This is a genomic window from Glycomyces sp. NRRL B-16210, from assembly GCF_000719515.1.
Taxonomy (GTDB): Bacteria; Actinomycetota; Actinomycetes; order Mycobacteriales; family Micromonosporaceae; genus Glycomyces.
Genome location: NZ_JOGR01000006.1, coordinates 115,027 through 227,586, shown reverse-complemented (window position 1 = coordinate 227,586; position 112,560 = coordinate 115,027). Strand labels below are relative to the sequence as shown.

Below are 112,560 nucleotides of genomic sequence, written 5' to 3'. Positions count from 1 at the left end.
TTCGAAGCGGATCACATGAGCGGGCCGACCGCGCTCTCGATGTCGGATCGGAGGCTCGGGCCTTCGATGAGGTGCTTGACCTGTTCGATGACCGGGGCGAGGAACTGGTCCGGGCCGGGCTTGCCCGCTATCGGGGCCACCGCCGCGATCGCGGCGCGCGCGGCCGGGCTCGGGATGAGCGGTTGCCGCAACTGGAGGCCCTGCACGCCCGCGAGGAGTTCCACCGCCAGCAGCGTGCCGAGGTTGTCGAGGACCGTGCGGAGCTTGCAGCCCGCCGCCCAGCCCATCGACACGTGGTCCTCCTGCATCCCCGAGGTCGGCACCGAGTCCACCGACGCCGGGGCCGCGAGCCTGCGGTTCTCCGCCACGATCCCCGCGGCCGTGTACTGGGCGATCATCAACCCCGAGTTGACGCCCGGGTCCGGACTGAGGAACGCCGGCAGACCCCGGTTGCGGGTCACGTCGAGCAGGCGGTCCACCCGGCGCTCGGCGATCGAGCCGACGTCGGCCGCCGCGATCGCGAGGAAGTCCGCCGCGTAGCCGAGCGGCGCACCGTGGAAGTTCCCCGTCGACTCGACCCGCCCGTCCGGCAGGACCACCGGGTTGTCGACCACCGACAGGAGTTCCTGCGCGGCCACGGTCTCGGCGTACCCGAGCACGTCCCTCGCCGCGCCCGCCACCTGCGGGGCGCACCGCATCGAGTACGCGTCCTGCACCGCGTGCGCGAGGTCGTTGCGGTGCGAGTCCATGACCTCGGAGTCCTGGAGCAGCCGGTGGATGTTCGCGGCGCTCGCCGCCTGGCCCGGCTGCGGCCGGATCTCGTGCAGCTCGGGCTGGAAGGGCCGGTCCGAACCGAGCATCGCCTCGTTGGACAGCGCCGCGCACACGTCGGCCATCACCAGCAGGTGCCGCAGGTCGGCGACGGCGAGCAGGAGCATCCCGAGCATCCCGTCGGTGCCGTTGATGAGCGCCAGGCCCTCCTTGGACGACAACGCGATCGGCGCGAGGCCGGCGCTTTCGAGCACGGGCGCGGCCTCGGCGCGCGAGCCGTCCTCGGCGAGGACCCAGCCCTCCCCGAGCAGGACCATCGCGCAGTGCGCGAGCGGGGCCAGGTCGCCTGAGGCGCCGAGAGAGCCGTGGCGCGGGACCCAAGGGGTGACGTCCGCGTTGAGCAGCGCCGCCAGAGCGTCCGCGACCTCCGGGCGGACGCCGGAGCGGCCCATCGCGAGCGAGCGCAGCCGCAGCAGCATCATCGCCCGCACCACCTCCCGCGGCATCGGGTCGCCGACCCCGGCCGCGTGCGAGCGGATGAGCGCGTGCTGGAGTTCGGCGCGCCGCTCAGGGGCGACGAAGGTGTTGGCGAGCGCGCCGAACCCGGTCGAGACCCCGTACACCGGGCGGCCTTCGCGCTCGATGTCGTCGATGAAGGCGCGGCTGCGGGCCATCGCCTCGCGAGTGGCGGGATCGATCGCGACCCGGGCGCGGTCGCGGGCCACCGCGATCACCTCGGCGGGGGTGACCGGAACCGGTTTGACGTTGACTGTGGACATCGTTGCTCCTCAACTCACCACGGCGCCGCCGCGTACGACGGTCTCGATCAGGGGCGTCCCGGGCCGGTAGGCCAGGTGGACGTGCGAGGGGGCGTCGAGCACGGCCAGGTCGGCGCGCGCGCCGACCGCGATGCGGCCGATGTCGCCGCGCCGCAGGGCGGCCGCGCCGCCGGCGGTGGCGGCGGTGAGCGCTTCGGCGGGGGTCATGCCCATCTCGCGCACGGCGAGCGCGATGCAGAAGGCCATGCTGCTGGTGTACGACGAGCCGGGGTTGCAGTCGGTCGCGAGCGCGACGGTGGCGCCGGCGTCGATGAGGCGCCGCGCGTCCGGGTAGGGCGAGCGGGTGGAGAACTCCGCGCCGGGAAGCAGGGTGGCCACTGTGGACCCGGTTGCGAGGGCGTCGACATCGGCGTCGGCGAGGTGGGTGCAGTGGTCGGCCGAGGCCGCGCCGAGTTCGACGGCGAGGCGCACGCCGGGACCGGCGGTGAGCTGGTTGGCGTGCACGCGCAGGGCGAGCCCCGCCTTCGCCCCGGCGGTGAGGACCGCGCGGGCCTGGTCGCCGTCGAAGGCGCCCCGCTCGCAGAACACGTCGACCCATCGGGCGTACGGCGCGCACGCGTCGAGCATGGGCCCGCAGACGAGCGCGGTGTATTCATCAGGCTTAGCGCCGGTAGGGACGGTGTGCGCGCCGAGGTAGGTGGTCTCGGTCGTGAACTCGCCGGCGATGCGCAAGGAACGGGCCTCGTCGGCGACGTTGAGCCCGTAACCGGATTTGATCTCCACTGTGGTCGTTCCCTGGCGGAGCATCTCGGCGGTGAGGCGCGCGGCCGTGGCGCGCAGCTCCTCGTCGCCGGCGGCGCGGGTGGCGGCGACGGTGGTGCGGATGCCGCCGCCGGTGTACGGCTCGCCGCTCATGCGGGCGGCGAACTCGGCGGAGCGGTCCCCGGCGAACACGAGGTGGGCGTGGCTGTCGACGAAGCCTGGGATGACGGCCTTGTCCGAAGCGTCAAGTCGCTGATCCGCTTCGGGTGCTTGGGAACTCGGCCCGATCCACGCGATGCGGTCGCCGTCGATGACGATCGCCGCATCGCGGAGGATTCCGGCGTGGGCGCCTGCGCGCTCGGGCACGCCTCGCGCGGCGACCGAGCGCGGCGCGGCGGTGCCGGCTTCAGCACCGCCGCCGTCCGCACTTTCGTCCACGGCGGTGAAGAGTTCGCCGATGCGATCCACCAGGAGACTCATCGCGGCCGCCCTTCCATTCGCGCCGCTCGGCGCGGCTGCGCCGTGTACGCCAGCGCCGCAGCCCGATCATCCTCGGATACCGGCCCGAGCGCGCCCGGTCCTGCCGCGCCTTCGCATCCCACGGTCATACCCACAACTCCTCTATCGCGGCGGCCAGTTCCGCGCCCGCGTCGATGGTCGCGTGCCTGCCGCGGTGCACGATCCGGCGCCCGTCGGCGATCACGTCGGTGATGTCGGCGGCCGTTGCGGCGTAACCGATGCCGGACGGGTCGATCCCGGCGGTCCTGGGGGTGTCGAGCGCGGCGGCGACCAGGTCGGCCCGGGCGCCGACCTCGATGCGGCCCGCGTCGGCCCAGCCGAGGCTGTCGTGGCGGGTCTTGGCGGCGAGGAGTTCCTCGGCGGTGAACCGGCCGCGTTCCTCGGAGACGAGGCGCTCGTGCATCTCGAGGGCGCGGGCCTCCTCGAACATGTCCACAATGGCGTTGCTGTCGGTGCCGAGGGCGAGCCGCACGCCCGCGTCGGCGAGCGCCCGCGCGGGGCCGATGCCGTCGGCGAGGTCCCGTTCCGTTGTGGGGCAGAAGCACGCGGTGGTGCCCGAGCGGTGGAGCAGTTCGATGTCCCGGCCGGTGAGGTGGGTCGCGTGCACGGCGGTGAGGTCGGGTCCGAGGAGCCCGCACCGCTCCAGCAGTTCGGTCGGGCTGCAACCGTGGGCGGCGCGGCAGGCCTCGTTCTCGGCGCGCTGCTCGGAGAGGTGGACGTGCACGGGCCTGCCTTCAGTGGAGCACGCGAACGCGGCGATGGCCTCTTCGGGCACGGCCCGCACCGAGTGGACCGCGCCGCCGATGATCGCGTGCGGCGGGGCGTGGAGGCGGTCGACCCGGTCGAGCCAGGACTCCAGGCCGCCGTCGCCGAAGCGGCGCTGCGCGTCTTCGAGCGGCCGGTCGAAACCGCCTGCGAGATAGAGCGTGTCGAGCAGGGTGATCCGCAGCCCGGCGTCGGCGGCGGCCTGGATCAGGGCCTCCCCCATGGCGTTCGGGTCGGCGTACGGCCGCCCGTCCGGGGCGTGGTGCAGGTAGTGGAACTCCCCCACGCTCGTGATCCCGGCCAGGGCCATCTCGGCGTAGACGGCCCGCGCGAGCCGGTGGTACGAGTCGGGTTCGAGCCGCCCGGCGAGGCGGTACATGCCCTGCCGCCAGGTCCAGAACGTGCCTTTGCCCGCGTGGGTGCGCCCGCGCAGGGCGCGGTGGAAGGCGTGCGAGTGGGCGTTCGCGAAGCCGGGGAGGGTGATGCCGCCGAGGACTTCGCCCTGCGGGCGGGTGCTCGGCCGGATCGCGGTGATGCGGCCGCCCGCGACATCGATCGCGACTCCGGAGGCGATCCCGCTCGGCAGCCAGGCGTGCTCGGCCCAGTAGGTCGACGCCTCATGGTTGGAGCGGCGCTGCTCAGAACGGCGCTGGGCGGCAGAGTCGTCCGAACCGGGTCGGTCTGACCCGCGCTGGTCGGGGCCGCGCCGACCGGACGCGCTTTGGTCCGCCGCGTCCCGATGTTCCCCGCCTTCGTTCAACGTGCCCCCGTTCCACCGATCCCGACTCGACTTCCTTTGGTGCGACTCACCTGCTCGACGGACGCTGGTTCAACATGCGAGGTCTCGCAGTACCGCCGCGAGCGCGTCGACGCCCGCGGCGCAGTCCTCGTCGCTCGCCGCTTCGCGGGGCGCGTGCGAGACGCCGGTGGGGTTGCGCACGAACAGCATCGCGGTCGGCACGTGCGCGGCGAGCACGCCCGCGTCGTGTCCGGCGCCGGTGGGCAGGATCGGCGCGCCGCCCCCTCGGCGATGCTTGCGAGCCGTAAATGTGCTCAGCAGGGCCGCGATGCGGTCGCGGAGCCCTGCGTCGAATTCGACCACCGGGGTCTCGGATTCGGGTCGGATCGCGAAGCCGGTGCCGTCGCGGCCCGCGCGTTCGGTCACTTTGGACTCGAAGCCGGTGAGGATCGCGGAGAGGACCGCCTCGTCGGGGGCGCGGGCGTCGAGCCAGGCGGTCACGGTCGCGGCGATGGCGTTGGTGGCGTTGGGTTCGGCTTCCACCCGGCCGATGGTGGCGAGGCCGCCGGCGAGGCGGGCCTCCTTGCGGGCGGCGAGCACGGCGAACGCGAAGGTGAGCATCGGGTCGCGCCGGTCGGGCAGGCGCGTGGTCCCGGCGTGGTCGGCGGCGCCGGTGAAGTCCAGGCGCCAGCGCCCGTGGGGCCAGATCGCGTTGGCGACCCCGACCGGGGCGTCCTCGCCGTCGAGGCGCCGGCCCTGTTCGACGTGGAGTTCGACGAACGCGCCGATCGAGGCGAGCCGTTCGGGGTCGGGCCCGAGCTGTTCGGGGTCGGCTCCGGTCTCGCGCATGGCCTCGGCGAGCGTGGTGCCGCCGGCGTCGGTGAGGGCGCGGGCCCGGTCGGGGTCGATCGCGCCGGTCATGAGTCGTGAACCGAGGCAGGGGATGCCGAAGCGTCCGCCTTCCTCTTCGGTGAACGCGGCGATCGCGATGGGCCGCCGGGGCCGGTCTCCGGCCTCGCGCAGGGCGTCGATCGCGAGGAACGCGGAGACGATGCCGAGCGGGCCGTCGTAGGCGCCGCCGTGCGGGACGGAGTCGAAGTGGCTGCCGGTGAGGACCGCCTCCCCTGATCCGGGTTCGCCCCACCAGGCGTAGAGGTTGCCGTTGCGGTCGCTCTCGCAGGTCAGGTCGCGGGCGCGGGCCTGCTCCTGGAACCAGGCGCGGCAGGCGAGGTCGGCTTCGCTCCAGGAGAACCGGAGGTAGCCGCCGCCGGGCAGGCGCCCGATGGGGTCGAGTTCGTCCCAGAGGCGTCGGAACTCTTCGGTGTCCATGCGTTCCCCGTTCTCAGCGTCTTCGAAGTGTCCCAGGCGGTCCCGGCCCCGGTCCGGGATTCCCGGCGAATGCCCGCCGCAAGGCTCCGGCAAGGAGTCCCGGTGCGGGCCCGCGGTCAGGATTCGCGGTTCGGGATCCGGATGCCGTGGTCCTCGGCGACGTACTCGGCCTCGGCGTATCCGGCGTCGACGTGGCGGATGACGCCCATGGCCGGGTCGTTGGCGAGCACGCGTTCGAGTTTCTGCGCGGCGAGCGGGGTGCCGTCGGCGACGGTGACCTGGCCGGCGTGGAGGGACCGCCCCATGCCGACGCCGCCGCCGTGGTGGATCGAGACCCAGCTGGCGCCCGAGGCGGTGTTGACGAGGGCGTTGAGCAGGGGCCAGTCGGCGATCGCGTCCGAACCGTCCTTCATGGACTCCGTTTCGCGGTAGGGGCTGGCGACCGATCCGCAGTCGAGGTGGTCGCGGCCGATGACGATGGGGGCCTTGAGGGTCCCGTCGGCGACCATCTCGTTGAAGCGGACGCCGGCGAGGTCCCGTTCGCCGTGGCCGAGCCAGCAGATGCGGGCAGGGAGGCCCTGGAAGGCCACGCGTTCGCGGGCCAGGGCGATCCACCGGTTCAGGGAGCGGTTCTCGGGGAACAGGTCGAGCACGGCCTGGTCGGTGGCGGCGATGTCGGCCGGGTCGCCCGAGAGGGCGGCCCATCGGAAGGGGCCCTTGCCTTCGCAGAACAGGGGCCGGATGTAGGCGGGCACGAACCCGGGGAAGGCGAAGGCGCGTTTGAAGCCGCCTTCGAGGGCTTCGCCGCGGATCGAGTTGCCGTAGTCGAAGACCTCGGCGCCCGCGTCGAGGAAGCCGACCATGGCTTCGACGTGCCGGGCCATGGAGGCGCGGGCGCGGTCGGTGAAGTCCTCGGCGTCGTTCTTGGCGAGTTCGGCCGCGTCGCGGTAGTACACGCCTTCGGGCACATAGGACAGCGGGTCGTGCGCGGAGGTCTGGTCGGTGACGATGTCGACCTCGACGCCGCGGGAGAGGATTTCGGGCAGGATCTCGGCGGCGTTGCCGACCAGGCCGATCGACTTGGCCTCGCCGGAACGCTTGGCCGCCAGCGCCTGCGCGAGGGCGTCGTCGAGGTCGGCGGCGACCGTGTCGAGGTAGCGGGTGCGCAGGCGCCGTTCGAGCCGTTCGGGGTCGACCTCGACGATGAGGCAGACGCCGTCGTTCATGGTGACCGCGAGCGGCTGGGCCCCGCCCATGCCGCCGCACCCGGCCGTGAGCGTCAGCGTCCCTTTGAGCGTGCCGCCGAAGCGCTTGGCGGCGACGGCCGCGAAGGTCTCGTAGGTGCCCTGGAGGATGCCCTGGGTGCCGATGTAGATCCACGAGCCGGCCGTCATCTGCCCGTACATGGTCAGGCCGAGCGATTCGAGGCGGCGGAACTCGGGCCAGGTGGCCCAGTCGGGCACCAGGTTCGAGTTGGCGATGAGCACCCGCGGGGCCCATTCGTGGGTGCGCATGACGCCGACGGCCCGGCCCGACTGGACGAGCAGGGTCTCGTCGGGCGCGAGCGTCTCGAGGGTCCGCAGGATCGACTTGAGGTCCTCCGGGCTGCGCGCGGCCTTCCCGGTGCCGCCGTAGACGACCAGGTCCTCGGGTCGCTCGGCGACCTCGGGGTCGAGGTTGTTCTGGAGCATCCGGTAGGCCGCCTCCGCCTGCCAGGTGCGGCAGTGCAGGTCGGTCCCGTGTGGTGCGTGCATCGACTCCGCCTTCGTCACAGGTTGCCGCGCTTGGCCTGCTCCTTCTCCAACGCCTCGAACAGGGCCTTGAAGTTGCCCTTGCCGAAGCTGAGCGAGCCGTGGCGCTCGATGATCTCGTAGAACATGGTGGGCCGGTCCTGTTGCGGCTTGGTGAAGATCTGGAGCATATAGCCGTCCTCGTCGCGGTCGACCAGGACGCGCCGCTTCTGGAGCTCCTCGATGGGGACGCGGACCTCGCCGATGCGCTCGCGCATCTCGGGGTCCTCGTAGTAGGCGTCGGGGGCCTCCAGGAACTCCACGCCCCGCTCGCGCATGGCGTCGACGGCCGCGAGGATGTCATTGGTGGCGAGGGCGATGTGCTGGACGCCGGGGCCTCCGTAGAACTCCAGGTACTCGTCGATCTGGGACTTCTTCTTGCCTTCGGCGGGCTCGTTGATCGGGAACTTGATCTTGCGGCTGCCGTTGGCGACGACCTTGCTCATGAGCGCGGAGTACTCGGTGGCGATGGCGTCGTCGACGAACTCGACGATGTTGGTGAAGCCCATGACGCGCTCGTAGTACTCGACCCATTCGCGCATCCGGCCGATCTCGACGTTGCCGACGACGTGGTCGATGGCCTGGAAGAAGCGCTTCTGCGGCGGGGCGGTCATGGGTTCGGCGGCGACGAAGCCGGGCAGGAACGGGCCGGTGTACCGGGAGCGGTCGATGAGGACGTTCCGGGTCTCGCCGTAGGTGCCGATCACGGCGCGGCGGACGGTGCCGTGCTCGTCGGTGAGGTCGCGGGGCTCCTCGATCGCGATGGCGCCCTGCTTGATCGCGTGCTCGTAATTGGCGTCCACATCGGGCACTTCGAGGGCGACTTCGATGACGCCGTCGCCGTGGGCGGCGTAGTGGCGGGTGGCCTCGGCGTCGGCGGTGACGCCGCCGGCGAGGACGAAGGTGACGCCGCCGGACTTGAGCGCGAACTCGGCGTGCTCGCGGTGGCCCTGCTCGGGGCCGCGGTAGGCGAAGAGGGTCATGCCGAAGGCCGTGGAGTAGTAGTGGGCGGCCTGGCGGGCGTTGCCGACGTAGTAGCGGACGTGGTCCCAGCCCTTGATGGGGAAGGCGTCCTCGCGGATGTCGTGCTCGACCGCGCCCACGAGCTGGGCGTCGGAACTGCGGTTGGCGGTGTCGACCATGGCGGCCTCCTCGGGTCGCTGACCTGTGCGCGGCTCGCGGGTCTCGCCGAGCCTCGGGCTGTGGTGTCGATCATTGTGCAGAACACTGGACTGGGCAAGCAGCGGAGTTTTCGGTGGGCAACTTGCGCAAATCTAGCAGCGTAGAAGCGGTTACACTGGTCAATATGAGCAATGAGATCGGTATCGATGCGCTCGACGCGAAGCTCATCGAGTTGCTGGAGGCCGAGCCGCGGATCGGCGTGCTGGAGTGCTCGCGGCGGCTGGGAGTCGCGCGCGGGACGGTGCAGGCGCGGATGGACAAGCTGGCGGCGCGCGGCGTGGTGCGCGACTTCGGGCCGAGGGTGGACCCGGCGGCACTGGGGTACCCGGTCACGGCGTTCGTGACTCTGGAGCTGCGCCAGGCGGTGGGCCACGAGCCGATGGCCGAGCGGCTCGGCCGGATTCCCGAAGTGCTTGAGGCGCATACGGTCACGGGGGCGGGCGACATGCTGTGCCGGATCGTGGCGCGCTCGAACGCGGCGCTCCAGGACGTGATCGACCGGGTCCTGGCGAGCGAGGGCGTACTGCGGGCGACCACGGTGATCGCCCTGGTGGAGCAGATCCCGCACCGGACGCTCCCGTTGGTGAAGCAGGCCGCGAAACCCTGACGGCGAAGGCCTCGCTAAGCGGCGGCCGGGGCGTCGGTTCTGCGGGCGACCACGGTGATTTCGTGGCGGTTGTGGCGCAGTTGGCGGGCGTGCAGGACTTCGTAGGGCCCGGTGAGGAGGGCCAGGCAGGCCTGGACGGTCGTGAGGACCTCGCGGGAGCCGGTCTTGAGCGTCACGATCGCGAGTGCCCCGGGGGCGAGGTGCTCGGCGGCGCGGACCATGAGTTCGGTGCTGAGCTTCGGGTCCATGCGCATGTCGTTGACCGCCACGTCGAATACGGTCCGGTTGCTGCGCAGGAAGCGGCCCGCGGTGAGCTTGAGGTGCTTGATCTGGCCGTCGCGGGAGAGCCGCTCGTCGAGGTCGCCGGGGTCGACGGCCCAGACGCGCAGGCCGCGGCCGCGCAGGATCCGGGTCCAGCCGCCAGGGGCGGCCCCGAGGTCGAGGGCGTTGCCGCCCTTGGGGAGGTCGAGCCCGAACTCGCCGAGGGCCTCTTCGAGCTTGAACTCGGCGCGGGAGATCTGGTCGCGGCCTTTGGAGAGGCGCACGCCGCCGCCGGGCCAGTCGCTGAGGCTGTCGCGGGTCTCGTTGAGGCCCAGGAGGACGCCGCGCGGGGTGAGGCAGCAGGAGAGGACGTGGTCGCGGCGGGACTTGGCGACGGTGTACCCGGCCGCGTCGAGTTCGCCGGCGATCGCGCCGAATGCGGCGGCGGGGCCGAACTCGTAGGAGGAGCGGCCGCTCACCCAGACCTGGAGGGCAAAGGATTTCGGAAGGTCGGCCTGCCGGACGGCGGCGAGGGCCGCTTCGGCGATCCGGTCGAGGTCGGCGTCGGCGTCGAGGAGCGCGGTCTCGACGGTGAGGTGGCGGGGGAAGACGAGCGGGGCGGCCTCGCAGCGGTCGGCGACCTCCTGGGCGGTGAGGCCGGGGGCGGTGATGACGGCCATCTCGGGACCGATCGGCTCCACCTTGGCTTCGGGACCGAAATCGAGTTCGAGTTCTCGGATGGCGAGGGGAAGGGACTCTTCGGCCGCCGATACGACGATGCGCTGCTCATGGAACACGCGGCAATTCTCCCACAGCAGGTGCCCACGACCGACCGCGAACAGCACGGAGGTGAACTGGCGGTATCCGAGCACGCCTTCGCCGCATTTCCACGGCGGCATGCGGCGCGGCCGGTCGGGCCCGAATGAAAGCGCCAGATCTTCTGTCCGATAGTCGACAGTCGGTTCGCCGGGGAGCCGCCAAAGTTGCACTGGGAGGTGCGGCTCCCCGGTTCTCCATTCGCGCGAGCAGCTTCCGCGATCCGCGCTATTGCCATCCTAGAGGGTGTTTTCCCTGATCAGTAGCCTTGTTGCCCTTCCCGTTTCGTCTCGCCGAAACGGGCCTCCGTTCGCAACGCTCAATACCGGGGCTCCGTAATGGAAACCCATTACGGAGCGCCGACATTACCGGGGAGTCGTGACGAATGGGCCCGGCGGGATCCATGCGATCATCGCTACTAGCAGTAGTCAGAGCAGCATAGGGAGGCCCCCATGGCGGGAACGGTGCTCTACGAGAAGTTCATCCGGGCCTATTTGCAGGCCGAGGTCAGGATCATCGCAGAGGAGGCCGGTTGGTCGGTCAGCAAGTTCGGGGACATCATGTGCAAGAGCTCCGCGACGATCAAAGCCTGGTTGGGGGAGGAACGGCTCCCTGATCTGGGCAACATGTCGCTCATCTGCGACCGGGGAAGGGTCGATCCGGATCGTAAGAAGTTCATTATGCATGTGAGGGAGCAGCTCCTGACCGGCTCGGAGATGGTCTCCAACCTCGATGAGCGCGCGATGTACATCGTGGAGGCATCCGAGCGGAACTACAAGACCTTCGTCAAGTGGGACCCTGTCCTGCTCCCAGCGCTGGTTCAGACCGAAGCGTTCCACATGGCGCTGCCTCTCAATCCGAAGGAGGACCCGGCTAACAAGGTCAAGAACTGGAAGCGCAAGGAAAAGCGGCAAAAGACGTTCTTCGGTCGGATCGGCTCGAAGCACTCCCCGACCGCGGAGTTCTTCCTACCTTCGAGCATCTTCGGCATCATCGACCGTCTCCCCTCAGGGGACCGCGAAGCGCAGCTCACGCGGCTCCTCGAAGTCGATGCGATGCCCGGCTGCGAGGTGCTGGTGGTACGAACGCCACAGGTAGTGCAGTATGCCTTCGACTCATTCAAGGGGGAGGGCTTGCCTGGTGCGGGGCCGGATTTCGTCTACGTGGAGACCTGGGACCAGAGCCGCCACGTAGTCGAACCCGACAACCTCGCCTTGTATGATCGAGGCCGCAGCCTGCTCAGGGCTGATTCGCAGGAAATCGGAAGGTGGCTTGATGGTGGAGTACACCAACTGGCGGAAGAGCACACGGAGCAACAGCACAGCTGACAACAACTGCGTCGAGTGCCGCCAGTCATGGAGAAAGAGCACCCGGAGCAACAACTCGGCTGACACCAACTGCGTCGAGGCCCGGAACATCTGCTCCGGCTTCCAGGTGCGGGACTCCAAGCTCGGCCAGGACTCCCCGGTCTTCGACCTGAACGCCGCAGACTTCAAGGGCCTACTCCGCAGCACCCACAACTGACGTTATAGCGCCCATCCTCCCCGCGTTCATTCAAGCGCGGGGAGGGTAGCTGCACTCCCCTACACGAACCCCCAAGCCACGCCCACGGTCTCAGGCCACCCGCTCAGGCAATCCCCTTCCAGTACCCGCTGGGCTTCAGCCTTCCCTCGCACAGTTCTCAGGCTCGCCCTCTTCGCGGGCCTCATCACCTTGGGCTCGGCACTGACCTCGACCGGTCGACGCGGCTCGGTCTCATCAGTCATGCCTGATTTCATTGTCAGGTTCGATCACGCTGTAGAGCGTTCGTGTCCACACCAAGCGTGGTTCGCCGTTGTACCCGGGCGGGTAGTCCACGATCACGTACCAGCCGGGCGCGTCGTCGGGCGGATTGAGTCCGAGCGCTTTCACGTACGCGGCCGCTTCCTCGACCGAGGCCGTCTCCAGTTTCGCGACCGCCGCTGCGTACTGCTCGCTATTCATCACCTTGCACCCCTTTGCCGTTGCCGACGAACACGGTCGGCGTCGCCCCGCGCTGCGGGCAATAGATCGTCATGCGGTAGCCCTCAGGTAGGACATCTGAGAGTATCCAGCGGCATCCGTCGGGCACGTAGTCGCAGGGTGGTCGATTGGTGTAGACCACGACATCACGGATCTGCTCGATCCGCATCTTTGCCGCTAGGTGCCCTTCGACGTGGATCGTTGCGACCTCCTTTCGCCGATACTCCTCAGTAAGGCCGGGGCCGCCGTTGCCGGGGCCTTGGAGTCCGGACCATATGGGTTCTCCCAATGCTTTGCCGTCGGCAGTGTAGGCCTGTCCTATCGTCTTGGCGCGTCCTTGAAAGGGGCGCACCTTCGCCGCATGCTCGGGATTGAACCGAGGCGGCCGACCCGACGGGATCGAGGTAACGGCCGGTTCGCTGGTACTCCGTGGCGCGGCCGTTGGTCGAGCATCGCGGGTAACGCCAGTGGTCGTTGTGAGTAGACCCGCTTGCTCTATCGCAAGAACTTGGTCTTGGGCTTCGCCGATCCGTTCGGCGAGTCCGGCCGCTTCAGCCATCAGACCTTCGATGGTCTGCACAGCGGCGCTCGCGCGGTTCGCCGCACCCTCCGCACCGACTGCCGCGATCTCGCCTTGCAGCTCCTCGGTCTGCTGCTTGCTCGCCGAGAGTTGTCCGGCGAGCCCCTCGGCTTCGCTCTTGTTCGCGCCCAGGGAGACCGCAACCTCGGCCACGCTCGCCATTGCCGGTTCCTTCCCGAGTGGGTCGGTTGGTCATGTTATCTGGCGAATGCAGCGTGTAGTAGCCCCGACGATCAACCGCACCGATCAGTCCAGGGCGGGGAGGATCGTGCCGGTCACCTCGCCGAGGCCGATCGTGCCGCCGTCCGCGCCCCTCGCGGTCGCGCCGATCGTCACCGTGTCGCCGTCCTCCAGGAAGCTCCGCGTCTCGCCCTCGCCCAGCACGATCGGCTCGCGCCCCGACCACGTCAGCTCCAGGAACGAACCGCGCTGGTCCGCCTCCGGCCCTGAGACCGTCCCCGAAGCGAAGAGGTCACCCGTGCGCAGGCTCGCGCCGTTCACCGTCATGTGCGCCAGCATCTGCGCGGGCGTCCAGTACATCCCCGCGAACGGCGGCCGCGACACCTCCGTCCCGTTCCAGCGCACCGACATCGACAAGTCGTAGGCGAACCGCTCGGTCTCCTTGAGATACCCGAGCGGCTCGGGGTCCTGCGCCGGCGCGGCGGCCTTCGCGCCGGCGAGCGCGTCAAGCGGCGTCACCCAGTGGCCCACCGAAGTCGCGAAGGACTTCCCCAGGAACGGCCCGAGCGGCACATACTCCCAAGCCTGGATGTCGCGCGCCGACCAGTCGTTGACGAGCACAACGCCGAACACGTGCTCGGCGAAGTCGTCCGGGTTCACCGGCGCGCCGAGTTCGGTGCCGACGCCGACCACGAAACCGACCTCCGCCTCGATGTCAAGGCGCGCACTGGGACCGAACTCGATCGGTCCGTCAGGCGTCTTGCCCTGGCCGCGCGGCCGGACGATCGGGGTGCCGGAGGGCACCACGGTCCCGGCGCGACCGTGGTAGCCGACCGGCAGGTGCTTCCAGTTGGGCAGCAGCGGCTCCGCGTCCGGGCGGAACAGGCGACCGAGGTTGGTGGCGTGGTGCTCTGAAGCGTAGAAGTCCACATAGTCCGCGACCTGGAACGGCAGGTGCATGCGCGCCTTGGCTGCCGGGACCAGCAGGGTCGCGGACTGGTCGCGGTAGCGAGCGTCGCTGAGCAGTTCGGTCAGTTGGTGGCGCACGAGCCGCCACGCGGGCGGGCCCATGGCCATGAAGCCGTTGAGGTCGTGCTCGTGGAACGCCGGGCGGATCCACGGCAGGAAGAACTGCCCGGTCGCGAGGCCGCGCAGGTCGAGGATCTGGTCCCCGATGCGCACGCCGAGACGCGGAGCGGGGTCCTTCGCTGTGGAGAAGACGCCGTACGGCAGGTGCCCGAGTCCGAAGGGCCCGTCCTCGGCGCCCTCGATCCAGCTGGTGGCGGTCATGCGCGGTCCTCTCGGCTCAGAAGTCGGAGTTTGAGCAGGTCGGTGAGGGGTTCGTCGATGCTGCACGAGCCGAAGCCGGTCCACAGGGTGCGCGGCTCGTGCAAGACGCGGCGGGCACGGTCGGCGAGGTCGGCCTCGTCGGTGGAGGCGAGGGTCGCGGTGAGGTCCTCGACCGGCGCGTTCTGCTCGGCGTCGGCGGCCGCGACCAGCACGTTCAGGAAGCCGTGGTGGGTGAAGCCGGTCTCGGGGTCGCGGTGGCGCACGGCCCGGTGGAGACCCGCTGTGAGCTTGAAGGCGAGGCCGCGGCGGCGGCACGCGGCCATCGCGGCGGCGAGGGTCGCGGGCGCCGGGAAGTGCTCTGCGGTGAGTCCGCCGGTGCGGAACTTGGGGGTAAAGCCGGTAGGGCGGAGGGCGTCGAGGCCGTCTTCGAGGGCCTCGTCCAGGGGAAGCTCGGCGAACACGGGCTTGCCCCACGCGGGGGCGAGCGCCGCGAGCCGTTCGACGCTCTGGCGCGATTCGTAGTGCGTGACGGTGATCCGCGGGTCGAGGGCGGTGACGGCCTCGGGGACCCCCTCAAGGTCGCCGTCGACGATGACGCCGACGCGGAGGTCGCCGCGTCCGCGATCATGGGCGCGGTCGAGGTCGCCGAGCCTGGTCTGCGGGACCAGGAGCGGGCCGACCAGGGCCTCGTACCAGGACTGCCGGTAACCGCGGTGGGCGGGGACGGCGGTTTCGAGCGGCGCGTTTCCTGGTGGGAAGAGCGCCGCGTCGTCGATCAGGCCCCGCAGCATCGCGGGCATCGGTCCAACCATGCCCAGAGCCTAGAGCCCGGGAGCGCCCGTGGTCCACCGGTCCGCGCAGCGGGTGCGCGAACGGGTGCGGGCCGTGCGCGCCGGTGCGCGGACCGGTCGAAATCGAGCGGCGCGGCGGCTATCCTCAGGGGCATAGCCACCGCGGCGGAGGCCACACCCTCGGCCTCCGTGCGAACCGACAAAGGAGTCGTCGTGCCGTTCTACCGTTCGGTCGGGCAGATCCCCGACAAGCGACACACGCAGTTCCGCCAGAGCGACGGGAGCCTCTACCACGAGGAGCTGATGGGCCAGGAGGGCTTCTCCTCGGACTCGTCGCTGCTCTACCACCGCTTCCGTCCGACCGCGATCAGCTCGGCGGCCGAGCACCGGCCCGAGAAGGCCGAGCCGGCCGCGAACCACCCGCTCAAGCCGCGCCATTTCCGCACGCACAAGCTCGACGCGGCGGGGGACGCGATCCTCGGTCGCGAGCACCTGCTGTCCAATGCAGACGTTCGAATCTCCTATGCGGTCGCCGACCGGCCGTCGCCGCTGTACCGCAACGCGATCGGCGACGAGTGCCTCTACGTCGAGTCGGGATCGGCGCATGTGGAGACCTCGTTCGGAGCGATCGACATTGGCGAGGGTGACTACCTCGTCATGCCGATGTCCACGATCTACCGGGTGATCCCGCAGGGCGAGGAGCCGTTGCGCACGTTGGTGATCGAGTCGACCGGGCACATCACGCCCGCCAAGCGGTACCTGTCGGTGCGGGGCCAGTTCCTGGAGCACTCCCCGTACTGCGAGCGGGACCTGCGAAGCCCCGAGGAGCCGCTGCTGGTCGACGGCGAGGACGTGGACGTGTACGTCCAGCACCGCGGCCGCGGCTCGGCGACACTGTGGACGAAGTTCACGTACGCGCACCACCCGTTCGACGTGGCCGGGTGGGACGGGTGCCTGTACCCGTGGGTGTTCTCGATCCACGACTTCGAGCCGATCACCGGCCGCATCCACCAGCCCCCGCCCGCGCACCAGGTCTTCCAGGGCCCCAACTTCGTCATCTGCAACTTCGTGCCGCGCAAGGTGGACTACCACCCGGACGCGATCCCGGTGCCGTACAACCACCACAACGTCGACTCCGACGAGGTGATGTTCTACTGCGGCGGGAACTACGAGGCCAGGCGCGGCTCGGGGATCGAGCAGGGCTCGATCTCGCTGCACCCCTCGGGCTTCACGCACGGCCCGCAGCCGGGAGCGCCCGAGCGCTCCATCGGCGCCGAGTACTTCGACGAGCTCGCGGTCATGGTCGACACGTTCCGCCCGCTCGAACTGTGCGAGCCGGCCCTGGACGTCGAGGACACGAACTACGCGTGGACCTGGAACAGGGAGCCGTCCTAGAAGGACTGACCGGCCGCCATCGCTTCGGACGGTGAGCGGTCAGGTGGAAGCGATGACCCGCTTCACGAGTTCGGGGCTGTCGAGGTCGGTCGCGGGGCGCCACTGCGCGGCGTGGACCTCCTCGATCCTCGGGTCGAGGTCGTCCGAGGTGCTGCGGAAGAGGTAGCGCACGTCGAAGTGGCGGTGCGCGCCTTCGCCTTTGCGGGGGTTCGCCGGGATCGGGTGCACGTCCACGTGGATCGGAACGGACTCGACGAGTTCGAGCCCTTCGATGCCGGTCTCCTCCACGGCTTCACGCATCGCGGCGGCGGGCAGCGACTCGTCGTCCGGTTCGAGATGCCCGCCGGGCTGGAACCAGCGGCCGATGGTCCGGTGGTGGATGAGCAGCACCTCGCCGCTCCCGTTGACCACGATCGCCGAAGCGGTGACGTGGCCGGACATGGTCTTGCGGTCGAAGCCGTCCGGGCCGTCGAGCGCCAGCAGCGGGGCCACGTCCTCTGCGTCGCCGGGCCAGTGTTCGAGGTAGGCGTCGAGCTGGGCTCGCAGATGCGTGATCGTGATGGGCACCGCCGTATTCTGCCAGCGCCCGGAACGGGGCCGGACGGGTGCGGCGGCGTACCTCGACCGCAGCGCTCAGCGGTTGCCGGAGCAATGCCTGCGCATCATCCCCGGTGGCGCGGCGGGCCGGGGACCCCTAGGATCGACGGCCATGCGCCCCTTGACACTGCCCGGTGATCGCCCGACCGGAAGCGCCCGGTGGGTGGTCCCGGTCGCGGTGCCGATCCTCGCCGTCTTCGCCGCCCATGTGCTGATCTCGCCGGAGCGCACCGGCTCTGTGCTGCGCAGCGTCGGTGCCGCCGCAGCGTGGGGCACCATGCTGATCGCGGGGCTGGTCGTGACGGTGCTGGCGGCCCGGGCGGTCACGGCGCTCCGATCGAGGAGCGGTCGCGCACGCGATCTGGCTTCCTCCCCCGCCACGTGGATCGCGGTGGCGGTCGTCGCGTACTTCATCCTCCTGACCTCGGTGGCCGGGCGGATCACGCCGCTGCCGTTTTTCGACGTGTTCGAACGGCATTGGCAGGGCAAGGTTCTCGACCTGGTCTGGCTCGCGATCTTGTTCGCGATGTTCCGCCGCTGGGCGAAAACCGAAGCGGGCCTTCGGTGGCGGATCCGCTCGGGTTCGGCCGCGCCGGCGTGGATCGCGATCGGCGGCGTCTTCGTCCTCTTCATCGCCTTGACCGCGTTGGCGGTCGCGACCGACCCATCCGCTTCGACACCGGTGGGCTTCGAGCAGGTCGCCTTCAACGCGACGATCCCGAACCTCACCGAGGAGCTGATCTGGCGCGGGGCGATGCTCGCGGTCCTCGACCGGGTCTTCGGCACGCCGAGGTCGGTGCTCGGCGCGAAGATCGGCTGGGGCGCGGTCGTCACGGCCGTGGTCTTCGGCCTCGGCCACGCGATCCTGCTCGACCAGTCCGGTGCCTGGAGCCTGAACATCGCCGGAGGCCTCTTCGCACTGGTCATGGGCTTGGCGCTGGCTTGGATCTGGGCCCGCACCGGCAGCGTCTGGCCCGCGTTCCTCCTGCACTGCGCACCGGAACTGGGCGTCGACGTGGGGATGATGGTCGTGTCCTGAGCCTGACTGGCTCGGGTCCCGACGCGCGGTCGCGAATACGGGCTAGAGGTGGGGTCTGCCCCCGGGCGAACAGGCGGGCTCGCAGGATTCCGATCGCGAGTGCCGGTGCCTACGTTGAGGTTCACCGGAATTTTCCGTTTGGAAGGACACCCCGACATGGCATCCCTCAGATCGGCGCCGACGCGGTTCGGCGTCTTGACGGCCGCGGCGCTCGCCGCCCTCGTCCTCATAGCCCAGCCTCCGCCACCGGCCGCAGCCCAGGAGGCGAACGGCCTGGTGGAGACCGAAATCAGCTTCAGCGGTGCCGACCGCACGATCGGCGGGACCGTGATCGCCCCGGAGGGCGAGGACGGCCTGCCGGGTCTGGTGCTCGTGTCCGGCTCCGGTCCGGGCCCGGAGCGGGACCGGTACCGCGCCCACGCGGAGGCCTTCGCAGAGGCGGGCATCGCCGTCCTGCTCTATGACAAGCGCGGCGCCGATGAGGGCTACTCTCTCACCTCGGCATCCATTGAGGACCTCGCTGATGACGCGATCGCGGCAGTCGAGGCGCTCCGCGCGCGGCCCGAGGCGGACGCGGATCTGGTCGGCCTGCACGGGCACAGCGAGGGCGCATGGGTCGTGATCGAGGCCGCCGCGCGGTCGGCCGCGCCGGCCTTCGTGGTCACCTCGGGCGGCAGCGCCCTGCCGCCCGAGGCCACGCAGGCATGGATGAACCGCGATCAGCTCCGCCGCCAAGGCGTCGCCGACCCGCTTCTGGAACCGTTGGGCGACAAGCTGATCGGAGCGCTCGTCGCCGATGGCCTGTTCAGGCTCGCAGGGTACGACCCGCTTCCCGCGCTCGCTGAGCTCCAGCGCCCGTTCCTGGGCGTGTTCGCCGAGCACGACCTGAACACCCCGCCCGCGCGATCGCTTGAACTGTACGAGGAGACGCTGCGCGCCTCAGGCAATCCGAATTACTCGCTCCGCGTCGTGCCCGGGGTCGACCACGAGATGGTGCCCAGCGAGGACGGCACGCAGGGCGCCGACCACGACAGGACCGCGATCGACCTGAGCCCCGGCGGCTATGTCGACACGGTCGCCGAATGGGTCCGCGGGATCGCCGCGGGCGCGGTCGGCATCGAGGTCGACCCGGTTCCAGAGCAGGCGCTGGGGGCGACCGCGCTGTCCGAGGCGCCCTGGTTCGGGACGGCGGAGACGCTGCTGGCGGCGCTCGGCCTCTTCACGCTGCTCTTCGGCGCTTACCCTGTCGCGGCACTGGTGCGGCGCCTGCGCCGGCGCGGGCCGCTGGAGGCGAGTTGGGCGTCCCGGACCGTCTCAGTGGTGGGACTGCTGCTGCCACCGCTCGTGTTCCTTTACGTCGCTTGGGTGTTGATGAGCGGCGGCATGGAGGTGCTCGGTCCGGTGATCGCTGGGCGGCCGCTGCCGTGGCTGCTGCTCGAAGTCGCCGCGGTCGCGCTCGTGGTGTCGGGTCTCGCGCTTGCCGTCCAGGCCTGGCGTCGCCGGGCCCGGCTCGACCGCGCCTCGCGGCTACGGTTCGCGGCACTGTTCACCGGCCTCGTGGTGCTGATCCCTTGGGGCGCTTACTGGGGCCTTCTGGCCTTAGGAATCTCCGCGGGCGCGGCCCTCACCGGCCGTGCTCGCGGGACCGGGCGATCGAAAGGCGGATGCCGACGGCGACGAGTCCGAGCAGCGCCGCGAGCGGAAGCCGCCGAGCAGCCGCGGAAGGGGTCCGAGAGGCATGGTCCGGCTGTGGCGAGCCCCTGTATCCCCGGTCTGCTGTGGAAGCGATCAAATTGGCGCGCAACGTACTCGGTCTCCCGCACAAAACGCCGCTTATCTCCAGCAGCGAGGCCTAGGGGGTCATCGGGCGGTGATCTTCCAGAGGTGGCCGTCCGGGTCGGCGAAGTGGGCGGCGTCGACAGCGCCGCCGCCCGCCGCTGCGGCGGCCGCCAGGACCTCGGCCGCCTCGTCCGAGGTCGCGGTCCGGTGTTCGAGGACGAGCCCGCCGGGCTCCTCCCCCGCCGCGTCCACGCCCGCGTCCTTGGCGAGGTCCGCGATCCTCATGAGGCCGAGCCGGGTGGCGCCGGGCACGAGTGCGAAGTCCACGAACTTGTCGCCGTAGTCACGGTCCACGACAAGGCCGAGCTTCTCGTAGAACGCCTTGGAGGCCTTGGGATCCGCGACGGCGAGTAGGAGCACCGTCTCGGTCGGGATTGGCGGCTCCCCGGCCGGGCCGGTGTCCTTGCGCTTGGGAGAAGCGACCTTCCAGATCGCGCCGTCCGGCGCGCGGAACACCGCGGTGAACCCGGCGAACATCGACTTCGTCGCGGGCTTGAGCACGGTCGCCCCGCCGCGCTCGGCCGCGTCGAGCACCGCCTTGACCTCGGCGGGCTGCTCGACGATGAAGTTCAGCGTCCAGCCGCCGAAACCCGCGGGCTCCGGAGCCCCCGAGCCCCACTCGGTGAGGACGATCTCGCCGTTCCCGCCGAGGTCGAGCACGGTCGCACCGCCGCGCTCGGCGGTCTTGGGCGCGAACACCTCGGAGTAGAAGTCCGCCGCGGCGCGGACCTGCGGGACCTCCAACGTGATGGCGTCGAGTGCGAGCGTCATGGCGGTTCCCTTCGGAGGTCGGTTCGGCATCACGACGCGATCCACCTGGGCATACGCGTCGAATCAAGCCCTTGGGAACAAACCTAGGCGAGGCTCGGGGCGCCCGCTTCTCGATTCCTGATCGATCGCGGTTCTCAGGCCGATTCGCGGACGATCAGCTCGGGGTCGAAGATCACCGACGTGGGCCCCGCGCCGGGGTCGTCGATCCGCTCCAGCAGCAGCCGCACCATCTCCGCGGCCATTGCTTCGAGCGGCTGGCGGATGGTCGTGATCGCGGGCCGGCTCAGCCTGGCCGGGGCGCTGTCGTCGAAGCCGACCACGGCCACGTCTTCGGGGACGCGGCGACCGGCGTCGTGCAGGGCGTGGATCGCGCCCTGGGCCATGAGGTCGCTCGCGGCGAACACCGCGTCGAGCTCGGGCACCCGGTCGAGCAGTTCCTTCATGGCGCGTTCGCCGCTGTCGTAGGTGAAGCCGCCCTCGGCGGCGGGGACGAACGCGCAGCCGGCGCGGGCCCAGCCCTCCTCGTAGCCGGCCTGGCGTTCCTGGGCGGCAGGAATCTCCAATGGACCGGATATCGCGACGGGGCGGCGTCTCCCCAAGGACGCCAGGTGGTTCGCCGCGACCCGTCCGCCCTCGCGATGCGCGAGGTCCACATAGCTCACCGGTGCGGGCCGGGCGGGACGCGCGAAGCGCACTGCTGGGCGGCCGACCGCGTCGAGCAGCGCCGGGAGCCGTTCCTCGGGGTGCGTGGAGATCAGGAGCGCGCCGTCGGCGTTGCCCTGCTTGAAGTACGCGGTGATCGCCGCGTCGTCGGCCTCGTTCTCGGCCAGCATCAGCGCCGGGAAGATGCCGCGCGGTTTGAGCGCGCCGATGATGCCGGTGAGGAGCCGCCCGAAGAACGGGTCGGTCAGGAACTGCCCGGCAGAAAGGCTGTCGCTCAGATCCGTGCCGGCCACGACCACGCCGACCGCGTCGCTGCGGCGCGTCACGAGCGAGCGGGCGGCCCGGTTCGGGACGTAGCCGGTCGCGATCACGGCCCGCCGCACCACTTCCTGGATCTCGGGCGCAACGTTTCGGGTCTCGTTGATGACCCGCGAGACGGTCGCACGAGAGACCCCGGCGACGCGGGCGACGTCCTCAAGGGTCGGCGAGGGATCAGCGCTCATCGACCAGTTATAGCACAACACGGGAAATCGCTCTCCAAGCATTGGGCTGCGAAGATGTGCGAACCTGCCCGAAACGCACTCCGTTTTGCGGACTTCGTGGCTGCGACCGGGGCGGTTCTGGGCGCGTTCTTCGCGGGGTTCTCCGAGGGCTTGGATCGCTGCTTATTGGCCATTGCTTCGAATAGCATTGCAGCGCAGGCGTTTTCATTTGAGAATCGATCGTGTCTCGATTCGGTCGGAGTCTGAGATATCGAAAGACTTGACAATCTCGAAATGTCGGGTTTAGCATGGCAAAACGGGAGAGCGCTCTCCCATCGTTTCCCGTCCAGACCCTCCCTGGAGGCTCACATGCAGGAGCAAACCCCGACTTCCCGCGGTGTCTTCGGACGCCGCGCAGCCCTGGGCGGCGCCGCCGCTCTCGCCGTCGCCGCAGGCGTCGGCACCGCGGTCAGCCGCGCCCAAGCGCAGTCCGAAGACAACGTGTCGGAGGCCTACGCGCCGACCGACGCCTACGACCCCGACTTCGGCCCCAACACCCTCGTCTTCGACGAGTCCACCCCCGCCTCCGAGATCCAGAGCGCGGTCGACGCCATCACCGACCAGATGCGCACCAACCAGTTCGGGCGCGAGCGCCACGCCGTGCTCTTCAAGCCCGGCACCTACAACGCCGACATTGACCTGCGGTTCTACACCCAGATCGCCGGGCTCGGGCTCCTGCCCGGGGACGTGGTGCTCAACGGCCACGTCCGCGTCGAGGCCGACTGGCTCGGCCAGGGCGACGACCCGAACTACAAGGGCAACGCGACCCAGAACTTCTGGCGCTCGGTCGAGAACCTCCGCATCCAGAACCCCGACGGGCAGATCGCCCGCTGGGCCGTCTCCCAAGCGGCCCCGTTCCGCCGCATCGACCTCCAGACCCTGGAGATGCAGCTGTGGGACGGCTACGAGGGCTGGGCCTCCGGCGGGTACTTCGCCGACTCCCGCGTCTCCGGCACCGTCGTCTCCGGCTCCCAGCAGCAGTTCTTTACCCGCAACAGCGATCTGGTCGGCGGCTGGGCCGGCTCGGTGTGGAACATGGTGTTCGTCGGCGTGAACGGCGCGCCCGCCCACCACTTCCCCGAGCCCTCGCACACCGTGGTCGGCGCGGCGCCGGTGATCCGCGAGAAGCCGTTCCTCTACATCGCCGCCGACGGCGAGTACCGGGTCTTCAAACCCGCACTGCGCCACGACGCCTCGGGCACCTCCTGGGCGGGAGGGAACCCCGAGGGCACCTCGATCTCGCTCTCGGAGTTCCTCGTCGTCGTCCCCGGGACCTCCGCGGCGACGGTCAACCAGGCCCTCGCCGAGGGCAGGCACCTGCTCTTCACCGCCGGGGTCTACGAGTTCGACCAGACCCTCCAGGTCAGCGAACCGGGGACGATCGTGCTCGGTCTCGGCCTCGCGACCATCATCCCCACGGCCGGGCAGACCGCCATCGCCGTGGCCGATGTGGACGGTGTCGTGCTCGCCGGGCTCCTCATCGACGCCGGTGAGACCGAGTCGGCGGTGCTGGTGCAGGTCGGGCCTCCCGGTTCCTCGGCCGACCACGCCGGCGACCCGACCTCGCTGCACGACCTGTTCGCGCGCATCGGCGGCGCCCACCCCGGCAAGGCCGAGACGAGCCTGGAGATCAACAGCGGCAACGTCATCACCGACCACCTGTGGCTGTGGCGCGGCGACCACGGCGACGGCATCGGCTGGACGGTGAACACCGCCGCGCACGGCCTGGTCGTGCACGGCGACGACGTGACCGCGTACGGGCTCTTCGCCGAGCACTACCAAGAGCACCAGGTGATCTGGGCCGGGGAGCGCGGGCGCACGTACTTCTTCCAGAACGAGCTGCCGTACGACCCGCCCGACCAGGGCACCTGGCGAGAGGCCCCCGCACTCGGCTGGGCGGCGTACAAAGTGGACGACGGCGTCGCCGAGCACGAGCTGTGGGGCGGGGGCGGCTACTCGTTCTTCAACGTCAACCCGGGCGTGGTCTGCGACCGCGTCTTCGAAGTGCCCGAGCGGCCCGGCGTCCGCTTCACCAGCATCGTCTCGGTCTCCCTCGGCGGCGTCGGCACGATCCGGCGCGTCATCAACGAGACCGGCGACCAGGTCGACGAATCGGTCTTCACCAGCTACGTGGTGACCTACCCGTGAACATCCGCAAAGGAGCGAAGATGCGAGGACCGCTGACGCGCAGGGCCCGCCGGGCCGCCGCGATCGCCACCGCCGCGCTCTGCGCGGCCGCCGCCTGGACGGTGGCGCTCAACCCCGCGCAGGCCGAAGAGGACGGAGCCGGCGCCGCCCAGGCGTCCAAGGTCGAAGTGACCGGCTCGCAAGGCGACTGGCAGCTCACCGTGGACGGGCAGCCGTTCACCGTCAAGGGCCTCACCTGGGGCCCCTCCCCCGCCGAGGCCGCCGGCTACATGCCCGAACTCGCGGCGATGGGCGTGAACACCCTGCGCACCTGGGGCACCGACGACTCGTCGCTGGCGCTGCTCGACGCGGCCGAAGCGCACGACGTCAAGGTCATGCTCGGATTCTGGCTGCTGCCCGGCGGCGGCCCCGGTTCAGGCGGCTGCATCGACTACACGAGCGACGACGCCTACAAGTCCGAGGCGCTCGCCGACATCGTCGGCTGGGTCGAGACCTACCGCGACCACCCCGCGGTGTTGATGTGGAACGTGGGCAACGAATCCGTGCTCGGGCTCCAGAACTGCTACGGACCGGACGAAGTGGACGCCCAGCGCAACGCGTACACCGCGTTCGTCAACGACGTCGCCGTCGCCATTCACGCCGTGGACGCCGACCACCCGGTGACGTCGACGGACGCGTGGACCGGCGCCTGGCCGTACTACGAGGCGAACTCGCCCGACCTCGACCTGCTGGCCGTCAACGCCTACGGCGACGTATGCGGCGTCCAGGACGACTGGGCCGCAGGCGGTTACGACCGCCCGTACATCATCACCGAGGCCGGACCCGCGGGCGAGTGGGAGGTGCCCGACGACGCCAACGGCGTGCCGGACGAGCCGAGCGACGTCGAGAAGGCCGAGGCCTACACGCAGGCGTGGGAGTGCGTCACCGAGCACGAGGGCGTCGCCTTGGGCGCCACGCTCTTCCACTTCGGCACCGAGGGCGACTTCGGCGGCGTGTGGTTCAACCTCATCCCCGGCGACAACCGCCGCCTGTCCTACTACTCGGTCGCCGAGGCCTACGGCGGTACGGCGCAGGCGAACACGCCGCCGGTCATCCACGACCTCGACCTCGTCTTCAGCGGTCCGATCGTCGGCGGCGAGGAATTCACGGTGACCGTGGACGTGACCGATTCCGACGGGGACGCGCTCGAGTTCATCCCGATGGTCAACAGCGCCTACATCAACGGCTCGTGGGACATGCTGCTCGCCGACTACACCGTGAACGGCGACGGCACGATCACCATCACCGCGCCCGAGATCCTCGGCGTCTGGAAGCTCTACGTGTGGGTCGAGGACGGCAACGGCAACGTCGGCGTCGAGAGCCGGTCCCTCACCGTGACCCTGCCCGATGTGGAGGGCGAGAACCTCGCCCTGGGCAGGCCCGCCGAGGCGTCCACGTTCCAGGAATGGGGCGGCCACACCCCCGCGATGGCAACCGACGGCGACCTCGCGACCCGTTGGGCCAGTGAATGGGGCGACGACCAGTGGCTCTCGGTCGACCTGGGCCGGACCACCGATTTCGGCACGGTGCAACTGGTCTGGGAGACCGCCTATGCGACCGGCTACGAGATCCAGGTGTCCGAGGACGGCGACCAGTGGTCGACGATCCACACCGTGACCGACGGGAACGGCGGGGCGGACACCATCGCGCTCGCCGGCTCCGGCCGCTACGTGCGGGTGCTGTGCACCCAGCGCGCCACCGAATGGGGCGTGTCGCTGTTCGAGTTCGGCGTCTACGCCTGAAGTCCCACCCCGGGCGGGCCGCGATCGCGGCCCGCCCCAACCGAAAGGAGTCCGACATGAGAGCGAGACTCGCCGCGCTCGCCGCAGTGGCCCTCGCGGCGGCGACGACGGCCATGATCGTCGCGCCGAACGCCTCGGCCGACGAGGTGACCCACCACGAGTTCCAGGCCAACTGCACCGTGAGCCACGCGGCCGAGAACGACCCGATCGTCTACCCCGGGCGGCCCGGCGCCTCCCACGACCACACCTTCATCGGCAACACCACCACCGACGCGTACACGACCACCGAGTCTCTGCTGGAGGGCGACACGACCTGCCTGGTGCCCGACGACAAGTCGGCGTACTGGTTCCCGACGCTGTTCGACGGCGACGAGCCGATCCTGACCGAATGGCAGCTCGTCGTCTACTACAAGTCGGGCGTGGAGGACTACACCACTGTGGAGCCGTTCCCGCAGGGGCTGCGGTTCGTCGCCGGCGACATGCTGGCGACCCCGGGCGAGTTCGAGGACGCGCCGGGCACGGTCGAGGGCTACGAGTGCGGGGAGAGCTACTTCAACTGGGACATCCCCGAGTGGTGCCCGGAGGACTCGTGGCTGAACATCCGCTACCAGTCGCCGAGCTGCTGGGACGGGGTGAACCTCGACTCGGAGAACCACAAGAGCCACATGGCCTACCCCGTCGAGGGCTCGTGCCCGGACACGCACCCGGTCGCGGTGCCGATGATCGAGTTCAAGATCCACTGGCCGGTGAGCGGCGATCTGTCGCAAGTGGAGCTTTCTAGCGGGCAGGGGTCGTCGTGGCACTACGACTTCTTCAACGCCTGGGAGCCCGAGACGCTCGCGGCGATGGTCGAGCACTGCATCAACGGCGGCCTCCAGTGCGATTCGCGCGGGTTCGACCTGTACAAGCCCGACCGCGGATCGGTCCTGGACGAGAACTACGAGCTGATCCGGTAACCCGGGCCGCTGCGTCTGCCGGCGCGGCCCGGAACGACGGGCGGGACCGGGGAGGGTTCGAGAACCCCGGTCCCGCCCGGTTCAGCGCGCGTAGAGCGGGTTCGCGCCCGGCGGGCGCTCCTCGGCCGCGACGGGCCCGGGGGCGGTGCCCGCGCCGAAGGGCGAGCCGCCGAGGCGCTCGCGGCCGTGGTCGGAGAGCCAGTTCTCGAGCGCGGGCCCGCTGGGGACGATCCGGGTGGGGTTGAGATCCTCGTGCACGACGTAGTAGTGGCGTTTGATCTGGTCGAAGTCCACAGTGTCGCCGAAGCCGGGGGTCTGGAACAGGTCGCGGGCGTAGGCCCACAGGGCCGGCATCTCGGTGAGCTTGTTGCGGTTGCATTTGAAGTGGCCGTGGTAGACCGGGTCGAAGCGGACCAGGGTGGTGAAGAGCCTGACGTCGGCTTCGGTGAGGTGGTCGCCCATGAGGTACCGCTGCCCGGAGAGGCGCTCCTCCAGCCAGTCGAGGGCGGTGAAGAGCCGCTCGTAGGCCTCCTCGTAGGCGCGTTGCGACCCGGCGAAGCCGGCGCGGTAGACCCCGTTGTTGACCTCGGTGAAGATCCGCTTGACGACCGGCATCATGTCGTCGATCGAGTCCTCGGGGAGCAGGTCGGGGGCGCCTTCGCGGTGGAACGCGGCCCACTGGGTCGACAGGTCGAGGCTCAGCTGCGGGTAGTTGTTGGTGACGAGCCTCCCCGAGGGCACGTCGACGAGGGCGGGCACGGTGATGCCCCGCGGGTAGTCGGGGAAGCGCTTGAAGTAGTGCTCCTGGAGGCGTTCGGTGCCGAGCACGGGGTCGCGCCCGCCCGGGCCCAGGTCGAAGGTCCAGGAGCGCACGTCGTGGACCGGCCCGGGGGTGGCGAGCGAGAGGACCGGTTCGAGGCCGAGGAGCCGGCGGATGATGATCGACCGGTGGGCCCAGGGGCAGGCCCGCGCGGCGACGAGGCGGTAGCGGCCGGCCTCGACCGGCCAGGCCTCGGCCCCTTCGGTGAGGCCCGCCATGCGGGGGTCGCCGATGGTCGAGGAGGGCTCGACCGGCGCGGCCCGGACGGCCTCGACGTCGGCGACCACGCGGTCCTCGATGTAGTTGGTGTCCCGGGTGAACTCCTCGCCGGAGACGTACGCGCCCTTGGTGGAGTAGGTCTGCTCGGTTTCGCTCGGTGCCATGGGTTCAGCGTACGCATTTTCGGCCGCCGAGAAGGCGAGAGCGTGCGGTTCGCACTGCGGGTGGCCCGTCGGGTCGTCGGGGTCGACAGCGGCCGAAAAATATAGAAACATATCAATTGATATTACTTGCCCGGCTCGTCCCCTAGGGGCGTCGGTCGGGCTTCGCCCCGTTCAGGGCCGGAGCGCGATGGAAAGCGCTTCGGCCTCGACGCGAGGCGGGTTCGGGCTCGCTATGATCAGCGGGCTCGGCGGGTTCGCCGCAGCGAGGCGGGAGGAGCACCGCCGCGGTTCCGCGTCCGGGGAGAGGGGTGGCATGGGCGAGAAAGACCGATCGACGCCGAAAGGCAAGGGCCCGGCCACGATCTACGACGTCGCCAGGGCCACCGGGGTCAGCCCCTCCACGGTCTCCCGCGCCCTGAACAAGCCGGGCCGGCTGAGCGCCAACACCGAGCGACGCATCCGCGAGGCCGCCGCTGAGCTGGGATACCGCATCAACCCGATGGCGCGCGCGCTGCCCACCGGCAAGACCGGCACGCTCGCGCTGCTGGTCTCCGACCTCACCAACCCCGTGTACTTCGACCTGGTCCGCGGCGCCGAGCGCATCGCCAGGGAGAACGGCGCGACCCTGATCTTCGCCGACTCGCAGGAGTCCTCCGAGCTCGAACGCGAAACCGCCGAGCGCCTCCAGGTGGCCGTGGACGGGCTGCTCCTGGTCGCCTCGCGACTCGACGACGGCCAGATCCAGGAACTGGCCTCGGTCAAACCGCTGGTGGCCGTGAACCGGCTGGTCCCGGGGGTGTCCGCGGTCGTCCCGGACGTGCGCCCGGGGATCACCGAGGCGGTCGAGCTGCTGCACCGCCACGGACACCGGCGCATCGCCTACCTGGCGGGGCCCGAGGCCTCGTGGATGAACGGGATGCGCTGGCTCACCGCGTTCGACCTGGCCGCGGACAAGGATCTCTCCATAGTGGAGATCCAGTCGTCGGCGCCGACCCGCGAGGGCGGCGTGGACGCCTTCCCCCTGATCAAGGCCTCTGGCGTGACCGCGGTACTGGCCTATAACGACCTCGTCGCGCTCGGACTGCTGCGCGCGTGCCGCGAGCACGGGGTGGACGTGCCCGGGGACCTGAGCATCGTGGGCTTCGACGACATCTTCGGCGCCGACCTGCCGACCCCGGCGCTCACGACCGTCCGAAGCCCCATGTCGGACATGGGGATGCGAGCGGTCAGGATGCTCCTCGACGTCATAGAGGGCGACGCCGAGAACACCGAGCTCATCCTCCCCACAGAATTCGTCAACAGAGAATCCATAGCCGACCCCCGCCCCTGAACCCCACGCGCGCAACGGTACCGGCTTGGCGGCGGCGATTCCGCTGGACAGCGCGACACGGTGCGAACCGCTACTGTGAGGACCATGCTCACCTCAGCCGCGGTCCTCGCCACAGTCCTCCTCGCCGCGCTCGTCGTCTTCCAGGCGATGCTGGCGCTCGGCGCGCCCATCGGCCACTTCTCCTGGGGCGGAGCCCACAGGGTGCTCCCGACCAGGTTCCGCATCGGCAGCGCGCTCGCCATCCCGATCTACGTGTTCATCATCCTGCTGATGCTCGACAAGGCCGCAGTGGTCAGCCCTTTCGGTCAGGCCGGATGGGCCACGGTCGCCTTCTGGGTGGTGACGGTCTTCTTCATCCTCAACATCCCCCTGAACGCCCTCTCCCGAAGCAAGCACGAACGCGCCCTCGTGACCCCCACGGTCGCGGTGCTGGCCATCCTGTTTCTCTACGTGGGCCTGACCGCCTGAACCCGTCGATCGGGGGCGTCACCGAAGCGCTCCGACTCGGGCCATGAGCGTGCCGCGGTTCGGACAACGCATCCGGTCGCCCCGCTGTGGGCGTTCAATCGAGCACCGGGAATAGAGCGGGAAGAGGGCAAAACAAAAGGCCCGCATGGCGGGCCCGTTTGTTTTGATAAAGCAAATTTGGCTGGGGTACCTGGACTCGAACCAAGAACAACTGAACCAGAATCAGCCGTGTTGCCAATTACACCATACCCCAATGGTGTCCAGGCGCTTTGGAGCTAGTGGCGCCGACGGGATGTAACTGTACCGGATGCGCCCGTGCCCCTACAAACGGGTTCCCGTGATCGGAACCACCCGGCGGCGGGGCACGGGGCGTCGCGGGTCAGGCGGTTTCCGGTGCGGCCCGGCGCAGGTCGGTGCGCAGGTAGACGAGGGCCAGCGCGACGAAGGACGCCAGGATGAGCAGGTCGGCGACGTGCGCGATCGCCTCGGTGCGGGTGATGCGGCTCAGCGGGAAGGCCACGGCGGAGAGGACGAGGAGGCCGCCGAGCCACCACGGGGCGAGCCGCGTCCAGGTCAGCGAAACGCCGAGCGCGGCGAGGCAGAGCGGGAAGGCCGGCCCGGGGAGCCAGAGCACGAGCGCGGCCGCGACGGGGTGTTCGGCGGCGGCGTCGAGGGAGGCGGTCCCGGAGATGTCGAAGATCGCCTCGAAGAAGCCCTGGAGGCTGAAGGCCATGCCGCCGGTGAAGCCGGCGAGGGCCAGGACGATGCCGGTGCCGCCGAGCCAGGGCTTGTGTTCGGCGACGCGTTCCCAGACGCCGAGGAGGCCGTAGATCCAGGCGACGGTGCTGAACATGAGGAGGACGCTGGCGGTGACGCCGTAGCGGTCGCCGGTCCAGTAGAAGGTCGCGATCGCGCCGAGCAGGGGCCCGGCGATCAGTGAGGTGAGGTGGAGGTTTCTCTTCATGTAGACAGGCTATATGTAGTCTCGCTACATATCAAGGCCGTCTACCTATGGGGGCGTAGGCTGGGGCCATGGACGCTGACGGCATTCACGGCCAGCTCGACACCTTGATCCTGGCGACCCTCAAACGCGGTGAGGCCCACGGCTACGCGATCATCGCCGCGCTGCGCGAGACCAGCGGCGAGCAGCTCGACCTGCCCAGCGGCACGGTCTATCCGGCCTTGCGCCGCCTGGAGCGGTCCGGGTACGTGGAGGGGAAGTGGACGCAGGCGGGCGGGCGGCGCCGGCGGGTCTACGCGATCACCGCCGAAGGGCTCATCGCCCTGGCCAAGGGCCGGGCGGACTGGCTCGCCCTGAGGGAGGTCATGGCCTCCGTCCTGGGCGCATGAGCGATTACGTCGCCTCGGTGGCCGCGCCGCTGCGCGGCCCCAGGCGGCTGCGCGCCGACATGGTCGCCGAGCTCGGCGACGGCTTCGAGGAGGCGGTCGCCGAACGCGAGGCGGCGGGGCTGGGCCGGGACCGGGCGCTCGCCGAGGCGGCCGCGGAGTTCGGGGAGCCGCGGCTGGTCGCCGCCGAGATCCAGCGCGAGCTCGCGGCCGCCCAGGCCCGCCGCACCGCGTGGACCCTCTTGATCGCCTTGCCCGCCTTGACGATCATGTGGGACCTGTTCGGCGGCGACGGCGAACCGGCCCTCGCAGTAGTGCTGCTCGCGAGGCTCACCGATCTCGCCACGGCCTCGGCGTTCACCGTCGCCGCGCTCGTGGTCGCCGGTCGCCTGGAGCGGCGGGCCGCCGCCCTGTGCGGGGCGGCCGGGCTCGTCCAGATCACGGTGGCCCTGGGCTGCTCGGCGGCCATCTCGGCCATCGGCGCTTCGGGTCCGCCCGGGCTCGACCCGGCGTCGTGGTGGTGGCTCTCGGCGGGCTCGGCGGTCGGCGCGGCCTGGATCGCGGTCTCGGCGGTCAGGGCGCTGCGCGTGGGCCGCACCGCGATCTGAACGTTTCGCTCCCGCGGACAACCCCGGGCCACGCGGCGGGCGTAATAAGCGTGTCGGGCCTCCCCTGCGCGGGGCGGGCCCGCCCCGACCCGTCATCTGAAAGAGGCCAAGTGAAGCCAAAGGAGCAGCAGGAAGCCGAGTTCCGGTCCTTCGCACTCGCACAGCGAGACAGCCTGCGCCGCTACGCGTACCTGCTGTGCGGGGACTGGTACGAGGCCGACGACATCGTGCAGAAGTCGCTGACGAAGCTGTTCGCCGCCTGGGCTCGCGTCGAACCGGGCGGCGTCTCGCCGTACTCGCGCAAGATCGTCACGAACGTCTACCTCTCCCACCGCCGCCTCAGCTGGGTGCGCCGCGAGCGCACCGCCGCCGAGCCGCCGACCGTGGCGATCGACCGCCCGCAGGAGGCGGTGGACGCGCGCCTCGAACTGGTCGCCGCCTTGAACCGGCTGCCGCCCAGGCAACGCGCGACCCTCGTATTGCGGTACTGGGAGCAACTGTCCGTTGACGAGACCGCCACCGCCATGGGCTGCTCGACGGGAACGGTGAAGAGCCAGTCGGCGAAGGCGCTGCACAAGCTCAAGCAGTTCCTCACCGATCCCGTCGTCCCCGCCCGGGCCTAGCGGAAGAAAGCGACCATCATGCATACGCAAGACGATCCTGGGGCGATGTTCCAGAAGGCCATGTCGGCCGAGGCGCCGCCGCCCGCGGCGCTCGACCTCGACCGCATCGTGCAAGACGGCTACCGCGCGCGCCGCCGCCACCGCGCCGTGCTCGGCGGGGCCGCGACGGCCGGTGTGGCCGCCGTGGCCGCGGTCCTGGCCCTGTCCATCGGCGGCGCGCCCGTCACCGCTCCCGACCCCGCCGACCCGACCGCCGCCGAGGAGGGCCCGGGCCCCGCCGAGGAGTTCCTCGGGGAACCCTCGATGGCCGGCTACCGGTACCAGGACGGTTGGGCGTCCGAGTACTACGCGCCCGAGGAGGCGATGGTCTCCGAGGCCGTCGAGGAGGCGTTCGCGCCGCTCCTGGCCGAATCGGGCGTGCTGAACGCGCTCGGTGAGGAGTTCATGATCAGGCCGCTCCAGCGGCCCGGCAACTACGGGCAGACCTGGCTGCGCAGCTACGCGGGCGTGGCCGCCGACGAGGTCGGGTCGCAGCTGCGGCCGGTCTTCAGCGTCGAGGCGCTGCTCCCCGGCGGGTGGACGGCCGAGCCGGGGCCGGTGACCGAGCAGTTGTTCCCCCAGCACCTCATCGGGGACGTCCCGCACTACACCGACCAGGCGCCGGCGTTCGAGAGCACCGAGCTCGACGACGGCCGGACGCTGTTCGTCGCCGACCACGGCTGCGCCTACGACCTCGCCGTCCTCTATCCGAACGGCACGGGCCTGCGGGTGAGCTGGGACGTCGACTGCTCCGGCGAGACCCACGCGGTCGACCTGGACGACCTCACCGACGCGGTGGTCGCGATGCCGGAGTTCGAGTTCGACACGACCGGCCTCACCCCGGTCGGGGAGCTCCGGGACATCCCGACGAGCTGGGTCTGGGACCCGGCCGACGCCTGGGTGTACTCGGGCGAGGCGCGGTCGGCGGCCTCCGACACCTACGCGGCCGCCGCGGACGCGCTCCAGTCGGTCCTCCCCGGGTCCACGCTCAGCGGCGGCGCGCCCGTCACCTTGGGCCTCATGGACCGCGGGGCGGTCGCGATCCGCTCGTATTCGGCCAACGGGACGCTGCCGTTCGAGACGATCGACGACGGCGCGGTCTCGGACGTGTACTTCGACCTGCGGTACTACCTGCCGGGCGGCTGGGTGCCGGGGGCCTCGGACTTCAACGACCGGGGCCCTGAGATCCACGTGTGCAAGGAGGAGTTCCAGTGCGACATCTGGGGCGACGACAACGGCACGCAGTGGGGCTTCGAGGAGCGGGTGGTGGACCATGAGCCCGGTCCGGAGGAGGACTGGGAGGCGTACACCGAGCACGAGTTCTACGCGACCCTGTACGCGCCCGAGGGCTGGGCGGTCGGCATCTGGGTCCACTGGCTGGGCGACGCGCCGATCGACGCCGACCAGCTCGCCGAGATCCTGCGCGCCATGCCCGCCCCGGAGTACGACCCCGAGGACCTGCCGGTGATCCCCGGGTCCTGATCGGGCAGGCCTTCGGCCGCAAGGAGACCAGGCGCGGGCCCGGCTCGTAAGAGCCGGGCCCGCGCCCCCGTTCCCGCGCCCCTCTAGAGGACCTGCCAGTCACGCGAGCCCAGGTATTCGGGCCGCGGCTTCTCAGCCGCGAACGGGTCCTCCAGCGCGTTCTCCACGCTGTTGAAGACCACGAACAGGTTCGAGCGCGGGAACGGCGTGATGTTCCCGTTCGAACCGTGCATGCAGTTCGAGTCGAACCACACCGCCGAGCCGGACTTGCCGGTCAGCTGGTGGATGCCGTGCTTGTCGGCGAGGAGGCGCAGCGACCCGTGGTCGGGCGTGCCGGCCTCCTGGCGCACCAGCGAGGCCTTGTGGTTGTCCTCGGGCGTGGCGCCCACGCAGGAGACGAACGTCTGGTGCGAGCCGGGCATGATCATCAGCGAGCCGTTGAAGTGGTAGTTCTCCGTCAGCGCCAGCGAGAGGCTGACAGCCCGCATCCGCGGCATCCCGTCCTCCGCGTGCCAGGTCTCGAAGTCGGAGTGCCATTCGAAGGGCGCGCCGCCGAAGCCGGGCTTGTAGTTGACGCGGCTCTGGTGGACGTACACGTCCGAGCCGAGAATCTGCCTGGCCACGCCCACGATGCGCTCGTCGCGCAGCAGCGCGGCGAAGAACGGCGAGAGCCGGTGCACGTCGAAGACCGAGCGGACCTCGTCGGTGCCGCGTTCGCGGACGACGCGCTCGTCGCCGTCGAGCCGCGGGTCGTGCAGGAGGCTCGCCAGCTCGGTCTCGGCGTCGTGCAGCTCCGCGCCTTCGAGGAGCTGCGGCACGGCCGTGAAGCCGTTGCTCTGGTGCCCGTCGAGCTGCGCCTCGGAGAGCGGCCCGTCCTCGGGCGCGCCCCACACGGCGGGGTCGTCGGTGCGGTAGATCAGTCGCGGCTCGCGGAAGCGCCGCGTGGGGTAGCGATCGGTGGTGGCGGTTGACGGTGACGACATGATGGTTCTCTCCTCACTGCGCCGCAAGTGAAGTGGCGCGATCGTCGCTAGTCGTCGTGGAGGAGGGGGTAGGTGCCCTCGCTGTCGTGGACCTCCCTGCCGGTGACGGGCGGGTTGAACACGCACACGCAGCGCAGGTCGCGGTCGACCTCCAGCGTGTGCCGCTCGCCGCCGTTGAGGAGGTACATGGTGCCGGGGGCGAGGAGGTGGACCTCGCCGGTCTCGTGGTCGTGGAGCTTGCCGGCCCCTTCGATGACGTAGACGGCCTCGACGTGGTTGGCGTAGCGCATAGTCGTGGAGGTGCCGGCGAACAGGACGGTGTCGTGCAGCGAGAAGCCGACGCCGTCGCGGGCCAGCAGGAGGCGCCGGGAGCGCCAAGTGCCCTGGGCCTGGTCGCGGTCGTGGCCCTCGACGTCGGCGTCGGTCCCGACGAGGTCTTCGAGGCGGCGGACGATCATGCGCGCTCCTCCCCCGCGTCGCCCCGCAGTTCGGGGTCTTTGGCGACGGTGGCGACCGCTTCGCGCACGATGGCGGTGCCCTCTTCGAACTCTTCGCGCGTGGTCGTCAGCGGCGGCAGGAACTTGACCACCTCGTCCTCGGCGCCGGAGGTCTCCATGAGCAGGCCGTTCGCGAAGGCCTCCTGGCAGACCAGGGCGGCGTGGCGGGGCTCGTCGAAGACCAGGCCGCGGGCGAGGCCCCGGCCGCGGGTCGAGATGCCGAGGTCGCCGTGTGTCTCGGCGATGCCGCGCAGCTCGCCGTCGAGCCAGTCGGCGCTGTCGGCGACCTGGTCGGTGAGGGTGTCGTTGCGCCAGAAGGTCTCCAGCGCGGCGGTGGCGGTGACGAACGCGGGCGCGTAGCCGCGGAAGGTGCCGTTGTGCTCGCCGGGCTCCCACACGTCCAGGTGCGGTTTCATGAGCGTGAGCGCGAACGGCAGGCCCATGCCCGACAGGGACTTCGAGAGCGTCACGATGTCGGGGCTGATCCCGGAGCGCTCGAAGGAGAAGAACGGTCCCGTACGGCCGCAGCCCATCTGGATGTCGTCCACGATGAACAGCAGGTCGTGCTCGCGGCAGACCGATTCGAGTCCGCGCAGCCAGGCGTCGGAGGCGACGTTGATGCCGCCCTCGCCCTGGACGGTCTCGACGATGACCGCGGCGGGCTTGTCGAGGCCCGAGCCGGGGTCCTCCAGAAGGCTTCGCAGCCAGAGGAAGTCGGGGGTGCGACCGTCCATGTAGTTGTCGAACGGCATGGTCGCGGTGTTGTTGAGCGCGACGCCTGCACCGCCGCGCTTCATCGAGTTCCCGGTGACGGCGAGCGCCCCGAGGGTCATGCCGTGGAAGCCGTTGGTGAAGGACACGACGGTCTCGCGGCCGGTGACCTTGCGCGCCAGCTTGAGCGCGGCCTCGACGGCGTTGTTGCCCGCGGGCCCGGGGAACTGGACCTTGTAGTCGAGGTTCCGCGGCGCGAGCACGAGGTCGCGGAACGCCTCCAGGAAGCGGGTCTTGGCCCCGGAGTAGGTGTCGAGCGTGTGCACGACGTTGTCCTCGGTGAGGTAGGCCAGCAGGGCCTCCTTGATCACCGGGTGGTTGTGCCCGTAGTTGAGGGCGCCGGCCCCGGCGAAGAAGTCCAGAAAGGACCTGCCGTCCTCGTCGGTGATGCGACTGCCCCTGGCGGTGGCGAACACCGTGGGCCAGTTGCGGCAGTAGGAGCGGACTTGTGATTCGACCTGTTCGAATACCTGCATAAGTCTCTTCCGGTCGGCCTGTCGAGCGGTTCTCCGCTTCCCGGCGGCGCATCGGGCGCGACGCAGGGCGCATACCCGGGCCGGCACATGTCGGTGCCCGGGTAGGGCGGGGCTCAGTCCGGTTCCGGACCGCGCTCGTCCTTCGGCCCTGCGGGCCGGGACGGGTGCGGTTCGAACGACCCGGAGAACGGATCGGCGCTGCCGGGACGCTCTAGGAGCGGCCCGATCCTTTGCAGCACTTCAGGTCCGTGTTCGGAGCCGAGCTCGTGCTCGGAGAACAGCACGTCGCGCGTCAGTGTCGCGCCCCTCGCCTCGGCGAAGGACGCGAACAGTTGCAGCGACGCTTTGTTGTCGGGGGTGACGGTGGCTTCGACGAAGCGGACCCCCTTGGGACGCAGGGACTCGACCAGGTGGTCGAGCATGCGCGATGCCAGCCCGCGGCGGCGGAAGTCGGGACCGACCGCGACCTGCCACACGAAGAGCGTGTCGGGTGCGTCCGGGCGCCGGTATCCGGTGATGAAGCCCGCCGGTCGCTCCCCGGCGCGGGCGACGACGCTGGTGCCGGCGAAATCGCGGCACCACAGCAGGTAGGCGTACCTGCTGTTGACGTCGAGTCCGCCCGCTTCGCGGGCGAGGGTCCACAGGGACGCCCCTTCCGCGGGGGTGGGAACGCCCAGTTCGAGCGGTTCCGTAGGGTCGGCGGTTCCTTGGACCTGGGTGCCGGGCCGTTTCAGGCTCGCGGCACTTGCGTCTGCGGATGGCATGAGGTCGACCGTAACAAAGATCCGGGCGATTGTTAAGGCTGACAGCACATTATTGTGAAGTTCTGATTGAACAACGAGGTCAGGCGATCGGCTCGTGCCCCTCTTCGTCGGCCTCCTGGAGGTCGAGGCGTTCGAGCCCGGCCCGCTCGGTGATCGCCCGGCGCAGCGCGAGCTCGGGGTCGACCCCGGCGGCCCTCGCGGCGGCCGCGGCGGCGAGCAGGAAGTCGCCCACCGCGTCCGGCTCGATCTTGACGCCTTCGGGCAGTTCGGGCAGGTCGAGCGGCTCGCCCTGGTCGTCGAAGCGCTCGATCACCTTGGCGGCCAAGGCCAGTGAAGGGAGCTGGCGGGAGACGCCGTCGGCCGGGTGGTCCCGGTCGGGCTTCTCGGCGGCCTTGGCCTCGTTCCAGTTCTCGTACAGGTCCTCGGGATCGGCGTCGCCCCACACGTGCGGGTGGCGGCGGACGATCTTCTCCACGAGGTCCCCCGCGACGTCGTCGATGTCGAAGTCCTCGGCGAGCGAGGCGTGCAGCAGTGGCTGGAACAGGAGGTCGCCCAGCTCCTCGCGCAGCTCCTCGGCGTCGCCGCCGGCGATGGCGTCGAGGACCTCGTAGGACTCCTCCAGCAGGTAGGGGCCGAGGGTCGCGTGCGTCTGCCCGCGGTGCCACGGGCACCCGTCCTCGGCGTGGAGGCGCGCGACGGCCTCGACGAGGTCGAGCAGGCGCGCGCCGGGCGGATCCCAGGACCCGTAGACGACCTCCAGGTCGATCTCGCCGCCGGCGACGTACTCGGCGAGGGCCTCGCGCAGGTCCTCGTCACCTTCCTCGCCGACGATCCAGACGCCGCCCTCCTCCAGGAATTCGGCGGCGTCCTCCACGAGGTCGACCTCGACGCCGGCGTCGCGGATCGCCTCGACCGTGGGCGAGGCGAAGAACGCGGCGACGGCCTCGGCTTCGTGGAGCGCGTCCCACGCCTCGACGCTGAGGAGTCCGGCGGGGATGCGAGGGGAGGTCAGGAGCCAGGTGACGGTGCTCAACGCTGCGGGACCTCGACGGGGAAGACGCTGGGGAGGGGGCCCAGATCCAGCTTGCCGTAACGCGGGTTGACCGAGATGTCGTACTCCTCGACGTACTCGTTGAGGTCGTCGGTGTAGCCCGCGAGCTGCTGGAGGTCCTCCAGCGAGGCGTTGGCGAGGTTCTCGTTGGTGGCGGCGGCCGCGACGGCGGCCTCCATCTCGGCCTGGGTGAGCTCGCGCGGCTCGGCCTGCTCGAAGAACTCGCCGGTGTAGGTGTTGTACTCGTTGATGAGCGTCTGGAGACCGTCGTCCCCGGGTACCGGGTCCAGGCCGACGGCGTGTCCGAGCTCGGAGAAGATCATGATGAGCACGACGCTGTTCCGGTTGCCGGAGAGGTCGTAGGTGTACAGCTCCTGGTCCGGGTCGCCCCAGCGTTCGACCGACTCGTCCACGTAGCCGTCGACGGTGGTCTCGGTGATCCGCTCGCCGCCGATGAACAGGGCCGTGCCCTGTTCGTTCCCGCACGCGCCCAGCGCGAGGAGCCCGACCGCGGCGGCCGCCGCCATTCTCAAGATGCGCACAGCACTTCCCTTCCACTCAATTGCATCTGTGACCTTAGCCTCGATACCTGAACGCGCGCGATCCCCCCACCCCGGTGCTGCCGGCTCGTCCGGATTCGGACGGCGCGGGCCGGCCGGTCGGGGTTTCCAACGGCGGACGCCCGCCCCCGGTTGGGGGCGGGCGTCCTCTCTTCTAGTTGATGACGATCTCGAAGGTGGTGGTCGTGTTCTTGATGTCCTGGTGGTTGTCGGTCAGCTGGAGGTTGTTGAAGACGGCGATGCCCACGGCCGGGCCTTGGCCGGATTCGGGCATCTCGTTGACCCAGATGCCGAAGCCGGACTTGGACTCGAACTCGTCCCCGCTGAGCCGCGCCCCGGAGATGGTCACGTCGGTGAACACGGTGTCGGTGACCGGGTTCTCGGGCTGGCCGCCGACGTAGTTGGTCTGGAACATGATCCCCGCGTAGGTCGGGTCGACGATGTCGACGTCGGTCACGCGGATGCCCTGGAAGGTCTCGCTGGCCGAGAAGATCCAGATCCCCGGGAAGGTCTGCGAGCCCCAGAAGTGGCCGCCGGCGCGGACGATCGAGATGTTCTCGAAGCGGGTGGGCGGGTCGGATTCGAAGCCGTCCATCGGGTAGCCGAAGTTCAGCGAGCTGATGGTGATGCCCGAGTAGACGAGCGTGTCGGCGATGTGGATGTTGCGGAAGGTGTTGCCGTACCCGCCGTAGACCGCCAGCCCGGCGGCGCGCCAGGTGAGGATCGAGGTGAGGTTCTCGTAGACGTTGCCGGTCTGGTGCCCGCCGCCCGAGTCGGTGGCGGCGAACAGCGCGAAGCTGTCGTCGCCCGAGGCGCGGGACTCGATGTTCTGCAACAGGTTCCCGTTGCTGCCGTTGGTCATGTTGATCGCGTCCGCGAAGAGGTTCCGCGCCCGCGAGTTCGTGATCTGCGAGTCGCTGATGCTCGAGCCCCAGAACATGCAGACCTGGTGCTCGACCCACGTGTCGTCGATGGTCATGTCCGCGACGTTCTGCCAGTCGAAGACCTTGCCGGGCCCGTCGATGCGGCTGGTGTAGTTCCCGAAGTAGGCGAACCCGGCGAAGGTGGAGCCGTTCGCGGTGGCCTCGGTGCGGAACCCGACGTCGGTGTTCTCCTGGTCCTGCGGCGCGTAGAAGCGGGTGTACCAGGGCCCGGCGCCGAGGATCTCGACGGCCTGGCCGTAGACCTGGAACTTCTGCGCGGTCGTGTAGTCCCCCGCCGGCAGGTACACGCCGAGCAGGTCGCCCGAAGTGTCCATCCTGAAGGCGTCCAACGCGTTCTGGACGTCCTGGTGGGTGAACCCGTCGGGTTCGACGTAGCGCGCCGGGTCGGGGTTGGCGATCGGCGCGACCTGTTCGAGGCTGATGAAGTCGATCGCGTAGAAGTCGGCGGTGTTGGCCGCGTCCTTCTGGAGCCGGATGGTGCTCCCGGCCGGGATCGTCTCGTCGAGCAGCACGTTGGCCTCGTCGTAGACGTGGCGCGCCGGGCCCGAGCTCGGCGAGTTGTTCGGGCTCGCCTCGGCTCCGTAGAGCCAGGCGAACTTCGAGGTCAGCTCGATCGGCTGGAGCAGTTCACCGTCCACATAGATGTTCAGGGTGGCGTCGATGCCGCCGCCTCCCGGAGCGTCCGGAATGGAGAATCGCGTGACAAGCGTGTTGGTGCTGTTCGCGGTCGTGAACTCGACGTATTCGCCGGTGGCGTCGAGCACCACGGCCTGGCGCCCGGAGGCCTCGCCCGCGAGGTCGCCGACGGCGCGGTTGGGTTCGAGGATCTGCGCGCCGCCGCCGACGGTGCCGTGTTCGGCCTCCTCGATCGTGAAGGGCAGGTTCGCCCCTCGGCCGATCGAGAGCGTGCGGGTAGCGGTGTTGTTGTCCTGCTTGACGGGCAGTTCGTTCGCGTCGGGTTCGATGACGACGGTGACGGTGTAGTCCCCGTCGGCCGCCGTCCAGGTGCCGAGGGCGATGGGGCTCGTGGTCGTGCCCGAGGCGATCGCTCCGTCGTGCGCGCCGGTGGCGGAGTGCACGGCCTGGCCGGTGTCGTTGTCGGTCAGGGTGAGCGTCACTTCATGGGCGCCGGTCGCGGCGTCGATGCTGCCCTGGTTCTCGACGGTGACGGCGAAGGCGACGTCGTCGCCGGAGGTCGGGTTGCTCGGCGACCAGGTGATCGCGGCGGCGACGAGGTCGGAGGTCGCGACCGCGCTCACGGCGAGCGGGTCGGGTGCGGCGTAGTCGTTGTTGCCCTCGTCGCTCTCGGCGACCAGCGCGCCGGGGTCCACTGTGGCGCTGACTTCGTGCTCGCCCGCGTTGAGCGATCCGATTGCGGCCGAGACGGTCTCGCCGTCCCCGGCGGCGAGGCCGCCGACGGGCACGGTGCCGAGCAGGACGCCGTCGAGGAAGAGGTCCACGGCGGTCGGGCCCGAGGCCACCGCGCCGATGTTCTCGACGCTCGCGGTGAGGGTCACCTCGTCGGTCTCGATGGGCGCGGCCGGGGTCCAGGAGAGGTCGGTGACGACCAGGTCGGCGGCGGCCGCGGGGACGCCGAACACCTGGAGTTCGGCGACCTGGCCGTTGGGCGCGCCGGTGTTGGCGGTGAAGGAGAGTCGGACCTCGCCCGCGGTGCCGGTGACGGGGACGGTCACCGTGTTGCCGCTCGCGGGGTCGAATTCGTATGCGGCCGAATCCACCAGCGTGGTGAACGAGCCGCCGTTGAGGTCGCGTCCGAGCACCGAGAACGTCTGGGTGCGCGAGGCCCAGATCGGGTCGGGGTTGAGGCTGACGACGATGCTTTCGAGTTCGGCGTTCGCGCCGAGCGAGACGGTGAGGTCGCTCGGGTAGGCCCCGGACTGGCCCTCCCAGTAGGTGGTGAGGTCGCCGTCGTTGGCGTTCTCGGCGGCGAATTCGAACTCCTGGGAGGAGGCGCTGATCGGGCGGTCCGCCGCCAGATCAGCGGCGGCGGCGGTGCCGTTGGCCGCTTGTGCCGGCGCGACCGGCACGAGCGCTGCCACCACGGCGACGACCGAGGTCGTCGCCGCGAGAGCGAGGCGCGAGAGTTTCATGATCGACTCCTTGTAAGGGGGAATTGGCGATCGACCCTCCACAGGGCAGCACGAATACCGCCGAGCGGGCGGACGCGATCGCACTCGATCCAGACTCGCCATCGGGCGGTCCGGGGGTCGGCGCACAGCACAGCCAGGGTGATCGGCGGTGCTCCGCGCACGATTATTAGGATCGATGAGCATCGATCTTAGGGAAGGTTTGAGAGTATGAAGTGGCTGATGATCGAAGGTTTAGCGCTATACCTAAGAAAGGATTCTAATCCCGCCCAATTACACTTGTCAATACTTTGTTTCCGCGCGATCACGCAAGCGTGTCGACGACCCGAGTGGGAGCGATCGGCAAAGTCGAGTCGTCAAACTAAGAGAGCACTGAAAAGCGGGCCGCGGCATTCGCGGAGGCTGGGCTCGCCCGGTCGCGGTGGTCGTGGAGCCCGACCGACCGGTCTCATACGCCGCCCAAAGATCGGGGCCGCTCCACCCTCATGCCCGGGGGTTCACGGTCTCGGCCAAATCTGGTCCGGTCGCAGCGCGAGCAACCGGTCAGCCTTCCACGAGATCCCATGTCACGCCTTCGGCCTCCGGTCGCTCGCCCGTTTCGAGATACGCGCGTGCCAGCGCGCGCGCCGCCGCGAAGCTGAGCCTTCCGAGTTCGGCCGGTAGGTCTGCAAGCTCCTCATCCGAGGACTCGCACACCCGCAGCGCTTTCGGTTCACGGCCGGCCTCTGCCGCCTTGAGGCCGGACGGCAGCCAGCGGGCCGCCGCCGTGCCGGTCACCTCCGGATCGGCCTTGAGCCTGGCGCTCGCCTCTGCTTCGGTCGTCACCGGCGGCGATCCCGGATCGGCGTCGAAGTCGAGGCGCAGCGGCATGTCCTCGATGGCAGACCCGGAAGGGCCGATGAGCAGCGACCACGCTCGAACCCCTTGCGGGGCGATCATCGCGTTGTGCTCGCGGATGAACTCATCCAGTTCCTCGGCCGAGGACAACTCGGCATCCGAGATGTCCCACCAGACGCGTACGCTCATGCGATCCCTCTTCCAATGCCCTCACTCGGTGCCGCTGCGGAGCGCAGACTCGCTTCCGTCTTCTTCCGAATACGCGAAGGCGCGCGGGCTCGCCGCACCCTCTGCTCGCAGCTCCTCGATCTGCTGCTTGCTCGCCACGAGCTGTGCGGCGAGTTCTTCGGCCAAGGCAATGCGCGGCGATCCCTAAGATCGGCAGGTTGGATCGGTGTGCTGAAGGGGCCGCGGCCGGCACATCACCGCTTCGGCCGCGGCCCCACTTTTGGTCCCGAACTCCGCCCGGGGGTGCGGCGGGACCAAGCCGAGCCCTCCACCCTGAACTCGACTATTGCGGTCCCCGGTGCGAACCGATAACACCGGGGACACTCATCGGGCAGGGGCGCGGTCCTGGGAAGACACGCCCCGCCCAAGCCTCAAACGTCGCCGCGCAAACGCGCGCACGCCTCGTCAGCCTTCACCGCGATCGCCTTGCGCAACAACGGATCATCCTTGCCGTAGCCAGCGGTCCAGAACAGCTCGGCGGCTTCATCGATCTTGCGCGTCATGACCGTGAAGCCGGTGGCGAGATCCCTGACGGCGAACTGCCGCCCGGTCAGGGTGTTCACGAACGTCTCCGCGACAAACGCCCGCCCTTCAGCGTTGAACCCGCACACCGGACGATTCGTCATCAACGCTCATCCATCCGGGCCCACCGACGCCCCGTCCGCACCTGCCGCACCGCGATGTCGAACCAATCGCGATCGGTAAGACGGCCACCCTGTGGCGCGCCGGTCACCTCGGCCGGGTCTGCGGCCTCCCGCTCGGGCTCCGGAGTCCTGTCCCGCTCATCCATTGCAGACCCTCACCGGACGGGGCTCCTCGGGACCTCCGTTGTAGAAGACCATGAAGCCCTGGTCCTTCACCCAGGACTTCCACTCCTCGCTCGCGGTCCTCCACCCGTCTCCCCAAGTGGCCCTGAGGCTTCCGGAAGCCAGGCCGGAGACGACCACGACGATGTCCACCCGGTTGTCGCCCGAGTAGACCTGGAACGAGTCCGGTGCCTGGGCGCTCGAAGCCCGGACCTTGAAATAGCGCCGGCCGTCGCTGAACCCTCCCCGCTCCAACGGGTCCGGCGCGGCGTATCGCTTGGTCGTTTCGTGTCGCATCTCTGGTGCTCCTCCCATTCGCTCCAGCGGCGTGAAGTCGAGAGTAGGGAGAGATGCGCCGCAATCTCAAGCCGAAACACCTGGTAGGACGGTTGGCGATAGGACCAGCGATCGATCTCGGGTCGTAAGGAAAAGGCAGTATGGCCAACCAAACTGCCATACGGTTCGGCGCGCGGGTGGCGGTTGCGCAATGTGTAGTTGTTGCGATACTGAGAAGATGTCGACAGTTTCTGAACTTCGCAGGCAGGTCGGTCGCGAGCTTGCGGCGCAGCGTGAATTGGCGGGTAAGAAGGTCACTGATCCTGAGGCTGCGGCAATCGCGGGATCGACGCGAACGCTCAAACGCCTCGAGAACGGCGTCCCCACCAGACTCACCTACGCGGTCATCGGCAGGCTCGCCAGGTACTACGGAGCCCCGGACCAGATTCAGTTCGAACTGGAGCGCATCTGGCGCTACGTGAACGATGACATGTGGGCCCAGCCCAGCCACGCAGTCGAGAACTCAGGCTGGGACGCATACATGGAATTCGAGCGACTGGCGGCAGGACTCGACCAGTTCGAGACGATGTATGTGCCGGGCCCAGTCCAGACCGAGTTTTATATGCGCCGGCTCTTCGAACGGAGTGAAGTGTCGCGCGAGCGCATCCCGGTGCTGATCGAGCATCGTCTCGCAAGACAAACCGAGCTTCTTCAGAAGCTCGGCTCCATCAGACTGCGGTACCTTCTCACAGAGGCCGTGCTCAAGAACGGCTGCGACGACGAGCAACTCAGTCGCATGTTGGAGCTCGACGAACACCCAAATGTGACCATCAAGGTCTTGGAGCTGGCAGACGGACCATATCCGTTGATGGATGTGCCCTACTCCGTACTATCCTTCAGGAATACCGAGGAGCCCAGCATCGTATATCTGGAAAGCCCCTACGAGCGGCGGTTCTACGAGAACAGTGACGCCGTAGGCAAGTACCACCAGATCTTCGAGGGAGGGCTCCGACAAGCCAAGTCTCTGAAGGAGTTCCAGCGATGAGCCAGGATGGGTGGCGCAAGTCGAGCCGGAGCCAAGGCACCGCGAACAGCGACTGCGTTGAGGTGCGAGTCGCCCCTTGGCGCAAGTCGAGCCGGAGCAACGGCGCCGAGAACAGCAACTGCGTGGAGGCCCGGCCCGCTGGCGCTGGCTTCCAGGTGCGGGACAGCAAGCTTGGCGATGACTCCCCGATCTTCGATCTGAAGACCGTCGACTTCACCGCATTGCTCCAGCAAACCGACCGATAGCCCGGTTCGACCCCCGAACGGCCCCGCCTTCGGCGGGGCCGTTCGCGTTCCCACCACCGGATCTTGTGCCATCAGATGAACTGGGTATTGACTCTGGGTTCGCGATCGACTATTCCTATAGGAAAAGTCTGCTTTCGTGAAAGGAAGTGCCCCGTGAGCAGTGAGACCCCCTCCGACAACGCCTCCACCCCAGAGAAGGCGGGCCGAACAGCCATCAACGAGGACTGGGCCGCCGTCATCGTCGGCCTCGCCCTGCTGGCCCTCGTCCTGATCGGTGTCATCCCCGAAGGAGTGATCCCGTAATGGCCGCCGAACCCACCAGCCCCGCCGAAGCCGAAGGGTCCGAAGCGACCACGGCCACCGCCTCCCCCGTCGAAGACGCCGCGCCCGACGCCCTCGACGCCCCCGATGCCTCCACCGCCCCGGAATCCGCTGATCCCACAACCGATTCCACCGACTCCACGCCACCCGAGGAAGACGCCCCGCGTTCGCACTGGGCGCTGATCGGCCTCGGCGTGCTGATCGTGCTCGTGCTGGGCGCGATCACCCGCTTCCTGGAGCAGTCCGTCCCCGAGTGGGCCGCGGACACCTCGTTCGGCGACTTCGCCGCGGCGGTCGAGTACCCCGTCTACGCGATCATCCTCGGCCTCCTCGGCGGCCTGGTCATCTCGCTGACGGGCATCCGCGACAAGGTGTCTGACGGCTTCCGGACCGAGTTCTTCATCAAGACCGGTCTGGTGCTGCTGGGCGCGTCGATCAACCTGTCCGTCATCGCGCGCGCCGCCGCCCCGGCGATCGCCCAGGCGCTCATCGTCGTTCCCCTGGTGTTCTTCTTCACCTGGTGGCTGGCCGGTCGCCTCGGCGTGGACGACAAGCTGCGGGCGCTGCTGTCCTCGGCCGTCTCCATCTGCGGCGTCAGCGCCGCGATCGCCGCCGCGGGCGCCGTCCGCGCCCGCAAGGAGCAGCTCGCCTACACCGCGAGCCTGGTCATCTTGATCGCGCTGCCCTCGATCTTCCTGCTGCCGTGGCTGGCCGGTCTGCTCGACCTGTCCGCGCCGGTGGCCGGCGCCTGGATCGGCGGCAACATCGACACCACGGCCGCGGTCGCGGCCGCCGGTGCGATCGTCGGCGAAGAGGCGTTGCAGATCGCCGCGGTCGTCAAGAGCACCCAGAACGTGCTCATGGGCCTCGTGGCGGTCGCGCTCACCGCGTACTTCACCTTCAAGGTGGACCGCACGCCGGGCGCGAAGCGTCCGGGCCTGGGCGCGGTGTGGACCCGGTTCCCGAAGTTCGTGCTCGGGTTCATCCTCGCGTCGGTGGTCGCCACCTGGTACCTCAACTCCGCCGGTGACGCCGGGAAGGACACCATCGCGGTGGTCAACGACCTGCGCACCTGGTTCCTGATCCTGGCGTTCGTCTCGATCGGGCTGGAGTTCCGCCTGACGCGGCTGCGCGAGGCCGGTTGGCGTCCCATCGCCGTGTTCACCGGTGCGGCCGTGTTCAACCTGATCGTCGCGCTGATCGTGGCGTCGATCCTGTTCCGCGGCTTCGTGGTCTAGAGTCGCGCCTTCTGACCGCCGGTTCCGGGACCCAGCCCGGGGCCGGCGGTCGTGTTGTGTCCGCCTTGCTGTTCACTCGGGATGCGTTGCGTCCCAGTCGGAACGGGCCTGCTCCATCTCGTCCAGGTGGTCGCGGGACCAGTCGGCGATGGCCACGACCAGGCCCGAGAGGCTCCGGCCCAGGGCGGTGAGCCGGTACTCGACCTGCGGCGGGTTGGTGGGGAAGACGGTGCGGTCGACCAGGCCGTCGCGGCCGAGCCGCCGCAGCGTCAAGGTCAGCATCCGCTGCGAGACACCGGGAATCGCCCGCTGGAGTTCCTTGAATCGGCGCTCGCCCTTGGTCAGCTCGACCACGGCGAGGACGGACCACTTGTCGCCGATGCGGTCGAGCACCTCGCGGATGCCGCAGTGGTCCTCACCACAAGGCCCGTTCGCGTCGGCCTTGTCGGCCTGGAGGGTTACCGCCGTGTGCCCAGGTGACATTCCTGTGCCTCCTTCCGCCGGAGTCGAATGCTACCCACCATTGGGCGTGGCAGCAGGTTCCAACAGGAAGGACACCGCGAGATGATCATGGTCACCGGGGCTTCGGGAGCGCTCGGCTCCCTCGTACACGCCGGGCTCGTCAAGGCCGGCGCGAACGTCGTGGCGGGCAGTCGCGACACGTCGGCGTTCGAACGCGAGGGCATGCCGGTCCGGCGAGTCGATTTCGATGATGCCGCCTCGTTGTCCCAGGCGTTCAACGGGATCGGCGTGCTGGTGATGGTCTCGGCGGGTTACGCCGAGGACGACGTGGTGCGGGCGCGCCATGCCGCCGCGATCGGGGCGGCGCGGGAGGCCGGGGTGCGGCACGTCGTCTACACGAGCCTGGCCGGAGCGGGCGATCACCTGAGCATCGCGTTGGCGCACCGGGCGACCGAGCGTCTGCTGGCCGAGTCCGGGTTGCGGTTCACGGTGCTGCGCAACGGTCTCTATGCCGAGCTGCTGGTCCCGTCGGCGCTCGCGGCGGCGGCGAGCGGTGTGCTCGACCTGCCGATGGGAGAGGGTGCGGTCGCCTTGGTGGCGCGGGAGGATCTGGCCGAGGCGGCGGTTCGCGTCGCGCTGGAGTCGATGGAGGACGACCGGTACGCGGGGCGCGTCTTCGAGCTGGTGGGCGAGCGCGCGCTGAGCGGGGCCGAGATTGCGGCGGCGATCGTCCGCGAGGCAGGGGCGGTGCGTTATGCGCCGGTCTCGTTGGGGGCGTTCAGGAAAGCGCTCGGGGATGCGGGGCTGCTCGAGTACCAGGTGGCGCACTCGGTGTCGATCTACTCGAACATCTCGGCGGGGTTCCTCGCCGGGACCGGCACGGACTTGGCCGGGCTCCTGGGGCGGGCTCCGCGGGAGACGCTGGGGATCGTCGCGGGGCGATCGTCGCGATGACGTTGCGGGAGAAGGGGTGTCTCGGGGTTGACCGGGGTCAGTAGGGGAGGTCGAAGAGGGAGACGAGGGCGCGGTTGAGGTGCTCCATGGTGCGGCCGGAGAGGGTGCAGGCGCAGTCGGCGAGACTGCCGACCGTGGCCTGGCCGAGTTCGGCGATGTGGACGAAGCCCGAGACCGGGTCCTGTTCCCCGCAGGGGACGGAGGCGGGGCCGGGTTGTCGGCCGAGCGGGGCGACGAGGACTCTGCCGGTGTGGGAGTCGGCGTTGAACCGGTCGTCCGACAGCACGACCACGCGCTTGCCGGTAGGGGTGTGCATGTAGACCTCGCCGCGCTTCAGCGCCATCCGCTCCGGCATTGCTTAACTCCTTGGCGTCCCCGGTCCACAACTCGCTGGACTCGTGTTCGGTGGCTTCGAGCCAGTCCTGATTCTCGAGTGCTTGCGTCCGGTTCCATTCCCGCAGTTCGGCGGCGAGGGCGGCCCTGCGCGCCTCGCGGGCGAGCCAGGCGGCCGGCTCCGTGCCCTGTGCGGCGGCGACCGCGGCGATGACCTGCCAGTCGTGCTCTTCCAGGCGAACGGTGATCGCTCGTTTCGGCATGGTGGCCAACCTGCTTTCATGCGGCGAGGCGATGCTGCAACTCTTGAAGGTGCAGTGCGAGTCTCGTCGAGGATGGCACGAAGCGCCCTTGGCGACCAGGAAGACCACTGGGAAGTGAGCCCTGTTATCTTTTCGTTATATTGCACATGCATATGCACGGTCACTTCATTTATCAGTGCAGCTTACCCGCTCGCGGCACCGGTCGGCGTTTCCACATCGCGGTCTGTCGGATAGCCGACAGAACTGGTTCGCCTTGGGCCGCTGGGCGATCAAGATGATCAAGTCCGCTGGTAGGCCGCCCGCCCAGAGCGGCGAGCCTCGATCGCCAACGCGATGCGGTCGCGCTCGCGCGCAGGCCTCGTGCGCCGATTCGCCCCGGTCGATCATGCCGCCCGCAACTTCCATGAGTCGCGGAAGTTCGGCTTGACGATGAGCACCCGGCCCTCGGGAACGCGCAGGCGACGGCGAAGCGGTCGAGGACGTGCTGCGGCGGGCGTGCAGGGTCGGTCATGCGGCAGACCCTATCGGCCGCAAGGGCCGCGGCGCACTCCCGCTAGATGCCGAACCAGTGGTCGGCGAGCTCGTCGAAGGTCCGCAGCCCGGGGGCGGGGATCGTCTGGAGGTACCAGGGCAGGTTGGCAAAGCGGTGCAGGAGCGTGAACGCCATGGTCCTGCGGGCGAGATCGGGACCGTCTCCGGGCGCGTAGCCGTACCCGAGCACGAACTCGCGCCAGACGGCCCTGTCGCCCCTGCCGATGAAAACGCCGGGCGCGACGAGGTCGTATTCGGGATGGCCGCGCAGCGCCGGCTCGAAGTCGAACAGTCCGGTCAGCTCGTAGCGGCCCTCGCGATGGTCGGCGAGGAGGTGCACGTCCATGAACTCGGTGTGCAGCAGGACGTTCGCGGCAGGCAGGAGTTCGACCGAGGCGAGGAACCCGGGGATCTGCTCGACCCAGAGCCGGTCGAGCTTCCGGTGGATCTGCTTGGCGGCGGCCGCCTCGACCTGGGACGCCAGAAAGGCGTCCCAGCTCTCCGGGCCGATCTCCGGTGGAGGAACGGTGTGGAACTCGGCGAGGGCTTCGCCTGCGGCCCTTGCGAGGCGGCGCTTGGTGTCGTGGTCGAGGCTCGGCCAGATCGCTTTGAGGTCCTGGCCGGGCAGGCGGGTCATCAGGAGGTAGCCCCAGCCGTCGAAGCGGCCCGTCGCCACCACGGTCGGGGTGGGCACCGGGAGGCTTCCTTCGAGAGCGCGCATCACCGGTTCCTCGGTGGCGAGGTCGGCCAGGTCGGCGGCGGGGTAGAGCTTCAGTACGTGAGCGCCGTCGATGTCGTAGACCGGCAGCGATCCTTCGGGGAACTTCGCGATCCGCTCGGTCGCGAGGCCCAGTTTCGCGCACAGCGCCCGCACCCCCGGCCGAAGAAGCTCGTCGGTGATGCGCTCGCACTGCTCGTCGGTCTCTGAAAGCGGGAGCAGGGTCATGCGCCGATCGTAGAAAGTCGTCCGTGCGCCGGTCCAGCGGTTTAGCGGACCCGCGACCGCGCGTGCATCACCGGTCGGATCCGGCGCCTTCCGATCGGCGTCCCTGCCGCCAGGTCTCCAGCAGGTGCATCGCTTGCAGGTTGATGAGCACCGCGAATCCGTAGATCAGCGCTGCGGCGACCAACGCGCCGAAAAGCAGGCCGACCCCTACGGCGAATGCGCTCACGATGCCGGAGACCAGCATCAGGACCGACACGATGGTCAGCGCCCCGGCGGCCTTTCCGGCCCGGTTGACCGCACGTTCGATCTCATTGTCGAATTCACTCATCGGCTCAGCGTAAACGCGGTACGGGCTCGGCAGGGGCCGCGATCGCGTACTCCGCCCTCCCCCGCCGATCAACAGGCCGAAGGCATGGCGTCGCGGGCGGCGTGGTGGGACGCTGGAGGTCCACGGAAGGAGGGCGCCATGCGGTTGCACGGGTATCGCGCCGTCATCACCGGCGCGGGGCGCGGGTTCGGGCGGAGTCTTTCGATCTCGCTCGCCCGCGAAGGCGCCGAGGTGTTCCTCTCGGCGCGCGAGTTCGCCGCGGCCGAGCGGGTCGCCGAAGAGGTCCGTCACGTCGGCGGCCGGGCGCACGCGTTCGAATGCGACCTGGGTGATCCCGACTCCATCCGGGAATTCGCCGAAGCCGCCGCCGAGGTCACCGACCGGATCGACCTGCTCGTCAACAACGGCGCGCCCTACCTCGACGCCGGGGGCTTCCTCGAAGCCGACGACGAGGACATCGCCGCCGTGATCGCCGCCGGTGCGGCCGGGACCGTGCTCACCACCAAGCGCTTCCTGCCCCTGCTCCTCGCCTCCGACCGGCCCGACATCGTGACCATGGTGTCCGGGTGCGGCGAGTACGGGAACCACCGGTCGGCGGCGCACGAGGCGTTCTACGCCGCCAAAAGCGCTCAGGCCGGGTTCACCGAGGTGCTCTCGAAGCGACTGCGGCCCAAGGGTGTTCGTGTCATCTCGCTCTACCCGCCCGACTTCGACAACCCGGACCCGCTCTCCCCCGAATGGGACGCGCCACACGGCGAGGCCCTGAGCGCGCGCTCACTTGTGGACTGCGTGCTGTTCGCGATCGGTCAGCCCCGCGACTGCTTCATCAAGTCGTTCTACTTCGAGCAGGCCTGAGCGCCTCTCGCGGGATACGGCCTGCGGCGTAGGTCGAATACGGTCGTGCGCGGATGCGCGATTCGGCCCGCTGCAACGAATGTGGACCGCATGACCAGATCACTCACCATCAAGATCCTCACCGCGGCACTGGCCGCCGCAGTCGCGCTCGTCGCGGCCGGCAGCCCGTCGTACGCGCAGGATCCCGCATTCGTCGAAATCGACGACGGTCGGCTCCACGGCACGGTCGGGGACGGCACCCGCGCGTTCCTCGGCGTGCCCTACGCCGCCCCGCCCACGGGCGACCTCCGTTGGGCCGCAACGGCACCGGCCGAGCCATGGGACGGGGTGCGCGAGGCCGTCGAGCCGGGCGCGGCCTGCGCGCAGCCGCGCGAGAATCCCGACGCACCCGTGTACGGCAGCGAGGACTGCCTGTTCCTCAACGTCCACGCTCCGATCGCGACCACCGGGCCCGCGCCGGTCATGGTGTTCTTCCACGGCGGCGGCCTCAACTCCGGCGAGGGCGCCGCTCACGACCCGACTCGGATCGTGGAGCGCTCCGGCGTTGTTGTCGTGACGGTCAACTACCGGCTCGGCGCGCTCGGCTTCCTCGCCCACCCCGACCTGACCGACCCGTATGCGGGGAACTTCGGCCTCGCCGACCAGCAGGCCGCGCTCCGGTGGGTCGGCGACAACATCGACGCGTTCGGCGGCGACCCGGGCAACGTGACCCTCTGGGGGCAGTCCGCGGGCGCTCGCACCGCTTGCGCGCAGCTCGCCGCTCCGGGTGCGAAGGGCCTGTTCCACAAGGCGATCGTGCAGAGCGCTCCGTGCGGCAACGCCACGGTCACCCTGGCTGAGGCCGAGCGCCGCGGCGTCGAGCACGCCGCCGCGGTCGGATGCGCGGACGGGGATGTTCAGGAGTGCCTGCGGGAGGCGGATTTGGCCGACCTGGTGGCGCTCGGACTCGACGGGCCCGCGGTGGTGCGGCGCGTGGCCGAGCTGCCGTGGTCGCCGGTCGCCGGGACCGAAGCGCTGCCGCTGCAACCGCTCACGGCGATGCGCCTGGGCTTGGCGGCCGAAGTGCCGCTGGTGCACGGCGGTACGAGCGACGAGATGCGCTCGTTCGTCTTCCGCGACTTCGACGGCGCAGGGGCGCCGGTGACCGCCGAGGGCTACGCCGGAGCCGTCGCTGACCTGTTCGGCGGCAAGGCGTCCGAGGCGATCGTCGACCGGTACCCGGCGGAGGACTTCGAGTCGCCGAGCATCGCTTTGGCGACGCTGCTGACCGACTACGGCGGCATGATCGGGATCTGCTCGCAGTTGCCCGCGCTCGACGCGGCTCGGCGGGGCGCGCCGGTGTACGCCTACGAGTTCGCCGAGCCCTCACCGCAGGTGATCGGCGACTTCCCGATGGGCGCGCGCCACAGCGTGGACCTCGACTACCTGTTCGAGTTCGACAACGGATACAACGAGCCGGTGCCGCCCACCGGGGACCAGAAGGTGTTGGCGGACACGATGATCGACCATTGGACGGCATTCGCGGCCACCGGAGACCCGGGCGGCGACTGGAGTCCGTACCGGCATGGCGAGGGACTGTCGCTCGCGGTCGGGGCGGTCGAGATGGTGGATGTGGCCGAGGGGCACCACTGCGGCTTCTGGAAGCGCTACAAGTGAAAGGCGGCCGGGCCCCGGATATCGGGGCCCGGCTCTCAAGTTCTCGTGAGCGGGTCAGCCCAACGGGCTGCCCGCCTTCACGCCTTCCGCACCCTGGACCCCGAGCTTCGGCCCGGCTGTCTCGAGTCCCCTACACGGGTCTCCTTGCGGGATCCCCGCATCACACCTTCTGGACCTCGGGCACAATGTCGGTGATGAGGTCGGCGCACCACTGGAGCAGCGCGAGGCCGTCCACCGGTTTGCCGCCGATCTTGGACGTGGTCGGGCGCGGGACGCTGATCAGGCCCGCAGCAGCCTTATAGTGCGCGTCCGGGTAGTGACGGCCCAGCCTCATCTGCTTCGAATCCGGAAGCTCCACTGTGGAGAATCTGAGGTTCTTGCCCTGCAAGGCCACATCGGTCAGGCCGTGCTCGCGGGCGAGCAGCCGGAAGCGCGCCAGGTGGAACAGGGTCTGAACCTGGTCCGGCGCAGGACCGTAGCGGTCCTCCATCTCCTCGCGGACCTCGTCCAGCTCCGCGTCGGAGTGGACCTCGGAGACCTTGCGGTACATCTCCAGCCGCAACCGCTCGACCTCGATGTAGTCGAACGGAATGTTCGCGTCCAGCGGAAGCTCCACTTTGACCGGAGCGGGCGGCTCCTCGCCGCCGCCCTTGAACGAGGTCACCGCCTCCCCCACCATCCGCAGGTACAGGTCGAAGCCCACGTCGGCGATGTGCCCGGACTGCTCGGCCCCCAACAGGTTCCCCGCCCCGCGGATCTCCAAGTCCTTCATGGCCACGTACATGCCCGCGCCGAGCTCGGAGTGCTGCGCGATCGTCGCGAGGCGCTCATGCGCGGTCTCGGACAACGGCTGCTCCGGCGGGTACAGGAAGTACGCGTACGCCCGCTCGCGGCTGCGCCCGACGCGGCCGCGGATCTGGTGCAGCTGCGAGAGGCCGAGGAGGTCGGCGCGCTCGACGATGAGCGTGTTCGCGTTCGGGATGTCGATGCCGGACTCGATGATGGTGGTCGAGACGAGCACGTCGAACTCGCCCTCCCAGAAGCCCTGCATGATCTTCTCCAGCTCGGACTCGCCCATCTTGCCGTGGGCGACCGCCACGCGGGCCTCGGGCACGAGCTCGCGCAGGCGCGTCGCGGCCCGGTCGATCGACTCGACCCGGTTGTGCAGGTAGAAGACCTGTCCGTCGCGCAGCAGTTCACGGCGGATCGTCGCGGCGACCTGCTTGGCCTCCCAAGCGCCCACATAGGTGAGCACCGGGTGGCGCTCCTCGGGCGGGGTGGCGATGGTGGACATCTCGCGGATGCCGGTCACCGCCATCTCCAGGGTGCGCGGGATCGGCGTGGCGGACATGGTGAGCACGTCCACGGCCGTGCGCAGGGCCTTGAGCTTCTCCTTGTGCTCCACGCCGAAACGCTGCTCTTCGTCCACAATGATGAGACCGAGGTCCTTGAACCGCGTCTCGGCCTGGAGGAGGCGGTGGGTGCCGACGAGAATGTCGACCTCGCCCGCGGCGATGCCGCGCTGGATCTCGGCGGCCTCGCGCGTGGTCTGGAACCGCGAGAGCTGCTTGATCTGCACGGGGAACTGGCCCATGCGCTCGACGAAGGTGCCGTAATGCTGGCTCGCCAGCAGCGTGGTCGGCACGAGGACGGCGACCTGCTTGCCGTCCTGCACGGCCTTGAACGCCGCCCGGACGGCGACCTCGGTCTTGCCGTAGCCGACATCGCCCATGACGAGCCGGTCCATCGGGACCCGCGCCTCCATATCGGACTTCGTGTCGATGATCGCCGACATCTGGTCGGGCGTCTCGATGTAGGGGAAGGCGTCCTCGAGTTCACGCTGCCAGGGCGTGTCCGCGCCGAACGCGTGCCCTTCGGCCGCTTGGCGAGCCGCGTAAAGCTGGATGAGTTCGGCGGCGATCTCGCGCACGGCCTTGCGGGCGCGGCGCTTGGTCTTCTGCCAGTCGGTCCCGCCGAGCTTGTGGACGGTCGGCTGCTCGCCGCCGACGTAGCGGGTGATCTGGTCGAGCGCGTCGGTCGGCATGAACAGCACGTCCGGGCCCTGACCGCGTTTCGAAGGGGCGTACTCGATGACGAGGTATTCGCGGTCGGCCCCGGCGATGGTGCGCCGGACCATCTCGACGTACTTGCCGACGCCGTGCGCGTCGTGGACCACGAAGTCGCCGGGTGAGAGTTCGAGCGGGTTGACCGCGCCCCTGCGCTTGGCGGCCTTGCCTTTACGGGGCTTCTGGGCGGCGAGGGCCTTCCCGCCGGCGATGTCGGCGGCGGTGACGACCACGAGTCCCGAAGCCTCGTCGGCGAAACCGAGCGCGAGCGTGCCGGTGCAGGCGACCACCTCGCCGGGGCGGAACGCCTCGGGGGCGGCCTCCAGGTGTGCGCCGATGCCTTCGGCGCGCAGTTGCGCGGCGGCCCGCTCGGCGCCGCCGAGGGCCGGGTAGACGACCGCGATCGTGCGGCCAGTGCGCGTCCAGCCCTGCATGTCGGCCACGAGCTGCTCGGTGTTGCCGTGGTAGCGGGGCGTTTCGGCGATGCCGAGGTCCACGGTGACCGCGTCGTCGTGCACGCCGCCGTAATGGAGCGGCTCGCCGGTGATGGCCGCGAGTTCGGCGGCGGCCGCGTCGAGTTCGGCCTCTTCGGGGACGGCCGCGAACGGCGAGATCGTCCACCAGCGCTGGCCGCCGGCGAGGGCGGCGGTGCGGGCCTCGGCGAGGTCGTGGAAGGTGCCCGCCCCGAGGTCGACGGGGGCGTCGCCGCCGGCCGCGGCGGCGGCCCAGGAGGCGTCGAGGAACTCGTTCGAGGTGGCCACGAGGTCGAGGGCGCGGGTGCGGATGCGCTCGGGCTCGATCGCGACGACGAGGGTCCCGCGCGGCAAGACCTGCTGGAACAGTTCGAGCTGGTCGGGTCCGGCGAGAGCCGGGAGCAGGGACTCCATGCCCTCGACCGGGATGCCTTGGGAAAGTTTGGCGCACATCTCGGCCAGGCCCGGGTAGGTCTCGCCGAGGGCGGCGGCGCGGTCCTGGACCTCCTCGGTGAGGAGCAGTTCGCGGCAGGCGACGGCGCGCAGTTCGGGGGCCGGGTCGAGCGAGCGCTGGTCGGCGACGGAGAACTCGCGGATGGAGTCGACCTCGTCGCCGAAGAACTCCAGGCGCACCGGGTGCTGGGCGGTCGGCGGGAAGACGTCGAGGATGCCGCCGCGCACGGCGAACTCGCCGCGCTTCTCCACGAGGTCGACGCGTTCGTAGGCGAGGTCGACCAGGTGCGCGGCGAGTTCGGTGAGATCGGTCTCATCGCCGCGGCGCAGGTGCACCGGTTCGAGGGAGCCGAGGCCCTTGAGTTGGGGCTGGAGGGCGCCGCGGACGGGCGTGACGATGACGCGCGGCACGTCGCCGGCGTGGAGGCGGTGGAGCAGTTCGAGGCGGGCGCCGACGGTGTCCGAGCGCGGCGAGAGGCGCTCGTGCGGGAGGGTCTCCCAGGCCGGGTACAGCGCGATCTCGTCCTCGGCGATGAAGGAGGCGAGCGACTCGGCGAGCTCCTCGGCCTCGCGGGAGGTCGCGGTGATCGCGAGCACGGGGCCGGGGCTGTGCTTCGCGGCCTGGGCGAGCGCGAGCGGGCGCGCGCCGGGCACGGCGACGAGGTCCACCGGGCGGTCGGCGGAGGCTGCCAGCTCGGCGACGCGGGCGAGCTTGGGCGAGGCGGCTGCGGCCTGGAGGAGGCTCGCGAGCTTGGGTGCGGTTCGGCCTTCGGACATGCGGGCTCCCTGCGCGGTGTTGCGGTCACGGCTGGAATTCGTTCAAGACCGTGCGTCGAGCACGACGATCGACCGGAGACAGGCACCATGGCGCTCTGGGAGAGAGCCAAGAATTTCGGAGGGGCCTGTTCCGGCGACCGGTCGAGTCTACCTCGCGCGGGGCGGCGGACCGCTCCCGACGATCGGCGGTTACTGCGCGGCGCCCTGCCCGCCGCGGTCGAAGAGGAACTCCTGGACCTCGGGCAGGTTGTAGAACATGCCGACGACGACGAGGACGGTGAGGATCGGCAGGAGGATGCGGTTCTCCTCCTTGCCGCCCGCGCGCAGGGCGATGTTCTTGGGCAGGCCGATGTCGTGCCAGCGCTTCTGCTTGATCGGGATGGGGAACAGCATCGGCGAGCCCATCTTGGTGATCATGTCGCCGAGGATGTGGATGAAGCAGCCGATGCCCATGGCCAGGCCGAGGATCCAGTAGTCGCGGCCCTCTGGGAGGAGCCGGTACATGCCGTAGGAGGCGGCCAGGGCGATGGCGGTGGTGACCATCCAGCCCTTCTTGGCGACCGCTTCGGCGAGGAGTCCGCGTACCGCCAGACCGGTGAGGACGAAGAGGATCGCGATGACCGCGGGCTTGCCGAACCTGGCGCACAGAAGGCCGGTGCCGGTGCCGATGATGGCGGCGTGGAGGAGGGTGTGGGTGAACAGGCGGTGCCCGTTCTTCCGCTTCTTGTCCTTTTTAGACTTGGTGATGAGGTAGAACCAGTAGCACAGCCGCTCGACCACCTCGGCGACCATCAGGGAGGCGACACCGAACGAGCGGGCCACTGTGGACCCGCCCTTGTTCTCGGTGACCTTGCCGGCGCAGTCGATGTCGGGGTACAGCGAGGCGCCGGCGCAGGCGATGGTGCCGACGACGAGTTCGGCGGAGGACTGGTCGATGCCGAAGGCGATGTCGGCGACGGCCGAGCCCGCCAACCACAGGGCGGCACCGGACATGGCGTGGGTTGGGCCCATGACCATAGCGGGGGGACTCCTTCTAGGGCGGTGTTCTGCGTGCTGGGGCGATGTTCATCGGGGCGGAGTTCTGCGCGAGCGCGCCGCCGAGGAGGCGCTCCTCGAAGGCGGCGTTCCTCTGGGGCACGCGTGCACTGGACCACGGTTCTCCAGAGGCGAAGGTCGGCAGAATGGTGAGACTATCCCACACCTACAAGGGCACCGCGGTACCAGGCGCGACAATTGTCCAGGCCCGCAACAGGGTTCGCATATCGGTCCGATCACGAGCCGTGACCTCGGCTTTCGCCCGCGCTATGGTCTAGGGGTGTTCGACTCCGCCAGGCTGGCCGCCTACCTCAAGCGCATCGGGATCAGCGCGCCGCGGCGCCCGACGCTGCACGCGCTGCGCCGCATCCACCGCGCCCACATCGACGCGGTGCCGTACGAGAACCTCGACATCCAACTGGGCAGACCGATCCGGATCGACGAGGACTCGCTGTTCGCGAAGCTCGTCGAGGGCGGGCGCGGCGGGTACTGCTACGAGCAGAACGGCGTCCTCGCCCACGCGCTGGAGGCCATGGGCTTCGACGTGCGCCGGGTGCGCGGGGCCGTGGGGCGCGAGACCGAGGGCGACGCGAACTGGTGGAACCACATGCCGCTGGTGGTGCGCTTCGGCGGGGGCGACGAGTACCTTGTGGACGCGGGCCTGGGCAACGGGTTCAGGGACCCGCTGCCGATGCGCAGCGGCAGCCACCGCGTCGGCGCGTTCAATTACGGGCTCTGGACGCTGGAGGACGACCTCTGGCGCTGCTCGTTCGACGCCCGGGTCGCGAACCAGACCTTCGACTTCGCCTTGGGCGCGCAGCGGATCGAGGACTTCGCCGAGAAGTGCCTGGAACTGGCGACCTCCCCGGAGTCGCCGTTCGTCAAGACCCTCACCGTGCAGCGCAGTGGCGAGGCCCGGATGACGGTGCTGCGGGCCCGCACCTTCACCGTGTACGACCCGACCCTGCCCGATGACAAGGAGGTCAGGACGGTCGAGCGCGACGAGGACTTCGCCGAGATCCTGACCGGCCACTTCGGCTTGAACCTGACCGGCGAGGAGATCGCCGCGCTGTGGGGCAAGGCGGACGAGCAGCACCGCCGCAGGCTCGCCGAGGAAGCCGACCAGACGGCCCCAGCGGGTAGGACCTAGAAGGCAAGCCTCCGAGGGCCCGCAGGCTCGGGACCCTCAGCGCTATTCGAGAGAACGGGGAACATCTCGGATCGGCGGCCCCGCAGATGCGGGCCCTCAGGAGGAGCCCGCCGCGCCTCCTGCCCGGAGGCACGGGCGAATCCGCAGGGGCCCTCAGGCCTCGCCAAGCGTGCGTTGACGGACGGCCTCGTAGAGGGCGACCGACCCCGCATTGGCGGCGTTCAGGGACGAGGCGGCCTTGGGCGACATGGGGATGCGCGCGGTCGCGTCGACCAGTTCGAACCAGGACTTGGACATGCCCGCGGTCTCGTTGCCGACCACGATGAGCGCCGGGCCGCCGAGGTCGTGCTCGGACAGGGCGCGCTCGCCCCGCTCATCCGTGCCGACGATCAACGGCTGGTCGGGCTGCTTCCGGGCCCACTCGGCGACCTCGTGCGCGGAGGCGGCATTGACCACCGGGATCGCGAAGAGGCTCCCGGTGGAGGCCCGCACGGCCTTGGGGTCGTACGGATCGGCGGCATTGCGCCCGGTGATGATCACCGCGTCGACGCCGAACGCGTCGGCCGAGCGGATCAGGGTCCCGAGGTTCCCCGGGCTCGTGGGCCGGTCGGCGACCAAGCCGAGCCAGTCCGGGCCCGTCGCGAGGTCGGCCAGGCGCCGCTGCGGGATGGCGACCTGGGCGAGCAGTTCGGGCACGTCCTCGTCCTTGCCGCCGAGTTCGGCCATGAGCGGGCCGGCGACGGCGGCCTGCTCGATGTCGGGTGTGGCGAGAAGGCCGCGGGCCCAGTCGGACAGGCGCGGACGGTCGGTGTCGTACAGGAAGGCCTCGACCTTCCAGCCGTGCTCGACGGCAATGGAGATCGGGCGGACCCCCTGGACCAGGATCGAACCGGCGCGGTGGCGCTTGGTGCGGTTGTGCAGCAAGGTCTCCCACTGCTGGAACCTGCTGTTCCGAACGCTCACTCGCAGGGGTTTCGCCATGGTCTTCGCACTCCCGGGCCGGTCGGCTGAATCGGCCGAACCTACCACTTGTTGTGGCGGAGCGGCCGGGCTGGTTTGCCCGGCCGCCCCGCGCTCCTCCGCGGAGCGGTAGTAGCGGGGACCGGGGCGCGGGTGGCTCCCGCGCCCCGACCTCGGTATGGCGACGTTCGCGAATCCCCCTCTGTCGCCGCCATCCCGCTACTACCGGAATGGCTTCTTTCTTCTTTTTTGCTATCTACTAAACCCGGTGTCACCCTCTACTGCAACAAAAGTTTTCCGCCTGTGGATAACTTCGCGAGACATGCTTATTTTGCCTGTTCAAGTGGCTGTGGATAACGCGCGAGCGAGGACCAGAAAGGGGCCGCGCGATCGACAGCGCGGATGGGGCTGCACGAACCACGGCGCGAAAGGGACCGCGAGCGAGAGCGTGGATGAGGCTGCGCGAGCGAGAGCGTGAAAGGGGCCGCTCGAACCACAGCACGAAGTGGGGCCACACAAACCTCGGCTCGAAAGGGCTGCGCGAGCGGGAACGCGAAAGGGGCCGCTCGAACCACAGCACGAAGTGGGGCCACACAAACCTCGGCTCGAAAGGGCTGCGCGAGCGGGAACGCGAAAGAGGCCACGCGGACCACAACGCGAAGGGGGCCGCAGCGGCTTCGCCGCTGCGGCCCCCTTTCTCTTCGTCTCACATCAGCCGGTGTTGCGCAGGCCCGCTGCGATGCCGTTCACGGTGATGAGCAGGGCCCGCTTGAGCTGCGGGTCGCCGTCGCCGTCCGCGCCGCCCTCGGAGCGGTAGCGCTTGAGCAGCGAGATCTGGAGGTGGTGCAGCGGCGCCAGGTAGCGGTCGCGGACTTCGAGGGTCCGAGCCAACTGCGGGTTCGCGTCCAACAGGCGCTCGCCGCCGGTCAGGGTCAGGATCTCGCTGACGGTCTTCTCGTGCTCGGCCTGAATCAGGTCGAAGATCGGGCGCAGCTCCGCCGGGGCCAGAGTGGAGACGTACTGGCCCGCGATCGACAGGTCGGTCTTCGCCAGGGTCATCTCCACATTGGAGACGAAGTTGCGGAAGAAGTGCCACTTCTCGTACATCTCGGCGATCTCCTCGCCCAGCCCCGCCGCGCGGGCCGCGGCAAAGCCCGAGCCGACGCCGTACCAGCCGGGGACGATCTGGCGCGACTGCGTCCAGCCGAAGACCCACGGGATCGCCCGCAGCCCTTCGAGTCCCGCGTCCGTGTTCGGCCGCTTCGACGGGCGCGAGCCGATGTTCAACGCGCCCAGCAGCTCCGTGGGGCTCACCGCCCAGAAGTACTCGGCCAGGCCCGACTGACCGGTCAGCTCCCGGTAGGCGGCCTTGGAGGCGTCCGAGGTCTGGTCCATGACCTCGTACCAGCGCTTGAGGACCTCGGGCTGGTGCCGCGGCTCGGTGTGCAGCAGCGTCGCCTTCAGCGACGCGGCCACCGTCAGCTCCAGGTTCTCGCGCGCCAGCGCCGGCAGCGTGTACTTGTCCGACAGGACCTCGCCCTGCTCGGTGATCTTGATGGCGCCGTCGAGCGTGCCCGAGGGCTGGGCCAGGATCGCCTCGTGGGTGGGGCCGCCGCCGCGGCCGATGGTGCCGCCGCGGCCGTGGAACAGGCGCAGGCGCACCCCGTGTTTGGCGGCGATGTCGCGCAGTTGGCGCTGGGCGCTCTGGATGTTCCACTGGCTGGCGGTGATCCCGGCGTCCTTGTTGGAGTCGGAGTAGCCGAGCATGACCTCCTGGACGTCGCCGCGGGCGGCGACGATCGCGCGGTAGGCGGGCAGGCTCAGGAGCCGGTCGAGGAGGGCGTCGGCGCCGGCGAGCTCCTCGACCTCTTCGAGGAGGGGCACGAAGCCGATGTCGGCGCGGCCGCGCGCGACGTCGATGAGGCCGGCGTCGCGGGCGAGGATCGCGGGGGCGAGGACGTCGGCGGGCTCGTGGGTCATCGAGATGATGTAGGACTCGATGATCTCCGCGCCGAACTGCTCCTGGGCGTCGAGGATCGCGTGGAAGACGTCGAAGGTCTTGCGGTTGGCGTCGGTGAGCGCGACGTTCGCGGGGGCGAGGGGGCGCTGCCCGGACAGTTCGCCCGAGAGGAGGGCGTCGCGCTCCTCGGAGGTGAGGTCGGCGTAGGGCTTGTCGAGTTCGCCGGTGGCGTCGTAGAGCTCGGCGAGGACGGCGTGGTGCGCCTCGGAGTGCTCGCGGACGTCCATGGTGGCCAGTTGGAGGCCGAAGGCGGCGACGGTGCGGATGACGCGGTCGAGGACGCCCTTGGCGGGGAGCTGGCCCCTTTGGCGGGCGAGGGAGTCGCGCATGACCTGGAGGTCGGCGAGGAGTTCGCGGCCGTCGGCGTATTCGACGCCGGGCCTGTGGGGCAGGCCCTCGGCGTGGCGGGTGCGGGTGTTGGCGAGTTTCGCCTCGATCGCGCGGGCCTTGAGCCGGTAGGGCTCTTCGGCGTGGATGCGCTGGTAGCGGGCGGGGATGTCGTCGCCGAGGCTCGCGAGGTCGGCGGTGACGGAGTCGAGGAGTTCCTGGGAGGCGGGGCGGACGGTCTGGGAGACCGAGAGCTCGTTGATGAGCCCGGCGACGGCGCCTTCGGCGGCGGCGATGCCGTGCTCGTGCTGCATGAGGAGCACCTGCTTGGTCACTTCGGGGGTGACGAAGGGGTTGCCGTCGCGGTCGCCGCCGATCCAGGTGCCGAACTTGAGGGGGGCGGTGCCGGGGCGGGGGGAGCCGCCGAGGTCGGTGAGGGTGGCGTTGAGGTCGGTGAGGACGCGCTGGGCGGCGTCGCGGTAGAGATCGGTGAGGTAGTAGATCGCGTTGCGGGCCTCGTCGGTGGGCTCGGGCTTCTCGACACGCAGTTCGTCGGTCTGCCAGAGCAGGTCGATGATCTCGGCGAGGCGGGAGTTGACGGCGTCGACGTCGGCGGAGCCGAGGACGGCGCGCTCGGCGGTCTCGGCGTCGAGGAGGTCGGCGATGTTGCGCAGCTTGATGAGGATGGAGCGGCGGGCGGCCTCGGTGGGGTGGGCGGTGAAGACCGGGCGCACTTCGAGGCGGTCGGCGGCGGCGGCGATCTGGTCGGCGGGGATGTCCTCGGCGGTGATGTCGGCGCGGGCCTGGGAGAGCCAGCCGCCGTTCTCGGCGCGGGAGCGTCGCATGTCGCGGGCGCGGTGGACCTGCTCGGTGATGTTGGCGAGGTGGAAGTAGGTGGCGAAGGCGCGGGCGAGGTCGACTTCCTCGTTGACGTCGAGGCGGGCGAGGCGGGAGGCGACCGCTTCGGGCTGGTGGCGGACGAGGCCGCGGACCTCTTCGACGAGTTCGAGCAGCTGGGGGCCCTCTTGGCGTACGAGTGCCTGGCCGAGGAGGTTGCCGAGCCTTCGGATGTCGCGGCGGAGCTGCTTGTCGTCGGTTCCGCTGGAGGAGTCGAAGTAGTCCATGGAGGTCTCCACTGGTGGTCGGGCCTGGGCAAATTTACGGCTCCACAAGTGTTCGCCGTGGGCCCCGGGGGCCGCTCGCGCCGACGTCCTTGTCCGCGGTCAGTCACTGCACTCATGCTGTTGGGCACTCTCGGCGCGCGCTGGCGCGGCCGTGAGCAGGTGCTCGACGGCCGACTCGCGAGTCCGTGGTGAGCGTTCCCAGCGCTTGCTCGCGTAGCCGTCGAAGAGCGTCTTCGATGGCCACTCGCGTGGTCGTCGATGAGCACCTTCGGCGACCGCTTGCATGGCCGTCAATGAGCAGAGTCAGCGTAACTTACCGGTAATGGGTGCGCCACTTTCTCTGTCCGCCATGCGGGACAATCGCCGCTCGTTGCGCCCGCCTCGGGTGAGCCGCGTGACGGACCCGTGGCATACCCTGGTGCGACCGATACCGATGACGCCCCGATGGTTCCACCGCGAAGGGATCCCGACCGCCGATGTCTGACTGGGTACTGCCCGACGAGATCCTCGCCGAGGCGCCGAGCCACACCCCGCTGCCGCATGAGCTGGCGGACCTGGAGCTGCTGCTCTACGGGGCGTACGCGCCGCTGCGCGGGTTCATGAGCGAGTCCGAGGCCCGGTCGGTGACGCGGACCGGGACGCTGCCGGACGGCACCGCGTGGCCGGTGCCGGTGACGCTGGACGTGCCGATCGAGATCGCCCAGCGCCTGGACAACCCCGACCCGAAGCGGCGTGTGCTTCGCATCACCGACCCGGAGGGGGCGCCGGTCGCGGCGGTCGAGTGCCACAGCCTGGACGCGCTGGGCCCCGACATGGTGCGCGTGTCCGGTCCGGTGCGGCGCATCGCCGACGCGGCGCACGGCGTGTTCATAGGGCTGAGAGCCACCCCCGAGCAGGCGAAGTCGACGTACACGAAGCCGCGGGTGCTGGCCCTGGTGGCCGAGCGGCCGCTGCACCGCCCGCAGTTGGCGCAGCTCGCGCGCGCGGCGCGGAACCTCGCGGCGCACGTGCTGGTGATGATCCCGACCGGGGACGAGACGAACGGCGACCGGGACCTGCGGCTGCCGACCGCGGCGCTGGTGCGCTCGGTGCTGGCCGCGAAGGACCGGCTGCCGACCGCGACCGTGCTGACGGTGCCGCTGTCCAAGCGCGGGGACCGGCTGCGGGACGGGCTGCTGACGGCGAAGGTCGCGGCCGCTTACGGGGCCACGCACCTCATGACCGGCTCCGACGGGCTCGGCGGCGGCGACGGCGTGCGTTCGATGGTGCCGCGCGAACTGGCCTACGACACGCGCGACGGGCAGTGGCGGCCCATCGAGGACATCGAGCCGCCGTTCCGGCGGACGGCGCTCACCGACGCCGAGATCGCCGACATGCTCGACCGCGGCTTCGGGTTGCCCGAATGGCACACGCCGCCGAGCGTGGCCGCGGAGCTGCGCAAGGCGCGCCCGCCACGGCGCCAGCGCGGCCTGGTCGTGTTCTTCACGGGCCTTTCGGGTTCGGGGAAGTCGACGATCTCGCGCGGAGTGTACGAGGCGCTGCTGGAGGACGGGACGCGCACGGTGTCGCTGTTCGACGGCGACGTGGTGCGCCGGTTGCTGTCGCGGGGGTTGGGGTTCTCGCGGTCGGACCGGTCGGTGAACGTGCGCCGGATCGGGTTCGTCGCGGCCGAGGTCGCCCGGCACGGGGGCATCGGCATGGCCGCCCCGATCGCGCCGTATGAGGCGGATCGGGCCGAGGCGCGGCGCATGGCCGAGGCCGCCGGCGGGGACTTCGTGCTGGTGCACGTCTCGACGCCGCTCGAAGTGTGCGAGGCGCGGGACCGCAAGGGGCTGTACGCGAAGGCCCGGTCGGGTCAGATCCCGGAGTTCACGGGCATCTCGGACCCGTACGAGGCGCCGCCTTCCGCGGAGCTGGAGATCGACACGAGTTCGATCACCGTCGGCGAAGGGGTCGAGCAGGTGCTGGAGTATCTCTCCGAAGGCGGCTGGCTGGAGCCCATCGGGCTGCGGTTGGCGTAAGCGCGCGAGGCGGGTTGGCACTCCCTGCGATCGGGTGGGTCAGCACGAGGCGGGTTGGCGCATGCTCCGATCGGGTGCGTAGGCGCGAGGCGGGTTGGTGCCGCCCTCTCCGGTCGGGTGTGCCGGCGCGGAGGCCGCCGATCGCTGCGGCCGGATGCGTCGGCGCGAGGCGGGTCGCCGCGCCCTAAGGTCGCTTGTGTCGGTGCGGAAGTCGCCGCGCTCTGCGGTCCGGTGTGTCGGCGCGAGGCGGATTGCCGCATTCTCCGATCGGGTGCGTAGGCGCGAGTCGGATCGGCGCGCTCTCTGGTCGGGTGTGTCGGCACGGAAGTCGCCGCGCTCTGCGGTCCGGTGTGTCGGCGCGAGGCGGATCGCCGCACGCTCCGATCGGGTACGTAGGCGCGAGGCGGGTTGGCGTTCCCTGCGATCGGGCGGGTCGGCACGGGAATCACCGCGCCCTGCGGTCGGGTGTGTCGGCGCGAGGCGGATCGCCGCACGCTCCGAACGGGTACATAGGCGCGAGGCTGGTCTCCGCGCCTTGCGGTTGGTTGTGTCGGTCCGGAAGTCGCCGCACCCTGCGGTCGGGTGTGTCGGCGCGGAGGGCCCCCCGATTCAAGAGTGCCGCGGGGGTACGACATGGGTAGCGCGGGCAGCGCGGGCAGCGCGGGCAGCGCGGGCAGCGCGGGCAGCGCGGGCAGCGCGGGCAGCGCGGGCAGCGCGGGCAGCGCGGGCAGCGGGGATGGTACTTACACGACATGAACTCGCGGGAGGGGTCCGGCGGCCCTTGGCCTCCGGACCCCTCCTTGAGTTCGCTGATCGGTTGGTTCGCTCCTCGGTCTACAGCAGCGTGGACCAGTAGTCCCAGAAGCCGGTGCCCACCACCGTGAGCACCGTGAGGTACAGCAGGGTCAGGCCGATCCAGTGGTAGCGCAGCAGGTCGTCCACCGCGTCGCGCCAGTCCGCGCCCACCGGGATCGCGCCGGTGCGCAGGTTCCGCACCGTCGTGAACCAGAAGATCGGCAGCACCACCGTCCACACCGCCATGCACCACGGGCACAGCACGCCGATCTTGTACACCGACTGGAAGATCAGCCAGGACACGAACGCCAGGCCCGCGAGCGCGCCGAGGTTGAACCCCAGCGCGATCCAGCGCGGCAGCGAGACGCGCGCAAGCAGCAGCACGCCCGTGAACACCACCAGCGGGAAGCTCGCGAGGCCGATGATCGGGTTCGGGAACCCGAACACCGAGGCCTGCCAGGTGCTCATGACGGTGCCGCACGACAGCACCGGGTTGAAGTCGCAGGAGATGACGTGGTCGGGGTCGATGAGCGAGGCGATGCGCTCGTACGTGAGGTCGAACGCCGCCGCCAGGCCCACGAGCCCGCCCAGCAGCAGGACCAGCCCGGTGACGGTGCGCCCCCGGGCCTCCCGCGCGTTCTCCCCGAACGCCTCGTCCATGTGCGCTCCTCGCACCGCGGTGGTGGTTGCCGTCGAAGTCATGATCACGCAAGGGTAACGACCGCGGTGCGGTCGAGGATGCGGACCAAAGTCCCCTATGTGCCGGTTCAGACGCGCAGCGAGGTGCCGCCGTCGACCACGAGGGTCTGACCGGTGACGTACGACGCCGAAGGCGCGCAGAAGAACACGGCCGCCGCCGCGACCTCTTCGGGGCTGCCGGGGCGGCCCATCGGGCCGTCGAGGCCCTTCTGGAGTTCGGGGACGGTCGAGGAGCCGGTGCGGATGAGGCCCGGCGCGATCGCGTTGACGGTGACGCCGTCGGCCACGACCTCGGTCGCGAGGGCCTTGGTCAGGCCCGTGACGCCGGCCTTCGCCGCGGCGTAGGCGGCCTCGGCCGGGACGGCGTTGACGACTCCGGCGGTGGCCGCGACGTTGACGATCCGGCCCCAGCCGCGCTCGGCCATCGACTGGACGAACGCGCGCGAGACCAGGAACGCGGTGTCGAGATTGCGGGCCAGCTCCGACTGCCAGTCCGCATAGGACAGTTGCGCGACCGGTTTGACCACGGCCGGATCGGACTTCGAGGTGAGTCCCGCGTTGTTGACGAGGATGTCGACCTCGCCGACCGAGTCGACCACCGCGTCGGCCAGGCCGCCCACCTCGGCCTCGTCGGCTAGATCGGCGACGAAGCCGATCGCGTCGATCTCCCCGGCGCGCTCGTGGATCCGCTTGGTCGTGGAGACGATCGCGACCGTCGCACCCGCGAGGCGCAGGCGCGTCGCGATCGCGTACCCGATCCCGTCCGGCGCGCCCGCGCCGGTCACCAGGGCGATCTTCCCGGCGAGCGAGTCGAGCTCCTGGAGGCGGCCCCGCTGCGGGGCCGTCAGCGGCGCCTGACCGGTCGAGGGCAGGTCGATGACCTCGGCGAGGCCCTGATCGAATGACGAGTCGAATGAGTCGGTGCTCGAGCGCGGTTCATTCATGGTCGCAGTCTCTCACGACGGTCTGATCAAACACACCGCCGCCGGGCCGAACGGCCGCAAACCGCCTCATAGGGGCAACGTTCGCGCGCACGGCCGCGCGGCGAGGGCCGGTGCGTGGCACCATCGGAGGATGGAGCCCGAGACCGGCGAGGCCGCGGTCGCACTGGCGCGCACCGCGGTGGCGACCTCGTTCGACCCGCTGCCGCCGACCCCGGCCGAGCTGCTCGCCGCGGTCGCGGACCTGCCGGCGCTGGCGCGGCGCGCGGCGACCTTCGTGACGCTGGAACGGGACGGGACCCTGCGCGGCTGCATCGGGACGCTGACCGCGTTGCGGCCCTTGGGACTCGACGTGATCCGCAACGCGCGGCTGGCCGCCCGGGACCCACGGCTGCCGCCGGTGCGGGCCGAGGAGGTCCCCGCGCTGCGGGTGGAGGTGACCGTCCTGTCGCCCTCGGAGGCGCTGCCGGTGCGGGGCTTCGCGTCGCTGCTGGACCGGCTGCGGCCGGGCGAGGACGGCCTGACGTTGAAGGACGCCGCGGGCAGGCGGGCGACGTTCCTGCCGTCGGTGTGGTCGGGGCTGCCCGAACCCGAGCGGTTCGTGGCGGCGCTGCTGCGCAAGGGCGGCTGGCCGCGGGAGCTGTGGACCGGGGACCTGCGGACGGCCGCCTGGCCCGAAGGCCTGGCGGCCGAGCACTACCGCGGCGAATCCTTCAGCGGCTGAACCGCCGAACGAATGAGCCGCCGGAGGCCGCGCCGCCGTTCTCGGCGGCGGACCCGTGAGACAGGGACTCTAGAAAGACGCGAGTCGATTCACTCCGGAAGGGCGACCAGGGTGCCCTCGGCGACCTTGACCGCCGCGCCGGTCACCGCGACCGACACCGCCGCGCCGCCTTTCACGACGACCTCGCCGTGCAGCGTCGAAGGCCGCCCGATCTCCGCGCCCTGCGCGATCGTGAACTCGTGCACCCCGTCGCCCTCGACCAGGCCCGCCGACACCAGGTAGACCCCCAGGGCCAGCGCCGCCGAACCGGTCGCCGGGTCCTCCCCCACGCCGTCGTGGAACAGCCGCGCGTGGACCGCGCCGGTGTCGGGGTCGAAGCTGAACAGGTAGATCTTCTCCAGGTCGTCGTAGTGCGCGGTCGCCGCCGCCACGTCCTCGTCGGCCACGCGCACGAAGTTGTGACCGTATCCGGCGCTCGCCGCCTGCGGGCGGCCGAGGACCCGCGAGGAGTCCAGGCCGATCGCCGCGGCCGCGACGGCCGGGTCCAGGTGGTCGCCGGTGTCGATCACCGTCGAGGTGAGCTTCGCGGCGGCGCCGTCGATCGCCACGGTCATGTGGCCGGCCGCGCATTCCTGGACCACAGTGCCGGTCTCGGGTTCGACCCGGCCCGACTGCACGACCGCGAGCGCGGCCCCGATCGTGGGGTGGCCGGCGAAGGGAAGTTCCTCCGCAGGGGTGAAGATGCGCGCCCGGTAATCGGCTTCCGCAGTGGTGGGCGGGAGGACGAAGACGGTCTCGGAGAAGCCGAACTCCTGGGCGATCGCCTGCATCTGCGCGGTGTCGAGTGCCTGGCCGTCGTAGACGACGGCGAGCTGGTTGCCGGCGTACGCGCGGTCGGAGAAGACGTCGTAGATCGCGAAGGGGAGCATGACGGTAAGGCTACGCTCACATTGGCGTTCCGAATTGCCTCGTTACGATTGGGTCATGTCTGACACCGCTGCCGTCGTCGAGGCCGTGCACGAAGCGCTCTCGCACGTCAACGACCCCGAGATCCGCCGCCCCATCACCGAGCTGGGCATGGTCGATTCCGTCGAGGTCGACAGAGGCCGGCTGACCGTGACGATCCTGCTCACCATCGCCGCCTGTCCGCTGCGCGACACGCTCCAGAAGGACGTGACCGACGCCGCACTCACCGTCGAGGGGATCGACTCGGTCGACCTCACCTTCGGGGTGATGAGCGAGGAGCAGCGCGCCGATCTCCAGGTGAAGCTGCGCGGCGGGCGGCAGAGCGCCGAACCGGTGATCCCGTTCAACCTGCCCGAGTCGCGCACGCGCGTGTTCGCGATCGCCTCGGGCAAGGGCGGGGTCGGCAAGTCCTCGATGACGGTGAACCTGGCGGCCGCTCTGGCGCAGAAGGGCCTGTCGGTGGGTGTGGCCGACGCCGACATCTACGGCCACTCGATCCCGCGGATGCTGGGCGTCGAGGGTGCGCCGACGCAGGTCGAGGACATGATCATGCCGCCGCAGGCGCATGGGATGAAGGTCATCTCGATCGGGATGTTCACGCCGGGGAACACGGCGGTGGTGTGGCGCGGTCCGATGCTGCACCGGGCGCTTCAGCAGTTCCTCGCCGACGTGTACTGGGGCGAGCTGGACGTGCTGCTGCTCGACCTGCCGCCGGGGACCGGGGACATCGCGATCTCGGTGGCGCAGTTGCTGCCGACCGCCGAGCTCGTGGTCGTGACGACCCCGCAGCAGGCGGCCGCGGAGGTCGCCGAGCGCGCGGGCGCGATCGTCACGCAGACGCATCAGAAGCTCGCGGGCGTGGTCGAGAACATGTCGTGGATGGCGCTGCCGGACGGGTCGCACATCGAGCCGTTCGGTTCGGGCGGCGGCAAGACCGTCGCGGAGGCGTTGACGCGGGACGTGGGCGCGGAGGTGCCGCTGCTGGGCCAGATCCCGCTCGACCCGAAGCTGCGCGAGGGCGGGGACGCGGGGGTGCCGCTGGTGCTGTCGGACCCCGATTGCGAGGCGTCGCGGGCGATCCGGGCGATCGCGGACCAGTTGGCGGTGCGGAAGGTGTCGCTCGCCGGGAAGCAGCTGGGGCTGACGCCCGCTTAAGCGAACGTACGAATTTCGGCGGCGGTCCGCGCAAGCGGGCCGCCGCCGAAGTCGTGTGCGCTCTGGCCGAAGGTTGGTCCGGCCATGTGGCCTTGGAGGTCCGGTCCGGCGATTGCGAACGGCGCGGTGTGGGCGCTCGCGTCGCAAAGCGACCATGCCACGTGCTCTGGTTCGGGTCGGGCCTCGCCGCCGCCGGACGGGGGCCTGGCGGCGGCGAGGGGCGCGGGGCTACGTGAACGTGCAGCCGATGAAGTCGAGCGACTCGGCCTGCCCGTTCGCGATGAAGCCGAACTCGACGCTGCCGCCCATGGCGATGGTGCCGTTCCAGCCGACGTCGGAGGCGGTCACCGTTGACCCGGACTGGCTCCAGTCGGCGTTCCACAGGCTCGTGATCTGCTGCGAGCCGCTCCAGGGCCAGTCGACCGTCCACGAGCTGATGTCGGAGTTGCCGTAGTTGCGGACCACGACCTTGCCCTGGAAGCCCGAGCCCCAGTCGCCGACGATCTCGACGGTGCCCTGGCATTCGCCCTCGTCGGGGCCGAACTCGGTCGTGACGGTCACCGAGGCGCCGAAGGCGCCCCAGCCGGGCTCGGGCACGCCGGTCACGGTGTAGGTGTACTCGGTGCCCCAACTCAGGCCGGTGTCGGTGTAGGCGGTGCTGCCGCCGGGGAGGGTGGCGACGACCGTGCCGTCGCGGGCGATGCTGACCTCGTTGTCCCAGGGCTGGGCGTCCCAGGTCAGCTCCACGGTGTCCCAGTCGGCCCAGGCGGTGAGGCCGCTGACGGGGACGAGGTCGCCGACCGGGTCGGTCGGGGTGGGCGTCGGGTCGGGGTCGCCCGGGTCCTCGGCGTCGCCGGCCTGGTCGGACAGGAAGGCCGCCACCCACGCCAGCGAGGCGTTCCAGTTGATGGTGACCTCGTTGGTGGAGTAGGACTCGATGTCGTCGATGTAGCACTTGGGGCCGCTGCATCCGGTCAGGTGCTCGCGGGCGACCTCGTCCTGGAGGGCCGAGTTGGGTCCGCCCGCAAGGGTTCCGGGCGGCGGGTTCGGCAGGGTCGGGTCGGCCTGGTTGGCCCAGAACCGGTGGTGCTGGTTGCGGGCGTCCTTCTCCCCGTAACCGGTCACATAGGACTGTCCGAGGGCGTTGCGGCCCAGGATGTAGTCCATCGCCTCGGTGACGGTGTCGAGGTAGACCTCCCCCCCGGTGAAGTCGTAGGCGTAGGCGACCACGGTGGCGTTGTTGAGGACCTGGCTGTTGGAGCCCCACACGTAGTTCCAGTTCTGGGGCGCGTACGGGACCGGGTAGCCCTGGGACTGCGCGGCCTGGACGTAGGTGTCGGCCCCGGCCACGACGGCGTCGCGGAGGGTCTGGGCGCGGTCGGTGCCGATGTCGGGCCGGACCAGCGCCATCGTGAGGTCGGCCAGCGGCGCGGTCGAGGGCCACGCGAAGCCGTGGCTGGTGAAGCCCTCGCCGAACCACCACTCCGAGGCCCGGACGTCGTCGAGGAAGTCCTCCTCGCCGGTGGTGACGTACAGTTCCGCGGCGGCCCAGTAGAACTCGTCACTGGCGTCGTTGTCGCCGTAGGCGCCGCCGCCGGTGCCGTCGCTGCCGCTGGGGTAGCGGGTCGGGTTGGCCAGCGCCGCGTCGTAGGCGGTGCGAGCGGCTTCGAGCGCTTCGGCTGCGAACTGGGGGTCGAGGTCGGTCCACAGTCGGGCGGCCTGTGCGGCGGCCGCGGCGAGGTTGAGGGTGGCGGTGACGCTGGGCGGGCTCAGGCGCCGGACTTCGGGGTCCTCGTGGGGCCACATGGGCAGTGCGGTCCAGTTCATGTCGTGGACCTTGTGGTGGGCCATGCCGGCGAGCGGCCGGCCTTCGGGGACCTGCATGGCGATCATGAATTCGAGGTTCCAGCGGGCCTCGTCGAGCAGGTCGGGGATGCCGTTGTCGGCTTCGGGGATGGCGAGGGCGCCGTCGTCGAAGACCGACGGGTCGGCGCCGGGGACGTGGAGGGCGCGTTCGTAGGCGTTCTGGAGCTGCCAGACGGAGATGCCGCTGTTGACGACGTATTTGCCGTGGTCGCCGGCGTCGTACCAGCCGCCGGTGACGTCGAGGGTGTAGTCGCAGGCGTTGTTGAGGCAGCCGACGTTCCCGTCGCCTTGGTTGGGGGCGGCGTCGAGGTGTCCGGCGGGGCGGGCGTATTCCTCGCCGACGTATTGGGCTTCGATGTCGATGCCGCTGCGCTGGTGGTAGTAGAAGGCGAGCGAGTCCTCACGGAGCCGGTCCCAGGGGTCGGCGGTGATGTCGAAGGGGTGGGATTGGGCGCCGTCGATCTGGAGGCGCAGGTCGGTGCCGGGGGTGGTGTGGGCGGTGAAGTCGATGTCGTGGACGTTGTCGCCCGAGGCGGGGTCGGTGCCGGAGGCGGTGGTGGTGCCTGAGGCGAGGACGGTGCCGGTGGCGTCGACGAGTTCCCAGGGCTGGGGGCCGGTGGCGTCGGTGACGTAGGTGGCGCCCTTGGCGCCGTCGAGGGCGTAGGCGTGCTGGTTGACGCGGATGTCGGGTCCGGGTTCGGTGTGGTCGGCCAGGGCGGTCGGCAGTGCCAGGGAGCCGATCGTCAGGGCCGCGGCCGCTGCGGCGGCGATGGCGAGGTGGCGGACGGGTCTGGTGCGTGCGGGTCTGGTGTGTGCGGTTGCGGTGTGGTGCATGGCTCTGCCTCTCGGTCAAGCGCAGGGTCAGAGTTGGAACGCTCCCACATCAAAATAGACGGTCTTCGATATATTGACAAGAGGGCCCGCCCGGGGAGCGGTTGGAACTCCCCGGGCGGGCCCCGCGTCTGCGGCCCCGGCTACTGGGCGCTGTGGAGGGCGGCGTTGAGCTCGCCCCAGGTGCCCGAGCGCGGGCGCACTTCGAGCACGCCGGTCTGGGTGTTCGTCCAGAACTGGAGGTCGTCGCGGCCCGACAGGCTCGCGGCCTTGACCACGCTGCCGTCCGGGAGGGTCACCTTCGAGCCGGCCGTGACGTAGCAGCCGGCGGCCACGACGCAGTTGTCGCCCAAGGAGATCCCGATACCGGCGTTCGCGCCGAGGAGGCAGCGCGCGCCGATCGAGATGACCTCTTTGCCGCCGCCGGAGAGCGTGCCCATGATCGAGGAGCCGCCGCCGATGTCCGAGCCGTCGCCGACCACGACCCCGGCCGAGATGCGGCCCTCGACCATCGAGTTGCCCAGCGTCCCGGCGTTGAAGTTCACGAAGCCCTCGTGCATGACCGTGGTGCCCTCGGCGAGGTGCGCGCCCAATCGCACCCGCGAGGCGTCGGCGATCCGAACGCCCTTCGGGGTCACGTAGTCGGCCATCGGCGGGAACTTGTCGAGGGACTTCACCTCGAGGTACTGGCCCTCGGCGCGCAGGCGCAGGCGGGCGTCGTTGACGTCCTCGGCGGGGATCGGGCCGTGGTTGGTCCACGCGTTGTTCGGCAGGAGACCGAAGATGCCGGAGAGGTTGACCGTGTGGGGCTTGACGATCCGGTGCGAGAGCAGGTGCAGTCGCAGGTACACGTCGGCGGTGTCCACCGGCTCGTCGGCGAGGGTCTTGACGACCACCGAGACGCCCTTGGAGGTGGTGCCGGCCGGGCCGACCCGGTCGGTCTCGGGGGCGGCCGCGCCGGCCGGCGCCTCGCCGAGGCCCAGGCGGGTGAACCACACGTCGAGGACCGTGCCGTCGGGGGCGACCGTGGCCACCCCGACACCCCAGGCTGCGTCTGTCAGGAATTCACTCATGCACAGAGCCTAACCAGGGGGCGGGTATCGTCTGGCAATGTGACAGTTTTGAGTGAGGCAGTCCTCGCCGACCCGGTCGCGCTGACCCGGGCCCTGTGCGACGTCCAGTCGGTCTCCTGGAACGAGGCCGAGCTCTGCGACGAGGTCGAGGCGGCCCTGAAGCCGCTGGGGCACTTGCGGACCGAGCGGATCGGGAACACCATCGTGGCCCGCACCGAGCTGGGCCGGCAGCGGCGCGTCATGCTCGCCGGGCACCTCGACACGGTGCCGGTGAACGACAACTTCCCCACCCGCCTCGACGGCGACGTGCTGTGGGGGCTGGGGACCTCGGACATGAAGTCCGGCACCGCACTCGCACTGTGGATCGCCGCCACCGTGGCGAACCCGAAGTTCGATTTGAGCTTCGCGTTCTACGACTGCGAGGAGATCGAGGCCGAGCACAACGGGCTCAACAAGCTCGCGAAGTCGCGGCCCGAACTGCTCGCGGCCGACTTCGCGATCCTCCTGGAGCCGACCTACGGCCTGGTCGAGGCCGGATGCCAGGGGACCATGCGCGCGCGCGTGACCACCCGCGGCAGGAGGGCCCACTCGGCGCGGTCGTGGAAGGGCGAGAACGCCATCCACAGGATCGCCCCCGTGCTGGAGCGCCTGAACGCTCACGAGGCAAGGGAAGTCGAAGTCGACGGCTGCACCTACCGGGAGGGCCTGAACGCGGTGTACCTCGGCGGCGGCGTCGCCGGGAACGTCATCCCCGACGAAGCCTGGGTCCAGGTGAACTACCGCTTCGCGCCCGACCGCGACGAGGCCGCCGCCGAAGCCCACGTGCGGGAGGTGTTCGCGGGCTTCGAAGTCGAGGTCACCGACTCGGCCCCCTCGTGCCGGCCCGGCCTCGACCGGCCCGAGGCCGCCGAGTTCGTCGCCGCCGCCGGAGGCGAGTTCCGCGCCAAACTCGGCTGGACCGACGTGGCGCGCTTCGCGACCCTGGGCATCCCCGCCGTCAACTACGGGCCGGGCGACCCGAACCTCGCCCACAAGCAGGACGAACGCGTTGAAATCCCGCGCATCCGCACCTGCGCGGAGGCGCTGCGAGCCTATGTGGAGGAATCATGACGTCCAAACGCCGTGTCACCGCCGACGAGCACCTGCTCGACACCCGCCACTCCGAGGAATGGAAGCAGAAGGCCTCCTGGCGGGTCATGAAGATCCAGGCCGAGTTCGTCGAGGGCTTCGACACGCTCGAAGCGGCCGAACTGGGCGACGCCATCGGCGTGTACGGATCGGCGCGCACCCCGGTCGACTCCGAGGAGTACAAGCTCGGCGTCGAACTGGGCCGCAGACTCGGCGAGGCCGGGTTCTCGGTCATCACCGGCGGCGGCCCCGGCGCGATGGAGGCCGCCAACCGCGGCGCGGCCGACGCCCGCGTCAAATCCGTCGGCCTGGGCATCGAGCTGCCGTTCGAGCAGGGCATCAACCCGTACGTGGACATCCAGCTGGACTTCCACTACTTCTTCGTGCGCAAGGTGATGTTCCTGAAGTACTCGTGCGGGTTCTGCGCGCTGCCGGGCGGCTTCGGCACCCTCGACGAGCTGTTCGAGTCGCTCACGCTGGTCCAGACGCAGAAGGTCGGCAAGTTCCCCATCGCGCTCATCGGCACCGACTACTGGGGCGGCCTGGTCGACTGGCTGCGCAAGTCGATGCTCGGCGAGGGCAAGATCAACCCCGACGACGTGGACCTCCTCCTGGTCACCGACGACCTCGACGAAGCCGTCGAGCACATGAAGATCGCCGAGTTACAGGCTGCGGTGGGGGGCCTTCGGCGGGCGGTCGCCCTTGATGGAGGCCACCATGTCGAGGACCTCGCGGGTCGCGGCCACGTCGTGGGCGCGGAAGACCCTCGCGCCGTTCCAGGCCGAGACCGCCGTCGCCGCCAGCGTGCCGTTCAGGCGCCGGTCCACCGGCAGGTCGAGGGTCTCCCCCACGAAGTCCTTGCGGGACAAGGCGACCAGGACCGGCCAGCCGGTCGCCGTGAGCTCGTCGAGGCGGCGGGTCAGGTCGAGTGAGTGGAACGTGGTCTTCCCGAAGTCGTGGGTCGGGTCGATGAGGATCCCGTCGGCGCGCACCCCCGCCGCCACCGCCGCCTCGGCGCGCTCGGCGAGCTCGGCCCGCACCTCGGCCACCACGTCCCCGTAGACGGCCCGCTCGGCGACCGTGCGCGGCTCCAGGCCGCCGGTGTGCGAGACCACAAGCCCCGCGCCGGTGTCGGCGGCGACCTCGATCACCGCCGGGTCCCACCCGGCCCACGTGTCGTTGATGAGCTCGGCCCCGGCCGCGACCGCCTCCCGGGCGACCGCCCCACGCCACGTGTCCACCGAGACCACCAGGTGCGGATGCTTGTCGTGGACGGCGGCGATGAACGGCACCACCCGGTCGATCTCCTCGGCCACCGACACCTCCGGGCCGTCGCCGGCCTTCACCCCGCCGACGTCCACGATGTCGGCGCCGGCGGCGACCGCGTTGTCCACGGCCGCGACCGCCGCCTCGAACGCGAAGGTCGCCCCCGAATCGAAGAAGGAATCGGGCGTGCGGTTGACGATCGCCATCACCGCGAAGTCGCCCGCCTCGAACACCCGTCGGCCCAGTTTCAACGCTCGCATCCGTCTATGCTGACAGCCGCAACAGCCACCCGCCAGCCGCACCGCCACCCGCGATGCGAAACCGAAGGAGCACCCGATGCCCCGGTTCGACCGGTCGCACACCGACGACCTCGCCGCCTTCATCCAGGCCTCCCCCACGCCCCACCACGCGTGCGCCGAAGCGGGGCGCCTGCTCGAAGCGGCCGGGTTCCGGCGACTGGACGAGACCGACGCATGGCCGACCGGGCCCGGCGGCCACTACGCGGTGCGCGACGGCTCGATCATCGCCTGGCGCCAGCGTGCCGACTTCGACGCGTTCCGGATCTTCGGCGCCCACACCGACACCCCCACCTTCAAGGTCAAACCCAACCCCGACACCGGCTCGGCCGGCTGGAAGCAGATCGCCGTCGAGGTCTACGGCGGCGTGCCCCACCAGACCTGGCTCGACCGCGACCTCTCCGTGGCCGGCCGCCTGGTCATGCGCGACGGCACCGAAGTGCTCGTGCACGTCGACCGGCCGCTGCTGCGCATCCCGCGCCTGGCCATCCACCTCGACCGCGGCGTCAACGAGGGCCAGAAGCTCAACGCCCAGTCCCAACTCACCCCGATCTGGGGCCTGGGCCAGCCGCGCGAAGGCGAGTTCCTGGAGTTCATCGCCGCCGAAGCGGGCGTCGACGCCGACGACGTGCTCGGACACGACCTGTTCGCCGCCGCCCTCGACGAGCCCGCCTACCTCGGCAAGGACGAGGAGCTGTTCGCCGCCTGGCGCCTCGACAACCTCACCAGCACCCACGCCGGCGTCGCCGCCCTCATCGCCGCCGAGGACACCGGGACCCGCGTCCCCGTCCTCGCCGCCTTCAACTACGAGGAGGTCGGCTCGATGACCTACTCGGGCGCGCAGAGCCCCTTCCTCGAATCGGTGCTGCGCAGAATCGTCGGCGACGAGGCCGAACGGTACGAGCGCGTGATCGCGGCCTCGGCCATGATGTCCTCCGACACCGGCAACGCCGTCCACCCCAACTACCCCGAGAAGCACGAGCCCGGCCACCGCCCGATCCCCGACGGCGGCCCCATGATCAAGGTCAGCGCCAACCAGCGCTACGCGAGCGGCGCCGAAGAGCAGGCCCTGTTCCGGCGCTCGGCCGAAGCCGCCGGAATCCCGTGGCAGACCTACGTGAACCGCAACGACATCCCCGGCGGGACCACCATCGGCCCCATCTCCGGGACGCAACTGGGCATCCTCACCGTCGACGTCGGACTGCCGATCCTGTCGATGCACTCGGCGCGGGAACTGTGCGGCGCCGAAGACCCCGGCCGCCTCGCCGACCTCGCGCTCGGCCTGTTCACCCACTGATGGCGACCCTGCTGCACCTGGACGCCTCGGCCGAACCGGAGGACTCGCGCTCGCGGGCCCTCACCGCGGCCCTCGCCTCGGCGTTCGCCCCCGGCAACACGGTCGTCCACCGCGACCTCCACACCGACCCGCCGCCGCACCTGCCGCACCCGGGCCTGCACTGGGCCCCGCCGCTGCGGACCGGCGGCGCGCCCGGACCCGCCGCGGAGGCGACGCAGCGGCGGCTCATCGGCGAACTGCTCGACGCGGACGCACTGGTCGTGGGGTACCCGCTCTACAACTACTCGCTGCCCTCGCCCCTCAAGGCCTGGATCGACCACGTGCACGTGCCCGGCCTCACCGCGCCCTCGCCGATCTCGGGGTCCCCGCTCGCGGGCCGCCCCGCGGTCCTGGTCACCACCCGCGGCGGCGACTACGGGCCCGGCGCGCCCAACGCGGGCCGCGACCACGCGACCCCCGTCCTCGAACTGATCCTCGGCGAAGAGATGGGCATGGACGTCACCGTCGTCGGCGTCGGCATGACGCTCGCCGGACGCGAATCGCCCGAACGGGCCCGCAGCGAAGCCGAACACGAGGAGGCGCTGCGGCACCTGCGAGAACTGGGCTCGCGCCTCGGTCGGACACCCGAGTGACGCACGGTGCTCGTGTGGCTAATTCACGTTGGGGCGCAGCGGTTTCGGGCCCCGCTCCGGTGACGGTGCCGCGACGCACGCACCGGTAAGGTTGGGAGCGGCCCCGGGCCGCGACGCCCGCGAGCCGTGACGTGGTCCAGACCCCCAGGAGGCGGCATTGACTTGGCGGACCGAACTGGAGCGAGTCGCCGCGCGGCTGCGCGAGGCCGCCGGGGCCGCTGACCGGGCCGAACGCCTGCTCACCGAGTCCGCCGCCGAACTGGCCGCCGACGACACCGAACGGCGCCGCCTCGACCTGGCCGAGCGCCTGCGCGCCGCCGCCGCGAGCGCGGCGACCGGATGGCTCGGCGACGACCTCGCCGCGATCGGGGCGGACACGCCACCGTGGACGCGGGAGCCGGCCACCGCGGCGATCCGCATCGGCACCGCCGAGATCGAGGACGCCCCCGCCTTCCCCGCGCTCGCCGGACTCCTCGGCAAGGGCCACCTCGTGTGCGACGGCGACGGCGCCGACCCGCGCGTGGCCGGGATGCTCCAGTCGCTCCTGCTGCGCGCCACCGCCGCCTACCCGAACCTCGAACTGAGCCTGGTCGACGGCGTGACCCTCGGCCAGGTCTTCGCTCCCGCGACGGCACTGGTCGACGCCGGGATCGCCGCGCCGGTCGCCACCGACCACCTCGCCCTCGGGCGCACCCTCACCGCCGCCGAGAAGCGGCTCACCGAACTGCGCGACATCGCCGCCCGCGGCCAGTCGATCGCCGACCGGCCCTACCACCTCATCGTCATCGCCGGGCTCCCTCCCGAGATCGGCAAGTCCACGCGCGAACGCCTCGCGGCCCTCGCCCACGCCGGGCCCGCCGCCCGCTGCCACCTGGTGCTGTGCGGCTGGAAGCAGCTCCCGCACCGCGAGCAGCTGCCCGCGATCGAGCACGCCCTGTACCTGACGGTGAGCGGCCAGGAGCCGCGGCTCGGAAACCTCCCGCTGCCGGTCCGGCTGGACGCGCCGCCGCCCCCGGCCCTCGCCCGGGCCGTCTTCGGCTCCCGCGCGCAGCAGCGCCGCGAGGCCGGGGAGCTCTCGGTCGCCGACCTCGTGCCCGCCGAGCTGTGGGCCGAGTCCAGCCGCGACGGACTGACCACCGTCATCGGCCGCGACCAGGCCGGAAGCGCCACCGGCGGCGAAGTCGAGGTCTCCTTCGACGACGCCACCCCGCACTGGCTCATCGGCGGGCGCACCGGCGGCGGCAAGACCGTGTTCCTCCTCGACGTGCTCTACGGCCTCGCCACCCGCTACTCCCCCGACGAATTGGAGCTGTACCTCCTCGACTTCAAGGAGGGCGTCTCGTTCACCGAGTTCACCCCCTCCGGGCTCGACCCCTCCTGGATCCCGCACGTCAGGGCCGTCGGCGTCGAGTCCGACCGCGAATACGGCGTCGCCGTCCTCGGGGCGCTGCGCGCCGAACTGAGCCGCCGGGCCGGACTCATGAAGCGCGCCGGGGCGACCCGGCTGGCGCGGCTGCGCGAACTGCGGCCCGAAGTGCGCCTGCCGCGCATCGTCGCGGTCGTCGACGAGTTCCACGTGCTCTTCGCCGGCAACGACCGCCTCGCGGGCGAGGCGGTAGCCCACCTCGAAGAACTCGCCCGCAAGGGCCGCTCCTACGGCGTGCACCTCGTCCTCGCCAGCCAGACCATCTCCGGCATCGAGGCCCTGTACTCCAAGAAGGACTCGATCTTCGGTCAGTTCCCGCTGCGCGTGGCGCTCCCGGGCGCCAAACACCTCCTCGACGAGGGCAACGACGCCGCCGACGGCATCGGCGTCGGGCAGGCCGTGCTCAACGACGCCGGAGGCATCAAGGGCCGCAACCGGACCTGCCGCTTCCCCGACGCCTCGAGCGCCGAGGACCTGCTCGCCGACCTGCGACACCGGCTGTGGGGCCGGCGCGGCTCCGACGAGGAGCCGGTGGTCTTCCGCGGCTTCGACGAGCAGCACCTCGAAGACGACCCGAGCTTCGCCCGGCTCGGGCCCACCCACGCGCCCCGGGCGCTGCTGGGCCGGGCCGTGGACGTGCGGATGTCCACCGTCGGCTACCAGTTCGACCGCTCCCCCGGCCGCCACCTCGCCGTCGTCGGCACCTCGGTCGTGGCCGCCGACGTGCTCGCCGCCGCGACCGCCTCGCTGGGCAGGCAGCACGAACCCGGCAGCGTCGAGTTCCACGTGGCCGCCACCGCCGCGGGCGTGGAAGACCTCGCCGCCGCCGTCATCGAAGGACTCAAGGCCGACGGGCACGACTGCCGCGAACTCGAACCCGGCTCGATCCTCGCCGGCCCGCGCGAGAAGCCGACGTACCTGGTGTGGTTCGGCGCCGACGGCGCCGACGGCCAGCCCGCGACGCTGCGGCGGATGCTGCTGCACGGCCCGGCCGACGGGGTGCACCTGCTCGGCTGGTGGCGCGGCGCGCGGCGGTTCCTCGACGACATCGGCGGCTCCTCCGGGCGCGAGCACTGCGCCGGCGTCGTGGCGCTCAACATCGCCGCCAACGACCTCGCCGCCATCACCGGCGGCTACGAGCGGTCCTGGGAGGCGCGCGCGAACCGCTGCCTGGTCATCGACCGGCACGCCGGGACCGAGACCCTCACCGTGCCCTACGTGCAGCCCGGACGCCTCGACGAGGCCGAGCACCACTACGGCACGCAGGCCTCGCCCCGAGACCCCCGCGACGATCCCCGAGCCGAAGGAGGGGCGGGCCGATGAGCCTGAGCGCCTATGAGGACCTCGTGCACGAACTGGCGCGCCTCGACGCCGACTCGGCCGCGAGCAACGCCCAGGCAACCAAGCGGCTGTCGCGGCGGCACGAGGCACTCAGCGCCCTCCGCTCCGATCTGGACGAGCAGACCGGGTCCCTCGCCGAACTGTGCGCCGCGCTGCGCCACACCGCGCCCGACCTCACGCCCGAGCCCGGCGAGGGCGAGGAGGTGGACGCGGTGCTCTCGCGGGCCCGTGTGGCCCTGCGGGAGGCCGAGTCGGCGCGGATCGCGACGGTGCGGGCGGCCCAGCGGCCGACCATGCTGCCGAAGGCGCACCACGTCCTGCGCGAACTGCTCCTGTACGGCGCGTGCATGGCCGCCTGCTTCGGCGCCCAGATGCTCTACCTGGCGGTCACCGGCGGCGGCGAGTCCACCTGGTGGGTCATGTTCCTGCCGCCGGTGGCGGCCGCTCTCGTCGGGTACATGCTGGTGGGAGCCGCGAACAAGCCCCGGCTGCCGCTCCTGGACCGCAACGGGAAGCCCGTCAAGACGGTCGTCCCCCACAACCCGCGTCTGGGAGTGACCCTCGCGGTCTGCACAATGGCGCTGTTCGCCTATTTCGCGTTCTTCGCCTAGGACTGCTTGGAGGGACCCCGTGGGTTTCGTGCTGCCGATCGCCGTCGCCGCCATCGGCGTCTGGATCGCCTTCTCGATCGTCGTGTGGGCCACCGGCCGCGACACGCTGCTCGACCTCTCTCCGACCGGGGCCCCTCCCGGCCTCGGCGAGGGGGAGCCGGTGAGCGAGGCCGCGATCGCGTCGGTCAAGTTCGACACCGGGCTGCGCGGCTACCGCACCGGCCAGGTCGACGCCGCCCTCACCCGCCTCGCCTGGGAGATCGGCCGCAAGGACGAGCAGATCGCGGTGCTCCAGTCCAAACTCGACGGCACCTATGCCGAGCCCGCCTCACCGGTCGAGGATCGCGAAGCGCCCGCGACCGAGCCGATCGCGGCGCCTTCGGACGAGGACGCGACCATTGGCGAGACCACTCCCGAGGCCCTTCTCGAGACCGATCCCGAAGCGGCCGGGAGTGAGGCAGAGCGCGAGGAATCAGGTGAGGCGACGCCGCGCGGCGAGGCGTGATGGGATAAGCCCATGCGTTATTGGCTGCTGGTGTTGAACGACGACGAATTCACTGAGCAACAGGCCTACGAGGTCGAGGCGGTGGAGCCGGCCGCGGCCCTGCCCGAGAGCGCCGAGGACGGCGACGAGGTGGCCCTGGCCGGGGCCGAGGGCGTCTTCGCGCTCGGCGAGGTCGACGGCGGGGCCGTCGCCTACCGCCGCCGCCTGCAGGAGCCGGTCAAGACCGCCGGGACGGCGCGCGCCGATGGTCAGGACGGCGCCGAGGAGGAGGCCGCGGGCTGGATCGCGCTCCTGCCGGACGCGTGGGAGGACCTGATCCGGACCCTGCCGGCGCCCGAGCGCCGCAGCGACTGGCTCGTGACGCTCTCGATGCCGATCGAGGCGGTCGACAAGGCCGAGGCGGTGCGCCAGTTCTGGTCCTACATCAGGTCGCTGGGTCCTAAGGAGTTGCCGACATTCGTCTCCCCGTACGGACGCGAACTTGAGGGCACTTCGTTCCTTTTGGGAGTCGAGCACGAGCAGGACCCGGAGGAGTAGTCAGCGTCCGTCACTCGCGTTGAAGACAAATCACGCAAGTCACAAAAGCCCTTTTTGGTCGTTTTCTCCGCAACTTTGTCACATACCCGGAGGGGCGAGTTGGCCTTCGCCCACGTCATCGGGGAAACTTGATCTAGAACGTCGAGTCGCAACCTGCGACCCTGGATCGAGGGGAGACCAAAATGGCGGCCATGAAACCGCGGACTGGCGACGGCCCACTTGAGGTGACGCAGGAGGGCCGCGGCATCATCATGCGAGTTCCGCTCGAAGGCGGTGGGCGACTGGTCGTGGAGATGACTCCGGAAGAAGCCGAAACGCTCAACAAAGAGCTCCAGGGCGCGCTGGAGTAGACCCTCCTCAGTCAAGCCACCCCACGGCGGTCACCCCCACTGCCGAATTGACCTGGGAGTTCGCCTCGGGCCCGGCCCGAGGCGAACTCTCCTTCGCATCCCCGGGCCCTTCGTGCTGCCCCGGACCGGCCTGGACCGCCCTGGACCGTGCGGCACCCGACGGAATCGCGGGGCACGTGAAGGGGCGGCGAAACCGGCATAGACTCATCGAATGACATCCGGCACCCAGCCGCCCCAGGCAGATCCGGGCAACCAGCAACCGCAGCGGCCGCAGTGGCACGCGCCCGTGACGGCGCCGACCCACGTCCAGCCCACCGGCGCCCAGTGGTGGAACCCCGCCGCGGGCACCGACCCCTGGCGCGACCCGGCCAGCCACGCGGTCATCGAGACGCGCCCGGCCCCGCTCGTGCCGCCGGTCGAACCGCTCCCGGCGCCTCCCCCGGCCCCGGGCCGGGTCGGCCTCGGACTCGTCGTCGCCGTCTCGGCGATCACCTCACTCATCGCCGGGACCCTCGGCGCGGCCGTCGGGATCTGGGCCACCCGCTCCGACTCGGTCGGCGGCCTCGTCTCCGGCGCGCAGCCGCAGAACGAACGGGCCGTCGAATCGGTCGCCGGGGTCGTCGAGCAGATCATGCCCTCGGTGGTCACCGTCCTCACCCCCAACGGCGGCAACGGATCGGGCTTCATCGTCTCCGACGACGGCTACATCATGACCAACCACCACGTGGTCGTCGGCGGCGGCAGCGTGCCCGCCGAGAGCCTCCAGGTGCTGTTCAGCGACGGCGACGTGACCACCGCCGAGGTGATCGGCTCCGACGCCGACTCGGACGTGGCCGTGCTCCGGATCGAGGGCGACGACCACCCCGCGATGGTCCTCGCCGACTCCGACATGGTCGCCGTGGGCGACCCGGTGCTCGCCGTCGGCGCCCCGCTCGGCCTGTCCTCGACGGTGACCGAGGGGATCGTCTCGGCGATCGACCGGCCGGTGCTGACCGAGAACAACCAGGGCGAGGTCGAGTCGGTCATGGCCGCGATCCAGACCGACGCGGCCATCAACCCCGGCAACTCCGGCGGACCGCTCACCGACATCGCCGGGCAGGTCATCGGCATCAACACCGCGATCGCGACCACCGCCGCCGAAGGCGAGGCCGGGAACATCGGCATCGGCTTCGCGATCCCGATCAACCAGGCCAAGCGCATCGCCGACGAGATCGTCACGACCGGATCGGCCACGCACACCGTGCTCGGCGCCGAACTCGGCGACTCGGGACTCGGCATCGGCGTCACGCTCAGCCGGATCGTCCCCGGCTCCCCCGCCGACGACGCCGGGCTGGAGGACGGCGACGTCCTGACCGGCTTCAACGGCAAGACCGTCACCCAGAACACCGAGCTGATCGCGCTCATCCGCAAGCTCGCCCCGGGCACGGTCGTCACCGTGGTCTACGAACGCGATGGCGAGGAGCACAGTGCCCAGGTCACGCTGGCAGCCGCCGCGGACTGACGTGGGAGTACGCTAGGCGGAGGTTTTTCAGGTATCAGCGGTCACAAGCGGGCATTAGGAGGGTCAGCGTGTTCGGAGGCTTGGGTGGAACCGAGTTCCTGGTCATCATCCTCATCGCGCTCTTCCTGTGGGGTCCCGACAAGCTGCCCAAGGCGCTCGCGAACCTGCGCAAGTTCATCTCCAAGGCCCGGAACATGGCCTCGAACGCCGCCGCCGACCTCAGCCGCGAGATCGGCACCGACATCAAGCCCGAGGACCTGAACCCGAAGACCTTCGTCCGCAAGCACATCCTGTCCGAGGAGGACCAGGAGCTGCTGACGAGCCCGCTCAAGTCGACCATGCGCGACCTCCAGGACACCGCCAAACCGCTCCAGGACGGCCTCACCGACGCCACCCGCGACATCGAGAGCACCCGCCGCAGCGTCAACCGCGGCTCCCTCACGAGCGGGGCGAACGGCTCCAACGGAGCGAACGGCTCGAACGGGGCCAACGGCTCGGGGAAGCCCGCCTCCGACGAGGAGCAGCCGCCGGACCGGACCCGCGGCCGCAGCGCCAGCTTCGACGACGTGACCTGAGCGAGGCCCGCGCGTCGGACCCCTGTGCCACACTGCCTGGATGATCGGCAAATGGCACGGAACCATCATCGACTGCCCCGACCCGTCGGCGCTCGCCGACTTCTACCAGGAACTGCTCGGCATGATCCGGGTCCAGGAAGAGGACGACTGGATCGTCATCGGCGACGCCGCCGACCGGCCCGGCGTGGCCTTCCAGAGGGTCGCCGACTACCGGGCGCCGACCTGGCCCGACCAGGAGGCCCCGCAGCAGATGCACTTCGACGTGCGCGTCGAGGACTTCGAGACGGCCGAGGCGGCGGTGCTCGCGCTCGGCGCGAGGCGCCTGGAGGGCGGCGGCGAGGCCTTCCGCGTCTACGCCGACCCCGCCGGGCACCCGTTCTGCCTCGTCCTGTTCTGAACCCGGGAACGCGAAAGCGGCGCGGGCCGGAGCCCGCGCCGCTTCAGATGCCGCGTTGACGCGTCACACGGTCAGAAGCCGCTGGTGCCGGCCGACATCGAGGCGACACCACTGATCCAGAGGATGATCCACAGGGCGAACCAGCTGCACACGATGATGCCGAGGACCAGGCCGGCGACGGCCATGCCCTTGCCGCCGCCTTGGCCGGTGTTCGCCTTCTTCAGGCCGACGCCGCCCATGATCGCGGCGAGGATGCCGCAGATGAAGTTGACGTAGGGGACGCAGAAGAGCGCCGCCGCGATGATGCCGAGCACCATCGACGCGACGGCCAGCCCCTTGGGCGGCTGCGGTGCGTAGGGACCCGGGGCGCCGTACGGCGGCGGGTAGCCGGGGGCGGCCGGGGGAAGCTGCGGGGCCGCGCCGTAGGCGGGCGGCTGCGAGGAGGGCTGGCCGTAGCCGGGCTGCTGCGGCTGGGGGCTGCCGCCCGGGATCGGGGGCTGGGATCCGGGCTGGCTGCCGTACGGGTCGTACTGGAAGCCGCCCTGTCCGGACTGGTCCGGGTTCGGAGGATAAGTCATCTACGCTTGCTCTCTGCTCGGGCGGAATCGGCGTAAGGACGTTCACGATAGCCGACTCGTGCCAACGGAATGTGACGAGGCCGGTTCGCAAATGCCGCGTATTGCGCGGGTAATCGAACATTCTGAATACGGCCTCTGAGGATGATGAGTGCGGGCTCGCGGGCCGCGCCGAGGTCGGCGCGCGGATCGCGGTCGTAGACGACCACGTCCCCGAGGTCGTCGGGGAGGCCGAGCCATTCGCGGGCCCTCCATGAGGCCGCCGCGACCACTTCGGAGGCGGGGATGCCGGCCTTCTCGTGGAGCAGCCGCATCTCCTCGGCGGCCAGACCGTGGTCGATCCCGCCGCCCGCGTCGGTGCCGAGGTAGACGTGCACGCCTGCGTCCCAGGCGGCGCGCACGACCTCGGGGAAGCCCGCTTTGAGGCGCCGCATGTGGTCGGCGTAGCGGGGGAACTTCGCGTCGGCGCCGGCCGCGATGTCCTCGAAGGTCTCGATGTTGATCATGGTGGGCACCAGGGCGATGCCGCGCTCGGCCATGCGGTCGAGGAGGTCGGGGGCGAGGCCGGTGCCGTGCTCGATCGAGTCGGCCCCCGCTTCCACGACGCAGGCGACGGCCTCCTCGGAGAAGGTGTGGACGGCGACCTTCGCGCCCTCGGCCTGGGCGGCGTGGATGGCGGCGGTGAGGACCTCGGGTTCGAAGGAGGGAGCGAGGTCGCCGCGGTCGCGGTCGATCCAGTCGCCCACGAGCTTCACCCAGCCGTCCCCGAGCTTCGCCTGGCGCGCCAGCGCGCCCGCGGCCTCCTCGGGTGAGCATTCGAGGCCGATGCCGCGCAGATAGCGCCTGGAGGCGGCGACGTGGTGTCCGGCGCGGATGAGGCGCGGGAGGCCGTCCTCGCCGACGAGTTCGGGGTAGGGGTAGGGCGATCCGGCGTCGCGGATGGCGAGGACGCCGGCGTCGCGGTCGGTGCGGGCGAGCGCGCGGGCCTCGTCGAGGCTCTCGATGGGGGCGGCGCCGCGGCGGATGCCGATGTGGCAGTGGGCGTCGACGAGTCCGGGGAGGGCGTAGCCGGAGGTGGCGACGGTGCGGGCGCCGGGGACGGGGTCGAAGGTGAGGCGGTCGCCGTCGACGTAGAGGTCGCGGGCGGTGTCGTCGGGCAGCCAGACGACCCGGAGGTGGAGCGGCGGGTGCGGGTGGAGCGGCTCGTGTGGTGCGAGTGGAGTCATCGCCTCGCAGTATGGCCCGGAAGGGAGGCGTTGTCCAGCGCCAGAGCGGAGATTCGCCGTGCCGGGAGGCGTGAGGCGGATTCGCGGCCGCGAACCGGCGGGAACCGGAGGACCGGGCGTGGGCGGCGAGGGCGGCGAGGGCGGCGAGGGCGGCGAGGGCGGCGAGGGCGGCGAGGGCGGCGAGGGCGGCGAGCGGATCGTGGCGGGCGGTGGGCGGTCCTCCCACCCAGGGTGGGAGTAAAGCGAAAGGGTCGCCGCCACTTTCTCTCTGCGGTCCGACAGGATTGCGCTTTCCCGACCGACTACGTGTCGACGATCACATCGAAATCGCTCTGTTGTGGAGGTACGCCGGCCCGAACCCGTTCCGATTCGTACGGCCCCGGTTCGGGTTGGAACCGGGGCGCCGCGGTCGCCTACTTGTCCTTGTCGGGGTCGTAGCCCTGCTGCTTGAGGAACTGCTCGAGGTCGATGTCGGGCAGGTCCGCCGGGTTGAGGTTCGAGAGGTCGGGCAGCCCGGCCGGGTTGCCGCCCGCCGGCAGTTGCGGCGCGCGCTTGGCGGCGGGGCCGCCCCGGCGAACGGTCTTCTTCTTGTTGACCTTCTTGCCCTTGCGCTTGTTGTAGGGCGACTTGGTGGCCTTGGTGCCGCTGGGCAGGCCCATGGCGCCGGACATCTGGCGCATCATCTTCTGCGCGTCCTTGAACCGCGTCAGGAGCTGGTTGACCTCGGAGACGGTGACGCCGGAGCCGTTGGCGATGCGCAGGCGGCGGGAGCCGTTGATGAGCGCGGAGTCGCGCCGTTCGGCGGGGGTCATCGAGCGGATGATCGCGGTGGTGCGGTCGATCTGCTTGTCGTCGATGGAGTCGATCTGCTGGCGCATCTGGCCCATGCCCGGCATCATCTTGAGCACGTTGCCGATCGGGCCCATCTTGCGGATGGCCTGCATCTGCTCCAGGAAGTCCTCGAGGGTGAAGTCCTCACCCTGGAGGAGCTTCTGGGTCATCTCCTCCTTCTGCTCCTCCTCGAAGACGGCCTCGGCCTGCTCGATGAGGGTGAGCATGTCGCCCATGCCGAGGATGCGCGAGGCCATCCGGTCGGGGTGGAAGACGTCGAAGTCCTCCAGCTTCTCGCCGGTGGACGCGAAGAGGATCGGCTGGCCGGTGACGTGGCGGACCGAGAGCGCGGCGCCGCCGCGGGCGTCGCCGTCGAGCTTGGAGAGGACCACGCCGGTGATGCCGACGCCGTCGCGGAAGGCCTCGGCGGTGTTGACGGCGTCCTGGCCGATCATCGCGTCGATGACGAAGAGGACCTCGTCGGGCTCGACGGCGTCGCGGATGTCGCGGGCCTGGGCCATCATCTCCTCGTCGACGCCGAGGCGGCCGGCGGTGTCGACGATGACGATGTCGTGGCCCTTCTGGCGGGCCTCCTCGATGGAGTCGGTGGCGACCTTGACGGGGTCGCCGACGCCGGAGCCGGGCTCGGGGGCGTAGACGGCCACGCCTGCGCGCTCGGCGAGGACCTGGAGCTGCCCGACCGCGTTGGGGCGCTGGAGGTCGGCGGCGACCAGCAGCGGCGAGTGGCTCTCGCTCCTGAGGTGCTTGGCGAGCTTGCCGGCCAGGGTCGTCTTGCCGGCGCCCTGGAGGCCGGCGAGCATGATGACGGTGGGGGCCTGCTTGGCGTAGTTGAGGCGCCTGGTCTCGCCGCCGAGGATGCCGACCAGTTCCTCGTTGACGACCTTGATGATCTGCTGGGCGGGGTTGAGGGCCTTGGAGACCTCGGCGCCCTTGCACCGTTCCTTGATCTGGGCGATGAAGGTCTTGACCACCGGGAGGGCGACGTCGGCTTCGAGCAGGGCGAGGCGGATCTCGCGGGCGGTGGCGTCGATGTCGGCATCGGTCAGGCGGCCTTTGCCGCGGATCGACTCGAAGATTCCAGACAGTCGATCTGACAGAGCGTCGAACACGGGCGAACCTCTCGGTGGTGAATCGGTGAAGGTGTACCTACGAGCTTAACGGGGTCGCCCGGCGGCAGCGAAAAAGGACGGCCGCCCGGTGATGGGCGGCCGTCCCCAGCGGTGAGGAGAAGATCGGTGCTAGGCGTTGACCGTCTCGGTGTCGCCCGCGGGCACGGGCACGTCCACGCTGGTGTTGCCGTTGACGGGGAGGTCGTAGCCGGCCTCGCCGTGCTGGGCGGCGTCGATGCCGGCGAGTTCCTCTTCCTCGCTGATCCGGACACCGATGGTGAACTTGAGGATCAGGCCGATGATGAGGGCGACGACGAACGAGTAGACGACCACGGCCAGGACCGCGATGGTCTGGTTGAACAGGAACCCGAAGGTGCCGCCGTAGAACAGGCCGTCGGTGCCGGCGATGCCCTCGACCGCGAACAGGCCGACGGCGATGGAGCCCCAGATGCCGGCGACCATGTGCAGGCCGACCACGTCGAGCGAGTCGTCGTAGCCGAGCTTGTGCTTGAGGCCGATGGCGAGCGGGCAGATGATGCCCGCGACGGCGCCGAGCGCGATCGCGCCGAGCGGCTCGACCAGGCCCGCGGCCGGGGTGATGGCGACCAGGCCGGCGATGACGCCGGAGCAGGCGCCGAGCACCGAGGGCTTGATGCCGCGGATGCGGTCGATCAGGAGCCAGCCGAGGATGGCGGCGGCGGTGGCGACCTGGGTGTTGAGCAGGGCCAGGCCGGCGATGCCGTCCGAGGCGAAGGCGGAGCCGGCGTTGAAGCCGAACCAGCCGAACCACAGCAGGCCGGCGCCGATGACGACGAGCGGCAGGTTGTGCGGGGCGAAGTTCCCGTCCTTCCAGCCGATGCGGCGTCCGACGACGAGTGCGAGCGCCAGGGCCGCGGCCCCTGCGTTGGCGTGGACGGCCGCGCCGCCGGCGAAGTCGAGGACGCCGAGCTCGGCGATCCAGCCGTCGCCCCACACCCAGTAGGCGACGGGGGCGTAGACGAGGACGACCCACGCGGTGGCGAAGATGACCCAGGCGCTGAACTTCATGCGGTCGGCCACGGCGCCGGCGATGAGCGCGACGGTGATGATCGCGAACATCATGCCGAAGCCGGACATCGCGGCGGTGGAGACGCCGGCGTCGTCGAAGGTGAGGTCGTTGACGTAGCGCAGGCCGAAGGCCGAGCTGAAGTCCATGCTGAGCAGCGCGTTGCCGTTGCCGTCGCCCACGGCGATGGACTCGCCGACGAGCGTCCAGACGATCGAGACGATGCCGATGGCGACGAGACACTTCATCATCATGTTGATGACGCTCTTGGCCCGGGTCAGACCGCCGTAGAACAGGGCGAGTCCGGGGGTCATGAGCAGGACAAGGGCGGCTGAGGTCAGGATCCACGCATTGTTGCCGGTATCGAGCTCGGGCATGGCCGCCTCCTCTCTCCAGAGATAGGTAAGTACTGAAGGGCTGGGTCTTGAATTCCGGCGTCGAGGGGAGCGTCACTGCTCGGATGGGTGTCACGCGCCGACCGCCGGACCCGGGGGCCCGTCGCCCACCGTTGCGGGTGGGATGCGGCCGGCGCGTGATTCTCCTACCTACCGGAGTGAAGCCAGCTTCACGAAGACGTGTTACGCGGCCCGGGCCTGCGTGTTAAGAAGCTGTCGCGAAAGATTTCGAGCGTGTGAACTCCCGCTCACAGCGGTGCCTATGACCCTCACCACTGAAACGAATGGGACCCATGCGGCTTTTACGCCTTTTGAGACTGTCCTATGCGCCGTTACCTTCTCATGACTCCGCCGTTACGGAATCGTGCCCTGATGTGGTTGCGGGGGCGAAATAGTGATCGCTAACATCACGCGGCGTATCGTCGTACGGGACCACGGCCACACTGTCTCCTGGGAATGGCACGTCTCGAGCGGCCCGTCCCGGGGTCGGCCTGTCCTGGGAACGGCCTGCGACGAAACATAGAAAGAGACCGACTGCGATGGCGCAACCGAAGAAGGCAGCCAGTATCTGGGACGTGGCGCGGCTGGCCGGCGTTTCCCATCAGACCGTCTCCCGGGTAGTGAACGGCTCGCCCCGCGTGGCAGCGGCCACCCGCGACAAGGTCCTCGAGGCCATCGCCGAGCTGGGCTACCGCCCGAACCGGCTGGCGCGCAGCCTCGCCGGCGGGGCCGCCGAGTCGGTCACCGTCCTCACCGCCGACACCTCCCTCTACGGGGCCGAGGCCGCGCTGCGGGGCATCGAGCGGGCCGCGCGCTCGCTCGACTGGAGCGTCCAGATCTCCGTGCTCGACCCCGCCGAGACCCACTCCGACGCCGACATCATCGCCCGGCTCCCCCGCGCCGGCGAGCCGACGATCATCATGGCCCACGACGAGCCCGGCATGCGGGCCAAGCAGACCCTGCTCGACACCCAGCCGCACGCGATGGTCGCGATCGGCTCCTACACCGCCGAGGAGCTGGCCGCCTCCCCGTGGCTGGTCGGCATGGACGACGGCAAGGCCGCCGCCGAGGCGACCCGGTACCTCCTCGCCCTCGGCCACGACACCGTCCACCACGTCGCCATCCCCACCTCCACCGGGACCTTCGGCGGCGGCAGGGCCCACCGCGCCGACGGCTGGGCCCGCGTCCTGCGCGAGGCCGGGCGCGAGGTGCCCAACCTCGTGCCCTCGGGCTGGACCATCGCCGAGGCGTTCAAGGCGGTGCAGCCGCTCGTGGCCGACCCCGAGGTCACCGCGATCCTGTGCGGCAACGACCACCTCGCCCTCGCGACGCTGCGCGCCGCGCACCTGGCCGGGCGCTCGGTCCCCGGCGACCTCTCGATCGTCGGGTTCGACAACACCCCGTTCTCGGCGTTCACCACCCCCGCCCTGACCACCGTGAACCAGGACTTCGAGAGCGTCGGGCGCGGCGCCTTCGAGCTGCTGCGCCACCGCGTCGACGGCTCGATCCCCCGCCCCAAGCCCGGCTGGCCCGAGCCCGAGCTCATCGTCCGCGAGACCTCGGGCCCGCCCCAGGTCCGACCCTGAACCGCGAAAGGCCCCGCCCTTAGGCGCTGTCCTCGAAAGGCCCCCCATGCCCCTCGACACCAACTCCTCCGAGGCCCGGCCGGCCCGCATCCGCGTGGACTTCACCGCGACGGCCGGACCGGTCCTGCACGGCGCGGCCGGCTCGCTCTACGGCGTCTCCGAGGACGGCGTGCCCGGCGACGAACTGCTCGACGCCCTCGACATCACCACCCTCGCGGTGAAGCCCGACGGCGGCGCGCAGCACCCCAACGGCGACGCCTCCCCGGCGGTGGCGGCCCTGCGCCGCAACGGCCCCGGCCTGGCGTTCGTGTACCTCCAGGACCTCTTCGCCGCCTGGCCGTACGAGGACGTGGGCATCGACGTCTACCACGAGCGGCTGTTCGCGGTGGTCCCGCCGATGCTCACCGAGGCCAACGCCGGGCGGCTCGTGTTCGTGCCGTTCAACGAGCCCGACTGGATCTGGTACGCCCTCAGCGAGAACGACCCGTCGAAGTTCGACCGGTTCCTCGCCGACTGGATCACCACCGTCCAGCTCCTGCGCGGGCTCGCCCCCGGCGTGCCGATCGCCGGCCCCAACGAGGCGAAGTACCACCCCGAGTTCCTGCCGCACTTCCTGCGCCGCGCCCGCGACACCGGGACCCTGCCGGAGTGGATGGCCTGGCACGAGCTCTCGCCCGACTCGCTCGCCGAGCACCGCGGGCACCACCGGGCCTACCGGGAGCTGGAGCGGTCCCTGGGGATCGAGCCGCTGCCGGTCAACATCGACGAGTACGGCGGCAACCGGGACCTGTCGGTGCCCGGGCGGCTCGCCCAGTGGGCGGCGGCGTTCGAGGACACCGGGGTCCACGCCGACATGGCGTACTGGACGGCCGCCGGCAGCTACTCGGGGGCCGCGCCGCAGCCGAACATCCCCAACGGCGCGTGGTGGTTCCTCAAGGCGTACTCGGGGATGACCGGCGACCTCGCGCGGGTCACGCCGCCCGAGCCGGACACCGTGGACTCTTTGCAAGGACTCGCGACCGTCGACGCCGATCGCATGGACGCGAGGATCCTCGTGGGCGGGGCGGACGGGGACTTCACGATCGAGGCGGTCGGGCTCGACCCGCGGGTCTGGGGCGAGGTCGCGACCGCGACCGTGCACCGCATCGACTGGTCGGGCTACGAGGGCGCCGCGGGCCCGCCCCTGCCGCTCGCGCAGGTCACCGGGCCTGCGGCGAAGCTGGAGATCCCGGTCGCCGATCCCGACCCGATGGCCGCGTACTGGGTGACCGTGGCGCCGGGCACGGCGAAGGCGATCGAGCCCGCGCCGTGGAAGGGCCGCTGGGAGGCCGAGGCGGCCCGGATCACCTCGGGCACCGTGCACCGCCAGGGGCGCACCGCCGACGGCAACGGCTTCGCCGCCTCGGGCGACTACGACGTGACCGAGCTGAACACCAACGACTCGGCCGTCGAATTCGCCGTCGAGGTCCCCGAGGCGGGCGAGTACGACCTGGCGATCTTCTACGCCCACATGTACGGGCGCGGGCACGAGCCGATCGACCCGCAGCCGGCCGAGCAGGTCCTCACCGTCAACGGCGCCGAGCGCTTCGTGCGGTACCCGACCACGATGAACTGGCAGCACCGGTCGGTCGCCACCGAACCGGTGCGGCTGCGGGCGGGGGCGAACACGATCCGGCTCTCGAAGTCGGGGGCGATCGGCACCGCGAGCGGTGAGGCGACCCTCGACAAGATCGAGCTCACCGAGCGCCGCCCCGACCGCACGGTCTACGAGGGCGCGCTCGCGCGGCCCGTCGAGGGCGGGAGGGTCTTCGACCTGTACGCGGGCGTCGACGGGTACCACCGCATTGAGGGGGCCGCGTCCGCGGTGCTGGCCGGGCCGCAGAACCAGCACGTGCCGGTGGACCTGACGCGCCCGGTGTTCCTCCACCGCGGCGTCAACCGGCTGCGGACCGGGCCCGACGCCGAGCGCCTGACCGTCACGCCCGCGGAGGGCCCCGAACCGGTCGAGGTCCTCGCCCAGGAGGCGACCCGGTCGGGCGGGTCCTGCCTGGTCGTCAACGACTTCGCCGTCGGCGGCCACGTCATCGGCTGGAACGGCCGCGGGGCCGCCGCGAGCATCGCCGTCGAGGCGGCGGGCGGGCCGCACGCGCTGCTCGTCCACTACGCGAACGACGAGCGCGGCAAGTCCCACGAGTACAACATCGACGTCGTCACGCTCCACTGCGACCTGACGGTGAACGGCGCGAAGACCGGCCGCCACCCGATGCGCGGCACCTGGACCTGGAACGACTTCTGGACCTACCCGGTGATCGTGGAGCTGCGGAAGGGCGCGAACACGATCGTCTTCGACAACCCCGACGGCCCCACCGCCGACCTCGAACGGTTCCGCATCGCCCCGCTCAATCCCTGACTGGCACGAAAAACGGGCCCCGCGCCTTTCGGTGCGGGGCCCGTGCGGTGCTCGGGCTAAGCGGCGGCGAGGTCGGTCAGGGCCTCGAACTGGGCGTCGGTGAGCTCGACCTGCAACGCGCCGTAGTTCTCCTCCAGGTGGGCGAGCGAGCTGGTGCCCGGGATCGGGAGGATGTTCGCGGAGCGGCGCAGCAGCCAGGCGAGCGCGGTCTGGGCCGGGGTCGCGCCGACCTCGGCGGCGATCTTGCCGACCGGGCCGTCCGGGCGGGCGTGCTCGCCGGCCGCGATCGGCAGCCACGGGATGAACGCGACGCCCTGCTCGGCGGTGTACTCCAGCACGGCCTCGCTCTGGCGGTTGACCACGTTGTAGAGGTTCTGGACGCTCGCGATCGGGGCGACCGCCTGCGCCTCCTGCAACTGCTCGACGGTGACCTCGGAGAGGCCGATGTGGCGGATCTTGCCCTGCCGCTGGAGGTCGGCGACCGTCTCGATCTGGTCGGCGATCGGGAGGGTCAGGTCGAGGCGGTGGATCTGGTAGAGGTCGATCGCCTCGGTCCTGAGGCGGCGCAGACTCAGCTCGACCTGCTGGCGGATGTAGGCGGGCTGCCCGACGGCCACCCATTCGCCGGCGGCCGGGCGGGTGTTGCCGCCCTTGGTGGCGATGACGAGGCCGTCCTGGTAGGGATGCAGCGCCTCGGCGATGAGGGACTCGTTGTCGCCCAAGGCGTAGGCGTCGGCGGTGTCGATGAAGTCGACGCCGAGCTCGACGGCGCGCCGCAGGACGGCGATGGCGGCGGCGCGGTCCTTCGGCGGCGTGAACATGCCCGGGTCCCCGGTCAGGCGCATGGCGCCGTAACCGAGCCGGTTCACGGTGAGGTCGCCGCCGATGACGATGTCGCTCATGGGAATGCCCTTCTTGCGTCGGCCCGGCGGGATACGGCCGGGTGCTTCGGTCCGGCGGCTCGGCCGCCACCGGTCACAACCGCGCGGCGACCGGGCTTGTTCCCGAGCGGGTGAGATCGGCCCTTTCGCCGCGACACCGAACGCACGACGCCCGTTCGAAAGCGCGGGGATGCGAAGATCGTCGTCATGATCAAAGGGTTCAAAGAGTTCTTGATGCGCGGCAACGTGGTCGAACTGGCCGTCGCGGTGGTCATGGGCGCGGCGATGACCGCGCTGGTGGCGTCGTTCGGCGAGGCGTTCCTCAATCCGCTCATCACACTGGTCACCGGCGGCGGCGAGGTCGGCGGCAGCTTCACCGTCAACGGCGTCGAGTTCCCGTACGGGAACTTCATCAACGGGATCCTGGTGTTCTTCCTGACCTCGGCGGCGGTGTACTTCGTCATCGTGCTGCCGATGAACAAGCTCCGCGACAAGTTCATGTCCTCCGACGAGGAGGCCGAAGTGGTCCGCGAGGAGCAGGTGGTCCTGCTGGAGGAGATCCGGGACCTGCTGCGCGAGCAGCGCCGCGTCTGACGCCCCCGCCCGCTCTCGGCGGCCCGCCGCGCCCCGAGCGCGGCGGGCCGCCCCGTCACCCGGCGTTTCCCCTCCCTACCCGCGGGTATCCGCCGCCGCAGTGGCCTCACCGAGGTATTGCCTGCGGCGCAACCGCGTGGGACGGTGAGGAGTCACTGCCGACCCGACCCGCTAAGGACCTGCCACATGCCGACGTCGATTCCCCTCGGCTCCCCGATCTGGGCCGATTCGAACACCCCCGATCTCGCCGTTGACCTGGACTTCTACACGCGCCTGTTCAACTGGACGACCTTCGACAGCGGTGAGCAGTTCGGGCACTACACCGAGCTGTGCCTGGGCACGACCGTCTCGACGGCCCGCGCTGTCGCCGGGATCGCCGCGAACCCGCACAGCGAACCGGACCGGCCCGCCGGCTGGGGCGTGTCCTTCCACGTCGACGACTGCGTGCAGACCGCCGCCGAGGCCGAGAAGCTCGGCGCGGCCATGGTCAGCACCCCGATGCGCATCGGCGACGACCTGGTCTACGCGGCGATGCGCGACCCCGACGGCGGCGCGTTCGGCCTGTTCGAGCCGTTGAACGACCACGTGGGCTTCACCGCCAGGGACGAGCCGGGCGCGATCATCTGGTTCGAGTACGTCTACGACGGCGCGCCCGTGGAGGCCATGCAGTTCTACTCCGAGCTGCTGAACTGGACGCTCAAGGTCCCCGACACGGACGAGCCGGCGCACGACGCGCCCTACGTGGGCCTGTGGACGCACCACCCGGGCCTGCTGCCCGGCGGCGCGTTCGAGTTCGGCGGCGCGCGCATGGCGCTCGGCCCGGAACTGGAGATGCGCCCGCACTGGCTGCCGTGCTTCGGGACCGACGCGGTGGACCTGACGGCCTCGAAGGCGGTCGACCTCGGCGCCTCGATGGTGGTCGCGCCCGTGAACGACCCGGGCGGGCGCATGGCCGTCCTGGCCTCGCCGACCGGGGCGCACTTCTCGCTCATGGCCTCCCGGGACTGATTCGCCGTGAAGCCCTGCGACCGCGCCGGACCCGTGCGACGGTGGGCGGGTACCTCTGTGCGAAGGAGCTGCGCGCCATGACCTCGATCCCGACGGGGGCGCCGATCTGGTCGGACTCCCTGACCTCGGCCCTGGAGGCCGACACCCGGTACTACGAGCGGCTGTTCGGCTGGGTGTCCGCCGACGCGGGCGAGGAGCTGGGCCACTACACGACCTTCGGCATCGACGACGGCTCCCCCGCGCCGGGCAGGCCGGTCATGGGCATCGCGCCGTGCCCGCCGGGGATCGCGCCCTCGCGGACCTGGAACCTCCACTTCAAGGTCGAGAACTGCGACGCGGCGGCCGAGAAGGCCGTGGCGCTCGGGGCCGCGCTCAACGCCGAGCCGCAGGGCGTGGGCGGCAGGTTCCGGTTCGCGATGCTCACCGACCCGAACGGCGCGTCGTTCGGCCTGGTCCAGGCGCTCGCCCAGGACACGGGCTTCGGCGCGTACGGCGAGCCGAACAGCGTCGCGTGGGCGGAGTACCACTACGACGGGGTGCCGCAGGAGGCCATGCGGTTCTACGCGGCGCTGCTGGACTGGGACGTGGTGACGCCCCCTTGGGAGGACGCGGCGAACCCGAAGCCGTACGCGGCGCTGAGCCCGGCCGGGACCGAGCGCGAGTTCGGCGGCTGCCACGCGGCCGAGGGCTTCGAGCTGAACCTGCCGCCGCAGTGGAGCGTGATGGTCGCGGTCGAGGACGCCGACGAGACCTGCGAGCGGTCGGCGGAACTGGGAGGGTCGGTCGCGGCCCCGCCGATGGACGTGCCGGGCCTGCGGGTGGCGGGCGTGGCCGCGCCGAGCGGGACCATGGTGGGCATCATGGCCAACCGCGCCTGGGAGTGAACGAAGCTTGGTGCCCGCCGCGTGCGCTGCGGGCCCGCAATGCGTCAACCAGTCTCAGGGGGCGCGCTGCTTCGACGCCGCGAGCTTTGAGCCCGCAGCGCCGCACCGAACCGCTGGGACGGTCAGGTCGTCGGGACGCCGATTCTGAGGCGGTTGCCGTCCGGGTCGCGCAGTTCCACCTCGCGCGTGCCCCATTCGGTGTCGGCCGCCTCCCGCCCGAACTCGGCCGCGATCGCGTCGACGTCTCGCAGCCGCAGGTAGACCACGCCGTCCGGGTGGGCGTCGCCCTCGTGCTCGGAGAGGAAGAGCCGCACTCCGCCGCGGGCCACCTCGACGAACAGCGGGAACCCCGGTTCGAACCGGTGCTCCCACTGCTTGAGGAAGCCCAGCCGCTCGTACCAGGGCAGGGCCGCGGTCGCGTCCGCGACGCGGAGGATCGGAATCGCCTGTTCGTCCATCGCTCCATGGTCGCATCGGGGTCCGACAGCGCCGCCGGATCGGGCGGGAGGCCCGAGGGGCGAGGGGCCGCCCCGGCGGCAGGGCGGCCCCTCGTTCTTGCGAATTTCGCTGAGCGGATCAGCAGTCGCGGGCGGCGACCGCCTGGTCCGGGTAGTCGCTGAAGACCGCGTCCACGCCGAGGTCGTAGAACAGCCGGTACTCGGCCTCGAAATCGCCCCAGGCCGCCTCGTCGGTGCCGATGCGCAGGTCGGCGGGCAGGAACGCGTTCTCGTTGCGGAAGGTCCACACGTGGACGTCCAGGCCGCGGGCGTGCGCGCGCTCGACCACGTCGGTCGGCTCCAGGAGGCTCCCGTCCGCGGCGCGCGGGAAGATCCGGTTCTTGTTGAGGCTCACCGTGTCCAGCGTCGCGGCGTACTCGTCGAGCTCGGCGTCCGGGATCTCGCCCTGGCCGTCGATGTTGAGGCCGATCCGGTTGTCGACGCGCTCGGCGATGTTGAGCAGGCTCTGGTACTCGAAGGACTGAACCCACACCGGCGAGCGCTTGCGGTCGAGGCCCCGCTCCTCCAGCAGGTCGGCCAGCGCGTCCTCGATGCTCGTGCCCTGGTCCTCGTAATAGGACGGGTGCTTCATCTCGGGGTAGGTGATCACCTTGCCGCGCAGGGTGTCGACGTAGTCGAGGATCTCGTCGTAGGTGACGAGCTGGAACTGCCCGTCGTAGGCGGCGCTCTGGGGGCGCAGCTGCGGCAGGCGCTCCTTGGCGCGGAGGGTCTTGAGTTCGGCGAGGGTGAAGTCGTCGGCGAAGAAGCCGGTGACGGGGGTGCCGTCGATGAGCTTGGTGGCCTTGCGGTCGGCGAACTCGGGGTGGTCGGCGACGTCGGTGGTCTCGTCGAGGACCGGTTCGTGGCGGGCGAGGAGCTCGCCGTCTGCGGTGAGCACGAGGTCGGGTTCGATGACGTCGGCGCCGAGTTCGACTGCGAGCGCGTAGGCCTCCAGTGTGTGCTCGGGGAGGTGGCCGCTGGCGCCGCGGTGGGCGATGACGATCGGTTCGGCGTGGCGGCCGCGGTGCTCGTGGTGGTGGTCCTCGTGGTGGCTCGGCCCGGCGGCGGCCGGGGCGGCGAGGAGGCCGATGAGGGTTCCGGCGGCGGCGAGCACGGTCACCGCGTACGCGGTCGCGCCGCGCAGGAGTGCGCCCTTGCTGGTCATGAGGGTCCTCTTCCTGTCGGGGGGGACGGGTGCCCTCAGCCAACCGGGCGCGCCCGTATTCGGGCGGGACCGCGGTTGAACGGCGCTTGAAAGGTGCCTGAAGAAATATGGTGCACTCCGGGCGGATCGGACGATCGTCGGCGAGGGTCCGGTCCGGCGGCGGGCGCGCTCGGGGGTCTACTTGGGAGTTTCGGTGCCGTCGGGGAACACGGCTGCGCTGGCGGCTTCGGGGCCTTGAGCGGGCGCCCCGGAGCCGAACCGGCTTCGGGGCGCCCGATGCTCAAGCGGCCGTGAGGAGCTGGGACGCGGCGAGGCCCCGGTACAGGTCGTCCTTCTCGACCAGTTCGGCGTGGGTGCCGACCGCGCGCACCACGCCGGTGTCGAAGACGACGATCTGGTCGGCGCTGGTGACCGTCGAGAGCCGGTGGGCGACGACGAGCACGTTGGTTCGTTCGGCCGCGTCGAGCATGACCTGCTTGAGCGCGGCCTCGTTCGCGGCGTCGAGCTGCGAGGTGGCCTCGTCGAGCAGCAGCAGCCGCGGTCGGCGCAGCAGCGCCCGGGCGATGGCGACCCGCTGGCGCTCGCCGCCGGAGAGGGTGGTGCCGCGGTAGCCCACGCGGGAGTCGAGTCCCTCGGGGAGTTTGCCGACCAGTTCGGTGAGCCGGGCGACCTCGACGACGTCGAGGAGGTCCGCTTCGGTGGCGTTCGGCGCGGCCATGACGAGGTTCTCGCGGAGCGTACCGTCGAGGACGGGGGCGTCCTGCTCCACGTAGCCGATGACGCCGCGCAGCTCCTCCAGGGGCCATTCGGTGACGTCGACGCCGTCGACGAGGACCTGCCCGGTGGTGGCCGGGTAGAACCGCTCGATGAGGGAGAACACGGTGGTCTTGCCGGCGCCGGAGGGGCCGACCAGGGCGGTGAGGCCGCGTCCGCTGGAGGCGAAGGTGACTCCGTGGTGGACGAACGGGAGGTCCTCGCCGTAGCGGAAGGTCACGTCGTTGAAGGCGACCTGCGCGGGCCCGGTGCGGTCGCTGCGGCGCGGGGCGGTCTCGGGCTCCTCGGAGTCGAGGCTCGCGACCTCCTCGATCCGGTGGACCGCGGCGAGGCCGGTCTGGAGCTGCGAGAGCGAGGCGACCAGGCCGCCGATCGGGCCCATGAGGTAGAAGAGCAGCAGGAGGAAGCCGATGAGCGTGCCGATGGCCATCGCCCCGGAGGCGACGCGGGCGCCGCCGACGCCGAGGACCATCAGGAAGGCGATGTTCACCGGCATGAACGCCGCGACGCCCGCGAGGGCCTCCCAGAAGGAGGCCTTGACGCCCTTGTCGCGGGCGGTGGTGGCCGCCCCGTCGAGGCGCCCGATCTCGTGCGCCTCGGCTCCGGAGGCCTTGACGGTGCGGAAGGCGCTGAAGACGCGTTCGAGGAGCGAGCCCATGTCGCCCAGGGCCTTCTGGGAGTCCACGGTCGCGTTCTGGATGCGCGGCATGATGAACAGCATCATCACGGTGACCATGAGGACCATGGCCATGGTGGTGCCGAACAGGACCGGGTCGAGCCAGGCCATGAGGCCGATGCCGCCGAGGATCATGAAGGCGTCGGTGACGCCGCCGATGACGGTGGTGCTGGCGACGGTGCGCAGGAGGTTCGTGTCGGAGGTGAGCCGGGAGACGAGGTCGCCGGGTTTGAGGCGGTCGACTTCGGCGACCTGGAGGCGCACGAGGCGGCCGATGAGCTGGCGGCGGACGGTCAGGACGACGTCCTGGCCGGCGATCTGCATCAGGTAGGGGCCGAGGGCGCTGAGGGCGCCGCCGACGATGACGACCGCCGTCAGGTAGACGAGCGGCCTGGTGAGGGACTCGTTCGCGGCGAGGGTGTCGATGATGTCCATCGCGATGAGCGGCTGGACGAGGCCGACGAGGCCGCCGGCGAAGGAGAGGGCGCCGCCGATGAGCAGCAGGCGCAGGTGTCGGCGGGCGTAGGCCCACAATCGGGTGATCGGCGCTTTCGGCGCGGTCGCGTCGGTTTCGGCGGCGGTCGTCGCCGTCGTGGTGTCGGTCATTGGTCGCTCTTTACGGTCGGTCTCCGACGGGTGTTGTGGAGGAGGTCGACGCTACCCGCGGCGGCCGACATCGGCGTCGGCCCACAGTCGCACGGGGTCCTCATCCGATGGTCGTAGGACCTCGCGCCGGGGTCAGTCCTCGGCGAGGACGATGATCTTGTCCTCGGGCTGGACCATGAACTGCGCGGACTTGTCGGGGTTGAGGTGCACGCCGTAGCCGGGGGCCTGCTGGGCCTGGGCGACCTGGCGGTAGCCGATGGCGGTCTCGCCGCGCCTGCGGGCGGATTCGGCGACGGTGTAGAAGTTGACCGGCACGCGCGGTCGCACGTAGTGGTCGGCGGGCTTGAGGTAGATCTCGGAGCCCTCGGGGCTGAACAGGTGCGCGAAGACCTGCGACAGGTGCGGGTTCTCGGCGGTCTGGGTGAGCAGCAGGCTGATGAGCTTGGCGCTGACGATGAAGTCGTCGGCCTGGGTGACTTGGGCGAGCGCCCGGTTGCGGTCGTCGGCCATCTCCGAGACGACCTTGAAGCGGGTGCTGGTGCGCTGGGCCATGTCCCGCAGGTGGAGCAGGGTCACGAGGGTCCTGGAGTCGGCCAGCTGCGCGTCCACGTCGTCGGCGCACAGCGCGATGATGTGGTGGTAGGCGCCGGGGTTGAGCGATTCGAGCAGGCGGCGGTCGGTGGTGTCGTCCTCTTTGAAGTTGAGGGCCTGGACGCGCATCTGCGGGCCGATGCGGCGGATCGCGTCGGCCGCGTCGGGGTGGTCGGTCACGACGTCGGTGACCGATCCGGGGGCCACGTATTGGTCGAGCTGTTCGAGGATCGTGCGCGAGCGGGCGTTCCAGCCGAGGATGAGGGTGCGCTCGGGGCGGTTGCCGGCGTCGCCGCGGACGACGATGGCGCTCTCGTCGATGGCGGGGCGCGAGCCGTCGAGGCGGATCGCGGAGTCGTCGGCGGCGATGAGGATGAGCCGGTCGCCGGGCTGGAGCACGGCGCTGGAGGGCGGGTTGACGATGCAGCGGCCCTCCTTGGTGAGCACGCCGATGAACGAGGAGGTCCGGTAGGCGTGGAGGGCCTGGCCGAGCGGGCGTCCGAAGAGGGTGGGCTCCTCGACCATGTAGATCTCGTCGCCGTCGAAGTCGAGCAGGTCGGTGTAGACGACCGAGAGCCCGGACTGGCGGCAGGTCTGGACCATCAGGCGGGCCATGAGGTCGTTGGCGTCGACGACGTGGGCGGCGCGCCCGCCCGCCAGGCGGGCGGCGGGGAGGTTGCGGCCGTCGGCGACGGCGCCGACCACGTGGCAGTTGAGGTTCCCCTCGCCGCCTTGGGTGACGGCGAGGAGGCTGCGCACGAGCTGGGCGTCGGGGTCGTCCTCGCCTTCGGTGAGGACGATGACGCTCTTGGCCTGCCCGGGGTTGACGAGGCCGATGTCGGCGGGGTCGGCCGGGTCGCCGGTGCGGCAGACGACGTGCGTGGTCTTGAGGTCGGCGATCTTCGTGCGGATCTCGTCCTCCATCTCGACTTTGTCGCGGTCGGCGAGAATGGCGACGCACGCGCGCTTCTCGCTCTCATTGGCCTCGACCAATTCGGAGATGATGATGAAGACCTGATCGGACCATCCGAGAATGACGGTGTGGCCCTTCTCGACCACGAGCGAGCGGCCTTTCCGGAGGTCTTCGAGTTTCGCGTCCAGGCCGGTGGTGAGAATGCCGACGAGTGAGGAGATGATCACGATGCCGCCGATGGTGGTGGCGAACATGATGACCATGTAGACGAACTGGTCCTCGTCGCCCGAGATGTTCCCCGGGTCCATGACGTGCAGGAACGAGGTCCACAGGACGCTGCCGAGGCCGGCCGACCCGCCGTCGGAGCCGCGCGCGAAGAGCAGCACCAGTATCGCGCATACGGCGGTGAGCGCCAGTGTGATCACGGTGAGCCAGCCGATGAGCGCTTTCGTGCCCTTCGACATGGTGTTGTCGAACCAATAGCGCATCCGCTGCTTGTACGTGGGGTCGGACATTAGGCGTCCCTTCTGAGGATCGGCTTCGATCCGGCCGACTCGGGGCGTGGGCGAGTGGGCCGGGAGGGTGCGACGGGGTGCGGTCCATTGATACCGCATTGCGTCCACTGCGACCGGTCGCGATGGCGCTGCCACACAGGGTCACCCGGGGGGTCCGGGGAGGTCGGCGGCGGGCGTGGGGCGCCCCGGGGATCACCCTAGAACGGTCGCGAAGGCGCCGGTACGGGCCCCTCGGAGAGGGTCTTCGAGTGCCGGAAGTGCTCGTCCCTCAACGGGGTTCGGCGTCGACAGGGGTGACGCGGATCGCGAGCTTGGTGTGGCGCTTGGGAACCGTGAAGCGGGCGTTCGGCGCCGGAGGTTCGCCGGCGTCCATGCGGTAGGCCGCGATCTGGAGGCTCACGCCGTCGCGGCACGCGCGGTCCCACACGCGGGCCTGCTCGGCGACGCGCACCGCGAGCGCCGCGCCGCTGGGTCCGTGACCGCGCACGCCGATCTCGTTGCCCTCACCCACGCGCCGGGAGACGACGTACGCGAAGTCGCCGCCCTCCACGACCGCGGGGTTGGCCCAGCGCATGAGCAGGCGCTGCGGCCCGTGGTCGCCGAAGGGCGCGCTCATGCGCCCGTAGCCGACGAACGCGCACGCGAGCCACAGCGACAACTGGGAGGCGTCCTCGTTCACCTTGAGGCGCACCGGGGTCCACACGGTGGTGCCGCTGCCGTCGAGCGCGCCGCGCACGCCTTCGGCGGCGACCTCGCCTTCGACGTGGAAGGTGAGGACCCGGCCCTCGGAGAGCTCCACGTCCTGGCCCTCGTGGCTGCCGAGGCCCCGCATCGGCATGAAGCCGCAGCCGACGATCGACCGGCTCCGCAGGACCCCGCCGACGTACTCGAACGCGACCGAGTGCTCGCAGCCGCGGATGCTCAGCGGCGCGACGAGCCGGCCGCCCTCGGCGAGCTGCTCCCACCAGGCCGGGGGCAGGTCCCAGGTGCCGACGGTGACGATGACGCGGTCGTAGGGCGCGCCGTGCGCCCAGCCCAGCTCCCCGTCGCCCTGGACGACCCGGACGCGGTCGCAGCCGAGGTCGTCGAGCGCCTCGCGCGCGCGGCGCACCGCGTCGGCATCGATGTCCACAGTGGTGACCGAGCCTTCGGGGCCGACGAGCGCGTCGAGCAGGGCCGCGTTGTAGCCGGTGCCGGCGCCGATCTCCAGCACCCGGTGGCCGGGGCGCACGTCGAGCTGTTCGAGCATCTCGGCGACGATCGAGGGCTGCGAGGCCGAGCTGATCGCGTCGCCGTGCCCGTTGCGCTTGGTCACGTACACCTCGTCGGCGTAGGCGGTGCGCAGGGAGGCCTCGGGGATGAAGCGGTGCCGGGGCACCGCGAGCATCGCGGCCTCGACCGACGCGCTCCGGATCGACCCGCCCGCCCGCAGGTTCCTCACCAGGCGGGTCCGCAACTGATGCGCCTCGTTACCGGAAGTATCGACGTGATCACCCACACGCCTAAGCGTACGTCCGATGTGCCGGGTTCGCCTCCTCCAGTTTCGACCTTTGGAACCTCGATCGCGTTTTCTCGGAGCGGCCCAGGTCAGCGCCCTGTGATCCGCATCAGTCCGCGTGGGCGCAACGGACTTCGAGCATCGCCCAGAGCGCCTCGCGCTGCGCCGGGCCGACCTCGATCGGGGCGGCCAGCGGCTCGCCGCCGTCGATCGCGAGCCACACGGTGAACGCGAACGGCTGCTTCGCGTCCCCGACCGCGTGGCCCTCGCAGCGGTGCGCGTCGAAGGCGAGCGCGATCGCGCCCTCCGCGGGCAGGCCTTCGGCGGCCGCGACGGTGAACAGGGCGCTGCCGCGCACCTCGGTCGCCGCCAGGTCGGCACCGGACTGCGGAGTGAGGGTCAACGCCCCCGTCAGGGTCCCGTCCTCGGCCGCGACGAGCGGGCCCAGTTCGATCCGCGCCGCGGCGGCGACCGCCTCGGCCGCGCAGGCCTCCCGCAGCAGCCGGTCGAGGGTGCCGTTCGGGTGCGGCAAGGCGGCGGCGACCTCGTGCTCCGCGCCGTCCTCGGTCGCCACCCGGAGCACCGCCGTGGCGGGCGCGGCGGTCGAGTCGACGCCGTCGGGACACCGCGCGGCCCCGTGCTCGACGGTGAGGTCGCGAGGGGTCTCGCCCGGCGGCACGGTCACGTCGGTCTCCTGCATGCCCAAGGGCGCGAAGGAGTCCGAGACGAGCTCGACGCCGAGCACCCGCACCGGGGCCGTGCCGCGGTTGGTCACGGCGACGGTCACGATCCCGGGCGCGGCGAAGGAGCGGCGGATCTCTGCGGTGGCGCTCAGATTGGGGGGCGCGGACGGCTCGACTCGGGGCGCGGCGCGGTTCCCGGCGACCGCCGCGGCGAAGGCGGCCAGGAGGAACACCGCGATGATGCCGGCGCGGGCCCGACGCATGTCGCCTCCTAGGCGGGCAGGGACGGCCCGCGCCCCCCAGTTTCTCAGGCGGGGACGACGGCGGTCGTCAGGAGGTGGTTGCCGGCGCCGAGGAGGGACGGCTCGGTCTCGATGAGCCGCAGGCCCTCCATGAGGTGGCCGCGGACCTCGGGGTCGTCGATGAGCCGCTCGAGTTCGGGGATGAGACCCGGGAAGCCCTGCACGGAGTACTGGGCGGGGTCTTCGAGCCCGGCGTCGGCGAACTCGGCGGCGACCTCGCCGGGGTGGGCGAGGTAGGCGGTGGTGAACAGGCCCTGGTCGAAGTGCCGCAGGACGCCCTCGCGGATGACGCGCAGGCTCGCTTCGGCGCTGAGCCCTTTGTCGCTGCCGCCGGCCTTGAACAGCAGGTAGTCGCCCCACCCGGCGGTGCGGTTGATGGTCACGGCCGCGACGAGCCCGCCGGGGCGGGCGCAGCGCCGGGCCTCGGCGAGGGCGCGGACGCGCTGCCCGCGGTCGGTCAGGTGGTAGAGCGGTCCCATGAGGAGCACCGCGTCGAAAACAGCGTCCTCGCAAGGCAGTTCGCGCGCGTCGCCGACGACCGCCCGGACGCCGGGGAGCCTCGCGGCGACGGCGACCTGGCTCTCGACGGGGTCGACGAGGGTCACATCGTGCCCGTCGGCGGCCATCCACGCCGAATGGACGCCGGTGGCCCCGCCCACGTCGAGCACCTTGAGGCCCTCACCCGGCAGGAGTCGGCGCAGCAGGTCCTGCATACGGGCGAACTCCAAGCGGCCGCGGGCGTTGCGCGTCAGGCGCTCGCGCTCGTCGCCGCGCCGGTAGTACGCCTCGATCTCGTCTTCGAGTCTCCATTCGCTCATCGGTCGATCCTGCGGGACGCGCCCGGAAGCCGCCACCGATTAACGGAGCATGGGACGGCGGCCGGTCGGCCGGCACGGCGCACTCCCGCAAGCGCGCAGAGCCGGTCGGCCGTCCGCCGCACTGCCATCGAACCCCATGCCACCGACAATTCGGCGCGCGGCTCCCGCGAGGGTGGTCAGTTCGCGGCCACGCGCAGTCCGAAGGCGACCATGACCGCGCCGGTGACGCCGTTGAGCCAGGCGCGCACGCGGGGCCGGTCCAGCAGGGAGCGCATGAACCCGATGAGGCCGGCCAGCAGCAGGTACCAGCCCGCGCACACCGACATCCCGACGGCCGCGAGCTCGAAGACGAGCGCGCTCCCGGCGCCGTCCCCTGCGATGAACTGCGGCATGAGCGCGGTGAAGAGCACGACCGCCTTGGGGTTGAGGAGATTGCACAGCAGGCCCGAGCGGAACGCGGCCCAGCGGCTCATCGCCCGCCCGAGGTCGAGCGCCGCGGCGGGAGCGCGCCTTTCCTTGACGGCCACCCGGATCGAGCGGATGCCGAGGTAGACGAGGTAGACGGCGCCGGCGAGCTTGACGGCGGAGAAGGCGAACGCCGAGGCGGCCAGCAGCGCGGCGAGCCCGAACGAGGTGGCGACCACCCAGACCGAGACCCCCAGGCCGATCCCGACGGCCGTCCACATGCCGCTGGCGCGCCCCGAAAGGACGGTGTTGCGCACGACCATCGCGAAGTCCGGTCCCGGCACGATGGCGGCGATCAGGATCGCCAGCGCGAAGATCAGCAGTACGGTCATGGCGGCTCCCCCGGTGTCGAGCGTCGATGTTCGCACCGGGCGGGCCCGGCCGCATCGGTACATTGACGGGGTCGGGCGACCGGGTCCGGTCAGGCGGGGTCGGCGGGGCGCCAGTACTGCTTCTTGTCCTTGTCGCGGACGACCACGTCGAGTCCGGCGAGCTCATCGCGCAGCTCCCGCAGGTCGTCGTCCTTGGACTTCTCCAGGGCGCGCTGGCGGGCCTTGAGGAGGGCGTCGGCGCCCGGCGGCAGGCCTTCGCCTTCGGGGACCCAGCGGCGCAGCTGGGAGCCGTAGGGGTCGCCCTCGGGCCGCCAGGTGTAGCCGTGGCGGCGGAGCGCGGCGGCGAGCTTGTCGCGGTCGAGGTCGAACGCGACCTGGGCGAGTTCCTGGCGGCGGTGGCCGAGGAGGACGAGTCGCTTGTCCTCCACGAAGACCGAGGCGATCTCGGCCCGGTCGACCGACTGCTCGAAGTCGCCGCGTTTGAGGCTGATGCGGTCGGAGTCGACGGTCACCGTGAGCATTTCGTGGACGGCCGTCAGGCCGAGGAGGACGCCGACGACGAGGCCGAGGGGGATCGCGATGACCAGTTGGACGGTCTGGGAGAGTTCGGTGAAGCGTTCGATCAGGCCTTGGAAGGGGAACCAGGCGAGTCCGGTGAACCATTCGGCGGCGAAGGTCAGGCCCCACCCGAGTGCGGCGCCGAGGACCGGCAGGACCGTGAGGAAGGCCGGGGCGACCCAGGCGGGCTCGGCGACGACGGTGCGATTGCCGTGGGGGCGGTCAGCGGACATGGGGAACCTTTCGGTAGGGCTCGAACGGCCCCACTGTAACCACACCCTCTGATCAGCCGAAACGTCGTACCTGAGTACTACTGCCGCAGTCGGACCCCCCGATCCCCACCCGGTACCAGGGGTCGCTGTGGAGGGGCCGGGGGCGGCGCGGCGGTGTCCGAGTTCATCGAGGAACTGTCGCGTTTCAGGTTGAGGGCGCCTTCGGGGGCCGGCGGCGGCATAGGCTCGGGGGATGGCGATCCGATGGACTACCGCGTTCTGGGACTTCCCCGCCGAGGGCTTCGAGGAGGGTACGGCCTTCTGGCTCAAGGTGACGGCGTCGACGCTCTCGCCCCGGCGCGGCCCCGACGGGGCGTTCGCGACGCTGCGTCCCGCCGAGGGCGACCCGTATCTGCGCGTCCAGCGCGTGCGAGAGGGCAAGGGCGGCAACCATCTCGACTTGCACGTGGACGATGTGGAGGCCGAGGCCGAGCGCGCCCAGGTGCTCGGCGCGAGCCTCGTCCACCGCGAGCCGGGCCTGGTGGTCCTGCACTCGCCCAGCGGCTTCGCGTTCTGCGTGGTCGAGCACCTCGGGGAAGTGAAGGTCCCGGCCTCGATCGCGTGGGCCGGCGGGCGCACCCGCACCGATCAGTTGTGCGTGGACGTTCCGCCGCAGGACTTCGACCACGAGCTGTCGTTCTGGCAGTCGATGACCGGCTGGCCGAGGGCGGGCACGAACGACCCGGCGTACCGCCGTCTCCTCACGCCCCCTGAGCTGCCGCTGCGGTTTCTGCTTCAGCGACTCGACGAGGCCGAGGAGGGCCGGGCCGCCGCGGCGCACATCGACCTGTCCTGCTCGGACGTCGCGGCCGAGACCGAGCGGCACGTGGGTTTCGGTGCAGTGCCGGTGCGCACGCACCGGCACTGGCAGGTCATGCGCGACCCGGCGGGGTTCGCGTACTGCCTCACCGACCGGGACCCCGATTCGCTCCCGCGCCCTTTACGGCGTTGACACCGGGCGTTTCGCCTTGCGGCCGTTCGCGGGAGCGTGGGGTGTCCGCGATCTTTGAAATCTGTCGCTTCTGGAGTCTTGTGCCGTTGCGCCGTGAAAGTTACCTTTATCTATAAGTAAAGCTTCCTTATGGATTAGAGGTGAACCCATGTCCCGACGACCTCACCGCCGACTCATGGCACTGCTCGGCTCCCTCGCCCTCGCGCTGGCGCTCGCCACCGGCGTGTCCGCATCGGCCGCCAGCGCCCAAACCGCCTGCGCCGCACCGTGGAACGCCGGTGCCGTCTACACCCAGGGCAATGTCGCGTCCCACAACGGCCAGAACTGGACCGCCCAGTGGTGGACCCAGGGCGAGACCCCCGGCACCACCGGCGAGTGGGGCGTATGGCGCGACCCGGTCGCCTGCGGCGGCGGCTCGGGCCCCGGCGACCCCGGCCCCGACCCGTCCGGCGCCGTCGTCTCCGAGGCCCAGTTCAACCAGATGTTCCCGAACCGGAACTCCTTCTACACCTACCAGGGCTTCATCAACGCGACCGCCTCGTTCCCGGCCTTCGGCAACACCGGCGGCGACACCGTCGCCCGCCAGGAGGTCGCGGCGTTCCTCGCGAACGCCTCGCACGAGACCGGCGGCCTGGTCCACATCGTGGAGCAGAACCAGGCGAACTACCCGCACTACTGCGACTCGGGCCAGCCCTACGGCTGCCCGGCGGGCAACGACGCCTATTACGGTCGCGGCCCGGTCCAGTTGAGCTGGAACTTCAACTACAACGCCGCCGGCGCCGCGCTCGGCCTGCCGCTGCTGACCAACCCGTGGCTGGTCGAGCAGGACCCGACGGTCGCCTGGCAGACCGCGCTCTGGTACTGGAACACCCAGAGCGGCCCCGGCTCCATGTCGGGCCACACGGCGATGACGACCGGCGCCGGGTTCGGCGAGTCCATTCGCTCCATCAACGGCGCCATCGAATGCGACGGCGGCAACCCCGCGCAGGTCCAGAGCCGCGTGACCCTCTACCAGGGCTTCACCGGCATCCTGGGCGTCGCCCCCGGCGGCAACCTCTACTGCTGAGGACGCGAAGCGGGCCGGTCGATGCGGCCGGCCCGCTTCGCCTTGCGGCTCAGGCCTCGCGGTCCTTGCGGCGGGCGCCGAGGACGGGGACCAGGATCGCGGCCACGACCACGTGCATCAGCAGCAAGGCGGCCTTGGTGCCGGTCGAGGCCTCGGTGACCAGCGGCGGGAAGAGCTGGACGAGGAAGACGACCGCGGCGCCGACGAGCCAGACCACCGCGGCCCTGCGGGGCGCGAACCGGTCGAGGAGGGCCCGGGCGAGCCAGCCGAGGCCGCCCGCGATCAGCGCGGCGACGAGCGCGACCACCGGTCCGATCGCCATCGGGTCCTGGCCGGGGTTGGCCGCCACCATCTCGGCGCCGCTCAGCGAGGCGATCACGCCGACCGCGGCGGCGCCGACGGCGGCCGCGATCAGCGCGAGGAGCCGGGTGCGCCAGACCGGTGCGGCGTTGCGGGTCTTGGCATCTGCTTCGGACATGTGGTGTCTCCACTGTGGTGAGTCGGGATCGGGGGTTCTGCCCCG

General features: G+C 70.5%; 98 protein-coding genes, 1 tRNA gene and 4 pseudogenes. 46 read left to right on the top strand and 57 right to left on the bottom strand.

What is annotated here, in order from left to right; genetic code table 11:
* Positions 1-11: 11 nt before the first annotated feature.
* From hutH to hppD, 6 genes are all read right to left on the bottom strand, one after another.
* A complete protein-coding gene (gene hutH / locus IF12_RS0109935; RefSeq protein ID WP_030157509.1) occupies positions 12-1,550 on the bottom strand; it encodes a histidine ammonia-lyase in 1,539 nt (512 codons plus the stop codon).
* Between the two features lie 9 nt (positions 1,551-1,559).
* Complete coding sequence (hutI, locus tag IF12_RS0109930; RefSeq protein WP_030157507.1) at positions 1,560-2,792, bottom strand: imidazolonepropionase; 1,233 nt, start codon at positions 2,790-2,792, stop codon at positions 1,560-1,562.
* A 124-nt stretch (positions 2,793-2,916) separates the two neighbouring features.
* Entirely contained in the window at positions 2,917-4,356 is a 1,440-nt protein-coding gene (locus IF12_RS0109925) for a formimidoylglutamate deiminase (RefSeq protein WP_081913451.1), read from the bottom strand.
* Positions 4,357-4,425: 69 nt separating this feature from the next.
* Positions 4,426-5,664 (bottom strand): allantoate amidohydrolase, encoded by a 1,239-nt coding sequence (locus IF12_RS0109920; protein ID WP_030157502.1) that lies wholly within the window; start codon positions 5,662-5,664, stop codon positions 4,426-4,428.
* Positions 5,665-5,780: 116 nt separating this feature from the next.
* Positions 5,781-7,418, bottom strand: a complete 1,638-nt coding sequence (hutU, locus tag IF12_RS0109915) for a urocanate hydratase (protein ID WP_030157499.1) — start codon at positions 7,416-7,418, stop codon at positions 5,781-5,783.
* A 14-nt stretch (positions 7,419-7,432) separates the two neighbouring features.
* On the bottom strand, positions 7,433-8,596 hold the full coding sequence (gene hppD, locus IF12_RS0109910; protein ID WP_030157497.1) for a 4-hydroxyphenylpyruvate dioxygenase: 1,164 nt from the start codon (positions 8,594-8,596) through the stop codon (positions 7,433-7,435).
* A gap of 164 nt (positions 8,597-8,760) precedes the next feature.
* Between hppD and IF12_RS0109905 the strand changes: the two genes are divergently transcribed.
* Positions 8,761-9,243 carry an Lrp/AsnC family transcriptional regulator gene (locus IF12_RS0109905; RefSeq protein WP_030157495.1) on the top strand — a complete coding sequence of 161 codons (483 nt, stop codon included), beginning with the start codon at positions 8,761-8,763 and terminating at the stop codon, positions 9,241-9,243.
* Between the two features lie 14 nt (positions 9,244-9,257).
* Here the strand turns inward: IF12_RS0109905 and IF12_RS0109900 are convergent, their stop codons facing one another.
* Positions 9,258-10,301 carry an SAM-dependent methyltransferase gene (locus IF12_RS0109900; RefSeq protein ID WP_197034671.1) on the bottom strand — a complete coding sequence of 348 codons (1,044 nt, stop codon included), beginning with the start codon at positions 10,299-10,301 and terminating at the stop codon, positions 9,258-9,260.
* Positions 10,302-10,772: 471 nt separating this feature from the next.
* Here IF12_RS0109900 and IF12_RS0109895 point away from each other — a divergent pair, with 471 nt between their 5' ends.
* Together IF12_RS0109895 and IF12_RS24880 are read left to right on the top strand one after the other, a co-directional pair.
* Positions 10,773-11,648 carry a Scr1 family TA system antitoxin-like transcriptional regulator gene (locus IF12_RS0109895; RefSeq protein WP_030157490.1) on the top strand — a complete coding sequence of 292 codons (876 nt, stop codon included), beginning with the start codon at positions 10,773-10,775 and terminating at the stop codon, positions 11,646-11,648.
* Entirely contained in the window at positions 11,539-11,844 is a 306-nt protein-coding gene (locus IF12_RS24880; protein WP_369807677.1) for a DUF397 domain-containing protein, read from the top strand. Before IF12_RS0109895 ends, IF12_RS24880 begins: the two co-directional genes overlap by 110 nt.
* Positions 11,845-12,078: 234 nt before the next feature.
* Here IF12_RS24880 and IF12_RS0109885 read toward each other — a convergent pair whose 3' ends face one another.
* From IF12_RS0109885 to IF12_RS0109875, 4 genes are all read right to left on the bottom strand, one after another.
* Positions 12,079-12,303: a hypothetical protein gene (locus IF12_RS0109885; protein WP_030157488.1), complete on the bottom strand. Its 225-nt coding sequence runs from the start codon at positions 12,301-12,303 to the stop codon at positions 12,079-12,081.
* The gene (locus IF12_RS24875; RefSeq protein ID WP_081913447.1) at positions 12,296-13,063 is read right to left on the bottom strand and encodes a DddA-like double-stranded DNA deaminase toxin; all 768 of its coding nucleotides are present in this window, start codon (positions 13,061-13,063) and stop codon (positions 12,296-12,298) included. Before IF12_RS24875 ends, IF12_RS0109885 begins: the two co-directional genes overlap by 8 nt.
* A gap of 84 nt (positions 13,064-13,147) precedes the next feature.
* Positions 13,148-14,371: a fumarylacetoacetase gene (gene fahA, locus IF12_RS0109880; RefSeq protein WP_030157485.1), complete on the bottom strand. Its 1,224-nt coding sequence runs from the start codon at positions 14,369-14,371 to the stop codon at positions 13,148-13,150.
* Positions 14,368-15,183: a hypothetical protein gene (locus IF12_RS0109875; protein ID WP_030157483.1), complete on the bottom strand. Its 816-nt coding sequence runs from the start codon at positions 15,181-15,183 to the stop codon at positions 14,368-14,370. Before IF12_RS0109875 ends, fahA begins: the two co-directional genes overlap by 4 nt.
* Positions 15,184-15,375: 192 nt before the next feature.
* On the opposite strand from IF12_RS0109875, the gene IF12_RS0109870 reads away from it, so the two are divergent.
* On the top strand, positions 15,376-16,557 hold the full coding sequence (locus IF12_RS0109870; protein WP_030157481.1) for a homogentisate 1,2-dioxygenase: 1,182 nt from the start codon (positions 15,376-15,378) through the stop codon (positions 16,555-16,557).
* A gap of 39 nt (positions 16,558-16,596) precedes the next feature.
* Here IF12_RS0109870 and IF12_RS0109865 read toward each other — a convergent pair whose 3' ends face one another.
* Positions 16,597-17,124: an NUDIX hydrolase gene (locus IF12_RS0109865; RefSeq protein ID WP_030157479.1), complete on the bottom strand. Its 528-nt coding sequence runs from the start codon at positions 17,122-17,124 to the stop codon at positions 16,597-16,599.
* On the opposite strand from IF12_RS0109865, the gene IF12_RS23995 reads away from it, so the two are divergent.
* Positions 17,117-18,193: a CPBP family intramembrane glutamic endopeptidase gene (locus IF12_RS23995; RefSeq protein WP_081913471.1), complete on the top strand. Its 1,077-nt coding sequence runs from the start codon at positions 17,117-17,119 to the stop codon at positions 18,191-18,193. The two genes, IF12_RS0109865 and IF12_RS23995, sit on opposite strands and share 8 nt — an antisense overlap.
* A 156-nt stretch (positions 18,194-18,349) precedes the next feature.
* A pseudogene (locus IF12_RS27180) lies at positions 18,350-19,177 on the top strand (alpha/beta hydrolase family protein); the annotation flags it as partial.
* A gap of 876 nt (positions 19,178-20,053) precedes the next feature.
* Here the strand turns inward: IF12_RS27180 and IF12_RS27175 are convergent.
* Both IF12_RS27175 and IF12_RS0109845 read right to left on the bottom strand, forming a co-directional pair.
* On the bottom strand, positions 20,054-20,803 hold the full coding sequence (locus tag IF12_RS27175; protein WP_030157473.1) for a VOC family protein: 750 nt from the start codon (positions 20,801-20,803) through the stop codon (positions 20,054-20,056).
* A 134-nt stretch (positions 20,804-20,937) separates the two neighbouring features.
* A complete protein-coding gene (locus tag IF12_RS0109845) occupies positions 20,938-21,969 on the bottom strand; it encodes a LacI family DNA-binding transcriptional regulator (protein ID WP_030157472.1) in 1,032 nt (343 codons plus the stop codon).
* A gap of 348 nt (positions 21,970-22,317) precedes the next feature.
* On the opposite strand from IF12_RS0109845, the gene IF12_RS0109840 reads away from it, so the two are divergent.
* From IF12_RS0109840 to IF12_RS0109830, 3 genes are read left to right on the top strand one after another with little or no spacing between them, the layout of a single operon-like run.
* Entirely contained in the window at positions 22,318-24,156 is a 1,839-nt protein-coding gene (locus tag IF12_RS0109840) for a hypothetical protein (RefSeq protein ID WP_051704203.1), read from the top strand.
* Between the two features lie 20 nt (positions 24,157-24,176).
* The gene (locus IF12_RS0109835; protein ID WP_030157470.1) at positions 24,177-25,937 is read left to right on the top strand and encodes a discoidin domain-containing protein; all 1,761 of its coding nucleotides are present in this window, start codon (positions 24,177-24,179) and stop codon (positions 25,935-25,937) included.
* A gap of 56 nt (positions 25,938-25,993) precedes the next feature.
* Positions 25,994-26,893, top strand: coding sequence for a DUF1996 domain-containing protein (locus IF12_RS0109830; protein ID WP_030157468.1), 900 nt, complete (start codon positions 25,994-25,996; stop codon positions 26,891-26,893).
* Positions 26,894-26,974: 81 nt separating this feature from the next.
* Here IF12_RS0109830 and IF12_RS0109825 read toward each other — a convergent pair whose 3' ends face one another.
* A complete protein-coding gene (locus tag IF12_RS0109825) occupies positions 26,975-28,096 on the bottom strand; it encodes a glutathione S-transferase family protein (RefSeq protein WP_030157467.1) in 1,122 nt (373 codons plus the stop codon).
* Between the two features lie 313 nt (positions 28,097-28,409).
* Between IF12_RS0109825 and IF12_RS0109820 the strand changes: the two genes are divergently transcribed.
* Both IF12_RS0109820 and IF12_RS0109815 read left to right on the top strand, forming a co-directional pair.
* Positions 28,410-29,426, top strand: coding sequence for a LacI family DNA-binding transcriptional regulator (locus IF12_RS0109820; protein ID WP_030157465.1), 1,017 nt, complete (start codon positions 28,410-28,412; stop codon positions 29,424-29,426).
* An 84-nt stretch (positions 29,427-29,510) separates the two neighbouring features.
* Positions 29,511-29,894 (top strand): hypothetical protein, encoded by a 384-nt coding sequence (locus tag IF12_RS0109815; RefSeq protein WP_030157458.1) that lies wholly within the window; start codon positions 29,511-29,513, stop codon positions 29,892-29,894.
* 178 nt (positions 29,895-30,072) lie between these two features.
* Here IF12_RS0109815 and IF12_RS0109810 read toward each other — a convergent pair.
* A tRNA-Gln gene (locus IF12_RS0109810) sits at positions 30,073-30,147 on the bottom strand.
* 126 nt (positions 30,148-30,273) lie between these two features.
* On the bottom strand, positions 30,274-30,858 hold the full coding sequence (locus tag IF12_RS0109805; RefSeq protein WP_051704202.1) for a hypothetical protein: 585 nt from the start codon (positions 30,856-30,858) through the stop codon (positions 30,274-30,276).
* Between the two features lie 68 nt (positions 30,859-30,926).
* Here IF12_RS0109805 and IF12_RS0109800 point away from each other — a divergent pair, with 68 nt between their 5' ends.
* The 4 genes from IF12_RS0109800 to IF12_RS0109785 all read left to right on the top strand — a co-directional run bounded on the left by IF12_RS0109800 (position 30,927) and on the right by IF12_RS0109785 (position 33,993).
* Entirely contained in the window at positions 30,927-31,244 is a 318-nt protein-coding gene (locus IF12_RS0109800; RefSeq protein WP_030157455.1) for a PadR family transcriptional regulator, read from the top strand.
* Positions 31,241-31,849, top strand: a complete 609-nt coding sequence (locus IF12_RS23990) for a permease prefix domain 1-containing protein (protein WP_051704201.1) — start codon at positions 31,241-31,243, stop codon at positions 31,847-31,849. The genes IF12_RS0109800 and IF12_RS23990 overlap by 4 nt, the downstream gene beginning before the upstream one ends.
* A 110-nt stretch (positions 31,850-31,959) precedes the next feature.
* Positions 31,960-32,472, top strand: coding sequence for a SigE family RNA polymerase sigma factor (locus IF12_RS0109790; protein WP_030157453.1), 513 nt, complete (start codon positions 31,960-31,962; stop codon positions 32,470-32,472).
* An 18-nt stretch (positions 32,473-32,490) separates the two neighbouring features.
* The gene (locus tag IF12_RS0109785; RefSeq protein WP_133884213.1) at positions 32,491-33,993 is read left to right on the top strand and encodes a hypothetical protein; all 1,503 of its coding nucleotides are present in this window, start codon (positions 32,491-32,493) and stop codon (positions 33,991-33,993) included.
* An 83-nt stretch (positions 33,994-34,076) separates the two neighbouring features.
* Here IF12_RS0109785 and thpD read toward each other — a convergent pair whose 3' ends face one another.
* The 11 genes and pseudogenes from thpD to IF12_RS0109725 all read right to left on the bottom strand — a co-directional run bounded on the left by thpD (position 34,077) and on the right by IF12_RS0109725 (position 44,315).
* On the bottom strand, positions 34,077-34,976 hold the full coding sequence (gene thpD / locus IF12_RS0109780; protein WP_030157449.1) for an ectoine hydroxylase: 900 nt from the start codon (positions 34,974-34,976) through the stop codon (positions 34,077-34,079).
* A gap of 47 nt (positions 34,977-35,023) precedes the next feature.
* Positions 35,024-35,434, bottom strand: coding sequence for an ectoine synthase (locus tag IF12_RS0109775; protein ID WP_030157447.1), 411 nt, complete (start codon positions 35,432-35,434; stop codon positions 35,024-35,026).
* The gene (ectB, locus tag IF12_RS0109770) at positions 35,431-36,720 is read right to left on the bottom strand and encodes a diaminobutyrate--2-oxoglutarate transaminase (protein WP_051704200.1); all 1,290 of its coding nucleotides are present in this window, start codon (positions 36,718-36,720) and stop codon (positions 35,431-35,433) included. Before ectB ends, IF12_RS0109775 begins: the two co-directional genes overlap by 4 nt.
* Positions 36,721-36,833: 113 nt before the next feature.
* Positions 36,834-37,484, bottom strand: coding sequence for a diaminobutyrate acetyltransferase (gene ectA / locus IF12_RS0109765; RefSeq protein WP_081913444.1), 651 nt, complete (start codon positions 37,482-37,484; stop codon positions 36,834-36,836).
* Positions 37,485-37,563: 79 nt separating this feature from the next.
* On the bottom strand, positions 37,564-38,517 hold the full coding sequence (locus IF12_RS0109760) for a MazG family protein (protein ID WP_035748744.1): 954 nt from the start codon (positions 38,515-38,517) through the stop codon (positions 37,564-37,566).
* Complete coding sequence (locus tag IF12_RS0109755) at positions 38,514-39,077, bottom strand: hypothetical protein (protein WP_133884212.1); 564 nt, start codon at positions 39,075-39,077, stop codon at positions 38,514-38,516. Before IF12_RS0109755 ends, IF12_RS0109760 begins: the two co-directional genes overlap by 4 nt.
* A gap of 172 nt (positions 39,078-39,249) precedes the next feature.
* Positions 39,250-42,054, bottom strand: a pseudogene (locus tag IF12_RS0109750) (CARDB domain-containing protein); the annotation flags it as partial.
* A gap of 636 nt (positions 42,055-42,690) precedes the next feature.
* Positions 42,691-43,173, bottom strand: coding sequence for a hypothetical protein (locus IF12_RS0109745; RefSeq protein ID WP_030157435.1), 483 nt, complete (start codon positions 43,171-43,173; stop codon positions 42,691-42,693).
* 21 nt (positions 43,174-43,194) lie between these two features.
* Positions 43,195-43,338: a hypothetical protein gene (locus tag IF12_RS25585; protein ID WP_156036821.1), complete on the bottom strand. Its 144-nt coding sequence runs from the start codon at positions 43,336-43,338 to the stop codon at positions 43,195-43,197.
* Between the two features lie 245 nt (positions 43,339-43,583).
* A complete protein-coding gene (locus tag IF12_RS0109735; RefSeq protein WP_030157433.1) occupies positions 43,584-43,838 on the bottom strand; it encodes a hypothetical protein in 255 nt (84 codons plus the stop codon).
* Positions 43,839-43,994: 156 nt separating this feature from the next.
* The gene (locus IF12_RS0109725) at positions 43,995-44,315 is read right to left on the bottom strand and encodes a hypothetical protein (protein ID WP_030157431.1); all 321 of its coding nucleotides are present in this window, start codon (positions 44,313-44,315) and stop codon (positions 43,995-43,997) included.
* Between the two features lie 217 nt (positions 44,316-44,532).
* On the opposite strand from IF12_RS0109725, the gene IF12_RS0109720 reads away from it, so the two are divergent.
* From IF12_RS0109720 to IF12_RS0109705, 4 genes are all read left to right on the top strand, one after another.
* Positions 44,533-45,339: a helix-turn-helix transcriptional regulator gene (locus IF12_RS0109720; RefSeq protein WP_030157429.1), complete on the top strand. Its 807-nt coding sequence runs from the start codon at positions 44,533-44,535 to the stop codon at positions 45,337-45,339.
* Positions 45,336-45,584 (top strand): DUF397 domain-containing protein, encoded by a 249-nt coding sequence (locus IF12_RS22890; protein WP_035748743.1) that lies wholly within the window; start codon positions 45,336-45,338, stop codon positions 45,582-45,584. The genes IF12_RS0109720 and IF12_RS22890 overlap by 4 nt, the downstream gene beginning before the upstream one ends.
* 153 nt (positions 45,585-45,737) lie before the next feature.
* On the top strand, positions 45,738-45,887 hold the full coding sequence (locus IF12_RS26140) for a hypothetical protein (RefSeq protein ID WP_166659572.1): 150 nt from the start codon (positions 45,738-45,740) through the stop codon (positions 45,885-45,887).
* The gene (locus tag IF12_RS0109705; RefSeq protein WP_035748742.1) at positions 45,887-47,143 is read left to right on the top strand and encodes a YeiH family protein; all 1,257 of its coding nucleotides are present in this window, start codon (positions 45,887-45,889) and stop codon (positions 47,141-47,143) included. The genes IF12_RS26140 and IF12_RS0109705 overlap by 1 nt, the downstream gene beginning before the upstream one ends.
* Positions 47,144-47,215: 72 nt before the next feature.
* Here the strand turns inward: IF12_RS0109705 and IF12_RS0109700 are convergent, their stop codons facing one another.
* Entirely contained in the window at positions 47,216-47,626 is a 411-nt protein-coding gene (locus tag IF12_RS0109700; protein WP_030157423.1) for a helix-turn-helix domain-containing protein, read from the bottom strand.
* An 81-nt stretch (positions 47,627-47,707) separates the two neighbouring features.
* Here IF12_RS0109700 and IF12_RS0109695 point away from each other — a divergent pair, with 81 nt between their 5' ends.
* The gene (locus tag IF12_RS0109695) at positions 47,708-48,559 is read left to right on the top strand and encodes an NAD(P)H-binding protein (protein ID WP_030157421.1); all 852 of its coding nucleotides are present in this window, start codon (positions 47,708-47,710) and stop codon (positions 48,557-48,559) included.
* A 37-nt stretch (positions 48,560-48,596) separates the two neighbouring features.
* Here IF12_RS0109695 and IF12_RS0109690 read toward each other — a convergent pair whose 3' ends face one another.
* The 3 genes from IF12_RS0109690 to IF12_RS0109680 all read right to left on the bottom strand — a co-directional run bounded on the left by IF12_RS0109690 (position 48,597) and on the right by IF12_RS0109680 (position 50,960).
* Complete coding sequence (locus tag IF12_RS0109690) at positions 48,597-48,914, bottom strand: hypothetical protein (RefSeq protein WP_030157420.1); 318 nt, start codon at positions 48,912-48,914, stop codon at positions 48,597-48,599.
* A 794-nt stretch (positions 48,915-49,708) separates the two neighbouring features.
* Entirely contained in the window at positions 49,709-50,632 is a 924-nt protein-coding gene (locus IF12_RS0109685) for a phosphotransferase (RefSeq protein ID WP_030157418.1), read from the bottom strand.
* A gap of 67 nt (positions 50,633-50,699) precedes the next feature.
* Positions 50,700-50,960, bottom strand: a complete 261-nt coding sequence (locus IF12_RS0109680) for a hypothetical protein (RefSeq protein ID WP_030157416.1) — start codon at positions 50,958-50,960, stop codon at positions 50,700-50,702.
* 138 nt (positions 50,961-51,098) lie between these two features.
* On the opposite strand from IF12_RS0109680, the gene IF12_RS0109675 reads away from it, so the two are divergent.
* Positions 51,099-51,815: an SDR family oxidoreductase gene (locus tag IF12_RS0109675; protein ID WP_030157414.1), complete on the top strand. Its 717-nt coding sequence runs from the start codon at positions 51,099-51,101 to the stop codon at positions 51,813-51,815.
* 90 nt (positions 51,816-51,905) lie between these two features.
* Entirely contained in the window at positions 51,906-53,471 is a 1,566-nt protein-coding gene (locus IF12_RS0109670) for a carboxylesterase/lipase family protein (RefSeq protein ID WP_030157412.1), read from the top strand.
* Positions 53,472-53,631: 160 nt separating this feature from the next.
* Here the strand turns inward: IF12_RS0109670 and mfd are convergent, their stop codons facing one another.
* Together mfd and IF12_RS0109660 are read right to left on the bottom strand one after the other, a co-directional pair.
* Positions 53,632-57,240: a transcription-repair coupling factor gene (gene mfd / locus IF12_RS0109665; protein WP_030157410.1), complete on the bottom strand. Its 3,609-nt coding sequence runs from the start codon at positions 57,238-57,240 to the stop codon at positions 53,632-53,634.
* Between the two features lie 189 nt (positions 57,241-57,429).
* Entirely contained in the window at positions 57,430-58,257 is an 828-nt protein-coding gene (locus IF12_RS0109660) for a metal-dependent hydrolase (protein ID WP_051704198.1), read from the bottom strand.
* Positions 58,258-58,555: 298 nt separating this feature from the next.
* Here IF12_RS0109660 and IF12_RS0109655 point away from each other — a divergent pair, with 298 nt between their 5' ends.
* Entirely contained in the window at positions 58,556-59,425 is an 870-nt protein-coding gene (locus IF12_RS0109655) for an arylamine N-acetyltransferase (RefSeq protein ID WP_051704197.1), read from the top strand.
* A 153-nt stretch (positions 59,426-59,578) separates the two neighbouring features.
* On the opposite strand, the gene IF12_RS0109650 is transcribed toward IF12_RS0109655, so the two are convergent.
* Both IF12_RS0109650 and ppc read right to left on the bottom strand, forming a co-directional pair.
* Positions 59,579-60,406, bottom strand: a complete 828-nt coding sequence (locus IF12_RS0109650; RefSeq protein WP_030157405.1) for a TrmH family RNA methyltransferase — start codon at positions 60,404-60,406, stop codon at positions 59,579-59,581.
* 690 nt (positions 60,407-61,096) lie between these two features.
* A complete protein-coding gene (gene ppc / locus IF12_RS0109645) occupies positions 61,097-63,856 on the bottom strand; it encodes a phosphoenolpyruvate carboxylase (protein ID WP_030157403.1) in 2,760 nt (919 codons plus the stop codon).
* A 476-nt stretch (positions 63,857-64,332) separates the two neighbouring features.
* Here ppc and cysC point away from each other — a divergent pair, with 476 nt between their 5' ends.
* The gene (cysC, locus tag IF12_RS0109640) at positions 64,333-65,877 is read left to right on the top strand and encodes an adenylyl-sulfate kinase (RefSeq protein ID WP_030157401.1); all 1,545 of its coding nucleotides are present in this window, start codon (positions 64,333-64,335) and stop codon (positions 65,875-65,877) included.
* Between the two features lie 834 nt (positions 65,878-66,711).
* Here the strand turns inward: cysC and IF12_RS0109635 are convergent.
* On the bottom strand, positions 66,712-67,374 hold the full coding sequence (locus tag IF12_RS0109635) for a vitamin K epoxide reductase family protein (RefSeq protein ID WP_081913469.1): 663 nt from the start codon (positions 67,372-67,374) through the stop codon (positions 66,712-66,714).
* Between the two features lie 65 nt (positions 67,375-67,439).
* Positions 67,440-68,315, bottom strand: coding sequence for an SDR family NAD(P)-dependent oxidoreductase (locus IF12_RS22885; protein WP_197034669.1), 876 nt, complete (start codon positions 68,313-68,315; stop codon positions 67,440-67,442).
* 130 nt (positions 68,316-68,445) lie between these two features.
* Between IF12_RS22885 and amrA the strand changes: the two genes are divergently transcribed.
* Positions 68,446-69,036: an AmmeMemoRadiSam system protein A gene (gene amrA / locus IF12_RS23985; RefSeq protein ID WP_051704195.1), complete on the top strand. Its 591-nt coding sequence runs from the start codon at positions 68,446-68,448 to the stop codon at positions 69,034-69,036.
* A gap of 89 nt (positions 69,037-69,125) precedes the next feature.
* Here the strand turns inward: amrA and IF12_RS0109620 are convergent, their stop codons facing one another.
* On the bottom strand, positions 69,126-69,965 hold the full coding sequence (locus tag IF12_RS0109620; protein ID WP_030157395.1) for a PhzF family phenazine biosynthesis protein: 840 nt from the start codon (positions 69,963-69,965) through the stop codon (positions 69,126-69,128).
* 55 nt (positions 69,966-70,020) lie between these two features.
* On the opposite strand from IF12_RS0109620, the gene IF12_RS0109615 reads away from it, so the two are divergent.
* Positions 70,021-71,157 (top strand): Mrp/NBP35 family ATP-binding protein, encoded by a 1,137-nt coding sequence (locus tag IF12_RS0109615; RefSeq protein ID WP_030157393.1) that lies wholly within the window; start codon positions 70,021-70,023, stop codon positions 71,155-71,157.
* A 228-nt stretch (positions 71,158-71,385) separates the two neighbouring features.
* On the opposite strand, the gene IF12_RS22875 is transcribed toward IF12_RS0109615, so the two are convergent.
* Positions 71,386-73,857, bottom strand: coding sequence for a glycoside hydrolase family 9 protein (locus IF12_RS22875; RefSeq protein WP_051704194.1), 2,472 nt, complete (start codon positions 73,855-73,857; stop codon positions 71,386-71,388).
* Positions 73,858-73,997: 140 nt separating this feature from the next.
* The gene (locus IF12_RS0109605) at positions 73,998-74,927 is read right to left on the bottom strand and encodes a DapH/DapD/GlmU-related protein (RefSeq protein ID WP_030157389.1); all 930 of its coding nucleotides are present in this window, start codon (positions 74,925-74,927) and stop codon (positions 73,998-74,000) included.
* Between the two features lie 39 nt (positions 74,928-74,966).
* On the opposite strand from IF12_RS0109605, the gene dapE reads away from it, so the two are divergent.
* A complete protein-coding gene (dapE, locus tag IF12_RS0109600; protein ID WP_030157387.1) occupies positions 74,967-76,037 on the top strand; it encodes a succinyl-diaminopimelate desuccinylase in 1,071 nt (356 codons plus the stop codon).
* Positions 76,021-76,696 (top strand): annotated as a pseudogene (locus tag IF12_RS0109595) (TIGR00730 family Rossman fold protein); the annotation flags it as partial. The gene dapE and the pseudogene IF12_RS0109595, both read left to right, overlap by 17 nt.
* Positions 76,697-76,717: 21 nt before the next feature.
* Here IF12_RS0109595 and folP read toward each other — a convergent pair.
* Positions 76,718-77,581, bottom strand: coding sequence for a dihydropteroate synthase (gene folP / locus IF12_RS25580; RefSeq protein WP_133884209.1), 864 nt, complete (start codon positions 77,579-77,581; stop codon positions 76,718-76,720).
* Positions 77,582-77,657: 76 nt separating this feature from the next.
* On the opposite strand from folP, the gene IF12_RS0109585 reads away from it, so the two are divergent.
* The 10 genes from IF12_RS0109585 (at position 77,658) to IF12_RS0109540 (ending at position 86,789) form a co-directional block, all read left to right on the top strand.
* On the top strand, positions 77,658-78,914 hold the full coding sequence (locus IF12_RS0109585; RefSeq protein WP_030157381.1) for a M18 family aminopeptidase: 1,257 nt from the start codon (positions 77,658-77,660) through the stop codon (positions 78,912-78,914).
* Positions 78,914-79,546: an FMN-dependent NADH-azoreductase gene (locus IF12_RS0109580; protein ID WP_030157378.1), complete on the top strand. Its 633-nt coding sequence runs from the start codon at positions 78,914-78,916 to the stop codon at positions 79,544-79,546. The genes IF12_RS0109585 and IF12_RS0109580 overlap by 1 nt, the downstream gene beginning before the upstream one ends.
* Before the next feature lie 157 nt (positions 79,547-79,703).
* On the top strand, positions 79,704-82,295 hold the full coding sequence (locus tag IF12_RS0109575; RefSeq protein WP_051704193.1) for an FtsK/SpoIIIE domain-containing protein: 2,592 nt from the start codon (positions 79,704-79,706) through the stop codon (positions 82,293-82,295).
* Entirely contained in the window at positions 82,292-82,924 is a 633-nt protein-coding gene (locus tag IF12_RS0109570; RefSeq protein ID WP_030157373.1) for a hypothetical protein, read from the top strand. The genes IF12_RS0109575 and IF12_RS0109570 overlap by 4 nt, the downstream gene beginning before the upstream one ends.
* Before the next feature lie 19 nt (positions 82,925-82,943).
* A complete protein-coding gene (locus IF12_RS23980) occupies positions 82,944-83,429 on the top strand; it encodes a DivIVA domain-containing protein (protein ID WP_051704192.1) in 486 nt (161 codons plus the stop codon).
* A gap of 12 nt (positions 83,430-83,441) precedes the next feature.
* A complete protein-coding gene (locus tag IF12_RS23975; RefSeq protein WP_051704191.1) occupies positions 83,442-83,966 on the top strand; it encodes a hypothetical protein in 525 nt (174 codons plus the stop codon).
* A 182-nt stretch (positions 83,967-84,148) separates the two neighbouring features.
* Positions 84,149-84,316 (top strand): DUF3117 domain-containing protein, encoded by a 168-nt coding sequence (locus IF12_RS24865; RefSeq protein WP_081913440.1) that lies wholly within the window; start codon positions 84,149-84,151, stop codon positions 84,314-84,316.
* Between the two features lie 211 nt (positions 84,317-84,527).
* Positions 84,528-85,817: a S1C family serine protease gene (locus IF12_RS0109550; RefSeq protein WP_081913439.1), complete on the top strand. Its 1,290-nt coding sequence runs from the start codon at positions 84,528-84,530 to the stop codon at positions 85,815-85,817.
* 68 nt (positions 85,818-85,885) lie between these two features.
* On the top strand, positions 85,886-86,392 hold the full coding sequence (locus tag IF12_RS23970; protein WP_051704189.1) for a twin-arginine translocase TatA/TatE family subunit: 507 nt from the start codon (positions 85,886-85,888) through the stop codon (positions 86,390-86,392).
* 40 nt (positions 86,393-86,432) lie between these two features.
* Positions 86,433-86,789 (top strand): VOC family protein, encoded by a 357-nt coding sequence (locus IF12_RS0109540; protein ID WP_030157362.1) that lies wholly within the window; start codon positions 86,433-86,435, stop codon positions 86,787-86,789.
* A gap of 71 nt (positions 86,790-86,860) precedes the next feature.
* Here the strand turns inward: IF12_RS0109540 and IF12_RS0109535 are convergent, their stop codons facing one another.
* Both IF12_RS0109535 and IF12_RS0109530 read right to left on the bottom strand, forming a co-directional pair.
* Positions 86,861-87,367 carry a DUF4190 domain-containing protein gene (locus tag IF12_RS0109535; protein ID WP_051704188.1) on the bottom strand — a complete coding sequence of 169 codons (507 nt, stop codon included), beginning with the start codon at positions 87,365-87,367 and terminating at the stop codon, positions 86,861-86,863.
* 125 nt (positions 87,368-87,492) lie between these two features.
* Positions 87,493-88,590 (bottom strand): annotated as a pseudogene (locus tag IF12_RS0109530) (amidohydrolase family protein); the annotation flags it as partial.
* A 118-nt stretch (positions 88,591-88,708) separates the two neighbouring features.
* Here IF12_RS0109530 and IF12_RS26890 point away from each other — a divergent pair.
* The gene (locus IF12_RS26890) at positions 88,709-88,831 is read left to right on the top strand and encodes a hypothetical protein (protein WP_255343541.1); all 123 of its coding nucleotides are present in this window, start codon (positions 88,709-88,711) and stop codon (positions 88,829-88,831) included.
* A 172-nt stretch (positions 88,832-89,003) separates the two neighbouring features.
* Here IF12_RS26890 and ffh read toward each other — a convergent pair whose 3' ends face one another.
* On the bottom strand, positions 89,004-90,551 hold the full coding sequence (gene ffh / locus IF12_RS0109520) for a signal recognition particle protein (protein WP_051704187.1): 1,548 nt from the start codon (positions 90,549-90,551) through the stop codon (positions 89,004-89,006).
* A 129-nt stretch (positions 90,552-90,680) separates the two neighbouring features.
* On the bottom strand, positions 90,681-91,973 hold the full coding sequence (locus IF12_RS0109515) for an ammonium transporter (RefSeq protein WP_133884208.1): 1,293 nt from the start codon (positions 91,971-91,973) through the stop codon (positions 90,681-90,683).
* 557 nt (positions 91,974-92,530) lie between these two features.
* On the opposite strand from IF12_RS0109515, the gene IF12_RS0109510 reads away from it, so the two are divergent.
* Together IF12_RS0109510 and IF12_RS0109505 are read left to right on the top strand one after the other, a co-directional pair.
* Positions 92,531-93,577 carry a LacI family DNA-binding transcriptional regulator gene (locus IF12_RS0109510; protein ID WP_030157352.1) on the top strand — a complete coding sequence of 349 codons (1,047 nt, stop codon included), beginning with the start codon at positions 92,531-92,533 and terminating at the stop codon, positions 93,575-93,577.
* A gap of 46 nt (positions 93,578-93,623) precedes the next feature.
* Complete coding sequence (locus IF12_RS0109505; protein ID WP_035748740.1) at positions 93,624-95,987, top strand: CBM35 domain-containing protein; 2,364 nt, start codon at positions 93,624-93,626, stop codon at positions 95,985-95,987.
* Positions 95,988-96,043: 56 nt separating this feature from the next.
* On the opposite strand, the gene IF12_RS0109500 is transcribed toward IF12_RS0109505, so the two are convergent.
* On the bottom strand, positions 96,044-96,889 hold the full coding sequence (locus IF12_RS0109500; RefSeq protein WP_051704186.1) for an aldo/keto reductase: 846 nt from the start codon (positions 96,887-96,889) through the stop codon (positions 96,044-96,046).
* A gap of 186 nt (positions 96,890-97,075) precedes the next feature.
* Between IF12_RS0109500 and mscL the strand changes: the two genes are divergently transcribed.
* The 3 genes from mscL to IF12_RS0109485 all read left to right on the top strand — a co-directional run bounded on the left by mscL (position 97,076) and on the right by IF12_RS0109485 (position 99,354).
* A complete protein-coding gene (gene mscL / locus IF12_RS0109495) occupies positions 97,076-97,462 on the top strand; it encodes a large conductance mechanosensitive channel protein MscL (protein ID WP_030157347.1) in 387 nt (128 codons plus the stop codon).
* Between the two features lie 186 nt (positions 97,463-97,648).
* Entirely contained in the window at positions 97,649-98,470 is an 822-nt protein-coding gene (locus tag IF12_RS0109490) for a VOC family protein (RefSeq protein ID WP_030157345.1), read from the top strand.
* 77 nt (positions 98,471-98,547) lie between these two features.
* Positions 98,548-99,354, top strand: a complete 807-nt coding sequence (locus tag IF12_RS0109485) for a VOC family protein (RefSeq protein ID WP_030157344.1) — start codon at positions 98,548-98,550, stop codon at positions 99,352-99,354.
* Positions 99,355-99,476: 122 nt separating this feature from the next.
* Here IF12_RS0109485 and IF12_RS0109480 read toward each other — a convergent pair whose 3' ends face one another.
* The 9 genes from IF12_RS0109480 to IF12_RS0109440 form a co-directional block, all read right to left on the bottom strand.
* Positions 99,477-99,812, bottom strand: coding sequence for a glyoxalase superfamily protein (locus IF12_RS0109480; RefSeq protein ID WP_030157341.1), 336 nt, complete (start codon positions 99,810-99,812; stop codon positions 99,477-99,479).
* Between the two features lie 118 nt (positions 99,813-99,930).
* Complete coding sequence (locus tag IF12_RS0109475) at positions 99,931-101,016, bottom strand: glycerophosphodiester phosphodiesterase family protein (RefSeq protein ID WP_051704185.1); 1,086 nt, start codon at positions 101,014-101,016, stop codon at positions 99,931-99,933.
* 280 nt (positions 101,017-101,296) lie between these two features.
* Positions 101,297-103,072: an ABC transporter ATP-binding protein gene (locus IF12_RS0109470; RefSeq protein WP_030157337.1), complete on the bottom strand. Its 1,776-nt coding sequence runs from the start codon at positions 103,070-103,072 to the stop codon at positions 101,297-101,299.
* 132 nt (positions 103,073-103,204) lie between these two features.
* Complete coding sequence (locus IF12_RS0109465; RefSeq protein WP_030157335.1) at positions 103,205-105,091, bottom strand: hypothetical protein; 1,887 nt, start codon at positions 105,089-105,091, stop codon at positions 103,205-103,207.
* A 268-nt stretch (positions 105,092-105,359) separates the two neighbouring features.
* Complete coding sequence (gene fxlM, locus IF12_RS0109460; RefSeq protein ID WP_166659571.1) at positions 105,360-106,589, bottom strand: methyltransferase, FxLD system; 1,230 nt, start codon at positions 106,587-106,589, stop codon at positions 105,360-105,362.
* 109 nt (positions 106,590-106,698) lie between these two features.
* Positions 106,699-107,535 (bottom strand): hypothetical protein, encoded by an 837-nt coding sequence (locus IF12_RS26135; RefSeq protein WP_030157330.1) that lies wholly within the window; start codon positions 107,533-107,535, stop codon positions 106,699-106,701.
* A 44-nt stretch (positions 107,536-107,579) separates the two neighbouring features.
* Positions 107,580-108,392 carry a bifunctional 2-polyprenyl-6-hydroxyphenol methylase/3-demethylubiquinol 3-O-methyltransferase UbiG gene (locus IF12_RS0109450; protein ID WP_030157328.1) on the bottom strand — a complete coding sequence of 271 codons (813 nt, stop codon included), beginning with the start codon at positions 108,390-108,392 and terminating at the stop codon, positions 107,580-107,582.
* A 176-nt stretch (positions 108,393-108,568) separates the two neighbouring features.
* On the bottom strand, positions 108,569-109,189 hold the full coding sequence (locus tag IF12_RS0109445) for a LysE family translocator (protein ID WP_030157326.1): 621 nt from the start codon (positions 109,187-109,189) through the stop codon (positions 108,569-108,571).
* An 89-nt stretch (positions 109,190-109,278) separates the two neighbouring features.
* Positions 109,279-109,980: a hypothetical protein gene (locus tag IF12_RS0109440; protein WP_030157324.1), complete on the bottom strand. Its 702-nt coding sequence runs from the start codon at positions 109,978-109,980 to the stop codon at positions 109,279-109,281.
* A 232-nt stretch (positions 109,981-110,212) separates the two neighbouring features.
* Between IF12_RS0109440 and IF12_RS0109435 the strand changes: the two genes are divergently transcribed.
* Together IF12_RS0109435 and IF12_RS26580 are read left to right on the top strand one after the other, a co-directional pair.
* Entirely contained in the window at positions 110,213-110,971 is a 759-nt protein-coding gene (locus IF12_RS0109435; protein ID WP_030157322.1) for a VOC family protein, read from the top strand.
* 148 nt (positions 110,972-111,119) lie between these two features.
* Complete coding sequence (locus IF12_RS26580; protein WP_030157320.1) at positions 111,120-112,037, top strand: glycoside hydrolase family 19 protein; 918 nt, start codon at positions 111,120-111,122, stop codon at positions 112,035-112,037.
* Positions 112,038-112,086: 49 nt separating this feature from the next.
* On the opposite strand, the gene IF12_RS0109425 is transcribed toward IF12_RS26580, so the two are convergent.
* Positions 112,087-112,515: a DUF6069 family protein gene (locus IF12_RS0109425; protein WP_030157318.1), complete on the bottom strand. Its 429-nt coding sequence runs from the start codon at positions 112,513-112,515 to the stop codon at positions 112,087-112,089.
* Positions 112,516-112,560: the final 45 nt, after the last annotated feature.

Excerpts from the sequence above, each read along its gene's own strand:
- IF12_RS0109700 (WP_030157423.1), bottom strand. The coding sequence starts at position 47,626 with ATGTCACCTGGGCACACGGCGGTAACCCTCCAGGCCGACAAGGCCGAC.
- IF12_RS0109475 (WP_051704185.1), bottom strand. The coding sequence starts at position 101,016 with ATGACCAGCAAGGGCGCACTCCTGCGCGGCGCGACCGCGTACGCGGTG.
- IF12_RS0109580 (WP_030157378.1), top strand. The coding sequence starts at position 78,914 with ATGGCGACCCTGCTGCACCTGGACGCCTCGGCCGAACCGGAGGACTCG.
- IF12_RS0109620 (WP_030157395.1), bottom strand. The coding sequence starts at position 69,965 with ATGCTCCCCTTCGCGATCTACGACGTCTTCTCCGACCGCGCGTACGCC.
- IF12_RS0109885 (WP_030157488.1), bottom strand. The coding sequence starts at position 12,303 with ATGAATAGCGAGCAGTACGCAGCGGCGGTCGCGAAACTGGAGACGGCC.
- IF12_RS23995 (WP_081913471.1), top strand. The coding sequence starts at position 17,117 with ATGGGCACCGCCGTATTCTGCCAGCGCCCGGAACGGGGCCGGACGGGT.
- IF12_RS0109670 (WP_030157412.1), top strand. The coding sequence starts at position 51,906 with ATGACCAGATCACTCACCATCAAGATCCTCACCGCGGCACTGGCCGCC.
- IF12_RS0109465 (WP_030157335.1), bottom strand. The coding sequence starts at position 105,091 with ATGTCCGACCCCACGTACAAGCAGCGGATGCGCTATTGGTTCGACAAC.
- hutI (WP_030157507.1), bottom strand. The coding sequence starts at position 2,792 with ATGAGTCTCCTGGTGGATCGCATCGGCGAACTCTTCACCGCCGTGGAC.
- thpD (WP_030157449.1), bottom strand. The coding sequence starts at position 34,976 with ATGTCGTCACCGTCAACCGCCACCACCGATCGCTACCCCACGCGGCGC.
- folP (WP_133884209.1), bottom strand. The coding sequence starts at position 77,581 with ATGCGAGCGTTGAAACTGGGCCGACGGGTGTTCGAGGCGGGCGACTTC.
- IF12_RS24865 (WP_081913440.1), top strand. The coding sequence starts at position 84,149 with ATGGCGGCCATGAAACCGCGGACTGGCGACGGCCCACTTGAGGTGACG.
- IF12_RS23975 (WP_051704191.1), top strand. The coding sequence starts at position 83,442 with ATGCGTTATTGGCTGCTGGTGTTGAACGACGACGAATTCACTGAGCAA.
- IF12_RS0109840 (WP_051704203.1), top strand. The coding sequence starts at position 22,318 with ATGCAGGAGCAAACCCCGACTTCCCGCGGTGTCTTCGGACGCCGCGCA.
- IF12_RS0109815 (WP_030157458.1), top strand. The coding sequence starts at position 29,511 with ATGCTCACCTCAGCCGCGGTCCTCGCCACAGTCCTCCTCGCCGCGCTC.
- cysC (WP_030157401.1), top strand. The coding sequence starts at position 64,333 with ATGTCTGACTGGGTACTGCCCGACGAGATCCTCGCCGAGGCGCCGAGC.
- IF12_RS0109735 (WP_030157433.1), bottom strand. The coding sequence starts at position 43,838 with ATGACGAATCGTCCGGTGTGCGGGTTCAACGCTGAAGGGCGGGCGTTT.
- ectA (WP_081913444.1), bottom strand. The coding sequence starts at position 37,484 with ATGCCATCCGCAGACGCAAGTGCCGCGAGCCTGAAACGGCCCGGCACC.
- IF12_RS22890 (WP_035748743.1), top strand. The coding sequence starts at position 45,336 with ATGAGCCAGGATGGGTGGCGCAAGTCGAGCCGGAGCCAAGGCACCGCG.
- IF12_RS0109920 (WP_030157502.1), bottom strand. The coding sequence starts at position 5,664 with ATGGACACCGAAGAGTTCCGACGCCTCTGGGACGAACTCGACCCCATC.
- IF12_RS0109680 (WP_030157416.1), bottom strand. The coding sequence starts at position 50,960 with ATGAGTGAATTCGACAATGAGATCGAACGTGCGGTCAACCGGGCCGGA.
- IF12_RS0109515 (WP_133884208.1), bottom strand. The coding sequence starts at position 91,973 with ATGCCCGAGCTCGATACCGGCAACAATGCGTGGATCCTGACCTCAGCC.
- mfd (WP_030157410.1), bottom strand. The coding sequence starts at position 57,240 with ATGTCCGAAGGCCGAACCGCACCCAAGCTCGCGAGCCTCCTCCAGGCC.
- IF12_RS0109540 (WP_030157362.1), top strand. The coding sequence starts at position 86,433 with ATGATCGGCAAATGGCACGGAACCATCATCGACTGCCCCGACCCGTCG.
- IF12_RS0109440 (WP_030157324.1), bottom strand. The coding sequence starts at position 109,980 with ATGTCCGCTGACCGCCCCCACGGCAATCGCACCGTCGTCGCCGAGCCC.
- IF12_RS0109800 (WP_030157455.1), top strand. The coding sequence starts at position 30,927 with ATGGACGCTGACGGCATTCACGGCCAGCTCGACACCTTGATCCTGGCG.
- IF12_RS0109480 (WP_030157341.1), bottom strand. The coding sequence starts at position 99,812 with ATGGACGAACAGGCGATTCCGATCCTCCGCGTCGCGGACGCGACCGCG.
- IF12_RS0109470 (WP_030157337.1), bottom strand. The coding sequence starts at position 103,072 with ATGACCGACACCACGACGGCGACGACCGCCGCCGAAACCGACGCGACC.
- fahA (WP_030157485.1), bottom strand. The coding sequence starts at position 14,371 with ATGACCGCCACCAGCTGGATCGAGGGCGCCGAGGACGGGCCCTTCGGA.
- IF12_RS0109570 (WP_030157373.1), top strand. The coding sequence starts at position 82,292 with ATGAGCCTGAGCGCCTATGAGGACCTCGTGCACGAACTGGCGCGCCTC.
- hutH (WP_030157509.1), bottom strand. The coding sequence starts at position 1,550 with ATGTCCACAGTCAACGTCAAACCGGTTCCGGTCACCCCCGCCGAGGTG.
- IF12_RS0109650 (WP_030157405.1), bottom strand. The coding sequence starts at position 60,406 with ATGGCGAAACCCCTGCGAGTGAGCGTTCGGAACAGCAGGTTCCAGCAG.
- ectB (WP_051704200.1), bottom strand. The coding sequence starts at position 36,720 with ATGCAGGTATTCGAACAGGTCGAATCACAAGTCCGCTCCTACTGCCGC.
- IF12_RS0109585 (WP_030157381.1), top strand. The coding sequence starts at position 77,658 with ATGCCCCGGTTCGACCGGTCGCACACCGACGACCTCGCCGCCTTCATC.
- IF12_RS0109745 (WP_030157435.1), bottom strand. The coding sequence starts at position 43,173 with ATGAGCGTACGCGTCTGGTGGGACATCTCGGATGCCGAGTTGTCCTCG.
- IF12_RS0109675 (WP_030157414.1), top strand. The coding sequence starts at position 51,099 with ATGCGGTTGCACGGGTATCGCGCCGTCATCACCGGCGCGGGGCGCGGG.
- IF12_RS22875 (WP_051704194.1), bottom strand. The coding sequence starts at position 73,857 with ATGCACCACACCGCAACCGCACACACCAGACCCGCACGCACCAGACCC.
- hppD (WP_030157497.1), bottom strand. The coding sequence starts at position 8,596 with ATGGTCGACACCGCCAACCGCAGTTCCGACGCCCAGCTCGTGGGCGCG.
- IF12_RS0109695 (WP_030157421.1), top strand. The coding sequence starts at position 47,708 with ATGATCATGGTCACCGGGGCTTCGGGAGCGCTCGGCTCCCTCGTACAC.
- IF12_RS0109875 (WP_030157483.1), bottom strand. The coding sequence starts at position 15,183 with ATGGTTGGACCGATGCCCGCGATGCTGCGGGGCCTGATCGACGACGCG.
- hutU (WP_030157499.1), bottom strand. The coding sequence starts at position 7,418 with ATGCACGCACCACACGGGACCGACCTGCACTGCCGCACCTGGCAGGCG.
- IF12_RS0109450 (WP_030157328.1), bottom strand. The coding sequence starts at position 108,392 with ATGAGCGAATGGAGACTCGAAGACGAGATCGAGGCGTACTACCGGCGC.
- IF12_RS24875 (WP_081913447.1), bottom strand. The coding sequence starts at position 13,063 with ATGGCGAGCGTGGCCGAGGTTGCGGTCTCCCTGGGCGCGAACAAGAGC.
- IF12_RS0109505 (WP_035748740.1), top strand. The coding sequence starts at position 93,624 with ATGCCCCTCGACACCAACTCCTCCGAGGCCCGGCCGGCCCGCATCCGC.
- IF12_RS26580 (WP_030157320.1), top strand. The coding sequence starts at position 111,120 with ATGTCCCGACGACCTCACCGCCGACTCATGGCACTGCTCGGCTCCCTC.
- IF12_RS0109830 (WP_030157468.1), top strand. The coding sequence starts at position 25,994 with ATGAGAGCGAGACTCGCCGCGCTCGCCGCAGTGGCCCTCGCGGCGGCG.
- IF12_RS0109690 (WP_030157420.1), bottom strand. The coding sequence starts at position 48,914 with ATGCCGGAGCGGATGGCGCTGAAGCGCGGCGAGGTCTACATGCACACC.
- IF12_RS0109775 (WP_030157447.1), bottom strand. The coding sequence starts at position 35,434 with ATGATCGTCCGCCGCCTCGAAGACCTCGTCGGGACCGACGCCGACGTC.
- IF12_RS27175 (WP_030157473.1), bottom strand. The coding sequence starts at position 20,803 with ATGACGCTCGCACTCGACGCCATCACGTTGGAGGTCCCGCAGGTCCGC.
- IF12_RS0109725 (WP_030157431.1), bottom strand. The coding sequence starts at position 44,315 with ATGCGACACGAAACGACCAAGCGATACGCCGCGCCGGACCCGTTGGAG.
- IF12_RS24880 (WP_369807677.1), top strand. The coding sequence starts at position 11,539 with ATGATCGAGGCCGCAGCCTGCTCAGGGCTGATTCGCAGGAAATCGGAA.
- IF12_RS0109500 (WP_051704186.1), bottom strand. The coding sequence starts at position 96,889 with ATGAGCGACATCGTCATCGGCGGCGACCTCACCGTGAACCGGCTCGGT.
- IF12_RS0109635 (WP_081913469.1), bottom strand. The coding sequence starts at position 67,374 with ATGACTTCGACGGCAACCACCACCGCGGTGCGAGGAGCGCACATGGAC.
- IF12_RS0109825 (WP_030157467.1), bottom strand. The coding sequence starts at position 28,096 with ATGGCACCGAGCGAAACCGAGCAGACCTACTCCACCAAGGGCGCGTAC.
- IF12_RS0109905 (WP_030157495.1), top strand. The coding sequence starts at position 8,761 with ATGAGCAATGAGATCGGTATCGATGCGCTCGACGCGAAGCTCATCGAG.
- IF12_RS0109705 (WP_035748742.1), top strand. The coding sequence starts at position 45,887 with ATGGCCGCCGAACCCACCAGCCCCGCCGAAGCCGAAGGGTCCGAAGCG.
- IF12_RS23990 (WP_051704201.1), top strand. The coding sequence starts at position 31,241 with ATGAGCGATTACGTCGCCTCGGTGGCCGCGCCGCTGCGCGGCCCCAGG.
- IF12_RS0109660 (WP_051704198.1), bottom strand. The coding sequence starts at position 58,257 with ATGGTCATGGGCCCAACCCACGCCATGTCCGGTGCCGCCCTGTGGTTG.
- IF12_RS0109425 (WP_030157318.1), bottom strand. The coding sequence starts at position 112,515 with ATGTCCGAAGCAGATGCCAAGACCCGCAACGCCGCACCGGTCTGGCGC.
- IF12_RS0109435 (WP_030157322.1), top strand. The coding sequence starts at position 110,213 with ATGGCGATCCGATGGACTACCGCGTTCTGGGACTTCCCCGCCGAGGGC.
- IF12_RS0109550 (WP_081913439.1), top strand. The coding sequence starts at position 84,528 with ATGACATCCGGCACCCAGCCGCCCCAGGCAGATCCGGGCAACCAGCAA.
- IF12_RS0109895 (WP_030157490.1), top strand. The coding sequence starts at position 10,773 with ATGGCGGGAACGGTGCTCTACGAGAAGTTCATCCGGGCCTATTTGCAG.
- IF12_RS0109785 (WP_133884213.1), top strand. The coding sequence starts at position 32,491 with ATGCATACGCAAGACGATCCTGGGGCGATGTTCCAGAAGGCCATGTCG.
- IF12_RS0109820 (WP_030157465.1), top strand. The coding sequence starts at position 28,410 with ATGGGCGAGAAAGACCGATCGACGCCGAAAGGCAAGGGCCCGGCCACG.
- IF12_RS0109510 (WP_030157352.1), top strand. The coding sequence starts at position 92,531 with ATGGCGCAACCGAAGAAGGCAGCCAGTATCTGGGACGTGGCGCGGCTG.
- IF12_RS0109835 (WP_030157470.1), top strand. The coding sequence starts at position 24,177 with ATGCGAGGACCGCTGACGCGCAGGGCCCGCCGGGCCGCCGCGATCGCC.
- IF12_RS0109720 (WP_030157429.1), top strand. The coding sequence starts at position 44,533 with ATGTCGACAGTTTCTGAACTTCGCAGGCAGGTCGGTCGCGAGCTTGCG.
- amrA (WP_051704195.1), top strand. The coding sequence starts at position 68,446 with ATGGAGCCCGAGACCGGCGAGGCCGCGGTCGCACTGGCGCGCACCGCG.
- ppc (WP_030157403.1), bottom strand. The coding sequence starts at position 63,856 with ATGGACTACTTCGACTCCTCCAGCGGAACCGACGACAAGCAGCTCCGC.
- IF12_RS26135 (WP_030157330.1), bottom strand. The coding sequence starts at position 107,535 with ATGCGTCGGGCCCGCGCCGGCATCATCGCGGTGTTCCTCCTGGCCGCC.
- IF12_RS0109605 (WP_030157389.1), bottom strand. The coding sequence starts at position 74,927 with ATGAGTGAATTCCTGACAGACGCAGCCTGGGGTGTCGGGGTGGCCACG.
- IF12_RS0109615 (WP_030157393.1), top strand. The coding sequence starts at position 70,021 with ATGTCTGACACCGCTGCCGTCGTCGAGGCCGTGCACGAAGCGCTCTCG.
- IF12_RS0109445 (WP_030157326.1), bottom strand. The coding sequence starts at position 109,189 with ATGACCGTACTGCTGATCTTCGCGCTGGCGATCCTGATCGCCGCCATC.
- IF12_RS0109485 (WP_030157344.1), top strand. The coding sequence starts at position 98,548 with ATGACCTCGATCCCGACGGGGGCGCCGATCTGGTCGGACTCCCTGACC.
- IF12_RS0109490 (WP_030157345.1), top strand. The coding sequence starts at position 97,649 with ATGCCGACGTCGATTCCCCTCGGCTCCCCGATCTGGGCCGATTCGAAC.
- IF12_RS22885 (WP_197034669.1), bottom strand. The coding sequence starts at position 68,315 with ATGAATGAACCGCGCTCGAGCACCGACTCATTCGACTCGTCATTCGAT.
- IF12_RS0109685 (WP_030157418.1), bottom strand. The coding sequence starts at position 50,632 with ATGACCCTGCTCCCGCTTTCAGAGACCGACGAGCAGTGCGAGCGCATC.
- IF12_RS0109805 (WP_051704202.1), bottom strand. The coding sequence starts at position 30,858 with ATGAAGAGAAACCTCCACCTCACCTCACTGATCGCCGGGCCCCTGCTC.
- IF12_RS0109845 (WP_030157472.1), bottom strand. The coding sequence starts at position 21,969 with ATGAGCGCTGATCCCTCGCCGACCCTTGAGGACGTCGCCCGCGTCGCC.
- IF12_RS0109535 (WP_051704188.1), bottom strand. The coding sequence starts at position 87,367 with ATGACTTATCCTCCGAACCCGGACCAGTCCGGACAGGGCGGCTTCCAG.
- mscL (WP_030157347.1), top strand. The coding sequence starts at position 97,076 with ATGATCAAAGGGTTCAAAGAGTTCTTGATGCGCGGCAACGTGGTCGAA.